General features: G+C 65.3%; 113 protein-coding genes (2 of these 113 only partly in view). 46 read left to right on the top strand and 67 right to left on the bottom strand.

All coding sequences use genetic code 11. From position 1 onward, the window contains the following. A protein-coding gene (locus tag FIU86_RS01975; protein WP_152473540.1) for a hypothetical protein crosses the window boundary here: on the top strand, positions 1-182 show its 3' end. It extends 454 nt beyond the left edge of the window; only the last 182 of its 636 coding nucleotides appear in the window; its start codon lies off the left edge, out of view; it ends in the stop codon at positions 180-182. Here the strand turns inward: FIU86_RS01975 and FIU86_RS01980 are convergent, their stop codons facing one another. The 3 genes from FIU86_RS01980 to FIU86_RS01990 all read right to left on the bottom strand — a co-directional run bounded on the left by FIU86_RS01980 (position 183) and on the right by FIU86_RS01990 (position 2,360). Continuing rightward, positions 183-1,061, bottom strand: a complete 879-nt coding sequence (locus FIU86_RS01980; protein WP_254703918.1) for a DMT family transporter — start codon at positions 1,059-1,061, stop codon at positions 183-185. It lies immediately after the preceding gene. Beyond that, positions 1,058-1,939: a LysR family transcriptional regulator gene (locus tag FIU86_RS01985; protein WP_152473541.1), complete on the bottom strand. Its 882-nt coding sequence runs from the start codon at positions 1,937-1,939 to the stop codon at positions 1,058-1,060. Before FIU86_RS01985 ends, FIU86_RS01980 begins: the two co-directional genes overlap by 4 nt. A 133-nt stretch (positions 1,940-2,072) precedes the next feature. Then, complete coding sequence (locus tag FIU86_RS01990; protein ID WP_172977402.1) at positions 2,073-2,360, bottom strand: I78 family peptidase inhibitor; 288 nt, start codon at positions 2,358-2,360, stop codon at positions 2,073-2,075. Between the two features lie 202 nt (positions 2,361-2,562). On the opposite strand from FIU86_RS01990, the gene yghU reads away from it, so the two are divergent. Together yghU and FIU86_RS02000 are read left to right on the top strand one after the other, a co-directional pair. Then, positions 2,563-3,432, top strand: coding sequence for a glutathione-dependent disulfide-bond oxidoreductase (gene yghU, locus FIU86_RS01995; protein ID WP_152473543.1), 870 nt, complete (start codon positions 2,563-2,565; stop codon positions 3,430-3,432). A 66-nt stretch (positions 3,433-3,498) separates the two neighbouring features. Beyond that, on the top strand, positions 3,499-4,215 hold the full coding sequence (locus tag FIU86_RS02000) for an NYN domain-containing protein (protein ID WP_152473544.1): 717 nt from the start codon (positions 3,499-3,501) through the stop codon (positions 4,213-4,215). Here the strand turns inward: FIU86_RS02000 and FIU86_RS02005 are convergent. After that, positions 4,212-4,697: a flavodoxin family protein gene (locus tag FIU86_RS02005; RefSeq protein ID WP_152473545.1), complete on the bottom strand. Its 486-nt coding sequence runs from the start codon at positions 4,695-4,697 to the stop codon at positions 4,212-4,214. The genes FIU86_RS02000 and FIU86_RS02005 overlap by 4 nt on opposite strands. Before the next feature lie 10 nt (positions 4,698-4,707). After that, on the bottom strand, positions 4,708-5,583 hold the full coding sequence (gene dapA / locus FIU86_RS02010; RefSeq protein ID WP_152473546.1) for a 4-hydroxy-tetrahydrodipicolinate synthase: 876 nt from the start codon (positions 5,581-5,583) through the stop codon (positions 4,708-4,710). A gap of 150 nt (positions 5,584-5,733) precedes the next feature. Here dapA and FIU86_RS02015 point away from each other — a divergent pair, with 150 nt between their 5' ends. After that, positions 5,734-7,794, top strand: a complete 2,061-nt coding sequence (locus FIU86_RS02015; protein WP_254703919.1) for a lytic transglycosylase domain-containing protein — start codon at positions 5,734-5,736, stop codon at positions 7,792-7,794. A gap of 54 nt (positions 7,795-7,848) precedes the next feature. On the opposite strand, the gene FIU86_RS02020 is transcribed toward FIU86_RS02015, so the two are convergent. From FIU86_RS02020 to mnmD, 4 genes are all read right to left on the bottom strand, one after another. Then, positions 7,849-8,319 carry a copper chaperone PCu(A)C gene (locus FIU86_RS02020; protein WP_152473547.1) on the bottom strand — a complete coding sequence of 157 codons (471 nt, stop codon included), beginning with the start codon at positions 8,317-8,319 and terminating at the stop codon, positions 7,849-7,851. A gap of 132 nt (positions 8,320-8,451) precedes the next feature. Beyond that, a complete protein-coding gene (locus tag FIU86_RS02025) occupies positions 8,452-8,835 on the bottom strand; it encodes a hypothetical protein (protein WP_152473548.1) in 384 nt (127 codons plus the stop codon). A gap of 74 nt (positions 8,836-8,909) precedes the next feature. Continuing rightward, on the bottom strand, positions 8,910-9,776 hold the full coding sequence (locus tag FIU86_RS02030; protein ID WP_152473549.1) for a DMT family transporter: 867 nt from the start codon (positions 9,774-9,776) through the stop codon (positions 8,910-8,912). Positions 9,777-9,778: 2 nt separating this feature from the next. Continuing rightward, a complete protein-coding gene (mnmD, locus tag FIU86_RS02035; protein ID WP_152473550.1) occupies positions 9,779-10,447 on the bottom strand; it encodes a tRNA (5-methylaminomethyl-2-thiouridine)(34)-methyltransferase MnmD in 669 nt (222 codons plus the stop codon). Positions 10,448-10,508: 61 nt separating this feature from the next. Here mnmD and FIU86_RS02040 point away from each other — a divergent pair, with 61 nt between their 5' ends. Next, positions 10,509-11,552, top strand: coding sequence for an FAD-binding oxidoreductase (locus FIU86_RS02040; RefSeq protein WP_152473551.1), 1,044 nt, complete (start codon positions 10,509-10,511; stop codon positions 11,550-11,552). Here the strand turns inward: FIU86_RS02040 and FIU86_RS02045 are convergent, their stop codons facing one another. After that, on the bottom strand, positions 11,553-12,341 hold the full coding sequence (locus tag FIU86_RS02045; RefSeq protein ID WP_152473552.1) for a MaoC family dehydratase N-terminal domain-containing protein: 789 nt from the start codon (positions 12,339-12,341) through the stop codon (positions 11,553-11,555). It abuts the gene before it with no gap. Between the two features lie 80 nt (positions 12,342-12,421). Between FIU86_RS02045 and FIU86_RS02050 the strand changes: the two genes are divergently transcribed. Next, on the top strand, positions 12,422-12,820 hold the full coding sequence (locus tag FIU86_RS02050) for a VOC family protein (RefSeq protein ID WP_152473553.1): 399 nt from the start codon (positions 12,422-12,424) through the stop codon (positions 12,818-12,820). Between the two features lie 4 nt (positions 12,821-12,824). On the opposite strand, the gene amrB is transcribed toward FIU86_RS02050, so the two are convergent. After that, on the bottom strand, positions 12,825-14,207 hold the full coding sequence (gene amrB / locus FIU86_RS02055) for an AmmeMemoRadiSam system protein B (RefSeq protein WP_152473554.1): 1,383 nt from the start codon (positions 14,205-14,207) through the stop codon (positions 12,825-12,827). 54 nt (positions 14,208-14,261) lie between these two features. On the opposite strand from amrB, the gene amrS reads away from it, so the two are divergent. Then, a complete protein-coding gene (gene amrS / locus FIU86_RS02060) occupies positions 14,262-15,323 on the top strand; it encodes an AmmeMemoRadiSam system radical SAM enzyme (RefSeq protein WP_152473555.1) in 1,062 nt (353 codons plus the stop codon). A gap of 66 nt (positions 15,324-15,389) precedes the next feature. On the opposite strand, the gene FIU86_RS02065 is transcribed toward amrS, so the two are convergent. Further along, entirely contained in the window at positions 15,390-16,295 is a 906-nt protein-coding gene (locus FIU86_RS02065; protein ID WP_152473556.1) for a LysR family transcriptional regulator, read from the bottom strand. Positions 16,296-16,586: 291 nt separating this feature from the next. Between FIU86_RS02065 and FIU86_RS02070 the strand changes: the two genes are divergently transcribed. After that, complete coding sequence (locus tag FIU86_RS02070) at positions 16,587-16,979, top strand: DUF4399 domain-containing protein (protein ID WP_254703990.1); 393 nt, start codon at positions 16,587-16,589, stop codon at positions 16,977-16,979. Positions 16,980-16,985: 6 nt separating this feature from the next. Here the strand turns inward: FIU86_RS02070 and FIU86_RS02075 are convergent, their stop codons facing one another. From FIU86_RS02075 to FIU86_RS02080, 3 genes are read right to left on the bottom strand one after another with little or no spacing between them, the layout of a single operon-like run. After that, complete coding sequence (locus tag FIU86_RS02075) at positions 16,986-17,711, bottom strand: CorA family divalent cation transporter (RefSeq protein ID WP_254703920.1); 726 nt, start codon at positions 17,709-17,711, stop codon at positions 16,986-16,988. A gap of 19 nt (positions 17,712-17,730) precedes the next feature. Continuing rightward, on the bottom strand, positions 17,731-17,922 hold the full coding sequence (locus FIU86_RS22485) for a hypothetical protein (protein WP_172977404.1): 192 nt from the start codon (positions 17,920-17,922) through the stop codon (positions 17,731-17,733). 38 nt (positions 17,923-17,960) lie between these two features. Beyond that, complete coding sequence (locus FIU86_RS02080; RefSeq protein ID WP_152473559.1) at positions 17,961-19,988, bottom strand: NADPH-dependent 2,4-dienoyl-CoA reductase; 2,028 nt, start codon at positions 19,986-19,988, stop codon at positions 17,961-17,963. A 207-nt stretch (positions 19,989-20,195) separates the two neighbouring features. Between FIU86_RS02080 and FIU86_RS02085 the strand changes: the two genes are divergently transcribed. Beyond that, a complete protein-coding gene (locus FIU86_RS02085) occupies positions 20,196-20,663 on the top strand; it encodes a DUF411 domain-containing protein (RefSeq protein ID WP_152473560.1) in 468 nt (155 codons plus the stop codon). A 10-nt stretch (positions 20,664-20,673) separates the two neighbouring features. Here the strand turns inward: FIU86_RS02085 and FIU86_RS02090 are convergent, their stop codons facing one another. The 3 genes from FIU86_RS02090 to trpS form a co-directional block, all read right to left on the bottom strand. Next, positions 20,674-21,537: a branched-chain amino acid aminotransferase gene (locus tag FIU86_RS02090; protein ID WP_152473561.1), complete on the bottom strand. Its 864-nt coding sequence runs from the start codon at positions 21,535-21,537 to the stop codon at positions 20,674-20,676. Positions 21,538-21,593: 56 nt separating this feature from the next. After that, positions 21,594-22,079 carry a VOC family protein gene (locus tag FIU86_RS02095; protein WP_152473562.1) on the bottom strand — a complete coding sequence of 162 codons (486 nt, stop codon included), beginning with the start codon at positions 22,077-22,079 and terminating at the stop codon, positions 21,594-21,596. 183 nt (positions 22,080-22,262) lie between these two features. Beyond that, positions 22,263-23,282, bottom strand: a complete 1,020-nt coding sequence (gene trpS, locus FIU86_RS02100; protein ID WP_152473563.1) for a tryptophan--tRNA ligase — start codon at positions 23,280-23,282, stop codon at positions 22,263-22,265. 74 nt (positions 23,283-23,356) lie between these two features. Here trpS and FIU86_RS02105 point away from each other — a divergent pair, with 74 nt between their 5' ends. Beyond that, complete coding sequence (locus tag FIU86_RS02105) at positions 23,357-24,055, top strand: rhomboid family intramembrane serine protease (RefSeq protein ID WP_152473564.1); 699 nt, start codon at positions 23,357-23,359, stop codon at positions 24,053-24,055. A gap of 51 nt (positions 24,056-24,106) precedes the next feature. On the opposite strand, the gene murJ is transcribed toward FIU86_RS02105, so the two are convergent. Beyond that, a complete protein-coding gene (murJ, locus tag FIU86_RS02110) occupies positions 24,107-25,645 on the bottom strand; it encodes a murein biosynthesis integral membrane protein MurJ (protein ID WP_152473565.1) in 1,539 nt (512 codons plus the stop codon). Between the two features lie 297 nt (positions 25,646-25,942). Between murJ and FIU86_RS02115 the strand changes: the two genes are divergently transcribed. Continuing rightward, positions 25,943-28,021: an FAD-dependent oxidoreductase gene (locus FIU86_RS02115; RefSeq protein WP_152473566.1), complete on the top strand. Its 2,079-nt coding sequence runs from the start codon at positions 25,943-25,945 to the stop codon at positions 28,019-28,021. A gap of 414 nt (positions 28,022-28,435) precedes the next feature. Here FIU86_RS02115 and FIU86_RS02120 read toward each other — a convergent pair whose 3' ends face one another. From FIU86_RS02120 to FIU86_RS02130, 3 genes are all read right to left on the bottom strand, one after another. Continuing rightward, positions 28,436-28,939, bottom strand: coding sequence for a phage tail protein (locus FIU86_RS02120; protein WP_152473567.1), 504 nt, complete (start codon positions 28,937-28,939; stop codon positions 28,436-28,438). Between the two features lie 486 nt (positions 28,940-29,425). Then, positions 29,426-32,191 (bottom strand): [protein-PII] uridylyltransferase, encoded by a 2,766-nt coding sequence (locus FIU86_RS02125; protein WP_152473568.1) that lies wholly within the window; start codon positions 32,189-32,191, stop codon positions 29,426-29,428. A gap of 22 nt (positions 32,192-32,213) precedes the next feature. Beyond that, entirely contained in the window at positions 32,214-33,398 is a 1,185-nt protein-coding gene (locus tag FIU86_RS02130) for a penicillin-binding protein activator (protein WP_152473569.1), read from the bottom strand. 86 nt (positions 33,399-33,484) lie between these two features. On the opposite strand from FIU86_RS02130, the gene rsmI reads away from it, so the two are divergent. Genes rsmI through FIU86_RS02150 form a run of 4 tightly spaced genes read left to right on the top strand, consistent with a single transcriptional unit; the run spans position 33,485 to position 36,674 of the window. Next, the gene (rsmI, locus tag FIU86_RS02135; protein WP_152473570.1) at positions 33,485-34,339 is read left to right on the top strand and encodes a 16S rRNA (cytidine(1402)-2'-O)-methyltransferase; all 855 of its coding nucleotides are present in this window, start codon (positions 33,485-33,487) and stop codon (positions 34,337-34,339) included. A 59-nt stretch (positions 34,340-34,398) separates the two neighbouring features. After that, positions 34,399-34,788: a YraN family protein gene (locus tag FIU86_RS02140; protein ID WP_152473571.1), complete on the top strand. Its 390-nt coding sequence runs from the start codon at positions 34,399-34,401 to the stop codon at positions 34,786-34,788. 57 nt (positions 34,789-34,845) lie between these two features. Further along, complete coding sequence (gene gshB, locus FIU86_RS02145; RefSeq protein WP_152473572.1) at positions 34,846-35,781, top strand: glutathione synthase; 936 nt, start codon at positions 34,846-34,848, stop codon at positions 35,779-35,781. Then, a complete protein-coding gene (locus FIU86_RS02150; RefSeq protein WP_152473573.1) occupies positions 35,778-36,674 on the top strand; it encodes an alpha/beta hydrolase in 897 nt (298 codons plus the stop codon). The genes gshB and FIU86_RS02150 overlap by 4 nt, the downstream gene beginning before the upstream one ends. On the opposite strand, the gene FIU86_RS02155 is transcribed toward FIU86_RS02150, so the two are convergent. The 4 genes from FIU86_RS02155 to FIU86_RS02170 form a co-directional block, all read right to left on the bottom strand. Next, positions 36,652-38,166, bottom strand: coding sequence for a YifB family Mg chelatase-like AAA ATPase (locus FIU86_RS02155; RefSeq protein WP_152473574.1), 1,515 nt, complete (start codon positions 38,164-38,166; stop codon positions 36,652-36,654). The genes FIU86_RS02150 and FIU86_RS02155 overlap by 23 nt on opposite strands. Positions 38,167-38,303: 137 nt before the next feature. Continuing rightward, complete coding sequence (locus tag FIU86_RS02160; RefSeq protein WP_152473575.1) at positions 38,304-39,182, bottom strand: glutathione S-transferase; 879 nt, start codon at positions 39,180-39,182, stop codon at positions 38,304-38,306. A 58-nt stretch (positions 39,183-39,240) separates the two neighbouring features. Then, positions 39,241-39,816, bottom strand: a complete 576-nt coding sequence (locus tag FIU86_RS02165) for a histidine phosphatase family protein (protein WP_152473576.1) — start codon at positions 39,814-39,816, stop codon at positions 39,241-39,243. Beyond that, a complete protein-coding gene (locus FIU86_RS02170) occupies positions 39,813-40,313 on the bottom strand; it encodes a bifunctional adenosylcobinamide kinase/adenosylcobinamide-phosphate guanylyltransferase (RefSeq protein WP_152473577.1) in 501 nt (166 codons plus the stop codon). The genes FIU86_RS02165 and FIU86_RS02170 overlap by 4 nt, the downstream gene beginning before the upstream one ends. A 102-nt stretch (positions 40,314-40,415) precedes the next feature. On the opposite strand from FIU86_RS02170, the gene FIU86_RS02175 reads away from it, so the two are divergent. From FIU86_RS02175 to FIU86_RS02210, 8 genes are all read left to right on the top strand, one after another. Next, positions 40,416-41,294 carry an RNA polymerase factor sigma-32 gene (locus FIU86_RS02175; protein WP_152473578.1) on the top strand — a complete coding sequence of 293 codons (879 nt, stop codon included), beginning with the start codon at positions 40,416-40,418 and terminating at the stop codon, positions 41,292-41,294. Between the two features lie 133 nt (positions 41,295-41,427). Further along, positions 41,428-42,621: a bifunctional phosphopantothenoylcysteine decarboxylase/phosphopantothenate--cysteine ligase CoaBC gene (gene coaBC / locus FIU86_RS02180; protein ID WP_152473579.1), complete on the top strand. Its 1,194-nt coding sequence runs from the start codon at positions 41,428-41,430 to the stop codon at positions 42,619-42,621. 82 nt (positions 42,622-42,703) lie between these two features. Continuing rightward, entirely contained in the window at positions 42,704-43,159 is a 456-nt protein-coding gene (gene dut / locus FIU86_RS02185) for a dUTP diphosphatase (protein WP_152473580.1), read from the top strand. Next, entirely contained in the window at positions 43,159-44,223 is a 1,065-nt protein-coding gene (locus FIU86_RS02190; RefSeq protein WP_152473581.1) for a HesA/MoeB/ThiF family protein, read from the top strand. The genes dut and FIU86_RS02190 overlap by 1 nt, the downstream gene beginning before the upstream one ends. After that, positions 44,201-46,213, top strand: coding sequence for a M3 family metallopeptidase (locus FIU86_RS02195; protein WP_152473582.1), 2,013 nt, complete (start codon positions 44,201-44,203; stop codon positions 46,211-46,213). Before FIU86_RS02190 ends, FIU86_RS02195 begins: the two co-directional genes overlap by 23 nt. Beyond that, the gene (locus tag FIU86_RS02200) at positions 46,210-46,692 is read left to right on the top strand and encodes an RNA pyrophosphohydrolase (protein ID WP_152473583.1); all 483 of its coding nucleotides are present in this window, start codon (positions 46,210-46,212) and stop codon (positions 46,690-46,692) included. The genes FIU86_RS02195 and FIU86_RS02200 overlap by 4 nt, the downstream gene beginning before the upstream one ends. Continuing rightward, complete coding sequence (locus FIU86_RS02205; protein ID WP_152473584.1) at positions 46,689-47,168, top strand: hypothetical protein; 480 nt, start codon at positions 46,689-46,691, stop codon at positions 47,166-47,168. The genes FIU86_RS02200 and FIU86_RS02205 overlap by 4 nt, the downstream gene beginning before the upstream one ends. A 363-nt stretch (positions 47,169-47,531) precedes the next feature. Continuing rightward, entirely contained in the window at positions 47,532-50,498 is a 2,967-nt protein-coding gene (locus FIU86_RS02210; RefSeq protein ID WP_152473585.1) for an error-prone DNA polymerase, read from the top strand. 93 nt (positions 50,499-50,591) lie between these two features. On the opposite strand, the gene FIU86_RS02215 is transcribed toward FIU86_RS02210, so the two are convergent. From FIU86_RS02215 to FIU86_RS02240, 6 genes are all read right to left on the bottom strand, one after another. Then, a complete protein-coding gene (locus FIU86_RS02215; protein ID WP_152473586.1) occupies positions 50,592-52,088 on the bottom strand; it encodes a phosphomannomutase/phosphoglucomutase in 1,497 nt (498 codons plus the stop codon). A 10-nt stretch (positions 52,089-52,098) separates the two neighbouring features. Further along, a complete protein-coding gene (gene kdsA / locus FIU86_RS02220) occupies positions 52,099-52,941 on the bottom strand; it encodes a 3-deoxy-8-phosphooctulonate synthase (protein WP_152473587.1) in 843 nt (280 codons plus the stop codon). A 3-nt stretch (positions 52,942-52,944) separates the two neighbouring features. After that, the gene (locus tag FIU86_RS02225; RefSeq protein ID WP_152473588.1) at positions 52,945-54,609 is read right to left on the bottom strand and encodes a capsule biosynthesis protein; all 1,665 of its coding nucleotides are present in this window, start codon (positions 54,607-54,609) and stop codon (positions 52,945-52,947) included. Then, positions 54,587-55,246, bottom strand: coding sequence for an ABC transporter ATP-binding protein (locus FIU86_RS02230; RefSeq protein ID WP_057793080.1), 660 nt, complete (start codon positions 55,244-55,246; stop codon positions 54,587-54,589). The genes FIU86_RS02225 and FIU86_RS02230 overlap by 23 nt, the downstream gene beginning before the upstream one ends. A gap of 211 nt (positions 55,247-55,457) precedes the next feature. Next, complete coding sequence (locus FIU86_RS02235; protein ID WP_152473589.1) at positions 55,458-56,486, bottom strand: permease; 1,029 nt, start codon at positions 56,484-56,486, stop codon at positions 55,458-55,460. Continuing rightward, complete coding sequence (locus tag FIU86_RS02240; RefSeq protein WP_152473590.1) at positions 56,479-56,826, bottom strand: helix-turn-helix transcriptional regulator; 348 nt, start codon at positions 56,824-56,826, stop codon at positions 56,479-56,481. The genes FIU86_RS02235 and FIU86_RS02240 overlap by 8 nt, the downstream gene beginning before the upstream one ends. Before the next feature lie 156 nt (positions 56,827-56,982). Here FIU86_RS02240 and FIU86_RS02245 point away from each other — a divergent pair, with 156 nt between their 5' ends. Beyond that, positions 56,983-58,005 (top strand): aspartate-semialdehyde dehydrogenase, encoded by a 1,023-nt coding sequence (locus FIU86_RS02245; protein ID WP_152473591.1) that lies wholly within the window; start codon positions 56,983-56,985, stop codon positions 58,003-58,005. 159 nt (positions 58,006-58,164) lie between these two features. Beyond that, positions 58,165-59,802, top strand: a complete 1,638-nt coding sequence (locus FIU86_RS02250; protein WP_152473592.1) for a DUF4139 domain-containing protein — start codon at positions 58,165-58,167, stop codon at positions 59,800-59,802. Positions 59,803-59,880: 78 nt separating this feature from the next. Here FIU86_RS02250 and FIU86_RS02255 read toward each other — a convergent pair whose 3' ends face one another. The 3 genes from FIU86_RS02255 to FIU86_RS02265 all read right to left on the bottom strand — a co-directional run bounded on the left by FIU86_RS02255 (position 59,881) and on the right by FIU86_RS02265 (position 61,912). Next, a complete protein-coding gene (locus FIU86_RS02255) occupies positions 59,881-60,192 on the bottom strand; it encodes a transcriptional regulator (protein WP_152473593.1) in 312 nt (103 codons plus the stop codon). A gap of 1 nt (position 60,193) precedes the next feature. After that, positions 60,194-61,171, bottom strand: coding sequence for a sodium-dependent bicarbonate transport family permease (locus FIU86_RS02260; protein ID WP_152473594.1), 978 nt, complete (start codon positions 61,169-61,171; stop codon positions 60,194-60,196). 90 nt (positions 61,172-61,261) lie between these two features. Beyond that, positions 61,262-61,912 (bottom strand): carbonic anhydrase, encoded by a 651-nt coding sequence (locus FIU86_RS02265; RefSeq protein ID WP_152473595.1) that lies wholly within the window; start codon positions 61,910-61,912, stop codon positions 61,262-61,264. Between the two features lie 170 nt (positions 61,913-62,082). Between FIU86_RS02265 and FIU86_RS02270 the strand changes: the two genes are divergently transcribed. The 5 genes from FIU86_RS02270 to FIU86_RS02290 all read left to right on the top strand — a co-directional run bounded on the left by FIU86_RS02270 (position 62,083) and on the right by FIU86_RS02290 (position 66,557). Then, entirely contained in the window at positions 62,083-62,445 is a 363-nt protein-coding gene (locus FIU86_RS02270; RefSeq protein ID WP_254703921.1) for a hypothetical protein, read from the top strand. Positions 62,446-62,510: 65 nt separating this feature from the next. Continuing rightward, positions 62,511-63,890, top strand: coding sequence for a M17 family metallopeptidase (locus tag FIU86_RS02275; RefSeq protein ID WP_152473597.1), 1,380 nt, complete (start codon positions 62,511-62,513; stop codon positions 63,888-63,890). Further along, positions 63,887-64,741 carry a C40 family peptidase gene (locus FIU86_RS02280; RefSeq protein WP_152473598.1) on the top strand — a complete coding sequence of 285 codons (855 nt, stop codon included), beginning with the start codon at positions 63,887-63,889 and terminating at the stop codon, positions 64,739-64,741. The genes FIU86_RS02275 and FIU86_RS02280 overlap by 4 nt, the downstream gene beginning before the upstream one ends. After that, positions 64,738-65,700: an agmatinase gene (gene speB, locus FIU86_RS02285; RefSeq protein WP_152473599.1), complete on the top strand. Its 963-nt coding sequence runs from the start codon at positions 64,738-64,740 to the stop codon at positions 65,698-65,700. The genes FIU86_RS02280 and speB overlap by 4 nt, the downstream gene beginning before the upstream one ends. Beyond that, positions 65,697-66,557, top strand: a complete 861-nt coding sequence (locus tag FIU86_RS02290; RefSeq protein WP_152473600.1) for a class I SAM-dependent methyltransferase — start codon at positions 65,697-65,699, stop codon at positions 66,555-66,557. Before speB ends, FIU86_RS02290 begins: the two co-directional genes overlap by 4 nt. On the opposite strand, the gene FIU86_RS02295 is transcribed toward FIU86_RS02290, so the two are convergent. Continuing rightward, positions 66,535-67,881: a lytic murein transglycosylase gene (locus FIU86_RS02295; RefSeq protein WP_152473601.1), complete on the bottom strand. Its 1,347-nt coding sequence runs from the start codon at positions 67,879-67,881 to the stop codon at positions 66,535-66,537. The two genes, FIU86_RS02290 and FIU86_RS02295, sit on opposite strands and share 23 nt — an antisense overlap. Before the next feature lie 97 nt (positions 67,882-67,978). Continuing rightward, positions 67,979-68,680, bottom strand: coding sequence for a YafY family protein (locus FIU86_RS02300; RefSeq protein ID WP_152473602.1), 702 nt, complete (start codon positions 68,678-68,680; stop codon positions 67,979-67,981). A 172-nt stretch (positions 68,681-68,852) separates the two neighbouring features. Here FIU86_RS02300 and FIU86_RS02305 point away from each other — a divergent pair, with 172 nt between their 5' ends. Next, positions 68,853-69,806, top strand: coding sequence for a calcium/sodium antiporter (locus tag FIU86_RS02305; RefSeq protein ID WP_254703922.1), 954 nt, complete (start codon positions 68,853-68,855; stop codon positions 69,804-69,806). Here the strand turns inward: FIU86_RS02305 and rnr are convergent. From rnr to dapE, 3 genes are all read right to left on the bottom strand, one after another. Next, on the bottom strand, positions 69,803-72,094 hold the full coding sequence (rnr, locus tag FIU86_RS02310) for a ribonuclease R (protein WP_152473604.1): 2,292 nt from the start codon (positions 72,092-72,094) through the stop codon (positions 69,803-69,805). The genes FIU86_RS02305 and rnr overlap by 4 nt on opposite strands. A gap of 154 nt (positions 72,095-72,248) precedes the next feature. Then, positions 72,249-72,827 carry a TIGR04282 family arsenosugar biosynthesis glycosyltransferase gene (locus FIU86_RS02315; RefSeq protein ID WP_152476875.1) on the bottom strand — a complete coding sequence of 193 codons (579 nt, stop codon included), beginning with the start codon at positions 72,825-72,827 and terminating at the stop codon, positions 72,249-72,251. After that, a complete protein-coding gene (dapE, locus tag FIU86_RS02320; RefSeq protein ID WP_152473605.1) occupies positions 72,827-73,984 on the bottom strand; it encodes a succinyl-diaminopimelate desuccinylase in 1,158 nt (385 codons plus the stop codon). The genes FIU86_RS02315 and dapE overlap by 1 nt, the downstream gene beginning before the upstream one ends. A 297-nt stretch (positions 73,985-74,281) precedes the next feature. Between dapE and FIU86_RS02325 the strand changes: the two genes are divergently transcribed. Continuing rightward, positions 74,282-75,868: a Hint domain-containing protein gene (locus FIU86_RS02325; protein WP_152473606.1), complete on the top strand. Its 1,587-nt coding sequence runs from the start codon at positions 74,282-74,284 to the stop codon at positions 75,866-75,868. Between the two features lie 2 nt (positions 75,869-75,870). Further along, a complete protein-coding gene (locus FIU86_RS02330; protein ID WP_152476877.1) occupies positions 75,871-76,941 on the top strand; it encodes a Hint domain-containing protein in 1,071 nt (356 codons plus the stop codon). 13 nt (positions 76,942-76,954) lie between these two features. Here FIU86_RS02330 and FIU86_RS02335 read toward each other — a convergent pair whose 3' ends face one another. The 4 genes from FIU86_RS02335 to FIU86_RS02350 form a co-directional block, all read right to left on the bottom strand. Then, positions 76,955-77,287, bottom strand: coding sequence for a hypothetical protein (locus FIU86_RS02335; RefSeq protein WP_152473607.1), 333 nt, complete (start codon positions 77,285-77,287; stop codon positions 76,955-76,957). A 33-nt stretch (positions 77,288-77,320) separates the two neighbouring features. Continuing rightward, complete coding sequence (dapD, locus tag FIU86_RS02340) at positions 77,321-78,148, bottom strand: 2,3,4,5-tetrahydropyridine-2,6-dicarboxylate N-succinyltransferase (RefSeq protein WP_152473608.1); 828 nt, start codon at positions 78,146-78,148, stop codon at positions 77,321-77,323. A gap of 174 nt (positions 78,149-78,322) precedes the next feature. Beyond that, entirely contained in the window at positions 78,323-78,925 is a 603-nt protein-coding gene (locus FIU86_RS02345) for a DUF1236 domain-containing protein (protein ID WP_152473609.1), read from the bottom strand. Between the two features lie 124 nt (positions 78,926-79,049). Next, positions 79,050-79,976 (bottom strand): threonine/serine dehydratase, encoded by a 927-nt coding sequence (locus tag FIU86_RS02350; RefSeq protein ID WP_152473610.1) that lies wholly within the window; start codon positions 79,974-79,976, stop codon positions 79,050-79,052. Positions 79,977-80,064: 88 nt separating this feature from the next. Between FIU86_RS02350 and FIU86_RS02355 the strand changes: the two genes are divergently transcribed. Then, on the top strand, positions 80,065-80,883 hold the full coding sequence (locus FIU86_RS02355; RefSeq protein WP_152473611.1) for an LOG family protein: 819 nt from the start codon (positions 80,065-80,067) through the stop codon (positions 80,881-80,883). Here the strand turns inward: FIU86_RS02355 and FIU86_RS02360 are convergent. Next, a complete protein-coding gene (locus FIU86_RS02360) occupies positions 80,880-81,419 on the bottom strand; it encodes an adenine phosphoribosyltransferase (protein WP_152473612.1) in 540 nt (179 codons plus the stop codon). The genes FIU86_RS02355 and FIU86_RS02360 overlap by 4 nt on opposite strands. A gap of 189 nt (positions 81,420-81,608) precedes the next feature. Between FIU86_RS02360 and FIU86_RS22490 the strand changes: the two genes are divergently transcribed. Then, the gene (locus FIU86_RS22490; RefSeq protein WP_172977405.1) at positions 81,609-81,776 is read left to right on the top strand and encodes a hypothetical protein; all 168 of its coding nucleotides are present in this window, start codon (positions 81,609-81,611) and stop codon (positions 81,774-81,776) included. On the opposite strand, the gene FIU86_RS02365 is transcribed toward FIU86_RS22490, so the two are convergent. The 7 genes from FIU86_RS02365 to rpsU all read right to left on the bottom strand — a co-directional run bounded on the left by FIU86_RS02365 (position 81,773) and on the right by rpsU (position 88,280). Continuing rightward, complete coding sequence (locus tag FIU86_RS02365) at positions 81,773-82,396, bottom strand: LysE family translocator (protein ID WP_152473613.1); 624 nt, start codon at positions 82,394-82,396, stop codon at positions 81,773-81,775. The genes FIU86_RS22490 and FIU86_RS02365 overlap by 4 nt on opposite strands. Positions 82,397-82,410: 14 nt before the next feature. Continuing rightward, on the bottom strand, positions 82,411-83,283 hold the full coding sequence (locus FIU86_RS02370; RefSeq protein ID WP_152473614.1) for an S-methyl-5'-thioadenosine phosphorylase: 873 nt from the start codon (positions 83,281-83,283) through the stop codon (positions 82,411-82,413). Positions 83,284-83,351: 68 nt separating this feature from the next. Next, entirely contained in the window at positions 83,352-83,540 is a 189-nt protein-coding gene (locus tag FIU86_RS02375) for a hypothetical protein (RefSeq protein WP_152473615.1), read from the bottom strand. Between the two features lie 303 nt (positions 83,541-83,843). After that, on the bottom strand, positions 83,844-86,084 hold the full coding sequence (locus FIU86_RS02380) for a mechanosensitive ion channel domain-containing protein (protein WP_152473616.1): 2,241 nt from the start codon (positions 86,082-86,084) through the stop codon (positions 83,844-83,846). Between the two features lie 97 nt (positions 86,085-86,181). Then, positions 86,182-86,595 (bottom strand): universal stress protein, encoded by a 414-nt coding sequence (locus FIU86_RS02385; protein ID WP_152473617.1) that lies wholly within the window; start codon positions 86,593-86,595, stop codon positions 86,182-86,184. Between the two features lie 143 nt (positions 86,596-86,738). Continuing rightward, positions 86,739-87,920 (bottom strand): 23S rRNA (adenine(2503)-C(2))-methyltransferase RlmN, encoded by a 1,182-nt coding sequence (gene rlmN, locus FIU86_RS02390; RefSeq protein WP_152473618.1) that lies wholly within the window; start codon positions 87,918-87,920, stop codon positions 86,739-86,741. Positions 87,921-88,073: 153 nt separating this feature from the next. Continuing rightward, on the bottom strand, positions 88,074-88,280 hold the full coding sequence (gene rpsU, locus FIU86_RS02395) for a 30S ribosomal protein S21 (protein WP_007818122.1): 207 nt from the start codon (positions 88,278-88,280) through the stop codon (positions 88,074-88,076). A 125-nt stretch (positions 88,281-88,405) separates the two neighbouring features. On the opposite strand from rpsU, the gene FIU86_RS02400 reads away from it, so the two are divergent. The 3 genes from FIU86_RS02400 to FIU86_RS02410 all read left to right on the top strand — a co-directional run bounded on the left by FIU86_RS02400 (position 88,406) and on the right by FIU86_RS02410 (position 90,995). After that, on the top strand, positions 88,406-89,089 hold the full coding sequence (locus tag FIU86_RS02400; RefSeq protein ID WP_152473619.1) for a COQ9 family protein: 684 nt from the start codon (positions 88,406-88,408) through the stop codon (positions 89,087-89,089). Between the two features lie 245 nt (positions 89,090-89,334). Continuing rightward, positions 89,335-90,447, top strand: coding sequence for an exo-alpha-sialidase (locus FIU86_RS02405; RefSeq protein WP_152473620.1), 1,113 nt, complete (start codon positions 89,335-89,337; stop codon positions 90,445-90,447). Further along, positions 90,444-90,995 (top strand): hypothetical protein, encoded by a 552-nt coding sequence (locus FIU86_RS02410; RefSeq protein ID WP_152473621.1) that lies wholly within the window; start codon positions 90,444-90,446, stop codon positions 90,993-90,995. Before FIU86_RS02405 ends, FIU86_RS02410 begins: the two co-directional genes overlap by 4 nt. Positions 90,996-91,300: 305 nt before the next feature. On the opposite strand, the gene FIU86_RS02415 is transcribed toward FIU86_RS02410, so the two are convergent. After that, positions 91,301-91,930: a ribonuclease T2 gene (locus FIU86_RS02415; protein WP_152473622.1), complete on the bottom strand. Its 630-nt coding sequence runs from the start codon at positions 91,928-91,930 to the stop codon at positions 91,301-91,303. Positions 91,931-92,061: 131 nt separating this feature from the next. On the opposite strand from FIU86_RS02415, the gene FIU86_RS02420 reads away from it, so the two are divergent. Both FIU86_RS02420 and FIU86_RS02425 read left to right on the top strand, forming a co-directional pair. Then, positions 92,062-92,823, top strand: coding sequence for a DUF1013 domain-containing protein (locus FIU86_RS02420; RefSeq protein ID WP_152473623.1), 762 nt, complete (start codon positions 92,062-92,064; stop codon positions 92,821-92,823). Positions 92,824-92,979: 156 nt separating this feature from the next. Beyond that, a complete protein-coding gene (locus FIU86_RS02425; protein ID WP_152473624.1) occupies positions 92,980-93,276 on the top strand; it encodes an antibiotic biosynthesis monooxygenase in 297 nt (98 codons plus the stop codon). Here the strand turns inward: FIU86_RS02425 and FIU86_RS02430 are convergent. The 5 genes from FIU86_RS02430 to FIU86_RS02450 all read right to left on the bottom strand — a co-directional run bounded on the left by FIU86_RS02430 (position 93,255) and on the right by FIU86_RS02450 (position 97,114). Next, the gene (locus FIU86_RS02430; protein WP_152473625.1) at positions 93,255-93,890 is read right to left on the bottom strand and encodes an isochorismatase family protein; all 636 of its coding nucleotides are present in this window, start codon (positions 93,888-93,890) and stop codon (positions 93,255-93,257) included. The two genes, FIU86_RS02425 and FIU86_RS02430, sit on opposite strands and share 22 nt — an antisense overlap. A 91-nt stretch (positions 93,891-93,981) precedes the next feature. Then, positions 93,982-94,575, bottom strand: coding sequence for a recombination mediator RecR (recR, locus tag FIU86_RS02435; protein ID WP_152473626.1), 594 nt, complete (start codon positions 94,573-94,575; stop codon positions 93,982-93,984). Then, entirely contained in the window at positions 94,572-95,615 is a 1,044-nt protein-coding gene (locus tag FIU86_RS02440) for a TraB/GumN family protein (protein WP_152473627.1), read from the bottom strand. Before FIU86_RS02440 ends, recR begins: the two co-directional genes overlap by 4 nt. A 2-nt stretch (positions 95,616-95,617) precedes the next feature. Further along, a complete protein-coding gene (locus FIU86_RS02445; RefSeq protein ID WP_152473628.1) occupies positions 95,618-95,962 on the bottom strand; it encodes a YbaB/EbfC family nucleoid-associated protein in 345 nt (114 codons plus the stop codon). Positions 95,963-96,112: 150 nt separating this feature from the next. Next, the gene (locus FIU86_RS02450; RefSeq protein WP_152473629.1) at positions 96,113-97,114 is read right to left on the bottom strand and encodes a GlxA family transcriptional regulator; all 1,002 of its coding nucleotides are present in this window, start codon (positions 97,112-97,114) and stop codon (positions 96,113-96,115) included. A 164-nt stretch (positions 97,115-97,278) separates the two neighbouring features. Here FIU86_RS02450 and FIU86_RS02455 point away from each other — a divergent pair, with 164 nt between their 5' ends. Continuing rightward, complete coding sequence (locus tag FIU86_RS02455; RefSeq protein ID WP_152473630.1) at positions 97,279-97,575, top strand: nickel-binding protein; 297 nt, start codon at positions 97,279-97,281, stop codon at positions 97,573-97,575. 112 nt (positions 97,576-97,687) lie between these two features. On the opposite strand, the gene acnA is transcribed toward FIU86_RS02455, so the two are convergent. Next, positions 97,688-100,477, bottom strand: a complete 2,790-nt coding sequence (gene acnA / locus FIU86_RS02460; protein ID WP_152473631.1) for an aconitate hydratase AcnA — start codon at positions 100,475-100,477, stop codon at positions 97,688-97,690. 221 nt (positions 100,478-100,698) lie between these two features. On the opposite strand from acnA, the gene FIU86_RS02465 reads away from it, so the two are divergent. Next, positions 100,699-101,412: a thioredoxin family protein gene (locus FIU86_RS02465; RefSeq protein ID WP_152473632.1), complete on the top strand. Its 714-nt coding sequence runs from the start codon at positions 100,699-100,701 to the stop codon at positions 101,410-101,412. A gap of 70 nt (positions 101,413-101,482) precedes the next feature. Here FIU86_RS02465 and FIU86_RS02470 read toward each other — a convergent pair whose 3' ends face one another. After that, positions 101,483-102,184 carry an HAD family hydrolase gene (locus FIU86_RS02470; protein ID WP_152473633.1) on the bottom strand — a complete coding sequence of 234 codons (702 nt, stop codon included), beginning with the start codon at positions 102,182-102,184 and terminating at the stop codon, positions 101,483-101,485. A 93-nt stretch (positions 102,185-102,277) separates the two neighbouring features. Between FIU86_RS02470 and clpS the strand changes: the two genes are divergently transcribed. Genes clpS through hemF form a run of 4 tightly spaced genes read left to right on the top strand, consistent with a single transcriptional unit; the run spans position 102,278 to position 105,402 of the window. After that, entirely contained in the window at positions 102,278-102,616 is a 339-nt protein-coding gene (gene clpS, locus FIU86_RS02475) for an ATP-dependent Clp protease adapter ClpS (protein ID WP_103763109.1), read from the top strand. Position 102,617: 1 nt separating this feature from the next. Beyond that, entirely contained in the window at positions 102,618-103,619 is a 1,002-nt protein-coding gene (locus FIU86_RS02480) for a class I SAM-dependent methyltransferase (RefSeq protein ID WP_152473634.1), read from the top strand. A 45-nt stretch (positions 103,620-103,664) separates the two neighbouring features. Next, entirely contained in the window at positions 103,665-104,465 is an 801-nt protein-coding gene (locus FIU86_RS02485; RefSeq protein ID WP_152473635.1) for an SDR family NAD(P)-dependent oxidoreductase, read from the top strand. Between the two features lie 49 nt (positions 104,466-104,514). Next, positions 104,515-105,402, top strand: coding sequence for an oxygen-dependent coproporphyrinogen oxidase (gene hemF, locus FIU86_RS02490; protein ID WP_152473636.1), 888 nt, complete (start codon positions 104,515-104,517; stop codon positions 105,400-105,402). Between the two features lie 146 nt (positions 105,403-105,548). On the opposite strand, the gene FIU86_RS02495 is transcribed toward hemF, so the two are convergent. The 7 genes from FIU86_RS02495 to FIU86_RS02525 form a co-directional block, all read right to left on the bottom strand. Further along, positions 105,549-106,481, bottom strand: coding sequence for a lysophospholipid acyltransferase family protein (locus FIU86_RS02495; RefSeq protein WP_152473637.1), 933 nt, complete (start codon positions 106,479-106,481; stop codon positions 105,549-105,551). Positions 106,482-106,512: 31 nt separating this feature from the next. After that, positions 106,513-107,154, bottom strand: coding sequence for a nitrile hydratase subunit alpha (gene nthA / locus FIU86_RS02500; RefSeq protein ID WP_152473638.1), 642 nt, complete (start codon positions 107,152-107,154; stop codon positions 106,513-106,515). Between the two features lies 1 nt (position 107,155). Then, positions 107,156-107,428 carry an SH3-like domain-containing protein gene (locus FIU86_RS02505; RefSeq protein ID WP_152473639.1) on the bottom strand — a complete coding sequence of 91 codons (273 nt, stop codon included), beginning with the start codon at positions 107,426-107,428 and terminating at the stop codon, positions 107,156-107,158. Beyond that, the gene (locus FIU86_RS02510) at positions 107,425-107,760 is read right to left on the bottom strand and encodes an SH3-like domain-containing protein (RefSeq protein ID WP_254703923.1); all 336 of its coding nucleotides are present in this window, start codon (positions 107,758-107,760) and stop codon (positions 107,425-107,427) included. Before FIU86_RS02510 ends, FIU86_RS02505 begins: the two co-directional genes overlap by 4 nt. Before the next feature lie 70 nt (positions 107,761-107,830). Continuing rightward, entirely contained in the window at positions 107,831-108,055 is a 225-nt protein-coding gene (locus FIU86_RS02515; protein WP_152473640.1) for a hypothetical protein, read from the bottom strand. Between the two features lie 72 nt (positions 108,056-108,127). Further along, on the bottom strand, positions 108,128-108,538 hold the full coding sequence (locus FIU86_RS02520; RefSeq protein WP_152473641.1) for a hypothetical protein: 411 nt from the start codon (positions 108,536-108,538) through the stop codon (positions 108,128-108,130). Beyond that, positions 108,514-108,929: the final stretch of a DNA polymerase III subunit gamma/tau gene (locus FIU86_RS02525; RefSeq protein ID WP_302848765.1), read on the bottom strand. It continues 1,393 nt past the right edge of the window; only the last 416 of its 1,809 coding nucleotides appear in the window; its start codon lies beyond the right edge, outside the window; the stop codon is at positions 108,514-108,516. Before FIU86_RS02525 ends, FIU86_RS02520 begins: the two co-directional genes overlap by 25 nt.

Here is a 108,929-nt window from a genome sequence, read left to right on the forward strand (position 1 = left end):
TGGGCGGGGCGCGGTACGAGCCGACGATCACCTATACTTGCACCGGCGACACGATGACGATGGATGTGCAACTGCCGGCACCGATCGGCACGGTGCAGTATTTTCTGCGCAGTGTTCCCGAGGAGGCGTTCGGCGACGAATTCCGGCGGCTTTACGAGGCGGCGCGGGACTTGGCGGAGTAGCTATTCGTCCTTCAAGAGCAACACCAGCGCCACGATGGTCATCCCGACGCCCACGAGGATCATGGGCGGGGGCAGGCCGTGGCCCAGTGCCGCCTGCCAGCAGATCACCCATGTGGGTGTCAGGTAGGTATAGGCCATGACCTTGGCGCTGGGCAGTCGCAGCGAGGCATATTGCAGCAGGACGAAGGTGATCGCCGTGGCCGCGACGGCGGTGTAGACGATGGTGATCCAGACAATGGCGGGCAGGCCGGGCCAGTCGGTGCCGCGCATGTCGGACCAGCCTGCCAGCGCGATCAGACCGGCGGCGGCAACCATGGCGCCAAAGGAAAAGACGATGGGCCGCTCGCCCCGGTTCAGCTTGCGCACCAGCGGGGTATAGAACGCGTGCGCGATGCAGCCGAAAAAGAAAATGATCTCGCCCCGGCCCATTTCGAACCGCAGGAGCGCCTGAAGATCGGCGTCGAAGATCACCCAAAGCGCCCCCGCCGCGCCGATGGCCAGCGCCAGGCCCATGCGCGCGGTCATCACCTGCCGCAGAAGGATATAGCCGAAAAGGCCGGACATTATGGGTGTCAAGGTAAAGACGGCCGCCGCGCTGACCGGAGCGGCGGTTTTCAGCGCCTCGAACATCATCACGAAATAAAGCCCCATCGACCCGCCCAAAAGCAGATAGCGCCAGGGCGCCTGCCACGTCGCGCGCGGGATACCGACGGTCGCCCAGGCCGCACTGCCAAGCAGGACCGAGGCAAGGATGAACCGCACGACGTTGAGCGCGGTGGGTGCGATATGGGGTGCGGCCATCGAGCCAAGGGCGAAGGATCCGGCGATCAGCCCGGAAAAAGCCAGCATCGCGGCATGGCCGCGCAGCCGGTCGGTCACTCGACCTCCCACGCCTTGGCGCGATCCTTGAGGAACCGCAGGAAGGCCTGAACCTTGGTGGTGCGGTGCAGGTCCATATGGGTCACCAGCCAGATCGGCGCGGACCATTCGTCGCGTGCGGGCATGACCTCGGTCAGGTTGCCGAGCTGGTTGGCGAGAACCTTGCTGAGAAACCCGATGCCCGCGCCTTCGGTGATTGCGCGGCGCTGGGCGTGCACGTCCTGGCTGCGGAAGATGATGCGCTCTTCGGGCGCTGTCTGTCGCAGCCACTGGTTGAACGGGGCGCGGTTCTTGGGGTCGTCGGCGCTGACGAACCAGTGCTGGTCGAACTCGGCTTCGGACGCGGGCAGGCCGTGCTTGCCGACATAGGATTGCGCGGCGTAAAGCGTGTGCGCCTGCTTGTAGAAGGGCTGCACCACGTTGTCAGGCTGATCGGGGGCGCGGCCCGCGCGGATGGCGACATGCGCCTCGCCGTATTCCAGCCGAAAAAGGCGGTCGCCAGTGAGGTAGCGCAGGATGATATCGGGGTATTCCTTCCGGAACTCGGTCAGGACCGGCACCAGAAGATGGCTGAAACCGCCAAGCGAGGTGATCACCAGTTCGCCCGAGACGTCGTTGCCGCGGCCCTTGATCCGGCCGGCAAGCTGACTGAACTGGTCGTCGGTTGCTTGGGCCACGCGCAAGAGGTCCTCGCCCGCCTCGGTGGTGGAATAGCCACGGGCGTGGCGCTGGAAAAGCTTGACGCCCAACCGCTCCTCGAGCGCGTCGATATGGCGGATGACGGTGGCGTGGTGAACACCCAGCGCCTCGGCGGCGCCGCTGACCGTCCCGACGCGCGCCACGTGAAAGGCTGTGCGGACTTCATCCCAGCTGTCCATGAGGGGCCTCGCTTGTCTGTGCGAAATCAAACATTACTGACAATGCAGTATCAACTGGGTTGAAATAAGCGCAAGACAAGAATTGCCCCCCGGGCCGGGACGCTTGGGCGGGATCAGGCGTCAGGACGCGGCTCTAGCCGCACCAGAAGCGCACGATATTGTCGCTGCTGTCCAGGTCGACATTCAGCCGCTTGGGATTGTATTCCATCGTCACGATGCCGCCGGGCGGGATGATGCGCACGGGCTGGTCCAGCGCGGACTGGTCGAAAGCCGCGAGTGGCTGGCCGACAAGGTCGGCGTGGTCGGCGGCCTTGCAGATATCGGGGCCTTCCTCTTCGGCGCGCGAGGGCACGCCGTTGTCCGTTACGGCTGGCCCGCAGGCCGCCACGGTTGCCACTGTCGCTATTGCCCACCACCGCATTCGCATTTCTCCTTCGGGTATTCCGGGGCAGCATTGGCCAAAGCGTGCGGGACGTGCAAGCCCCAAGACCTGGCGTCGGGAAAAACTGCGCATTTTCACGCGATAAAACCGTTGCACAGAATTCTGTGCATGGCTGCACCTTGCATTGCCGGCGCGGTCGGTTAGCTCTTTTCCTGAACTCAAGACAAAGCGAGAGCCTGTTATGACTGATGACACCTACACCCCGCCTGAAGTCTGGACATGGGACGCCGAAAGCGGAGGCACCTTCGCCTCGACCAATCGGCCCATCGCCGGGGCGACGCATGACAAGGAACTGCCGGTGGGCGAGCATCCTTTTCAGCTCTACTCCATGGGCACGCCCAACGGGGTCAAAGTGACGGTGATGTTCGAGGAGCTTCTGGCGGCGGGCCACGACGCGGAATACGACGCATGGCTGATCCGCATCGGCGATGGTGACCAATTCGGGTCGGGCTTTGTCGACGTGAACCCCAATTCCAAGATCCCGGCAATGGTGGACCGGTCGGGAACTGAGCCGATCGACGTGTTCGAATCCGGGTCGATCATGATCCACCTGGCGGAAAAGTTCGGGGCGTTCCTGCCCACGTCCGGCCCGCAGCGGACCGAGGTAATGAACTGGCTGATGTGGCAGATGGGCAGCGCGCCCTATCTTGGCGGCGGGTTCGGGCACTTTTATGCCTATGCGCCGGAAAAGTACGAGTACCCGATCAACCGCTTCGCGATGGAAACCAAGCGTCAGTTGGACGTGCTGGACAAGCGGCTGGCAGACCGACCCTTTATCGCGGGGCAAGAGTACAGCATCGCGGATATGGCGATCTGGCCCTGGTACGGTAACCTGGCACTGGGGCGGCAGTACAATGCCGGCAAGTTCCTGAGCGTGCATGAATACAAGAACGTCGTGGCCTGGGCCGAGAAGATCCTGGATCGACCGACCGTTCAGCGCGGGCGCATGGTGAACCGCACGATGGGCGAACCCCACGAGCAGTTGTGGGAACGCCACGACGCATCGGATTTTGAGACCAGGACCCAGGACAAGATCGGCGACAAGGGCTGAGCGCCCACAATCGGCTTTCGCCGAAGCGGCGGATAGGGCAGGGTGCGCCCTGAACAAGGAGTTTCCATGCCAGACCGTTCCCACCTGCTTGCCGTGCTGATCGATGCCGACAACGTGCCCTCCAAATACGCCGAGGCCATTCTGAAGGAGGTCACCAGCTATGGCGAGCCGGGCCTGCGGCGGGTTTATGGCGACTGGTCCAGCCAGCAACTGAGTGGATGGACCAAGACGGCGCAGAACCTCGGGCTGGTCCAGCACCAGCAGACGGCGAATACCAAGGGCAAGAACGCGTCGGATATCGGGCTGGTGATCGACGCCATGGACATCCTGCACGCAGGTCATTTCGACGGGTTCGTGCTCGTCTCGTCGGACAGCGATTTCACCCGGCTGGCCAGCCGCATCCGCGAACAGGGCCTGACGGTGATCGGCATCGGCGAGGCCAAGGCGCCCGACGCGCTGAAGAATGCGTGCAACCGGTTCGTGGCGATCGAGAACATCTATCAGGAGGCCGGGTCCTCGGCGCGGTCCAAAACCAAAGCTGGGCTGGATTCCAAGTCTGCGGCCGATGCGCGGAACCTAATTTTCGATGCAATGGAGAAGATCGATCAGGAGGGCGAGTGGTACCCGCTGGGCCGGATCGGGCAGCAGATCCAGGCGGACAAGCCGGATTTCGACACGCGGACTTATGGTGAGAAGAAGCTGAGCGACCTTGTGGGCAAGCTGAAGGTGTTCGAAACCAAGTCGGGCCCGGGCAACCAGATGCTGGTGCGCCGGGTCGACTAAAAAGCGCCCATTTCCAGCCCTGCGCCAAGCGCCTGACCCAGCTCGCGGCAGGGGGCAAGGTCATCCTCTGACAGGTGTTTCTCGGCCAGGATCTGTTCCTGCGTCTGGGCGTGGGTGCAGATGATGAACGGTTCCTGCACAGCCTTCAGCCGCCAGCCCTGGGCGATGCGGGCAATCTGTTTCTGCGCATTGGTGCCGTCCGACCCGGCGCAGATCATCTGGGCATAGGGGCGCCCCTCGATCCGGCCCAGCACTGGATAATAGCAGCGGTCGAAAAAGTCCTTCATCACGCCCGCGATGGCGGCCAGGTTTTCGGGCGCGCAGAAGATATAGCCGTCGGCGCGCAGAAGGTCGTCCGGCCCGGTGTCTTCGGCGGTCTGAAGCGTCGTGGTCGTCTCATCCCGCGCGGCCTCAGCGGCGGCCTGTGCCATCTGGCGGCTGCCGCCGGTCTTGGAATGGTAGACGATCAGAAGCTCGGCCATGGGCCGTGCTCTAGTTCATCAGCCCGGCATGGCGCAAGCCGTCATCGACCATCGCCTTGGTCTCGTCGCTGAGGTCGGTCAGGGGCGAGCGTACCTCGTCACTGCAAAGACCCAGCCGCGACAGGGCATATTTTGCGCCAACGAGGCCCGGCTCGGTGAAGATCGCCTTGTGCAGCGGCATCAGCCGGTCCTGGATTTCCAGCGCCTTGGCATAGTCGCCCGCCAGCGTGGCGTTCTGTACTTCGGCCACCATGCGAGGGGCCACATTGCCCGTGACGGTGATCACGCCAACGCCGCCTTGGGCGTTGAAGCCATGCGCGGTCGCGTCCTCGCCCGAGATCTGGCAGAACTCCTTGCCGCAGGTCATGCGCTGGTGGCTGACGCGGGCCAGGTCGCCGGTAGCGTCCTTGACGCCGACGATGCGCGGCAGCTTGGCCAGCTCGCCCATCGTGTCGGGCATCATATCCACCGAGGACCGGCCCGGAATGTTGTAGATGATGATCGGCAGGTTGCAGCAGTCGTGCAGCGCCGTGAAATGGGCGATCAGGCCGCGCTGGGTGGGCTTGTTGTAATACGGCGTCACCACGAGCGCCGCATCGGCGCCGACCTCTTCGGCGTGCTGGATGAAGCGGATCGATTCGAGCGTGTTGTTGCTGCCCGCGCCGGCGATAACCGGAATGCGGCCCGCGACGGCGCGCACCACTTCGGACACAACGGTTTCATGCTCGGTATGGCTGAGCGTGGGGCTTTCGCCGGTGGTTCCGACTGGCACGAGGCCGTGGCTGCCCTCGGCGATATGCCACTCGACAAGTTTCTTGAGCGTATCGAGATCCAGTTCGCCGTTCTTGAACGGCGTGACCAGGGCAGGAAATGATCCTTTGAACATGATACGCTCCTCTCTATGTCGTAGCCCGTGGGGCTGGTGGATGACCGCGGTGGAACACGCAATCGTGCCGCGGCGTTGCCCAGCTTGTGAATGGACGATCCGTCCCCTTGAAACTAGGCTGGCTGTGTCTATCGTCGCTGGCCCGGGAAAATGCAAGAGATGTTCAGCGTTCAAAGAGTTGTCGTGGCCTTAATGGCCCTGCTGTGGCCGCTGCTCGCGGCGGCGCAGTCGGAGGAGTCGGGTCAATCGCAGCCCGCTTCTGGCTCCGAGACTGGGACGGATGCGGAGGAAACCGTCATGGTCGCCCCCGCACCGCGCATACCGCCGCGCCCGATGTCGAGCGCGTTCGATGCGATGTTGGCCGGACGCTGGGCCACCGCGGCGCAGATTGCGGAACGCGCCGGGCCGGCCGGGGTGACGCTGATCGAATGGCATCGGCTGCGGGCCGGCGAAGGCACGCCGGGAGAGATTCTGGGCTTTCTGGAGGATCACGCCGACTGGCCCGGTCTGGAGTACCTGCACAAGCAGGCCGAAGGGGCGATGATCGGGGCCACGCCCGATGAGATCATCACCTTTTACGATGACCGGGTGCCGCAATCGGGGCTTGGCGCGCTGTCCTACGCGCGGGCGTTGCAGGAGGCTGGCCGGCCCGGCGATGCCGATGTCGCGATGGTGCTGGCGTGGCGGACGCTGGACTTGTCGACGGCGGAACACGACGCCTTCATCCGGGCGCGACCGGAGTTGTTGAAGCCGCATCACGCGGCGCGGCTGGATATGGCCCTGTGGCGGGGTCTGCGGGACGTGCAGCAGATGCTGCCGCTTGTGGACGAGGAGACACGCGATATCGCCCAGACCCGGCTGGCGATCGAGGCCGATGCGGACGGTGCTGACAAGCGGCTGGAGCTGTTGCCCGATGCGGCGAAAAGCAACCCGCATATCGCCTATGCGCTTTACAACCGCCACATTCGGAAAAACCGGCCGGACGACGCGATCAAGCTGATCCTGCGGCAAAGCCGGCTGGAGGGCAACGGGCTGGGCGATGCCGAGCGCTGGGCCGGCTGGCGGCGGGAACTGGCACGCGACCGGATGCGCGATGGTGCGGCGCGCACGGCCTATGACCTGGCATCGGTGCACGGGTTGGTGGAAGGGTCGCATTTCGCCGATCTGGAATGGCTGGCGGGGTTCATCGCTCTGACCGACCTGGGCGATCCCGAACTGGCGATTTTTCATTTCCAGCGGTTCATGGACGGGGTCGAGACGCCGATCTCTCTGGGACGGGCCGGATACTGGCTGGGCCGGGCGCAAGAGGCGGCGGGCAACGAGGCTGCGGCCAAAATCGCCTATGAGCTGGGCGCGCTGCACCAGACCAGCTTTTACGGGCTGTTGGCCGCCGAACGGGGCGGGTTCCCATTCGACCGCAAGCTGAACGGGCGCCAGAGCTTCCCGGACTGGCGCGCGGCGGATTTTGCGCAGGGAGAGGTGTTTCAGGCCGGGGTGCTGGCGCTGGCCAACGGGCGGGTGTCACTGGCTGAGCGGTTCTTCAAGCACCTCGCAGCCACGCTTGAGCCGTCCGAGTTGGGCCAGTTGGGGCAGGCGATGCACGACCTTGGCTCGCCGCACCTGCAGGTGATGGTGGGCAAGGCGACGGCGCGGCGCGGGATCACGCTGCCCGCGCCGTACTATCCGCTGCATCCGATGCACGAGCTGGAGCTTCCGGTGCCGATGGAGCTGGCGCTGGCAATCGCGCGGCGCGAAAGCGAGTTTGACCAGGGCGTGGCCAGCGGCGCGGGCGCGATGGGCCTGATGCAGCTTATGCCCGGCACCGCCGCCGAGGTGGCCCGACGGCTGGGCGAAACCGGGCACACCCGATCGCGCGTTTTCGACGATTGGGCCTACAACGCGCGGCTGGGCTCGGCCTATCTGGCGCAGATGGCGTCACAATTCGACGGCAATGTGATCATGATGGCTGCGGGCTATAACGCGGGGCCGGCGCGGCCGCCGCGCTGGATGACACGGTTCGGCGATCCGCGGCAGGAGGGCGGGGACATCATCGACTGGATCGAGCATATCCCGTTCAACGAGACGCGGAACTACGTGATGCGCGTGGCCGAAAGCCTGCCGGTCTACCGGGCGCGGCTGGGCAAGGAGCCGCACCCGGTGCCGTTTTCGCAGGAACTAGTCGGCAATACGCTTTCACCGACGGTGGATTGACCCGGTGACGGGGTGCCGAAGGCGGCGTCCGCCCCGGCCCGCGTGCTGCCCGAGTCAGTGGTTGGAGTGGTCCATGCTTTCGCCGTCCTCGGAGCGTGCCTCGACATTGAACGTGACCTCGACCTCGCCCGCGGTCTCGAAGACCAGCGTGGCAGGGATTTCCTGACCGTCCTCGAACGGTGACTCCAACCCCATGAACATCACGTGATAGCCGCCGGGGGCGAGTTCGACCGTTTCACCGGCCGGGATGGGCAAGTGTTCGACATGCATCATCTTGGCGACGCCGTCGGTTTCCTCGGTGGTGTGGACCTCGACCTTGGGGAAGTCGGCGCGCACCTCGAGCAGTACATCGTCCGTGTCGCCATTGTTTGTAATGGTAAGAAAACCGGCGCCCGCTTTGGCCATCTTGGGCGTCTCGAAGGCCATCGGGTGCATGATTTCAAGGTCGCCGGAGGTGTAGTCATGCGCGGTGGCGATGCCTGTCGAAAGGATGATGGTAGATGCAAGGGTAAGAAGGGTTTTCATGTTAGTTTCCTTTGGTGTGGTGGCGCGGGCCATCTGCCGCGTGCCGGGTGTGGTATGACAACGCGCCGGGCCGAGGCCCGCCTGCGTCTATTGTCTGGGAAAGGGATGCACGGGCGCCGTGCCCGCACTGGATCAGGCCCGCAGCGGCGGAGCGCGAGCGGCGTTCTGAATCGGTGCGGCGAGCACGGGCTGTGACGTGCCGGTCTGCAATAGGGTGAGCGCGGCGGGCAACTGCAACGGCGTCGGCAGATGCTGGTCCGCGCTGAGGTTGAAGGCCGTTACCCCGAAAAAGGGGCAGGACTCGGCCAACAGCCCGGTCTCGTCGTCGTTTTCCACCGGCAAGCCGGTCTCCATCGAGACGTAGACGATCTGACCGCCAGAACAGAGCGCCATCAACCCGGGGTCAGGCGCGGCGAGGATTGTGGGCTGGGCCACGACGCGGATCGCGATGAACAGCGCCAAGACCAGCGTGAACGCCGCCTTGCAGATCGCTGTCATGTGTCGCGGCAAGCGCATGTATCAGACCTCCGGTGCTACAGACGTCTGATACATCGAGAGCCTGCTGCGGGGGAGCCCGGTAAAATGCCGCACTAGCCGCGCAGCCGCTGGCGCCAGAGGGTAAACAACCCGGCGGCCACGATCAGACCCGCGCCGAGCGCCACGTTGAGCCGGATCGTTTCGGAAAAGAACAGGATGCCGATGGTGCTGGCGAAGACCAGCTGCAGATAGGCGAAGGGCTGGACCGCGCTGGCCTCGGCGACCTCGTAGCACTTGATAAGCGTGAAGTGTCCCGCCGCTCCGGTAACGCAGAGGGCGGCCATCCAGAGCCAGTTATAGGCCGACATCGGCTCCCAGAACCAGAGGCCCACGGCAGTCATGGCAACGGACCCCACCGTGCCGGTCCAGAAAAAGCTGGTGGCGGCGCTGTCGCGGCGGCCAACGTAGCGCGTGAGCAGACCGTAGAGCGCGAACATCAGGGCGGCTATCAGCGGCACGATCGCCTCGGGCTGGAAGACGCCGAAGCCCGGTTTCAGAATGATGATGACCCCGACGAAACCCACGCCAATGGCCGCCCAGCGGCGCCAGCCGACGCTTTCGCCAAGGACCGGTCCGGAGAGCGCGGCGATAAGCAGAGGATAGCAGGCGAAGACGGCGTGGCTTTCGACGAGGCCCAGCAGGGTGAACCCGAAGATCATCACGCAGATCTCGGCCACCAGCAGCACGGCGCGAAAGCCCTGTACCAGTGGCTGATCCGTGCGGGCCGCGGCGCGCAGGCCGCCGGCGGTGCGGCTGGCGACGGTCATGACGAAGGCGGCGAAGAACCAGTAGCGGATCATCACGATCATCAGCACGTTGTATTCCCGCGCGAGGTATTGCGAGATGCCGTCCTGCACCGCGAAGATGAAGGTGGTCGTCACCATCATCAGGATGCCGAGACGGGTGTTCTGCTCTGCCATGCTCAGGTCTTTCTTGCGCGGGTCATGTGCCGCTTGCGCCCGTATCCCGGAACGCGCGTGACTTCAAACCCGGCGGCCTGCAATCCGCGCCGGACGAAGCCAGCCGCGGTGTAGGTGGCCGCGGTGCCGCCCGGTGCGGTGTGTTGGCCCACCTGTTGCAACAGGTCCTCTTGCCATAGCTCTGGGTTCTTGGCAGGTGAAAAGCCGTCGAGGAACCAGGCGTCGGCTTGGCCCTCCCAGTTGGGCAGAGTGGTGCGGGCGTCCCCTATAACGATGCGCAGGATGAAATCGGGACCGGTTGTCGTGCTGGCGAAGGGGCCGCCGCATTGCAGTGCGAGCGCCTCGACAGGCAGGTCGGGGAAGACCGAGAGGGCGCGTTCGATCTCGGCGTTTTCCATCGGGAACGCTTCGAAACTGTTGAAATACAAGGTGCCGGGTAGCTCTGCCGCGCGCCATGCCTGAAGCGCGGTCAGGAAGTTGAGGCCGGTGCCGAAGCCCAGCTCGGCGATGTGAAAGCCGTCGCGGAACCGGGCAGGCAGGTCGTTGCCACCCAGAAAGACGTGACGCGTCTCGGCCAGGCCATTTTCCAGGCTGAAATACGGGTCGTCGAACCGGGTGGAGACAGGGACGTCGCCGTCACGCCATTCCAGTTCTGCCTGCTGGTCCTGCATCGCGCCTTCCGGTAGTCAGGGAAAATCCCGGCGACCATGCCGCCGGGCCGGGGAAATGACAATGGCAGACGTCACCATCTATGGGGCCGGGATCTTCGGCCTGTCCATCGCCTTCGCCTGTCAGTTGCGGGGGGCGCAGGTGCGGGTGGTCGACCCCGGCGGCGTGGGCGCAGGGGCATCGGGCGGCGTGGTGGGCGCATTGGCGCCGCACGTGCCCGAGAACTGGAACGAGAAGAAGGCGTTCCAGCTGGACAGCCTTTTGATGGCTGAGGCGTTCTGGGCCGAGGTGGCGCAGGTGTCGGGCCTGCCCTCGGGTTATGCGCGAACGGGCCGGGTGCAGCCGGTGGCGGACGAGGCGGGCCTTGCGCTGGCGCGGCAAAGGGAGGTCACAGCGCGGGAGCTTTGGGGCGACGCCGCGACGTGGCAGGTAGTAGAGGCCGGTACGGTGGCACACGCGCCGGTCACGCCTACGGGGCTTTTGATCCGCGACACGCTGTCGGCGCGCTTGCATCCGCGAGAGGGGGGGAAGGCGCTGGCGGCGGCCATCGTGAAACGCGGCGGAGAGATCGTGGCGGAAGGCGCGGCGACGGGCCGTATCGTCCATGCCACGGGCGTCGCGGGGTTGGCCGAGTTGTCGGACAAGCTGGACGCGCTTGTGGGTAATGGCGTGAAAGGGCAAGGCGCGGTGCTGGATTTCGCGGCGCCGGACGCGCCGCAGGTGTTTGCGGACGCGCTGCACGTGATCTTTCATCGCAACGGGACGACCGCTGTTGGATCGACATCGGAGCGGGAGTATGACAGCGCGACGGACACGGACGGGCAACTGGACGCCGTTCTGGCCCGTGCCCGCGCCGCGGTGCCATCGTTGCGCGGCGCAAAGGTGATCGAACGTTGGGCCGGGGTGCGGCCCCGCGCCCGGTCGCGGGCGCCTTTGCTGGGGGTGCATCCGCTTTACCCGGATCAGTTCATCGCCAATGGCGGCTTCAAGATCGGGTTCGGCATGGCGCCGAAGGTGGCGCAGGTAATGGCGGACCTCGTACTTGACGGGCGGGACGCGATCCCGGCGGCGTTCAGGCCCGAGGCGTCACTGCCGAAACCGGGGTGATCAACTCGCCTGCGCAGACATGCATTGCCGCCCATCCGGGCCGCGCACCCAGCATGTCCCGCCTTTGCCCCAGCATAGCTCGGCTGTCTCAAAGTGCATCAGGGGGCTGGTCGCGCGGAAGTTGAAGCGTGTCAGCCCGCCAAGTTTGGCATCGGCCATCTGCATCAGGTGATGCGCCAGCAACGGACCGTGCACGACAAGGCCGCCATAGCCCTCGACCTTTCGGGCATAGTCTTCGTCGTAATGGATGCGGTGGCCGTTGAAGGTGAGGGCGGAGTAGCGAAAGAGAAGCGTGCTGTCGAAGCTGACCGTGCGGGTTTTCGTCGCGCCGTAGGGCGCGCGGGGCGGTTCGGGTTTTTGGCCCATCTCATCCTCGCGATAGACGAGGTCCTGATGCTCGGTGATGCAACAGGTGTCGTCTTGCCAGATTTCATGGCGCAAAGTGACGAAGGCCAGAGGGCCGCTGCGGCCCTGCTTGTGTTCGGCCCTTTCGCGGGTCGTGCGACGGGTGGCGGGCCGTCCGGCGCGGAAGGGCGCGTGGAACTGCAACTGCCCGCCGGCCCACATGCGCCGGGGCAGGCCCATATCGGGGATGACGCCGCCCAGTTCGGGGTGCCCGTCGCGGCCAAGGTCGGAGGGCACCTGCGGGTCCCAGAAATAGATCTGGTGAAAGAAGGGCGGAAGGGCGTCGCCGGTAGCCAACGTGGGTGTCTCCCCCAGTGTCGCCTGAAGCGCGCGGGCGCGGGCCGGGTCGATGGGGTCGTGAAGGGTTTGCGTGGCGTCTGTCATCTTGGCCTGCCATCCGGTTTCGGCGTATGTCTATGCTGGCGCCGCGCGAAAAGACAATGCCTGCGACGAAAGGAATTCCCATGCAGCCCCGCCTGACATCGCTGGACCATCTTGTGCTGACAGTCGCGGATATCGACGCGACGGTGGCATTCTACACCGAAGCGCTGGGGATGAATGCGGAGGCGTTCACCCCTGCCGACGGCTCGCGGCGGTGGGCTCTGAAATTCGGTGCGCAGAAGATCAACCTGCACAAGGCCGGGGCGGAGTTCGAGCCGAAGGCGGCGCATCCCGCGCCCGGCACGGCGGACCTGTGTTTCCTGAGCGACCTGCCCTTGGCCGACTGGCAGTCGCATCTGGCCGGACACGGCGTGACGGTCGAGGAAGGGCCGTTGCCCCGCACCGGGGCAAGAGGACCGCTGACCTCGATCTATGTGCGCGACCCGGATGGCAACCTGATCGAGATTTCCAACGCCGGTTGAGTGCCTAATCCGGCTCGGCAAAGATTTCGGCGCAGAAGCGGTGAATTTTCAACGTGTCGCTCCAGTGGTCCTTGGGCAGACCTGCCTTGACCTTCAGCGCGGTCAGAAACGCGGCGGGGTCGGGCAGGCTGTCCCAGACCATCGGCAGGAACACCCCGCGTTTGGCCCCGTCGCGCAGGATCAACCCGTCGCGGTGCGGCGTCAGCTGTGACAGCAGGTCGGCCTCGTCCGAAAATGTCATTGGCGCGGAGGGCGACAGCACGGCGATCTTAAGGCGCAGGCCGGGAACTTCTTCGGCGGTGACGGGCTTGAAGCGTGGATCTGCGGAGGCGGCCTTTCCCGTGTTCTCGGCGACGTCGCGGACCAACGGTTGATGGGCGGTGAGCGAACCGATGCAACCGCGCAGGCGTCTGTCCTGTTGCAGCGTGATGAAGCTGGCGCCGCGGCCGCGCAGGGCCTGCGGAAAACTGGTTTCGTCCAGCTTGGGCGGCTTGCTGCGCTTGGTGAAAGAGTCGAGCGTCTGCCGCGCGGCCTTGAGCAGCATCTGGCGGTGGCGCGGAATGATGATCTCGTCGGTGGTGTCGAAAAGCGCCCAGGCGCCGTAACCAACGGTGCGAGAGGTGTCGCCGGTGACATCGGCGCTGGAGGCCATGGCGAGACGGGCGACGCGCAGGCCCGCGCCCGTCGTCGAGGCGAGGAACCCCGTAATGGCTGCGGCGCCGCAGGCATGGCGGGATGTGAGCGTCGTGCCCCTGGAGGTTTCCAGCAGCTTGGCGGTCTCGGCATCCTTGGCGTCCGCTGCGTCGCGGGGGAGGAAATGGCTGAGATCGCTGGACAAGACGAAGAGCGGCTGGCCTTCAGCGGTGAGGTGGTCAATGGCCGCGGCAACCTCCTCTTGCGGCGCATTGCCGATAACGAGTGGCACCACCTTGGCGTGGGGATGCAGGCGGTGCAGGAAAGCAAGTTGCGTCTCGATGCCGTGCTCGCGGTCATGGGCGGCGTCCTCGACATGGGCCAGCCCGGCCTGCACGAGGCCGTTGGCAGCGGGCCGGTCGATCATTACGTCGAACCGGGGCATGGCGTAGCCCTTTTGTGACGGCAGGGCGATGCCGTCGAAAGCGTGCGCATGAGAGGGCGACAGGATCACGATGGTCGAGGGGCGCCCACGGGCCGTGGCCCGCCACGCCGCGCCGGTCAGCCAGCCGGAAAAGCGATAGCCCGCATGGGGCGAGATGATCGCGCGGGGCACCGAGCCTTCGGGCCGCCAGCCGCTGGTGCCACGGGTGATGCAGCTTTCGGCCTCGGACCAGAGCGCATCGGGCGCGGCCGGGTAGAAGGTTCCGGCGACGGCGGGTTGGCGCATCATGGGGTCGGGTTCACTGTTCATTTCAAGGTCGCATGCCTATCTGGTAGGCAGGATCATGGAGGAAAACGACCGACGATGCACCCCGCGCGATTCTGGGAGACTGAAAGCGATGGCAGGCTGCGCTGCACCCTGTGCCCGCGCTTTTGCACCTTGCGGGACAGGCAGCGCGGCATGTGTTTCCTGCGGATGCGGCAGGGCGACCGGATGGTGCTGGACACCTACGGGCGCTCGACCGGGTTTTGCATCGACCCGATCGAGAAGAAGCCGCTGAATCACTTTCTGCCGGGTACGCCTGTACTGAGTTTCGGCACGGCGGGCTGCAACCTGGCGTGCAAGTTCTGCCAGAATCACGAGATTTCGAAGAGCCGCGAGGTCGACAGCCTGGCGCATGAGGCGGCGCCGGAAAAGATTGCCCAAGTGGCGCGGGCAGAGGGCTGCGAATCGGTTGCGTTCACCTACAATGACCCGGTGATCTTTCACGAATACGCGCTAGACACCGCCGCCGCCTGCCGCGAGGCGGGTATCAAAAGCGTGGCGGTGACGGCGGGGTATGTCTGTGACGCGCCACGGTCGGAATTCTTTGCCGCGATGGATGCGGCGAATATCGACCTGAAGGGGTTCACCGAAGGGTTCTATCGCAAGCTGACCGGTTCGGAGATCGCGCCGGTGCTGGAGACGATCGATTATGCGGTGAACGAGACCGAATGCTGGGTCGAGCTGACGACGCTGCTGATCCCTGGTGAGAATGACAGCGCGGCGGAGCTGGAGGCGCTGTTGTCTTGGGTGATGGAGACCTGCGGGCCCGATGTGCCACTGCACTTCACGGCCTTTCATCCCGATCACCGGATGCTGTCGCACGCGCGCACGCCGCTGGAGACGCTGCTGCGGGCGCGCGACATGGCGCATCAGGCGGGGCTGCGGCATGTCTATATCGGCAACGCGCATCACCCCGACGCGCAGTCGAGCTATTGTGCCGAGTGCGGGGACCGCGTGATCGGGCGGGACTGGCACGCGCTGTCGGACTGGAAGCTGGACGATTTCGGTGGATGCGTCACCTGTGGCACGCGCTTTCCCGGCGTGATCGACGGCCTGCCGGGGGACTGGGGGCGCAAGCGGCTGCCGTTGCGCATGGCCTGAGCCAAGCGAAATAGCCCGGGTAGCGCGCCACCCGGGGTCAGTTTGCCTGGTAGGCGGAGGAAAATCTTACCAGTCCGTCGGGCCCTTCTCGGCGAAGGCGTGGACGAGGAAGTCGATGAAGGCGCGAACCTTGGGCTGTGTGAAGCGGCCCGGGGGATAGACCGCGTAGATGCCTTGGGTTTCCAACGGCAGGTCGGGGATGACGTCGACCACATGCCCCTCTTTCAGCGCGTTGGCGTAAAGAAAGCTGGGCAGGTAGGCGATGCCAAGGCCCGAGATCGCGGCGTTCAGCAGCGACTGGCCGTCATTGACCGACAAGCCGCCCGCGGTGCGCACCTGACGCTTTTCGCCCGAGGGCGCGGTCAGCTTCCAGACTGAGCCGTTGGACTGGCTGGAATAGTGCAGGAGCTTGTGCTCGTTCAGATCGTCGATCTTGCCGGGCCGGCCGTGTTTTTGCAGGTAACTCGGGCTGGCGATCATGCGTTTCGTGGTCTCGGTCAGCTTGCGGGCGCGCAGGGTGCTGTCTTCCAGCTCGCCGATGCGGATCGCCATGTCAAAGCCTTCGGAGATCAGTTCGACGTAGCGGTTGTTGAGTACCATGTTCACGGTGATGTCGGGGAAATCGTCGAGGAACTGGCCAAGGATCGGGCTGAGGTGATTCACGCCAAAATCGGTGGCCACCGAGATGCGCAGCAGGCCCGATGGATCGGACTGCATGGAACTGACCAGCGCATCCGCCTCGCCCGCATCGTTGAGCACGCGCAGGGCACGGTCGTAATAGGCCAAACCGATTTCCGTCGGGCTGACCCGGCGGGTGGTCCGGTTCAGCAGGCGCGCACCCAAACGGGCCTCGAGCGACGAGACGTGCTTGGATACGGCGGACTTGGAGATACCCATCTTGCGTGCGGCGTCGGTGAACCCACCTTGGTCCACGACGGTCGCAAAGGCCTCCATTTCGGTAAGGCGATCCATTCTCGATACCCTCGTCGTTTCTTGTTGAGTTGAAGGTATCGCGGGAAATTCAGGCACAACTGCGGCGCGGGCCAGACAATATCTTGGTTTTGTGGTGCATCGTTCGTGGCCCGGAAACAGCTTTGGCAAGCCGCTAAGGCGCGAGCGACCTTGCCGCAGGCCTCGCGTGATCCATCTTCTACAGTGTCGCAGGGCCGTTCGGGAGACGTGGCGCCTGCGCAACCTGAACAAGGGAGAGCCTGCATGAAACTTCTTACGAAAACTGCCGCCGCTTTGGCGCTGACCGCCTCGATGGCTTTTGCTCAAAGCACACCGGCCCCCGACGGCGCCGAGGTGTATTTCGTCAATCTAGAGGACGGCGCGACCGTCTCGGCCCCTGTGAAAGTCGTGTTCGGCCTGAGCGGCATGGGCGTGGCGCCCGCCGGCACCGAAAAAGAGAATACCGGGCACCACCATATCCTGGTGGACCGCGCGCCGCTGGGCGAAGGCCCGGATGGCGAGGAAGAACTGCAATCCGCAATCCCGTCCGATGAGAACCACGTGCATTTCGGCGGTGGTCAGACGCAGGTCGAACTGGACCTGGAGCCGGGCGAGCACACGTTGCAACTGGTGCTGGGCGACATGAACCACGTGCCGCACGACCCGCCGGTGACATCGGACCAGATCACGATCACGGTCGAATAAACTCGGTCAGATCCACTTCAGCTTTCGCAGGATCCAGACCGCGCCGACGGTCAGGACCACCAGCCCGAGACACAGGGCGGCAAAGGCCCAGGGGGTGTCCACACCGGGCATCCCCGCCACGTTCACGCCGAAGAGCCCGGTGATGAACCCGAGCGGCAGGAACACCGCCGCCACGATCGACAGGATATAGCCGTTGCGGTTCTGCCGCTGGTCGGCTTGCGTGGCGTGGTAGTCCTGCACGGCCTCCATCCGCCCGATCATCGATTCCAGTTCCTCGACCGCCAGCTTGGCGAGGTTGCCCAACTCGCGCAGCCGCGCGCGGGCATCGGACGTGACAAGCTCGCTGTCGGTGCCGACCAGCGCGATCAGCGCGTCGCGCTGAGGGGCAAGGTAGCGGCGCAGGCGGATCGCCATGCGCTGGTCCTCGGCCAGATCCTCGGGAGGATCCTCGTCGCCCTCCTCGACGCTGTCTTCCATGTCGTCGACGCGGCGGCTGAGGTCGAAGACCGTGTCCTGCACCCGCGTCATCAACCGCTGCGCGAGATCATGCACGAAAGCGATGGGGCCGGCGGGAGCATCGCCGCTGGCCGCGTCTTCCCTGATGGCGTCGATAGCGAAGACCCGGCGCTTGCGCACTGTCACGACCAGGCGCTCGGTCATCCACATGCGGACCGCGACCATCTGGTCCGCGGGGCCGTCGGCATTGAGGTTCACACCGCGCAGGTTCAGCATCAGCCCGTCGCCGTAGCGGTCACAGCGCGGCCGGGTTTCCGGGGGCCAGAAGCGCGGTGGCCGGGATGGATGGAACGCGCGCCTCCAGCCACGCCGGAAGCTCCGGATCGGCAAGGTCGAAATGCCACCAGGCATAGCCTTCGTCCGGGCCGAGTTCCGAGGCCGGGCAGGCGGTGCCATCGGGGGCGATATCGAAGGCGCAAACGGGCATGGCGCGAAACTAGGGCCGTGCTTTGGCGGCGGCAAGACCTAGAGCGTTGCCGCCAGCCGGGTGCCCTGGTCGATGGCGCGCTTGGCATCGAGTTCCGCCGCAACATCCGCGCCGCCGATCACGTGACAGGTGATGCCATTGGCCTCCAGCGCGTCTGCAAGGCTGCGCTCGCTGACCTGACCCGCGCAAAGGACGATGGTGTCGACTTCGAGCGTGCGCGGGTCTTCGCGGCCTTCGCCGTTTGAGAGGACAAGCCCGGCGGGTTCGATACGCTCATAGTTAACCCCGCCGACCATCTCGACATCCTTCATGCGCAGTGACGCCCGGTGAATCCAGCCGGTTGTCTTGCCCAGCCGCTTGCCAACGCGTTCGTATTTGCGCTGCAAGAGTGTGACAGCGCGGGCGGGCGCATCCGGCTGCGGGCCTTCGGGGGCAAGGCCGCCGGGGGTTTTGGCCGGGTCGCCGACGCCCCATTCCTCTTTCCATTCTTCCAAATTCTCGGTCGGGCTTTCGCCTTCGTGGACAAGAAACTCGGCCACGTCGAAGCCAATGCCACCCGCGCCTATTATGGCCACGCGCTTGCCCGCCGGTTTCTTGTGTTTCAGCACGTCGATGTAGCTGAGCGTGTTGTCGCCCTCCTGACCTTCGATTTCCGGGTCGCGGGGCAGGACGCCGGTGGCGATGACCACCTCGTCAAAGCCGGTCAGGTCGTCGGCCGGCACGTCATGACCCAGCTTCACGGTGACGCCGGTTTCCTTCAGCATGGTGGCGTACCAGTCGACGAGGCCGAAGAATTCTTCCTTGCCCGGGATCTGCTTGGCCATGTTGAGTTGCCCGCCGATCTGGTCATCGCGGTCGAAGAGCGTCACGTCATGGCCGCGCTGGGCTGCCGTGATGGCCGTTGAGAGCCCCGCAGGCCCGGCGCCGACGATGGCGACGGTCTTGGGCGCGTCGGTGGGCGTGATCGGCAACTCGGTTTCATAACAGGCGCGCGGGTTCACGAGGCAGGATGAGATCTTGCCCGAGAAGGTGTGATCGAGGCAGGCCTGGTTGCAGGCGATGCAGGGCGCAATGGTGTCGGCGCGGCCTTCGACGGCCTTCTTGACGAACTCCGCATCGGCCAGGAAGGGGCGGGCCATAGACACCATGTCGGCGCAGCCTTGGGCCAGCACGTCCTCGGCCACCTGCGGCGTGTTGATCCGGTTCGAGGTGATGACCGGGATGCCCACGTGGCCCATCAGCTTTTTCGTGACCCAGGTAAAGGCCGCGCGAGGAACGGAGGTGACAATGGTGGGAACACGCGCTTCGTGCCAGCCGATGCCGGTGTTGATAATGCTGGCCCCGGCCTTTTCGACCTCTTTCGCCAATTGCACCACCTCGTCGAAGGTCGAGCCTTCGGGGACGAGGTCGATCATCGACAGGCGGTAGATCAGGATGAAATCGGGGCCGACGGCCTCGCGCACGCGGCGCACGATTTCCAGTGGCAGGCGCATCCGGTTCTCGTAGGACCCGCCCCAGCGGTCCTCGCGCTTATTGGTGTGGCGGACGAGGAACTGGTTGATGAAATACCCCTCGGAGCCCATGATCTCGACCCCGTCATAACCCGCCTCGCGGGCGCGGGCGGCGGCGGTGACGATGTCGGCGATCTGTTTCTCGATGCCGTCTTCGTCCAGTTCCTTGGGCGGGAAGGGCGAGATGGGCGACTTGATGGGCGAGGGAGCGACGCATTCGGGGCCATACGCGTAGCGGCCCGCGTGCAGGATCTGCATGGCGATCAGCCCGCCCGCGTCATGCACCCGGTCGGTCACCACCTTGTGGTTGGCGATGTCCTGATCGTTGAAGAGACCCGCCGCGCCGGGAAAGACACCGCCCTCGCGATTGGGCGCCATGCCACCGGTGACCATCAGCGAGACCCCGCCGTGCGCGCGGGCGGCATAGAATTCGGCCACGCGGTTCCAGTCCTTGGTCTCTTCCAGCCCGGTATGCATCGAGCCCATCAGCACGCGGTTCTTCAGCGTGACGTGGCCCAGGTCGAGCGGGGCGAGCAGGTGGGGATATTGGGTCATGTGCGGCCTCCCGGGGGACGTTCGGATCAAAACGTAGGTTGACGCGCACCATGGTCACGTCAGCCGTGAATGTCACGTCCGACGCTGCGTTAAGAGGCGGCGGCACGGGTCACCCGGTTGTGACGCCGGTTGCGGGGGCGGGTGGTTGACGACTGGTAGTGATCCTGTCCAGACTCCCCTCTAACCTAGCTTGCAAGGAGAACGCCTATGCTGACCCGACGCAACCTTATCGCCAGTGCCGCCGGTCTGGTGGCCACGGCCCCGCTCGCCGGTCTGGCGCAATCCGGCCCCGCCATCCACGTGATGAAAGACCCCAACTGTGGGTGCTGCGGCGCGTGGATGGTGATATTGCAGGAGGACGGCTTTGCCGTGACCAGCGAGGATGCGTTCGGCACGATCCTGTCGCGCTACAAGATCGACAACGGCATTCCGCAGCAGATGATCTCGTGCCACACGGCCAAGGTCGACGGGTACATGATCGAAGGTCACGTGCCGCCCGCCGATATCCGCCGTTTGCTTCAGGAACAGCCCGACGCGGTGGGCCTTGCCGTGCCGGGGATGCCCTATGGCTCGCCGGGGATGGGGCCGGAGGACCGGCGCGAGGCCTATGACGTGCACCTGATACTGCGGGACGGCAGCACCGAGGTGTTCTCCAGCTACGACGCAGCAGCCTGAGGGGCGGGGCTCAGGCGCTGGCCGCCCAGTCCCAGTACATTTCGCGCACCCGGCGGGTGACCGGGCCGATCTGGTAGTTCGTGTCGTCGAACGCGGTGACCGAGGTTACCTTCATCATGTTGCCCGACAGGAAGACCTCGTCGGCGTCGTGGAAATCGTCAAAGGACATGACGCATTCATGCACGGTCACGCCGTCGGCGCGCAGGTTCTCGATATGCCGCGCGCGGGTGATCCCGGCGAGGAAGGTGCCATTGGGCACGGGCGTGAAGACCTCGCCATCCTTGACGGCAAAGGCGTTGGCGGTGGCGGCCTCGGCCACGTTGCCAAGCGCGTCGGCCACCAGCGCGTTGGTGAAGCCCTTGGATTTCGCCTCGGCCAGCATCCGGGCGTTGTTGGGGTAAAGGCAGGCGGCCTTGGCGTTGACCACCGCGTCCTCCAGCACCGGGCGGCGAAAGCGCGTCCGGGTGATCGTGGCGGAATGCTCGGGCGCGGCCATCGGGATTTCCTCGAGGCTGATGGCAAAGCCGGTGGCGCCACCGTCCTTGGGCACGATGGCCGACATGCCGCCCTCGATCGCCCAGTACATGGGCCGGATGTAGACCGCCGCGTCAGGGGCGTAGGCGGTCAGCCCGTCTCGCACGATTTCGACCATCTCTTGCGCCGACACGGTCGGCGTGACCATCAGCGCCTCTGCCGAGGCGTTCACCCGGGCGCAGTGCCGGTCCAGATCCGGCGTCAGGCCGTGCGCGAACCGAGCCCCGTCGAAGACGTTGGAACCCAGCCACATGCCGTGATCGGCGGCGCGCATCACCGGGATATCCCCGTCATGCCAAGCGCCGTCGAAATAGGTCCGGATGTTGCTGCCTGTGGCCATGGTCGCCTCCCTTTCGCGCGGACCCTAAGCCTGCCAGCGCAAAGGGTCCAGAGGCGTCAGCCGGCTTCGGCCAGCAGCGCCTCGATATCCAGCCGGCTGTTGGCCATCTTGAGGTTGCCTTCGGCGTCGCGCGGCCAGTCTTCGGGCGTGCGGTCACGGTAAAGCTCGACGCCGTTGCCGTCGGGGTCGGACAGGTAGACCGCCTCGCTGACGCCATGATCGGCGGCGCCTTCCAGCGCGATGCCCGCCTCCAGTACGCGTTTCAATGCCTGGGCCAATGCGGTGCGATCGGGGTAGAGAAATGCCGTGTGGTACAGGCCCGTATGCCCCGGAGGCGGAGGTGTGCCGCCCTTGCTCTCCCAGGTGTTCAGGCCGATGTGATGGTGGTAGCCGCCTGCGGACAGAAATGCGGCCTCGGTACCGTAGCGCTGCTGAAGCTCTAAGCCCAGAACGCCGGAATAGAAGGCGATGGCACGTTCGAGGTCCGACACGCGCAGATGCACGTGGCCGATGCGGGTTTCGGGATGTGTTGTGACTGTCATGGTCTGACCCTTTCTTGCTTGCGCCAGAGATGGGCCAGATGAACGCATTGCGCAATTCCGCGCGGGGACGCAAAGATCGTGCGAGAATGCAGAGGCTTTTTCTTGCCGCAAATACTCCGGGGTGTTTGAGGGGCAGCGCCCCTCATTCCTGCCAATCGAGCGTGGCGCAGCCACTCGATCGGGTCAGGCGCCGACCATCCCGACGATATCCTTGGTGCGCTTGAGGATCGGCGCGGCGATCTCGCGGGCCTTTCCGGCGCCGTCAGACAGGATGCGGTCGATCTCGGCGGTGTCCTGCATCAGGCGGGCCATCTCTTGGGAAATGGGCGCCAGCTTTTCCACTGCGAGCTCGGCCAGCGCGGGCTTGAAGGTGCCGAATTGCTGCCCGCCCACGTCGCGCATCACGGCATCGACGCTTTGGTCGTTGAGGGCGGCGTAGATGTTCACCAGGTTGCGGGCCTCTGCGCGGTCCTCCAGCCCTTTGGCCTCGGACGGCAGGGGTTCGGGGTCGGTCTTGGCCTTGCGGATCTTCTTGGAGATCGTGTCGGCATCGTCGGTCAGGTTGATCCGGCTCATGTCCGAGGGATCGGATTTCGACATCTTCTTGGACCCGTCCCGCAGGCTCATGACGCGGGTGGCGGCCCCTTCGATTACCGGCTCGGTTATGGGAAAGAAATCGACCTCGAAATCGTTGTTGAACTTGATCGCAATGTCGCGTGTCAGCTCCAGGTGCTGCTTCTGGTCCTCGCCCACCGGCACATGGGTGGCGTGGTAGGTCAGGATGTCGGCGGCCATCAGTGCGGGGTACGCAAACAGACCCAGCGACGCATTTTCCTGGTTCTTGCCGGCCTTGTCCTTCCACTGGGTCATCCGCTTCATCCAGCCCATGCGGGCGACGCAGTTGAAGATCCAGGCAAGCTCGGCATGGGCCGAAACCTGACTTTGGTTGAACAGGATCGACCGCGCCGGATCGACGCCCGACGCGATGAATCCCGCGGTCAGCTCGCGGGTGGCGCGGCGCAGGGCCTCGGGGTCCTGCCAGACGGTGATGGCGTGCATGTCGACCATGCAGAAGATCGACTCGACCCCGCTGTCCTGGCTGTCGGCAAAGCGTTTCAGCGCACCGAGGTAATTGCCCAGATGCAGGTTGCCGGACGGCTGAATGCCCGAGAAGACGCGGGGGGTGAAGCTGGCCTCGGCCATGGCGGACTCCGTCTGGAAATTTGTGTCCGCCTCGCTTACTGCTGCGGCCAACAGCCGTCAAGGAGGCCACACCGATGTCCGACCCCCGAGCCACAGGTCCCGGCGACAGCCCGGTCAACCCGATCCCGCCGCTGGTGCTGGCCATCGTCGCCGCCATGGCCGCCGCCGAGGCGGTGTTCCAATTGGGCGCGCGCGGTATGGCGGGCGGGCCCGAGGCGATCGGCTGGCGCATATCGACCATCCAGCAGTTCGGGTTTTCCAACCGGGCGATGACCTGGATGCTGGAGACCGGTCAGTTAAGAATTGATTATCTTATCCGCTTCGTCACCTATCCCTTCGTTCATGCCAGCCTGTTGCAGGCGGTTTTCGCCATCGTGATGACGCTGGCCATCGGCAAATTCGTGGCCGAGCGCATGGCCGGATGGGCGGTGGCGATTTTATTTTTCGCTTCATCCATCTTCGGCGCGCTGGTCTTTGGCCTGATCTATCCTGACGGGCCGGGGTTAATAGGGGGTTTCCCCGGCGTCTATGGCCTGATCGGCGGCTTTACCTGCCTTGTCTGGCTGCAACTGGGCGCGATGGGCGAAAACCAGATGCGGGCTTTCGTGATGATCGGCGTTCTGTTGGGGCTGCAGCTGGTCTTCGGGCTGCTTTACGGCAACAATTTCACATGGGTGGCCGATATTGGCGGCTTTGTGGGCGGGTTCTTTTTGTCCTTTCTTCTGCTGCCCGGCGGGATGAGGCGGCTGCGGCAGAAGCTGCAGCGGCGTTAGAGCGCACGTCCGGGGAGCGCAAAACCGGTGCCCAGTTTTGCGCGACGTTCTCTAGCGGCGCACCGCGTCGCGGAATTCCGAGATGCGGAACGCGCCCAGAAGCTGGCCGAGGCCGAAATAGGCAAGGCTGCCAAGCCCGATCAGGATCAGCAGTGCCAGCCAGCGCCAGCCGCCCAGCCCGAAGAACGGCGTCATCAGCACTTGCAGCCCCCACAGGACGACGCCCAGCAGGACCGAGGCCAGCAGGATGCGCCAGATGCGGCGGCGGAAGCGGTCGTCGAAGCGCGCCACCTCGCCATAGCCCCGTGCACCGCGCAGCAGAAGCCAGACCATGACCCAGCCCGCCGCCGTGGCGGCGATGGCCGCGGCCCACCAGCCCACGACCTGTGCCAGCCCCACGGCCAGAACGGCATTCACCACCATGGCCACGAGGGCGTAGTGAAACGGTTTCTTCGTGTCCGACCGCGCGAAGAACAGCGGTTGCAGCACCTTTTGCAGCACGAAGGCGGGCAGGCCGAGGCCATAGATCATCACCGCGAGCGCGGTGGCGGCGGTGTCGTCGGCGTCGAACTTGCCACGCTCGAACAGGACCGACACCAGCGGCAGGGGGATCACCATCAGCGCCACGGCACAGGGCACGGTCAGCGCCAATGAGATCTCGGCGGCGCGGGAATATGCGTGGCGGGCGCCCTCGTGATCCTCGGCCTTCAACCGGCGCGACAGGTCGGGCAGCAGGACGATGCCGACGGCGATGCCGACGACACCCAGGGGCAGCTGGTAGAGGCGGTCGGCGGCGTAGAGCCAGCTGACGGCGCTTTCGGTGCTGGAGGCGACGAGCTGACCCACCACGAGGTTGACCTGTACCACGCCGCCGGCAAGGGCCGCAGGCACGGCGACGCGCACCAGCTTGGACATCTCGGGCGTCCAGCGAGGGCGGGTGGGCCGTATTGCCATGCCTGCACGGTCGGCAGCGATCCAGACGAGCGCCAGTTGCGCCACGCCGGCGAAAGGGATCGTCCAGATCAGCGCGTCGGCCACGGGGCCGCCCATGTAATGTGTGATCGCCATGGCGCCGACCAGCAGAACGTTCAGGATGACGGGCGCAGCGGCGGCGGCGGCGAAGCGCCCGGCGGCGTTGAGAACGCCGGAAAACAAGGCCGCAAGCGAGATGAAGAAGATGTAGGGAAAGGTGATGCGCGCGTAATCGACGGTGATGTCGAAGCGCGGATCGCCGTAGTATCCTTCGGCGGTGGCGTAGACCAGAACGGGCATGAAGATCATCGCCAGCGCGGTCAGGATCAGCAAAACGAAACTGAGGCCGGAAAGCGCCAGCCGGGCAAAGCCGATGGGGTCCTCGTCCGCCTCCAGCCGCTTGGAAAACATCGGGACAAACGCCGCGTTGAACGCGCCCTCGGCAAAGAAGCGGCGGAACATGTTGGGCAGGCGGAAGGCGGCGACATAGGCGTCCATCAGCACGCCGGGGCCGATGAGGTTGGCGATGATGACGTCGCGCACGAAGCCCAGGATCCGGCTGGCCAGGGTCCAGACGCCCACGGTCAGGACGCCGGAGAGGAGGCGGATGGGTTTCATGTGCGGTGCCTGCGTCTGCCTTGTTTTCAAGAGCATTAGCCGATTGCCGGGGGCGGGGGAAGTGCGGGAATGCGTGCCTGTTGGCCGAATCGCAGATTAACGCCCTGTTTCCGCTGATTTCGCATGTCGGTATCGCGTCGGTATTCGGGTGGTTTTGCGACGGTGGAATTTTCGCGTGTCGTGGCGCGGGCATTCGTGACGTGACCGCGCGGTGCGTTTGCCGCGTATTGAGGTCTGGCGTCCCGCAACGAGGGTGATAGCGTCGGGCAACCCCACCCCGACCGGAAGGTGCCGCCGATGACGACCTCGCCCTATGACATCCTGTTCGAACCGGTGCAGATCGGGCCCAAGACCACGCGCAACCGGTTCTACCAGGTGCCGCATTGCACCGGCATGGGCTTTCGCTATCCCCAGGCCGAGGCGGCGCACCGAGGCGTGAAGGCCGAGGGGGGCTGGGGCGTGGTCTCGACGCAAGAGACCGAGATCCATCCCAGTTCCGACCTGACGCCGGCCAACGAGGGGCGGTTGTGGGATGACGGGGATATCCCGGCGCTGCAACTGATGGCGGAGGCCGTGCAGGCGCATGGTAGCCTCGCGGCGATCCAGCTGGCGCATAACGGGTTTCACGCCACCGGGCGGTATGCGCGGCAGCCGATCCTTGCGCCGTCCCCGACGCCCAGCGACTGGGGCGATCCGTGGCAGGCGCGGGGCATGGACAAGGCCGATATCAAGGCGTTCCGGCGCTGGCATGTGGACGCGGCAAAGCGGGCGAAACGGGCGGGGTTCGACATCATCTATGTCTATGCAGGGCATGACATGACGCTGCTGCAGCATTTCCTGCTGGCGCGGCACAATCACCGGAGCGACGAATATGGCGGCAGTTTCGAGAACCGGCTGCGGCTGTTCCGCGAGGTGCTGGCCGATACGAAGGAGGCCGTGGGCGACAGTTGTGCCATCGCGGTGCGACTGGCGGTGGACGAGTTGATGGGCGCGGACGGGCTGCGGCACGAGGTCGAGGGGCGCGACATCATCGCGGCGCTGGCCGAGGAGCCGGACCTGTGGGACGTCAACATCTCGGACTGGTCGAATGACAGCCAGACGTCGCGCTTTGCCAAGGAAGGGTACCAGGAGCCTTACACGGCCTTTGTGAAATCCGTGACGACGAAGCCGGTGGTGGGTGTGGGCCGGTACACTTCGCCCGACACGATGGTGCGGCTGGTGAAATCGGGACATCTGGATTTGATTGGCGCGGCGCGGCCGTCGATTGCCGACCCGTTCCTGCCGAACAAGATCCGGGACGGGCGGCTGGAGGAGATCCGCGAGTGTATCGGGTGCAATATCTGCGTGTCGGGCGATCAGCTGTTGATGCCGATGCGCTGCACGCAGAACCCGACGGTGGGCGAGGAATGGCGGCGCGGCTGGCACCCGGAGGTGATGACCGGCGACAAGGTTGCGTCGGAGCGGTTCCTGATCGTGGGCGGCGGACCTGCGGGCATGGAGGCGGCGCGCGGGCTGGTTCAGGCGGGCCACGAGGCGGTGTTGGCCGAGGCCAGTGACGCCTGGGGCGGGCGTGTGGCCATCGAAAGCGCCTTGCCGGGGCTGGCGGAATGGGGTCGAGTGCGGGACTGGCGGCTGTGGCAGTTGCAGCAGAAGGATGCGGCCGATCTCTACCTGCAAAGCCGGCTGAGCGCGTCGGATATTTTGGACTACGGGATCGGGCGGGTGGTGCTGGCCACCGGGGCCAGCTGGCGGCTGGATGGCGTGGGGCGCACGCACCGCCTGTCGGTCGCGGCGTTCGGGGCCTTGCCGGTGCTGTCGCCCGAAAGTGCTATGCAGGGCGGGCTGGAGCAGGACGGGGCCACGGGGCCGATCGTGATCTATGACGATGACGGGTATTACCTTGGCAACGTGCTGGCCGAGCTTGCCGTGCAGACGGGCCGCGAGGTGGTCTTCGTGACGCCCGAAGCGGTTGTGGCGCCGTGGACGACGAACACGCTGGAGCAGGAGCGCATCCAGGCGCGGTTGATCGAGCTGGGGGTGACGATCATTGCGCTGCACAAGGTGGCGGAGGGCGACGGCAGCACGCTGGAACTGGCCTGCGTCTACTCGGATGCGCGGCGGCAGATCCCCTGCGCCACGCTGGTGCCGGTGACGTCGCGGGTGCCGAACGATGCGCTTTGGACCAATCTTAAGGAGCACGAGGCCGACTGGGATGCGGCGGGGATCAAGGCGGTGACGCGGATCGGGGACTGCTATTGCCCGGGCACCATCGCGGCGGCGGTGCATGCGGGGCATGACTTTGCCCGGACAGTCACCGGCGCGCAGATCGACCCGCCACGGCGGGGCGAGCGGGTGGATTTGCCGCCGGAGGGGTGACGTGGCGCGGACCGGAATTTTCGAAAATTCCGGGTGTGAAAATACGTATTTCCACAGCCATTTCCTGTGCAGGAAATGGGGCCCGCGAGACCCTGCAATGGACTTGGAGTGCAGTGACCGCTTCGAGCTCTTGTGAGACATCGGTGCTGAGCACCCAGCCGATTAACAGCCGCGAAGCGGCCCGGCCATCGTCAGCCCCTCCCTCGGGCTGGCGACTTGGCTGAGGCTGGGCGCAACGATCATTCCGAGGATGTATCTGGCAGGCATTAAGCGCTTCAGAATTGCCGTCGGAACGCCACCCCAGGGGCTGAAGAAGGCCTCCGTCGTGAACGGAAGCAAAGTCCGCATTGGCGACCTTCAGGCAGCTCGCGACGAAGGACCGGATCGAGCCGTCGCCGCGCATTCGGCGCGGCCTCAGGTCTCAGTCGGTTCAGTGACGTCCCTGTCACGCTCCCACCCTTCATGTTGCAGGGTTATGCGTTCGATCGCGGCCATGGCCTCGCCTTGGCTGTCCAACTCGGGGAGTGCCTCGTAGTCCGATACCCAAGCGCGGAAAACGTTGTAGCGAATGACGAGCTGTCCGGAGAGATTGTAGAGCTCGACCTGGATATCCTTGCGCATGTCCTTGAGCGAGACTGCCGCATCACCTTGCAGGGTGAAGACCTGATTGGCCCAATCCTCGAACGCGGTGTCGTGCGTGATGCCGCGCTCCAGCGTGATGGGTTCATAAGCGGTTTTGCCGGGGGAGCGGAGGGGGCGGCTGAGGGCGCCGCCTTCGCGGAGACTGAGAACCTCGGTCGAGCGTTTGAGCGCACTGACCTTGCTGACACCTGCAACGAAACGGCCATCCCATTTTACACGGAACTTGAAGTTTTTGTAGGGGTCGAGGCGATGAGTGTTGACGGGAAACTGGGCCATGAAATGTCTCCTGAGAATAGGGGTAGGATATGAGTAAAAACGCCGAATTGCCAGAAACGAAGTCGAGGGCTGAACACGTCGGCCGGCGCTCGCCATTCAAGTGCTTTCGGGAAGGTGGCAACCCGAAGCAGACGTTGGTGCCGTCGCAGAGAAACTACGCTTCGTTGCGCATGGCGGACGGTCGAAAGACAGCGCCCCGCGCGGGATCGAGGCGCGGCTTGCCGCGCCGCCGCGCATCGCCGGGCCGCACCCACGGCACGGCGATTTGGTGAGGCCGGGTGCTTGGCTCGAAAGTCTTTCGGATTTGGCAGGGATAAAGTGCTGTAGAACAACTGCAGGATCGCCGCGTCGCGGCCCTTCGATGCGCGGCCCCTATCACCCCACCGTCCGCTTCGTCCGCACAACCGCCATTCGTCGCACCTTATTCAAGACAAGGGCCTGCAGTTTCACGCCCGCTTTCAGCGCAGCAGACGCCCGCGCCTCGCCTCAGCTGATCGCCTGTTCGACGCCGTCCGAGATCGCCTCGCGCAGCTTGCGTTCCAGCGCCCGCTGCTTGGCGGGGGAATAGAATTTCAGGCCGAACATGTCCTTGACGTAGAACGTGTCGACCACCTGTTCGCCATAGGTCGCGATGACGGCGGAATTGATGTAGACGTTGCCGTTGCTGAGCGTGCGCGTCAGGTCATAGAGCAGGCCGGGGCGGTCGCGGGTGTCGACCTCGATGATCGTGTAGATTTCCGAGCCTTCGTTGTCGAAGGTGATATGGGTGGGCACGCGGAAGGCGCGTTCGCGTTTCTTGATCTTGTCGCGCGATTGCATCGCGTCGCCGGTGATGACCTCGCCCCCGAGGGTCTTGTGGATCATCTGGGTCAGGCGCGGCAGGCGGTCGGCCTCGTAGGGGCTGCCGTCGGAATCCTGGATCCAGAACGCCGCCGTGGCATAGCCGTCCTTGGTGGTATAGGTGCGGGCGTCGACCACGTTGGCGCCCACCAGCGCCAGCGCGCCGCACATGCGGCTGAAGATGCCGGGGTGGTCGGCCAGCGCAAAGCACACGCGGGTGGCGTCGCGGTCCTCGTCCGGGGTGAGCTGGATGCGCACCTCGTTCTCGGAAATGCCGCGCAGCAGGAGGGCGAAATCCTCGTGCGCGGTGACGTGCAGGCCCTGCCAGTAGGGCGGGTAGTGGCGCTCCAGCTCGGTCTTGAGGGCCTTCGCGTCCCAGTCGGTGAGCGCCTCGCGCAGGTTGCGCTTGGCGTCGGTGCCGCGCTGTTCGCGGTTGAGCGCTTCGAGCCCGCCTTCCATGGCGCGGCGCGTCTGGCGGTAGAGCGCGCGGATGAGCGAGGCCTTCCAGTTGTTCCACGTGTTCGGCCCTACGCCGCGAATGTCGCAGACGGTCAGCACGCAGAGAAGGTCGAGCCGTTCGCGGGTCTGCACCGCCTTGGCGAAATCGCGCACGGTGCGCGGGTCGGCGATGTCGCGTTTCTGGGCCATGTCGGACATCAGCAGGTGATAGCGCACCAGCCATTCGACCGTGTCGACCTCCTTGGGTTTCAGCCCCAGCCGGGGGGCCACCTTGCGGGCGATCCGGGCGCCGAGAATGGAATGATCCTCGTCCCGGCCCTTGCCGATGTCGTGCAGCAGCATGGCGACGTAGAGCACCTTGCGGTTCACGCCGGCGTCGAGGATCGAGGACGCGATGGGCAGGTCCTCGGTCAGTTCCTTCCGCTCGATCTTGGAAAGCTGGCTGACGCACTGGATGGTGTGCTCGTCCACCGTGTAGCTGTGATACATGTTGAACTGCATCATGGCCCTGATCGGCTCGAATTCGGGGATGAAGGCCGACAGCACGCCAAGCTCGTTCATACGGCGCAGCGCCCGTTCGGGATTGCCGTGCTTCAGCAGCAGGCCGAGGAAGAGCTTGCGGGCCTCGGGGCTTTCCCGGAAGCCGTCGGTGATGAGGTCGAGATTGGCGGTGACAAGCCGCATCGCGTCCGGGTGGATCAGCAGGCCGGTGCGCAGGCCTTCCTCGAACACGCGCAAAAGGTTGAGCGGGTCCGACAGGAAGTCCGCCTCATCCACGATGGCCAGGCGACCGTGGACCTCCTTGTAGCCGGTCTTGAGCTTGCGCTTGCGGGTGAAAAGGCGTTGCAGGAGCGGTTCGGATTTCACATGGGCCGCTTCCAGCTTGGTCAGGAAGATGCGGGTCAAATCGCCGACGGCGGTGGCGTGGCGGAAATACTCCTGCATGAACACCTCGACCGCGCGGCGCCCGGCGCGGTCCTTGTAGCCCATGCGCTCGGCCACCTCGACCTGAAGGTCGAAGGTCAGTTGTTCGGTCGCGCGGTTGGTGACGAGGTGCAGGTGACAGCGGGTGGCCCAGAGGAAGTTCTCGGCCTTGAGGAAGGTTTCGAACTCGTCCTCCATGAAAAGACCGTGATCCACGAGGTCGGACGCCTTGTCGACGTGGTAGAGGTACTTGGAAATCCAGAACAGCGATTGCAGGTCGCGCAGGCCGCCCTTGCCCTCTTTGACGTTGGGCTCGACCATGTAACGTTCGCCCTGCTTTTCGTGGCGGGCGTCGCGCTCTTCCAGCTTGGCCTCGACGAATTCGCGTTCGGTCCCCTTGAAGAGATCGTTGCGCAGGCGGTGGTCTAGATCGCCCGCCAGCCTATCGTCGCCGTAAAGCAGACGCTTTTCCAGCAGCGTGGTGCGGATGGTGAAATCGTCGGTGCCGAGGCGGATGCATTCGCGGATCGTGCGGCTGGCATGACCGACCTTCAGCTTGAGGTCCCACAGCATGTAGAGCGTGCTTTCGATCACGCTCTCGGCCCAAGCGGTCATCTTGTAGGGCGTCAGAAAGAGCAGGTCGACGTCCGAGAAGGGGGCCATTTCGCCCCGGCCATAGCCACCCACGGCAAAGACCGTCAGGCGCTCGGATTCGGTGGGGTTTGGCAGGGGGTGCAGGTGGCGGCTGGCCACTTGCAGGGCGGTCATCACGGCGCAGTCGGTCAGCCAGGTGTAGGCGCGCGTCGCCTCGCGCGCGGCGAAGGGCGTCTGCAGAAGCGCCTCGGCGATGGCCGCATAGCCCTCTGTCATCGCCTCGCGTGTCGCGGTCACCGTCTCGCGGCGCAGGGCTGCGGTGTCCGACGGGTCGGCCTCGCGCACGGCGTCGATGCGGGCCTGCACGGCGTCCTGGTTGAAAATGACCTCGGCCGGACAGATCAGCGCGTCCGGCGGCGTCAGCGTGTCTTTCATGGCGTGGGCCGGCGGCGCGGGATCAGAGACCCGCGCGACCGAAGCTGGCGGGCGCGGGCGACAGCACCACGACCTGCTGGTTACGGATGGTGGCCACGGCAAGGCCGCGTTGGGTCGTGCCATTGGGCAGGAAGCGGAAGATGCCGTTGACACCCTTGAAGCCCGACGACTGCGTCAGGCGGGAGCGCGACAGGGCATCGGCCCGGCCGGAGCTGGTCAGCGCCCCGATGGCGGCGATGGCATCATAGCTGAGACCGGCAAGATCATGCGGTGCGTTGCCATTGGCCGCCTGGAAGCGCGATTTGAACTGGTTGGCGCGCTGCGGGTCGGGAATGGCGAACCAGCCGCCCTGAACGCCCGGCAGCGTACGGGTCTGGGCCGGTTCGTCCCAGCGGGCAAGGCCGATATACTGCATCTCGGCCGGGGACAGCCCCGCCTCGGGCAGCATCTGAGAAAAGAGCGGCAGCGCGCCGGCGGAATTGGCGGTCAGGAAGATCGCGTCGGCGCTGTTGGTCTGGGCGTTTTCCTTGATCGCCGGGACGGCGCCCACGACACCGCCTTGCGAGAATTCATAGTTCACCACGCCGGCCGATGTGGCGCCGTTGGCGCGAATGGCCTGGGCGATCGCGTCGCGTCCCAGTTCCCCGGCAAGGTTGCGCGAATGCACCGTCATGATGCGGCGCTTGCCCTGGCTGACGGCATAGCCGGTCAGGCGATTGGCGGTATCCTGGAAGGTCTGGCCGAGGATCAGCAGGTTGCCGCCCGCGATGGTCGGATTGTTGGAGAAGGCCAGCACGTTGATGTTCTTGGGCGCCATCGCGACGGCGACGGCGTTGGCGGATTCGGCGTGCAGCGGGCCCACAATGATCTTGGCGCCGTCGGCAGCGGCATTGAGCGCCGCCTGCTGGGCCTTGCCCGCGTTTCCGGCGGTGCCATAGACGCGCAGGTCGATATTGACGCCGGAAAGGTCCGCCACGGCCATGCGGGCGGCGTTTTCGAGGTCGCGCGCGAGGCGCTGTTCGTTCGGGTTGGCCGCGCCGTGCGGCACCAGCAGGGCGACCGGCACGGCGGCGCCCGGGTCGATCCGCTGGCCGCTGTCGCCACCGCCGATCGGGATCCCGGCGTCACAGGCCGCGAGCAGCAGGATTGTGGCCAAAAGGGCAAGTCTGTGGAACGGCTTGCGGACGGCATCGAAAACGGCAAACATCGGGGTACGAACTCCTTCTTTCGCGCGGTCCGGACGGACGGCGCAGTTGGCCACGATAATAGACGTCCAGAGAGGCGGGTCCAGTGATGAATCCCGACAAGCAGAGCCTTGCGCCCGGACTGTACCTGGTGGCGACCCCGATCGGGGCGGCGCGGGACATCACGCTGCGCACGCTCGACATCCTTGCAGAGGCCGACGTGCTGGCCGCCGAGGACACGCGCAGCCTGCGGCGACTGATGGAAATCCACGGGTTGAAACTGAACGACAGGCCGCTCGTGTCCTATCACGACCACAATGGCGACCGCGCCCGCCCGCGCCTGATGGCGGCGCTGGAGAGCGGCAAATCAGTGGTTTACGCGTCCGAGGCGGGCACGCCGATGGTGGCCGATCCAGGGTATGATCTGGCCCGCGCGGCGGTGGCGGAGGGGCATGCGCTGATCTCGGCGCCGGGGCCGTCGGCGGTCGTGACGGCGCTGACGGTGGCGGGATTGCCGACCGACAGGTTCTTTTTCGCGGGCTTCCTGCCCTCGGGCGGATCCAAGCGGAAATCCGCACTTCGGGAGGTGGCGGGCGTGCCCGGAACGCTGGTGTTCTACGAATCGCCCAAGCGGGTGGCGGCGATGCTGCGCGACGCGGCCGAGGTGCTGGGCGAGGAACGGCAGGCGGCGGTGTGCCGGGAGCTGACGAAGAAATTCGAGGAGGTGCTGCGGGGCACGCTGGCCGAGCTGGCCGCGCGGTTGGAAGCGCAGGCCGTCAAAGGCGAGATCGTTGTGGTGATCGAACGCGGAGCGGCAGAAACGGGCTCGGCGGAAGACCTCGACACCGCACTGAACGCGGCGCTGGAGACGCAGAGCGTGCGAGATGCGGCCGATGCGGTGGCGGCGCGGCTGGGGCTGAAACGGCGGGTCGTGTATCAGCGGGCGCTGGAGTTGAGCGGTTAGGGAAAAATTAGCTGTTTTGGTGTGAGATGCCGGGGTGAGATGAAGGAAGGAAGGCCGGAATGACATGCGACACCATCCTGCGCAGGCGCAAGGAACGCGGGCAACGGGCCTATCACAAGGGCGCGGCTGCCGAGAAATCGGTCGCGCTGGACTATGACCGTCGCGGCGCCGATCTACTGGAAACGCGGTGGCGCGGACAGGGGGGCGAGATCGACCTGATTTTTCTCGAAAACGGCGTTTACGTGTTCTGCGAGGTGAAGGCGTCGGATACGGTCGAAGGCGCGATGTCGCTGCTGCGCCCGGCCCAGATGCAGCGCATTCATGTGGCGGCCTCCGAATATCTTGGGCAGACGCCTGATGGTCAACTTAGCGAGGTGCGCTTTGACCTCGCGGTCATGGATGGGCAAGGTATCGTGACGGTGATGGAAAACGCGCTCGGGCATTTCTGAATTGATCCCTGTCGGTGCTTGGCCCATGTAGAGGGCAGCACAAGACGGGGATGGCCCATGAAAATCGCCTTTCAGATGGATCCGATCAATGAGATCGACATTGACGGGGACAGCAGCTTTCGCCTGGCCGAAGAAGCGCAGGCGCGGGGCCACGAGCTGTTTTATTATACGCCCGACAATCTGGCCTATGACCGGGGGCGGATCACCGCGCGGGGCTGGCCGCTGACGGTGCAGCGGGTGGAGGGTGATCATTTCAGCCTGGCAGAGGAGCGGGTTGCGGACCTGTCGGAGTTCGACGTGGTCTGGCTGCGTCAGGATCCGCCGTTCGACATGTTCTACATCACCACCACCCATCTGCTGGAGCGGGTGAAGGACACGACGCTGGTGGTGAATGATCCGTTCTGGGTGCGTAACTTTCCCGAAAAGCTGTTGATCCTCGATTTCCCTGAGCTGATGCCGCCGACCGCGATTGCACGTGATCTGGGAACGATCCGCGCCTTCAAGGCCGAGCATGGCGACGTCATCCTGAAGCCGCTTTACGGCAATGGCGGCGCGGGGGTGTTTCACCTGCCCGAGAGCGACCGAAACCTGTCGAGCCTGCACGAGATGTTCACCGGGTTCAGTCGCGAGCCGCTCATAGTCCAGAAATACCTGCCCGAGATCAAGGACGGCGACAAGCGCGTGATCCTGGTGGATGGCGAGCCCGTGGGCGCGATCAACCGCTTGCCCGGCAAGGGTGAGGTGCGGTCGAACATGCATGTGGGCGGGCGGCCCGAGAAGGTCAGCTTGAGTGATCGCGACCGGGAGATCTGCGACATCATCGGGCCGCGCCTGCGCGAGGCGGGGCAGATTTTCGTCGGCATCGATGTGATCGGGGAGTACCTGACCGAGATCAACGTGACCTCGCCCACCGGGATCCAGGAGCTGGAGCGGTTCGACGGGATCAACGTGGCGGGCAAGATCTGGGATGCGATCGAGGCGAAACGGTCATGAGCGTGATGCGCAGGGTCCTGAACGCGTGGCTGCGCTGGACCGAGAAGCCGCATATGCGCCGGGCCAGCAAGGTCAATCTGCGCAATTCCTTCGAGAACAAGTCGCGCTTCTATTTTCATCCGCCGCGGGGGACGTCCTTTGTCGATGCGGACTTGGGAGATATCCGAGCGCACTGGACCTGGGCGCTGGGCGTGGGGCGCGAGGACGGGCCGCTGATCCTTTATTTCCACGGCGGGGGCTTCGTGTTCGGCAGCCCGCGCACGCATCGCGCCATGCTGGCGCGGCTGTCGAAGGAGGCAGGCGCGCCGGCGGCACTGGTAAAATACCGGCTGGCCCCGGAGACGCCGTTTCCCGGTGCGTTCGAGGATTGCCTGGCGGCCTACAGCGCGGTGATGGACCGGCCTGGCGGCGTGGTGCTGGGCGGGGACAGCGCGGGCGGAGCGCTGGCGCTGGCGGTGCTGGCCGAGGTGACGCGGGCGGGTCTGACGCCGCCGAAAGGGTGCTTTGCGCTTTCGCCTGTGGTGGACCTGACCTTTGCGGGCGAAAGCATGGAGCGGAATGCCAAGGCGGAGGTGGTTTTGCCCGCCGAACGGGCGGAGGAGATGATCGACTGGTATCTGGACGGGGCGGACCCGCGGGACCCGAAAGCGTCGCCCTTGTTCGCGTCCTTCAAGGGCGCGGCGCCGGTTTGGATCTGCGCGGGCGATACGGAAATCCTGTTGGATGACACCAAGCGCATGGCGGCGCATCTGCGGGGCGAGGGCGTCGAGGTGACCGAGGTCATCGAGCACGACTTGCCGCATGTCTGGCCGATTTTCCATAACCTTCTGCCCGAGGGGCGCAAGACGCTGGCCGACCTGGGGCAGTGGATCAGGTCTCTTTCATCGACATAAGGCGATAGCTGACGGCCTCGGCCACGTGGGGGCGGCGGACATCGTCCGAGCCATCGAGATCGGCGATGGTGCGGGCGACGCGCAGGACGCGGTGATAGCCGCGTGCGGAAAGCCCCATGCGTTCGGCCACGGTGTTCAGAAGGTCGCGGCCTTCGCCGTCGGGCGTCGCGATCTCTTCCAGGGCCTCGCCTTCGGCATCGGCATTGAGGCGCATGTCGGCGTGATCGGCAAAGCGGGCCTGTTGCACCGCCCGCGCCGTCGCGACCCGCTCGGCCACCTCGAGGGAGCTGTCGCCCGAGGGGGGCAGGTCGAGATCGGTGAAGCTGACCGGGGGAACCTCGATGCGCAGGTCGAAGCGGTCCATCAGGGGGCCGGAGATGCGGGACATGTAATCTTCGCCGCACTGAGGCACACGGGCGCAGGCGCGGGCCGGGTCGGGCAGGTAGCCGCATTTGCAGGGGTTGGCGGCGGCGACGAGCAGGAAGCGGCAAGGGTAGCGGACATGGGCGTTGGCGCGGGCGACGACGACCTCGCCGGTCTCGATCGGTTGTCGCAGGGTTTCGAGTACGGCGCGGGGGTATTCGGGAAACTCGTCCATGAAGAGGACGCCGTTGTGGGCGAGGCTGATTTCGCCGGGGCCGGCGCGGCGCCCGCCGCCGACGATGGCGGCCATGGAGGCGGTGTGATGCGGCTCGCGGAAGGGGCGCGTGCGGTTGATGCCGCCCTCGGTGAGAAGGCCGGCGAGGGAATGGATCATGGAGGTTTCCAGCGCCTCGGGCGCGGTGAGGGGCGGCAGAATGCCGGGAAGGCGGGCCGCGAGCATGGATTTGCCCGAGCCGGGCGTGCCGACCATCATCAGGTGGTGCCGTCCCGCGGCGGCGATTTCGAGCGCGCGCTTGGCGCGTTCCTGGCCCTTGACGTCGCGCAAGTCACGGCCCGAGGCGTCTGCCGTGACCTCGCCCGGTTCGGCAGGCGGCAGGGGGGATTGGCCGGTATAGTGGCGTACCACGTCGGCGAGCGTGGCGGCGCCGATGACTTGCGTGGCGCCGACCCAGGCGGCCTCGGCGCCCGAGCCTTTGGGGCAGAGAAGCGTGCGCTCTTCCTCGGCGGCGGCCATGGCGGCGGGAAGCGCGCCGATGACGGGGATGAGGGAGCCGTCTAGCGAGAGCTCGCCCAGGGAACACGTGCCTTCGACGGCGTCGGGCGGGATGATTTCCAGTGCGGCGAGCAGGGCGAGGGCGATGGGCAGGTCGAAATGGCTGCCTTCCTTGGGCATGTCGGCGGGCGAGAGGTTGATGGTGATGCGCTTGGAGGGCAGCGCGATGGCCATCGACGACAGCGCGGTGCGGACGCGGTCGCGCGCCTCGGACACGGCCTTGTCCGGCAGGCCCACGAGCGAGAAGGCCGGAACGCCGGGGGTGACGGCGCATTGCACCTCGACCTGGCGGGCCTCTACGCCCTCGAAGGCGACGGTGTAGGCGCGGGCGACCATGGGGGACTCCGTTCCCTTGAGAATGGTTAACAGATAGCGCGCAAGTGGTTTAAGAATGGTTAACCGCTTCGGAGGTGGCGCGGCTGGCGGATGCGGGAGCCTCCGGCGGGGATATTTTGGCCAGAGGAAGCGGCGGGTCAGGTCGCGGCGTCGCGCATTGCAGTGAAGGCGGGCCAGGCGTCGGGGTCGGCGACGGTCTTGTCGCGGCAGGTGGCGTTGCAGAAGCCGAAGATCCGCCCGCCGGTTTCCATCAGGTGCGTGGGGGGCTTGCCGGAATAGGGGCAGGCGGTGTTTTCGGGTCTGCCATCGGTGACGGTGCGGGCCGGGACGGGGCGGGGGCCGGGCCATGGGGTGTGGTCGAGCGGCTGGTCATAGGGGACAGGGTCGTAGGATTTCGTGAGACCGAGCGCGCGCCATTGGCGGAAGGACGTGTCGGCGAGGGTGGTGTCGACATATGCTTGCGCGGTCTTGCCCACGGGCAGGGCGTAGCCCGCGATGCGGGCGGCGACGGGGGCGTAGAAGGCGTCGGCGAGACTGTAGCGTCCGAAGAGCCAGGGGCCGTCCGCGCCGTGACGGGTGCGGGCGATGGCCCACAGGGTTTCGATACGGGCGAGGTCGGCCTTGACGGCGTCGGACGGTGTGAAGCCCTGCCACTGGTGCCGAAGCTGCATCGAGCAGTCGGCGCGCAGGGCGGAGAAGTCGGAATGCATTTCGGCGGTGATCGAGCGGGCGAGGGCGCGGGCGGCGGGATCCCCGGGCCAAAGACCGGCGTCGGGGTGACGTTCGGCCAGGGTTTCGGCCATGGCGAGGCTGTCGAAGATGACGATGCCACTCGCGTCACGCATCACCGGGACGAGGCGGGCGGGGGCAAGATCCTTGAGGTCTTCGGCCATGGTGCTGTCGTAGAGCCCGACCATGTGGGTTCGGTGCGGCAGGCTGAATTTTTCCAGCATGAGCCAGCCGCGCAAGGACCAGCTTGAGAACGTGCGGTCGCCGATGAAGAGATCGTATGTCATGGCGCGACGTTAGGCCGGGCGCGAGGCGGCGCAAAGCGATCATTTGTGCGCATGTGCATCACGGGGTGTGATCGATGCCTTCGACGTGCCAGCCGGAGGGGGCGTGGTGCAACTCGGTCACCGAAAGGGGGGCGATACTGTGGGAGAACGCCTCGGTCGCGGTGAGGTCGAGGGCGCGCTGAAGCTGGGTGAGGATGACGCCAAGATGGGCCACGATCACCAGATCGGCGCCGGGATGAGTGGCGATGAGCGCGTCGGTGGCGGCGTCCACGCGGGCGGCAAGCTCGGGCCAGGTTTCGCCGGAGGGTGGGCGCACCTCGCCGGGGTGGTCCCAGAAGGCCCGGTAGCGGGCCTGGTCCTCGATGTCGTCGGGGGACTGCAGGTCCCAGTCGCCGAAGTGAAGTTCGCGCAGCGCCGGATCGTGGGGCAGGCGCGTGCGGGTTTCGGCCAGCGTGTCGGCGGTGGCGGCGGCGCGGCTGAGGTCGGAGGACACGAGCATGGCCTGTCGCGGCAAGTGGGCGTCCAGGCGGGCGATGCGCGCGGTGTCCGAGAGGTCGGCGGGCAGATCGGCCCAGCCGACGAGGCCTTTCGCGTGGGTGGGGCCATGGCGGACCCAGAAAAGCCGGGTTTTCACGGCAGGTCGCCTTTCAGAACCTGGGGCAGGCCGGCGATCACGTTGACCACGAGGCCGGCCGTTGCTGCGAGTTTAATGTTCAGCCGGCCCCTGGCGGCGCGCAGCGTGACGTCCTCGCTGATTTCGGGCGCCCGGGTGATCATCACCACGGGTGCAGCGCAGAGGGCGAGGCCGGCCATAAGCTCCGCTTCGGCCTCGGCCAGGTCGTGGCCGGCCTCGGCCCGGTTGGCCAGCCAGAGCGGCAGCGCATCGACGAGCACGGCGCTGTCGCCGCTGATTCCGGCGAGGGTGCGGCCGATATCGAGCGGGTCGTGACGGGTTTGCCAAGCGGCTTGCGCGGCCTGACGCCGGTCGAGAGTGGCCTGAATTCCGGTATCGTCAGGGGGGGTGGTCACCAAAGCGACGGGCGTGCGGCCAGTGCCGAGAACCAGGTCTTCGGCGAAGATCGTCTTGCCCGATCCGATGCCTCCTAAAACGATACTGAGCCCTGGCAACATTTTTTTTGCATCCTTTTCGTGATCCGCGCGTTGGGATGATGCGTACCACCACCAAAGACGGCGAAAAAGCTGCTTTCAAATCGCGACCGGGAGTATTTCACCATGGCCTTGGATGGCAATTTCAGCACCAACATGTCACGCGCGGCGATGAAGGCCGAACTGCTTGACGCCGAAACCGAACTGACGCTGGCTTATGCCTGGCGCGACCAGCGGGACGAGGCGGCGCTGCACCGACTGATCACCGCGTATATGCGCTTGGCGATTTCGATGGCGTCGAAATACCGCCGCTACGGCGCGCCGATGAACGACCTGATCCAGGAAGCCGGGCTTGGGCTGATGAAGGCCGCCGACAAGTTCGATCCGGATCGCGGCGTGCGGTTCTCGACATACGCGGTGTGGTGGATCAAGGCCAGTATTCAAGATTATGTTATGCGGAACTGGTCAATGGTGCGGACTGGCTCGACCAGCAGTCAGAAATCGCTGTTTTTCAACATGCGCCGGGTGCAGGCGCGGCTGGAGCGGGAATCCATGGCCAAGGGCGAGACGCTGGATCGCCACCAGATGCGCGAGATGATCGCGATCGAGGTCGGTGTGCCGCTGCGCGACGTGGAAATGATGGAAGGCCGGCTGTCCGGGTCGGATTTTTCGCTGAACGCGACGCAATCGACCGAGGATGAGGGCCGCGAATGGATCGACACCATCGAGGATGACGGCAAGCGCGGTGACGAGTTGGTCGAGGAAGACCATGACCGCGGCGCGCTGCGCAACTGGCTGGGCGGTGCGATGTCCAAGCTGAACGAGCGCGAGCGGTTCATCGTCGTGCAGCGCAAGTTGCAGGACGAAGCGCGGACGCTGGAGAGCCTTGGCGAGGAGTTGAGCCTGTCGAAGGAGCGGGTGCGCCAGATCGAGGCCGCGGCGTTCCAGAAGATGCGCAAGTATCTGGAAAAGCAGGGTGGCGAGGTGCAGAGCCTGCTGGCCTGAGACGCATCCAATCGTGACGTATGAAATAACGCTGTCGCGGCCTGCGGCGGCGTTTTTTCGTGTCGGAGCCCCGGGCCTTGTACCGTGTCTGGTCCGGGCATAGTGTTTGGCCGAAGATTCAGGGAGCCGTCGCATGTTGGCCGGAAAACGTGTTTTGCTGATCATCGGCGGCGGGATCGCGGCCTACAAGGCGCTGGACCTGATCCGGCGGCTGCGCGAACGGGGCGCGGCGGTGACGCCGGTTCTGACGAAGGCCGGCGCGGAGTTCGTGACGCCGCTTTCAGTGTCGGCCCTGGCGGGGACGAAGGTGTTTCAGGACCTGTTCGACCTGACCGACGAGGCCGAGATGGGACACATCGAGTTGAGCCGCAGCGCGGACCTGATCGTGGTGGCGCCCGCGACGGCGGACCTGATGGCGAAGATGGCGACAGGCCAAGCGGATGATCTGGCCTCGACGCTGCTTTTGGCGACAGACACGGAGGTGCTGCTGGCGCCGGCGATGAACGTGCGAATGTGGGAGCATGCGGCGACGCAGCGCAATATCGCGACGTTGCAAGGCGATGGGATCGGGTTCGTCGGACCCAATGCGGGCGACATGGCCTGTGGCGAGCATGGACCGGGGCGCATGTCGGAGCCGCTGGAGATCGTGGCGGCGGTGGAGGCGCGGCTGGCCGCCGGGCCGCTGGCGGGCAGGCGCGTGATTGTCACCTCGGGGCCGACGCATGAGCCCATCGACCCGGTGCGGTATATCGCCAACCGCTCGTCCGGTGCGCAGGGCACGGCGATTGCCAGGGCGCTGGCCGGTGCGGGGGCGGAGGTGGTTTTCGTCACCGGGCCAGCGGACGTGAAACCGCCCGAGGGCGTGCAGGTTGTCGCCGTCGAGACTGCGCAGCAGATGCTGGAGGCGGTCGAGTCCGCGTTGCCCGCCGATGCGGGCGTCTTTGCCGCCGCCGTCGCGGATTGGCGCGTGGCGAGCGCGGGGGCGCGCAAGATCAAGAAGGAGGGGGGCAAGCTGCCGGTGCTGGAGTTTGCCGAGAACCCCGATATCCTGGCCACCATCAGCCGGATGGAGGCCGGGCGGCCGTTGCTGGTGGTGGGCTTTGCCGCCGAGACCCATGACGTGGTGGATCACGCGACCGCCAAGCGAGCGCGCAAGGGCTGTGACTGGATCGTGGCCAATGACGTGAGCCCGGCGACGGGGATCATGGGCGGGGCGGAGAATGCCGTGACGCTGATCACGGCCGAGGGGGCAGAGGAATGGCCGCGCATGTCGAAGGCGGACGTGGCGCAACGGCTGGTGGCGCGGATCGCGGAGGCGTTGGGCTGAGGCGACGGCGGGTGCGCCTAAAGAGTATCTTGCCTTCGGCGAGGATATTTATTGCCAGAGGAAAAGCGGGAAGAACCGGCGCATGGTAAGCATTTCGGTGATGTGGGACGACGGCGCGGACCGTGAGTTGGGCCTGCCGCGCTATGAGACGGCGGGGGCGGCGGGGGCGGACCTGCGCGCGAACCTGGCCGACCGGGGCGCGGTGGTGATCGCGCCGGGGGCGCGGGCTTTGGTGCCGACGGGGCTGCGGCTGGCGATACCCGACGGGTACGAGGTGCAGGTGCGGCCGCGCTCCGGGCTGGCGTTGAAGCATGGCATCACGCTGCCCAACAGCCCCGGGACGATCGACAGCGATTATCGTGGGCCGTTGGGGGTGATCGTGATGAATGCCGGGGCCGAGCCGTTCACGGTGGAGCACGGGATGCGGATCGCGCAGATGGTGGTGGCGCCAGTGGTTCAGGCGGCTTTCGATTTGGTGGATAGCCTTGAGGACACCGCGCGCGGGGCGGGCGGTTTCGGGTCGACGGGGGCAGGCTGATGCTGTTGGTGCTTGTGCTTGCCGGGGCGATCTGGGGGCTGGGGGCGTGGATGGGCGCGCCGCGGCGTCAGCGCTGGATGATGATCGCGATACTGTGGGCGTTCGTGGTGCTGACTCAGCTAGTACTGCCCGATGGGAACGGGTTGCGCGAGGCGACCGGCGGCACGGTGGCGCCGTGGTTGCTGCTGGCCGGAGCGGTGGCGCTGGTCCTGGCCTATCGCCAGGTGTTGCGGCGGTTGCGGGGCCGGGTTTCCGAGCCGGAGCCGGAAAAGCCCAAGGGGCTGTTCGCGCCGACGGAACTGGAACGCTACGCGCGGCATATCGTGCTGCGCGAGATCGGTGGGCCGGGGCAGAAGGCGCTCAAGCAGGCGAAGGTCCTGGTGATCGGGGCCGGGGGGCTGGGCTCGCCAGCGATCCTTTACCTGGCGGCGGCGGGCGTGGGCCGGATCGGGGTGATCGACGATGACGTGGTGGATGCGACGAACCTGCAGCGGCAGGTCATTCATACCGACGCGCGGATCGACATGCCGAAGGTGCATTCTGCGGCGCAGGCGGCGCGGGACGTGAACCCGTATGTCGAGATGCGCCCCTACGAGCGGCGGTTGAGCGAGGAGATCGCGGCGGACTTGTTTGCCGAGTATGACCTGGTGTTGGACGGGACGGACAATTTCGATACGCGCTACCTGGCCAACCGGGTCGCGGTGGCGCAGGGCAAGCCATTGATTTCAGGAGCCTTGTCGCAATGGGAAGGACAGGTGAGCGTGTTCGACCCCGCGAATGATGCGCCGTGCTACCAGTGCATTTTCCCCGACGCCCCGGCGCCGGGGCTGGCGCCGAGTTGTGCCGAGGCGGGGGTGCTGGGGCCGTTGCCGGGCGTCGTTGGGTCGATGATGGCGGTGGAAGCCGTGAAGGTGATCGCCGACGCGGGCGCGGCGCTGCGGGGTGAAATGCTGATCTATGACGCCCTATATGGGGAAAGCCGGAAAATTTCACTGAGCCGCCGGGCGGACTGCCCCGTGTGCGGCCAACGAGGAGAGCAAGATGACCAATCCGCTGTTGAGTGAGTGGAAGACGCCGTTCGAAATGGCGCCGTTCGATGCCGTGTCGGACGAGGATTTCGCCCCGGCGTTCGAGGCCGCGTTGGAAGAGGCACGGGGCGAGATCGCGGCGATTGCGGACAATACCGAGCCGCCGACTTTCGCCAACACGGTGGAGGCGCTGGAAGTGGCGGGCGACAAGCTGGACAAGGTTTTGTCGGTATTCTTTACCGTGGTGGGGGCCGACAGCAACGACAGGCGGCAGGAATTGCAGCGAGAATTCAGCCCGAAGCTGGCCGCGTATTCGTCGGAGATCTACGGCAACAAGGCGCTGTTTCAGCGGATTGCGACACTGTGGGACGCGCGCGAGAGCCTGGGGCTGACCGAGGAGCAGGAGCGCGTGCTGATGTTGACGCATCGCGGGTTTCGCCGGGCCGGGGCCGGGCTGGAAGGCGAGGCGGACAAGCGGATGCGCGAGATCCGCGCGCGGCTGGCGGAGCTGGGCACGGCGTTCACGCAGAACCTTCTGAAAGACGAGGCCGGGTGGTTCATGGAGCTGAACGAGGCGGATCTGGAAGGGCTGCCGGAATTCGTCGTGCGCTCGGCCCGGGCGGCGGGCGAGGAGAAAGGTGCCGACGGGCCGGTGATTACGCTATCGCGATCATTGATCGTGCCGTTCCTGCAGTTCTCGCCGCGGCGTGACCTGCGCGAAAAGGCTTACGCCGCGTGGACGTCGCGTGGCGCAAATGGGGGCGAGACGGACAACCGAGCGATTGCCGCCGAAGTGCTGGCGCTGCGCGAGGAGCGGGCGAAGCTGTTGGGCTACGAGAGTTTCGCGGCGTTCAAGCTGGAGACCGAGATGGCCAAGACGCCGGAGGCGGTGCGCGGCCTTCTGATGGATGTCTGGGGGCCGGCCCGCGCGCAGGCGGAGGCGGATGCCGCCGTGCTGACCGAAATGATGCGGGAAGATGGCGTGAACGGGCCTTTGGAGCCTTGGGATTGGCGGTATTATTCCGAGAAGCGGCGCAAGATCGAGCATGACCTGGATGAAACGGCGTTGAAGCCGTATTTGCAGCTGGATCGCATGATCGAGGCGGCGTTCGCCTGTGCCCATCGGCTGTTCGGGCTGGAGTTCAAGCGGCTGGACGTGCCGCTGTACCACCCCGATTGCCGGGCGTGGGAGGTGACGCGGGACGGGCGTCACGTGGCTGTCTTCATCGGGGATTATTTTGCGCGGGGGTCCAAGCGGTCGGGGGCGTGGTGCTCGGCGATGCGCGGGCAGCGGAAGTTCCCCGATGTGAAGGGGCCGGTGGTGATCAACGTGTGCAATTTCGCCAAGGGCGATCCGGCGTTGTTGAGCTATGACGACGCGCGGACGCTGTTTCACGAGTTCGGCCACGCGCTGCACCAGATGCTTTCGGACGTGACCTATGAGAGCATTTCGGGCACGTCCGTGGCGCGGGATTTCGTGGAGTTGCCGAGCCAGCTCTATGAACACTGGCTGGAAGTGCCGGAGGTCCTGTCGGAGTTTGCCACCCATGCCGAGACGGGCGAGCCGATGCCGCAGGAAATGCTGGACAAGGTGCTGGGCGCTGCCACTTACGATATGGGGTTCCAGACGGTGGAATACGTGGCCTCGGCCATGGTGGATTTGGCCTTCCACGAAGGGGAGGCTCCCAACGATCCGATGGCGAAACAGGCCGAAGTGCTGGCGGAGATGGGAATGCCGCATGCGATCCGGATGCGCCACGCGACGCCGCATTTCGCGCATGTGTTCAGTGGAGATGGGTATTCCAGTGGGTATTACAGCTACATGTGGTCCGAAGTGATGGATGCGGATGCATTCGCTGCCTTCGAGGAAGCGGGCGGGGCGTTTGACGCGGAAAAGGCGAAGGCGCTGGAGGAGAATATCCTGTCGACCGGCGGCTCGCGCGAGGCGGAGGAGTTGTACCTTGCCTTCCGGGGGCGGATGCCAGGGGTCGAGGCGCTGTTGAAAGGGCGAGGGCTGGCGGCATGACACCGGAAGAGATCGAGAAACTGCCCTATCGGCCCTGCGCGGGCGTGATGCTGGTGAACGGGGACGGGAATGTTTTTGTCGGACAGCGGATCGACAGCGAGTATGACGCCTGGCAGATGCCGCAGGGCGGGATCGACGAGGGCGAGGCGCCGCGCGATGCGGCCCTGCGCGAGCTTTGGGAAGAGACCGGGGTGAAGGCCGATCTGGTGACGGTGGAGGCGGAGACGCCGGAGTGGATTCCCTACGACCTGCCGCATGAGCTGGTGCCGAAGCTGTGGAAGGCGCGGTACCGGGGGCAGATGCAGAAATGGTTTCTGCTGCGATTTCACGGGACCGATGCGGATGTGGACATCACCCTGCCGCCGGCGGAGTTTTCCGAGTGGAAATGGATCGCGCCCGAGGACGTGGTGGACGCGATCGTGCCGTTCAAGCGCGGGGTCTATGCCAAGGTGATGGAGGCGTTCGGAGACAGGCTATGAAGACGTTTTTGACGAGCATGGCCTTTGTCCTGGCGGCAGGACCGGTGCTGGCGCTGTCGTGTCTGCGGCCGGACGTGGCGCGGACCTATAGCCAGGCGTCGGAGGCGGAGCAGGCCTACGTCGTCGTGACCGGCGAATTGCGGTTCGACGAGGCGCGGTTGCCGAAGAACGACGGGACGAACAAGGATCGGCGCAACGTGACGATCCCGGCGCGGCTGGAGGGTAGGTCGTTATCGCGCGCAGGGTTCACGACGCCGTTCGCTCGGGACATAACGCTGGAAGTGCGGTGCTTCGGGCCGTGGTGCGGCGGGGCGCGGTCGGGGGTGGAGTACCTCGTTTTCTTGGAAAAGCATGGTCGGAACCTGGTGATGGTCGCGGATCCCTGCGGCAGCTGGGCGTTTCTCGAGCCGTCGCCCGCGCAGGTGAAACAGGTGGAGACCTGCATCGGCGGGCTGGAGTGTGTGCCGCTGAAGTGAGGGTGGAGGCGTGGGTTTTCAACCACCCTAAGAGGTCCCGGATTGGGTCCGGGACGGGTTGAGTGGGGCCGCGCGGGATCAAGGCCGCAGGCCGCCGCGCATCGCCGGGCCGCCTCGTCACGCCAGAGGCGTGCCGATAACATTGGCGCACCTAGGGTGCGACGGCACGGCGATTTGGTAAGGCTTGGTGCGCCGCTTAACGGGCTTGCGGGTTTGGCGGGTATAAAGTGCTCAGAAAGACTGTCGGGTCGCCGCACCGCGGCCCGGCGATGCGCGGCTTCGTAAATGGGCGCGTGGGTTGTCACCCACCCCAAGATTCGGACTCGAAATGAGAACAAAAGGTGAATATGATGGGGGCCTGCCATGTTCACCGAATTGTCGATCACCTCCAACTTCACCTTCCTGACCGGGGCGTCCCATGCCGAGGAATACGTGGCGCGGGCGGCGGAGCTGGGCCTGGCGGGGCTGGCCATTGCCGACGAGAACTCGGTCGCCGGCGTCGTGCGCGCCCACGCGGCGGTGCGCGAGATTGCACGGGTGGTGGCCGAGCGGGAGCGGATCGAGGCGCGCGACGGCGCCATAGGCCCGCCCGCGCCGGAGCCGCGCGCGCCCGAGTGGGCCCATGTGCCGCGCTTCTACCCCGCCGCGCGGCTGGTGCTGCGCGAGGGGCTGGTGCTGACCGCCCTGCCCGAGACGCGGCAAGGGTGGGGCCGGCTGAGCCGGTTGATCAGTGCCGGGCGGCTGCGGGTCGAGAAGGGTGAGTGCGATCTGCGGCTGGACGACCTGCTGGAGGGGATGGAGGACATCGTGCTGTTGCTGCATCCGCCCGAGGGGGCTTTGCGGGACTGGAAGCGTCACGCGGGGCGGCTGGTGAAGGGTGTTGGGGGGCAGTGTTACCTGCTGATGGCGCCGCGCTATGAAGGTCAGGATGCGGCGCGGTTTGACCGGCTGGCGGGGCTGGCAGAGGAGTTGGGCTTGGAAACAGTGGCCTCGGCCCTGCCCGCGATGCACCACGCGCGGCGGCGACGGCTGGCGGATGTGCTGACCGCGATAAGGCAGGGGCGGCGGGTGGACGAGTTGGGCCGCGCCGCCTTGGCCAATGGGGAGCAGCGGTTGCGCTCGGGGTCTGAGATGCTGCGGCTGTTCGCGGGCCACGAGGACGCGGTGCGGCGCACGGGAGAGGTGGCGGCGCGGTTGCGCTTTTCGCTCGACGAGTTGCGGTATGAGTATCCCAGCGAGGTGTCGCAGGGGGAAACGGCGGCGCAAAGGCTGCGGCGGCTGGCGATGGAGGGGTTGCGCTGGCGCTATCCCGACGGCGCGCCGGAGCGGGTGCGCGGGATGATCGAGCACGAGCTGAGCCTGATCGCCAAGCTGAATTACGAGCCCTATTTCCTGACGGTGCGCGACGTGGTGGCCTTTGCCCGGTCGCGTGGCATCCTGTGCCAGGGGCGCGGGTCGGCCGCCAATTCGGTGGTGTGCTATTGCCTGGGCGTGACCTCAGTCAGCCCGGAAACCGGCACGATGGTCTTTGAGCGGTTCGTCAGCGAAGCGCGCAACGAGCCGCCCGATATTGACGTGGATTTCGAGCATGAGCGGCGTGAGGAGGTGATCCAGCATATCTACGAGCGCTATGGCCGGCACCGCGCGGGGCTGTGCGCGACGGTGATCCATTACCGCGGCAAGCGGGCCATCCGCGAGGTCGGCGCGGCGATGGGGCTGAGCCAGGACACGGTGGGGGCGCTCAGCTCGCAGTTATGGGGGTTCTTTGCGACCTCGGGCGCGGTGGAGCGGGAGCGGATGCGCGAGATCGGGCTTGATCCCGACGACCGGCGGCTGCGCCAGACGATGGAACTGGTGCGCGAGATCGAGGGGTTTCCGCGGCATCTGAGCCAGCATGTGGGCGGGTTCGTCATCACCGAGGGGCGGCTGGACGAGTTGGTACCCATTGAGAACGCCACGATGGAAGGCCGTACTGTGATTTGCTGGGACAAGGACGATATCGACGCGCTGGGCATCCTGAAGGTCGACGTGCTGGCGCTGGGGATGTTGAGCTGCCTGCGCAAGGCATTCGACCTGATCGACCAGCATCACGGGCAGGCGCATACGCTGGCCTCGCTGCCGCCGGAAGACCCGCGCGTCTATGACATGCTGTGCAAGGCGGACACGATCGGGGTGTTCCAGGTGGAGTCGCGCGCGCAGATGAATTTCCTGCCGCGCATGAGACCGCGGACGTTTTATGACCTGGTGATCGAGGTGGCGATCATCCGGCCGGGGCCGATCCAGGGCGACATGGTGCATCCCTATATCCGGCGGCGGAATGGCGAGGAAAGGGTCGAGTTTCCGTCCGATGAGCTGGGTCGGGTTCTGGGCAAGACGCTGGGCGTGCCGCTGTTCCAGGAGCAGGCGATGCAGATCGCCATCATCGGCGCGGGGTTCACGCCGGACGAGGCAGACCGGCTGCGCCGGTCGCTGGCGACGTTCAAGAAACACGGGAACGTAAGCGAGTTCCGCACGCGGTTCCTGCGCGGCATGCGGGCCAATGGCTATGACATGGATTTTGCCGAGCGGTGTTTCAGCCAGATCGAGGGGTTCGGCAGCTACGGCTTTCCCGAAAGCCATGCGGCGAGCTTTGCGCTGCTGGTCTATGCCAGTGCATGGGTCAAGCGGCACCATCCGGGGATCTTTGCCTGTGCGCTTTTGAACGCACAGCCGATGGGGTTCTACGCACCGGCGCAGATCGTGCGGGACGCGCGGGAGCACGGGGTGGAGGTGCGGCCCGTGTGCATCAACGCCAGTTTCTGGGACAACGTGATGGAGCCCGACGAGGCGGGCGGGCTGGCCCTGCGGTTGGGGTTCCGGCAGGTCAAGGGGATGGTGGAGGAAGACGCCCACTGGATCACCGCGGCGCGGGGCAACGGGTATCGCGAGGTGAGCGACGTGTGGCGCCGCGCGGGCGTGGCGCCCGAGGTCATGACGCGGCTGGCCGAGGCGGATGCCTTTGCCGGCATCGACGTGGCGCGGCGGGGCGCGCTGTGGGAAACGCACGCGATGGTGGGCAAGGGGGCGCTGCCGCTCTTCGCCGGGGACATGGAAGGCGAGGCGGTGTTCGAGCCCGGCGTGGACCTGCCCGCCATGACGACGGGCGAGGAAGTGGTGGAGGATTACGTCTCGATGCGGTTGTCGCTGAAGGCGCATCCCTTGGCGCTGCTCAGGGATGTGTTGACGCCTGCCGCTTCGACACGGCACCCACCCGTGTCGAAGCGGCAGGGGGAAGACACGCAGACCTCATCACGCGCGGCAGATGTCGGAGCCTCCGGCGGGAGTATTTGAAGAACGATGAAAGGGTTTTCGGCTTTCATTGTTCCAGAAATACTCCGGGGAGGAGGCCGAAACGCAGTTTCGGGCGGAGGGGCAGCGCCCCTCTTAAATGCTTTGGTCGTATTCGCCCACGGACGGCTCGGTGCGGATGACGGTGTCGATTTCCTTGAAGATCGCGCGCATTTCCTCGTCCGACGTGGCGCTTTCGCAGACCACGACGAGGTTGGGGGTGTTCGACGACGCGCGCACCAAGCCCCAGCTGCCGTTTTCGAGAATGACCCTCGCGCCGTTGACGGTGACGACTTCCTTGATGGGCTGCCCGGCGAAGCTGTCCCCCGCTTCATGCTTGGCGACGAGTTTTTGCACGAGACGGTCGAGCACCTGATATTTCTCGGTGTCGGCGCAGTGGGGCGACATTGTCGGGGTCGACCACGTGGTGGGCAGGGCGCGGCGCAGGTCGGACATGGACATGTCGTGGTTGCGGTCCATCAGCTTGCAGATTTCCACCGCGACGCGCATCCCGCAGTCATAGCCGCGGCCCACCGGCTCGGCCAAAAAGTAGTGGCCGGATTTTTCGAACCCTGCCAGTGCGCCCAGTTCCTTGACCCGGCGTTTCATATGGCTGTGGCCGGTTTTCCAGTAGTCGGCTTTCACGCCGTTCTTCTGCAGCTCGGGATCGGCGGCGAAGAGGCCGGTGGATTTCACGTCGGCCACAAAGGTCGATTTGGGGTGCAGCTTGCTGAGGTCGCGGGCCAAGATGACGCCCATCTTGTCGGCGAAGATCTCTTCGCCCTCGTCATCGACCACGCCGCAACGGTCGCCGTCGCCGTCGAAGCCGAGCGCGAAATCGGCGCCGCTCTCCTTTACCGAGGCGGCCATGTCGTGCAGCATTTCCATGGCTTCGGGATTGGGGTTGTAGTTGGGGAAGGTGTAGTCGAGCGTGTTGTGCGAGGGGATGACCTCGACGCCCAGACGCTCGAACAGTTCGGGCGCGAAGGCCGAGGCGGTGCCGTTGCCGGTGGCGCAGACGACGCGCAGTTTGCGGGACATGCGGAAGTCGCCGACGAGGTCGTCGAGATAGGCCTCGCGCACGCCGTCGACGAATTCATAGCCGCCGCCCGAATGGGGCTTGCCCTCGCCACCCAGGACGATATCGCGCAACTCGTCCATCTCGTCGGGGCCGTGGGTGAGGGGGCGGTCGAAGCCCATTTTCACCCCGGTCCAGCCGTTGGGATTGTGCGAGGCGGTGACCATCGCCACGGCGGGCACGTCGAGATGGAACTGCGAAAAATAGGCCATGGGCGAGAGCGCCGGTCCGATATCCTTGACGTGAATGCCGGCCTGCATCAGGCCGACGATCAGGGCGTTCTTTATGGACAGCGAATAGTCGCGGTAGTCGTTGCCGACCGCGATCACCGGGTCGATGCCGCGGCGGCGCATCTGGGTGCCGAGGCCGAGGCCGAGGGCGGTGATGCCGGGCAGGTTGATCTCGTCGGGATATTTCCAGCGGGCGTCGTATTCGCGGAAACCCGTGGGTGTGATCATCGGGTCGCGGAGAAATTCCCAGGTGTTCTGGGTCACGGAGGCGGCAGGCTTGGTCACGGAAATACCTTTAGTTTGGATCAATGTGGCAAGGATATTCTTTGGCCAGCCTGTCGAATTGCATGAGGCTGTGCAAGAGGGCAGGCATCTGATCCAGCGGGATCATGTTGGGGCCATCGGAGGGCGCGGTGTCGGGCGCCTCGTGGGTCTCGATGAAGACCGCCGCGATGCCCAAGCTGACGGCGGCCCGGGCCATGACCGGGGCAAATTCGCGCTGGCCGCCGGAACTGCCGCCCTGGCCGCCGGGCTGTTGCACCGAATGGGTGGCGTCCATGACCACCGGATAGCCGGTTACGGCCATTTGCGGCAGGGCGCGCATGTCGGCCACCAGCGTGTTGTAGCCGAAGGAGGTGCCGCGTTCGGTCAGCAGGATGCGGGTATTGCCGGTGCTCTCGACCTTGGAGATGACATTGGGCATGTCCCAGGGTGCGAGGAATTGGCCCTTCTTGACGTTGATCGCGGCGCCGGTTTTGCCCGCGGCGAGCAAGAGGTCGGTCTGGCGGCAGAGGAAGGCGGGGATTTGCAGGATATCCACGACCTCGGCCACGGGGGCGCATTGCTCGGGCAGGTGGATGTCGGTGAGCACGGGCACGCCGAGCGTATCCTTGACGGATTGCAGCGCCTTGAGGCCGTCGTCGATGCCCATACCGCGTTTGCCGGACAGCGACGTGCGGTTGGCCTTGTCGAAGGACGCCTTGAAGACGTATTGCGCGCCGGCCGCTTGGCAGGCCTCTTGCATCGCGCCCGCGATCATTTGGGCGTGATCGGCGCTTTCCAGCTGGCACGGCCCGGCGATGAGGGTAAGCGGCGCGTTGTTTCCGACGCGCAGGTCTGCGATTTCAACTGTTTTCATGTCTTACGACGAAACCTGTTCCTTGAGCACCGATGCGGTCAGCGACAGGAGTAGGTAGATACCGCCGAAGATTAGGAACGCAAGCAAAGTGTTCTCGAACTTGCGCGGATAGGAGGGATCCTGCGAGGCCACGGGTTTCACCGCGACGGTCAGATAGCGCACCTGCTTGTTGGCCTCGATTTCGGACTGGCGCTTGGTTTCCAGTGCGGATTGCAGCACGAGGTCGGCGGTGGCGAGGTCGGCCTGTGCCATCTGGATCTCGGCGGCCTGGCTGGCGAGCGAGGCGTTTTCCTCGGTTGCCTCGGTCAGGCGGGCGTTCTGCTTGGCCAGTTCCTGCGACAGGACCTCAACCTCGGAGCGCAGGGCCTCGACCCGGGCGGCGTTGGGGCGGGAATTGGCCAGCTGAGTGTTGAGCGCCAGCTGCTTTTCCTGAAGCTGCAATTCGACGTTGCCGATGAGTTGGCGAATATTGGCGATCTCGCCCTCGGGGTCGAGGATCGAGCCCTCTTGCAGCTCGACCAGCCGGCGCTGGGCGGCGCGGCGTTCATCCTTGGCCTCTTGCAGGGCGGCTTCGGCGGTTTTCACGGCATCGAAGCGTTTTTCCTGGCTGAGCGCATCGACGCGTTCTTCGGCGTATTCGATCAGCTTTTCGGAGAACTCCTGGCTGGTTTCGGGGTCGGCGGTGGCGACCTCGAGCCGGATCACACCTTCGGTCGGGTCATAGCCGAGATTCACGTATTTCTGGTAAACCTTGTAGGCGGCCTCGTTCGTGGCGTCGGGATCTAGCCGCTGGATCGGATCAATCTCCTCGCTGCTGAACATGGCCTTGAAACCCACATCCTCGTTCAGGCGCAGCATGGCATCCTTGGATTCGAGGTAGGACTGAACCGCGATGGAATCCTGCCCGGTGGCGAATTGCGACGGCAGAAGGCCGCCCAGCCCGCCCTGGCCACCGCCGCCGCCGTCGGCGGTGATGATCAGGAACTCGGACTTGGTGGCGTACATCGGCGTGGCGATGTTGTAGAAATAATAGCCCGCGATCAGCGTAGGCAACATCACGAAGGCCGCGAGCCGCGACATGAGCAGCAGCATCTTCTTGCGGCGGCGCGAGGCGATGTCGCGCTGGATCTTCTGGATTTCGTGGGCGCGCCTGTCCGCGGGGCTGAGCTCGGTCGAGGGCAGGGCAATCTGGCCCACCGGCACGGTCTGGGGCAGTTGTACACGTTCGCCCTCGGTTTCCGCCGGCTGGGAATTTTCGCTGCCCGAGACCAGTTCCACGATGTTGGAGCGCTGGAACGGGTCGATGCCGCGGGCGCGCAGCAGGCGGACCGCGTCGAAATCAGAGGTGGGCGCCAGCCCGTGTTTCTGGGCCATGCGGCGGGCCATGCGCAACTGGCGGCCGGTCAGGCCCTCTTTGCGGATCTCATCGATGTCCTGCGACACCGACACCTCGCGGGTCGAAGACACTTCGCCCTCGTGCACCGGGGTTTGCGGCGCCTCGTTCGCGGACGGTTGCGGAGCGGAGTCCACTGTCGGTTGCGGGGTGGTGTCCGGTGTCTGCTGCACGTCCTCCTCTGCGCCGGTCTCGGAACCTTGCGCGGCAGCCTGTCCGCTGCCCGAAGCGGTGCGGCGGATGCGGAACTTTCTAGCCTTGGGTTTCGTAGTCATAAAGCTGTTTCGCCTCTTCCAAGGTGTCGAAAATATGCAGTTTGCCATCCATCAGGACGGCGGCCTCGCGCGCGAATTTCTCGAGCGTGGCGGGCTGGTGCGATACGATCACCACTGTGGTTGTACGCAGGCGTTCCCGCAGGATGTCGCCCGCGCGCCGGTTGAATTCAACGTCCGTGGAGCTGGGCATGCCCTCGTCGATGAGGTACATGTCGAAATCCAGCGCCAGCATCAACGAAAAGGTGAAGCGCGACCTCATGCCCGAGGAATACGTGCCGAGTGGCTGGTCGAAATATTCGCCAAGGTTGCAGACATAGCGGCAGTATGCCTCGACATAGTCGGGATCGAGCCCGTAGAGCGTGGCGATGTAGCGGGCGTTTTCCTTGGCCGAGACACGCCCGATGACGCCGCCCATGAAGCCCAAGGGAAAAGAGATGCGGCATCCGCGCCTGATCTCGCCCTCGTCGGGTTTTTCAAGGCCCGCCATCATCTTGATCAGGGTGGTCTTGCCCGTGCCGTTGGGCGCGAGGATGCCGAGCGAGCGGCCAAGCTCCACCCGGAACGAGACGCGGTCAAGGATCACCTTGCGCTGCGTGCCCGTCCAGAAGGACTTGCTGACATTGTCGAACTCGAGCATCCAGAGGCTCCGTCGCTGCTCTTAACCCTCGTTTAGCGAGGTTTTATTAAGGCTGTATTAGCCTTGATCCCGCGCATTATGTCGGAATTGTCCACGATATGACAACAAATCAGGGCAATTTTATGTGCTTGGTGAGAAAAAGTGGGGAAGAGGCGCGAAAGCTGGGAAAGCCATCGCGCCTCGGGGGCGTTTCAAAGCTGGTTTGTCTAGGTCACGCAATGGCGTGCCACGCCATGCCGGCCAGCACGGCGCCGGTGATGCCGAAGCCGAAATAAGCGAAGAAAATCCGCGGCTTGACCAGCGCCCAGACGGCGATGGCGGCGGGGATGCAGCTGACGCCGCCGGCGATGACGAAGCTCATGGCGGCGCCCTGGCTCATGCCTTGGGCCAGCAGGGCATCGACCAGCGGCACGGCGGCATAGCCGTTGAGATAGGCGGGCGCACCGACAAGCGCCCCGAGAAGGATCGTGCCGATGCCGTCGCCGCCCAGCACCGTGGCGATGGTTTCGGCCGGGATATATTGCAGCATCACCGCCTCGATCACATAGGCCAGCGTCAGCCATTTCAGCAGGAAGATGCCGTTGTCGATGGCGCTCTCGCGGAAGGTGGCGGTGCGCTCGGACTCGGACCAGAAGCGCCAGACGGGCTTGCCTTGGAACGGTTTCTTGACGCCGCAGCAACCGCCGACCTGTGGTTTTTCGCGCAAGGGATCGGCAAAGACCGGCGAGCGGGCCAAGGCCATGGTGGCGAAGCCGCCCATGAGGCCGACACCCACCGCCGAGGCGGCCTTGGCCACGGCGAAATCCCAGCCGATGGTGCCGGAGGTGATGAGGAACATGGCCGGGTCCATCAGCGGCGAGGCCAGCCAGAAGGCCATCACGGCCCCAAGCGGCGCGCCGAGTGCGAGCATCGCGGCGATGAACGGGATGACCTCGCACGAGCAGAAGGGCGACAGGCCGCCCAGGAGGGCCGCGAGGAAGATCATGCGGACCTGCCGGCCCTCGAACGCTTTGGCCAGAAGGGTCTCGGCTCCGGTGGCCTTCATATAGGCCACGGCGAGGACGGCGAAGACGATGAAGGGCGCGGTGTGCAGGAGCGCGCCTGCGGTAAATGTGACAGTGGGCCAGAATTGCGGTGGGTCGAGCACGGCCACGGCGGCGAGGATCAGCGCCAGCGCCAGCCAAGCCTTGTCGAGGCTGGCCCATGTGCGACGCAGGGTGGGGGCAGTGGTATCAGCCATTGTATTGGTCCTCGTGCGCGCATTGGTCCCTGTCGGCGCAGCATTCGCGCAGCAGGAAGTCGGCCAGCGCGTGCAGTTCGTCATAAGCGACGGCGGCGCAGATGATGCTGCGGCCCTGTTTTTCCTGCCGGACAAGCCCGGCCTGCGCCAGAATCTTCATGTGATGGGTCAGGGTCGAGCCCGCAACCCCGGCGCGTTCGCCCAACTCGCCGATGCGCAGGCCTTCGGGGCCGGCGCGGACAAGGGTCCGCAGGACGGCAAGGCGTTGCTCAGAACCAAGCGCGGCAAAGGTCGAGGCCGCAAGGGCGAGATCGAGGTCGGGAATCGGCGTCTGTTTCATATTTCTAGAATTATAGAAATGACCATCTGTTGCAAGCTATATTTCTAGAAATATCGAAATATCGGCCTGCGCGAGCCACGTGCAGCCCCTTTAACATCGTGCTGCACTGCGGTATGAGCGGCGCAAAGAGACCCGAACCGAAGAGGATTTCCCAAGATGGGTTACAAAATCGTCGTCGCGGGCGCCACGGGCAACGTGGGCCGCGAAATGCTGAACATCCTGGCCGAGCGCCAGTTCCCTGTCGACGAGATCGCGGTGCTTGCCAGCCGCCGGTCCATCGGCACAGAGGTCAGCTTTGGCGATCAGACATTGAAGACCAAGGACATCGACGGGTTCGATTTCACCGGCTGGGATATGGCGCTGTTTGCCATCGGCTCGGACGCCACCAAGAAATATGCGCCGATCGCGGCCAAGGCGGGCTGCGTGGTGATCGATAACTCGTCGCTTTACCGCTATGACGCCGATGTGCCGCTGATCGTGCCGGAGGTGAACCCGGATGCGATCACGGGCTATACCAAGAAGAACATCATCGCCAACCCGAACTGTTCGACCGCGCAGATGGTCGTGGCGCTGAAGCCGCTGCATGACCGCGCCAAGATCAAGCGCGTGGTGGTCAGCACCTACCAGGCGACCTCGGGCGCGGGCAAGGAAGGCGTGGACGAGTTGTGGGATCAGACGAAGTCGATCTACAACCCCACGGACGAAGTGCCGCCGAAGAAGTTCCAGAAACAGATCGCGTTCAACGTCATTCCGCATATCGACGTCTTTATGGAAGACGGGTCGACCAAGGAAGAATGGAAGATGGTGGTCGAGACGAAAAAGATCGTGGACCCGTCGATCAAGGTCACGGCGACCTGCGTTCGGGTGCCGGTCTTTGTCGGGCACGCGGAGTCGGTGAATATCGAGTTCGAGGAGTTCCTGGACGAGGACGAGGCGCGCGACATCCTGCGCGAGGCGCCGGGGATCATGGTCGTCGACAAGCGCGAGGATGGCGGGTACGTGACGCCGATCGAATGCGTCGGTGATTTCGCCACCTTCATCAGCCGGATCCGGCAGGACAGCACGATCGAGAACGGCATCAACCTGTGGTGCGTCAGCGACAACCTGCGCAAGGGTGCGGCGCTGAACGCGGTGCAGATCGCCGAGACGCTGGGCAACCGGGTGCTGCAGAAGGGATAAGTCCTTCCGATAGCTTTGAAATTTCGGCCGCGCCGTCCTTTGCCAAGGGCGGCGCGGTTTTTTTTCGTGGGAAAGTTTCACGGTGCGGCCAAGAACGGCGGACTTGCGTGCGTCCCATTAGAGACCGATCATCCGGCCAATTATTCTGGAGTAGACACCATGCGTTCGCTTTCCCTCATCATTCTTGCCGCCCTGCCGTTTCCCGCGCTGGCCGAAGATTTCGCCCTGACCAGCGATGTCGGCGCGGTCACGCTTTACCCGCAAGGCGCCACCGTTACGCGGCAGGTGCCTTACACTATCCCGGCGGGGCAGCATCAGCTGATCCTGACGGACCTGCCGCGGTCGACGCCCCTGGCGTCGGTCCGGGTGGCCGTCGACGGCGCGGCGATGGGCAGCGTCACGACGCGGCGTGATTTCGTACCGCCGCGCACCGAGGAAGAGACCGCCGGGTTGCAGGCCGCCCGCGCCGAGGTGGAGCGGCTGGAGGACGAATTGCGGGATGCGCGCGCCGCGGTCGAGACGATCCGGCTGGAGGCCGAGGCGGCGCGGGCGCGGGTCGCGTTTCTTGAAAAGCTGGGCGAGGGCGAGGGCGTGACCGAGTTGGACATTACCGAGTTGCGCGACCTGTCGGCGATGATCGGCGAAGAGACCCTGGCCGCGTTGCGCAACGCTCAGGATGCCGAGCGGCGAGCCGATGCTGTGGCGCGGTCGCTGAAAGATCTGGAAGACGAGCTGGAGCGTGCGAAACAGGCCGAGGCCGCGCTGGTGCCAGAGGAAGAGGACCGCGCAATGCTGGCGGTTGCCGTCAGCGCCGAGGCCGCCGCCGAGGGCATGCTGACGGTGACGTACAACACTGACGCCGCCGGGTGGGAGCCGGTCTATGATCTGCGGCTGGATCGGACCAGCGGCGCGCTGACGCTGGAGCGGGGGGCCTATGTGGGTCAGTCGACGGGCGAGAATTGGCAGGCGACGGAACTGACCCTGTCCACCGTGCGCCCGAGCGAACAGACCGCCCCGAGCGAGGTCTGGCCGTGGCTGCGCCGGATCTACAACGAGCCGCCGATGCGGCCCGTGCCGCTGGCGCGTAGCGCCGCCGAATCCGACATGGCCGCAGGTGCGCCGATGGAAGAAGCCATGGCGGTTTCGCCCGAGCCGGTCGTGGCCGCCGCGGATTTCGACGGGCTGTCGGTCACCTACAGCTATCCCGGCACGGTGGCCGTCGCCACCGGGGCGGACCGGGTGCGGCTGTCGCTGGGCACGCTGGAGGCTCAGGCCGAAACGGTCGCCAAGGCGGTGCCGCTGAACGATTCCAGCGCGTTTTTGGTGGCGGAGTTCACCAATGACACGGGCGAACTGATCCTGCCGAGCGCCGAGGCGAGCTTTTACCTGGACGGGCGCTTCGTAGGGCAGCGTTTCCTTGATCTGATCCCGGCGGGAGAGGCGGCGGAGCTGTCCTTCGGACCCATCGACGGGTTGCGCCTCACGCGCACGGTCGAGGACCGTGCGGAGGGCGACCGCGGCGTGATCTCGAAATCCAACCGGATCGAGGAAACGGTGCGCATAGAGGTCGAGAACCTGACCGGAGAGACATGGCCGCTGCGGGTGCTGGACCGGGTACCGGTGTCCGAGCAGGAGGATCTGGAGATCAGCTGGGAGGCGACGCCGACCCCGGCCGAGGAGCGTGTCGAAGACAAGCGCGGCGTACTGGCGTGGGCGTTCGAGCTGGGCGCGGGTGAGACTCAGGAGATCCGCCTGAGCCACACGATCAAATGGCCGGACGGGATGGTGCTGCGCTGAGGTGCATTTGTGGTCCGGGACGGAACGTGTGCACTGGCCCTGCCGGGCCGGTGTACGGGGCGTCTGCCGGGGCGCAGGCTAGAACCGCTCGGCGCGCAGGACCTGGCAGTCGGTGACGCAGACCACGCCGATATGCCGCTCGACCACGGAAAAGGCGGCCTCCAGCAGGTTGTCCAGCCGTTCCGGGCGGATGATGCACACCACTTGCACCATGCCGTCGGCACGGCCGACCTGACCCGCACGGTCCCATTCGCCGGACCGGCCCGATCCGCCCGAGACGGGCAGGACGGTGTAGCCGGTCACGTCGGCGGCCTGAAGCGCCTTGGTGAGGCGGCTTTTCATGACCTTCTCGATTGTGATCTCGACGCGTTTCGCATCATGGGTCTGCATGTCAGCCTCCTGTCGCGGCGCGGGCGATGGCCACGTAAAGCGGGATGCCCAGCACAAGGTTGAAGGGGAAGGTCACGCCGAGCGACAGCGTGAGATAGATCGAGGGGTTCGCCTCGGGCAGGGCGACGCGCATGGCCGCCGGCACGGCGATATAGCTGGCCGAGGCCGCAAGCACCATGAAAAGGACCACGCCGCCGGTGGACAGGCCCAGAAGTAGCGCGGCGCCGAGGCCGAAGAGGCTGCCGACCACGGGCATGACGAGGCCGAAGACAAGACCGCCAAGGCCGATGTCGTGGCGGCCCTTGGCCATGCCGCGCCCGGCGACGAGGCCCATGTCCAGAAGAAAGAGGCAGAGCACGCCCTTGAAGGGGGCAACGATGAAGCTGCTGATTTCCTGAAGGCCCTCTGGGCCGGTGATCCAGCCGATGAGAAAGCTGCCGACCAGCAGGACGATGGAGCCATTCAGAAGGATCTCGCGCCACAGGCCCGCATCCATGCGGCCCGATTTCTCTCCCCGCGACACCAACCAGAGGGCCGACAGGATCGCGGGCGCCTCCATCGCGGCGGCGACGGCGACCATGTAGCCCTCGGACCCGATGTCGCGGCTTTCCAGCACGGAGGTGGCGGCGACGAAGGTGACGATGGAAATCGAGCCGTAATGCCCCGCGACGGCGGCGGCATTCAGGCGGTCCATGCGGGTGACGATGCGCAAGAGCAGAAAGGCCACAAAGGGCAGCAGGCCCGACAACACCACGCCAGCCAGCAGGGTGAACCCGAGCGTGGCGTCGATGCCATGATCGGCCACGCTGACCCCGCCTTTGAACCCGATGGCGAAAAGCAGGTAGATCGACAGGGCCTTCGCCGCGGCCTCGGGCACCGAAAGATCGGAGCGCGCAAGCGCGGCGGCGAGGCCGAGCGCGAAGGACAACACGATTGGCGAGATCAGGTTGTCACCGGCCAGTGCGAGTATCTCCATCATCCAGCATCCCCTCCGAATGAAATCCGAAGTGAATTATCGCATTGGCGGAGAAAGGCAACAGGAATAACGCGCGGCAGGCCCGGCGCGATGTCAGACCGTGACGAACCCGCCTTCTTCGGGCACGTAATGTTCGATCTCGCCCTCGCCGATGTCATGCCAAAGCCCGTGCAGGGTGAGGTGGCCGCTCTCGATGGCGGCGGCCACGAAGGGAAAGGTGACGAGGTTTTCAAGGCTGACGAGAACGGCCTGCTTTTCAAGCGCGGCGACGCGTTCTTCGGTATCCTTGATCTTTTTCACGCGCTCGTAGCCCGGGCGCAGGATGTCCATCCAGCGGCCGACGAAGCTGGTCTTGTCGTTGAGTTCCGGCGCCTCGCCCGAGCACATAGCGTCGCAGCCGCGCACGCCGCCGCAATTGGAATGGCCCAGCACGATGACATGCGCGACCTTGAGGGCTGTGACGGCGTATTCCACCGCTGCCGAGGTGCCGTGCTGCTGGCCGTCGGGGGTGAAGGGCGGCACGAGGTTGGCGATGTTGCGGTGCAGGAAGAATTCGCCCTGGTCGGCGCCGAAGATGGCGGTGACATGCACGCGGCTGTCGCAGCAGCAGATGATCATCGCGCGAGGGTGCTGGCCTTCTTGCGCCAGGTGGCGGTACCAGGCCTGATTGTCCTGATATTTCGTGGCCTTCCAGCCCTTGTAGCGTTGCACGAGGTAGCTGGGGAGCGGGCGGACTCTCTTCATGGTGGCGCCTTTGGATCTGTCACGGTTCCCAGGGGTGATAATCGGGATTCTAGAAGAATTCGAGATAGAAATTGGTCCGCGGCAAACCAATTCAAAAGGCTTTGCAGGCATGGTCGGCCCTGCCGAGGGGGCATGGAAATGTGGGAAAGACCGTGGAAAGAATTACTCTATTGAACCAGACCGAGGTCGTGCAACTGGACCACGGGCGGCTGGAGCAGCTCTACCTTCAACTGGGCGAGGCCGGGGCCGAGGATGTCGTCTGCCGCGCGCTGGAAGAGCTGGCGGTGCGCCTGTCGCATACCGAGCGGTGTTTTCGCCGCAACCAGGTGCAGGACATGCGCAAGAGTGCCCGTAGCCTGATCGCCATTGCCGAGCAGATCGGGATGAGCAAGCTGGCGCGGGTGGCACGGGACGTGACGCTGAGCATCGACCTGAGTGACAAGGTCGCGATAGCGGCCACGCTGGCGCGGTTGCTCAGGATCGGCGAGAGCTCCTTGCATGAAATCTGGGACGTGCAGGATTATTCCGTCTGAGGCCTTGCAGGTGCGGCGCTTAAGGCTAGGCTGACCGGGAACGAAACCATCCCGGGACATGCGCCATGCCGCTTGAGTTTGCACCGGACGGGGCCGATGCCCTTCCGCTTCACGTGATTGAACAGGACGCGCTGGAGGACTGGCTGTCGGGCCAGTCCGCCAACGTGGCGACATGGGTGCCGGCGGCGGGGTTCACCGGCGGGCTGGGCCAGTCGCTGCTGGTGCCGGACGGCAATGGCGCGCCGGAGATGGCGCTGGCAGGCTATGGCACCGAGGCGGCGCGCAAGCGGGGGCGGTTTCACCTTGCCGCGCAGGCCGCGAGCCTGCCCGAGGGTGTCTATCGCCTGGAAGGGCTGGCGCCGGAGCGGGCCGCGGAAGAGGCGCTGGGCTGGCTGTTCGCGGGCTATGCCTTTGACCGCTACAAGGATCAGAAACCCGCCAAGGCGACGTTGGTGGCGCCAGAGGGGGTCGATGCGGCCCGGCTGCAGGCGATTGCCGTCGGCGAGGCGCTGACGCGCGACCTGATCAACACGCCCGCGTCGGACATGGGGCCGGTGGAACTGGAGGCCGCCTGCGCCGACCTGGCCAGGGAGCAGGGCGCGGAGATCGAGGTCATTCGCGGCGAGGCGCTGCTGGACGAGAATTTCCCGATGATCCACACCGTGGGACGCGCCGCCGATCAGGCGCCCCGGCTGATCGACATGCGCTGGGGCGATACGGGGCCCAACCTGACGCTGGTGGGCAAGGGCGTGTGTTTCGACACCGGGGGCCTGAACCTGAAGCCCGGGGCCAGCATGGGCCTGATGAAGAAGGACATGGGCGGCGCCGCCACGGTGCTGGGCCTGGCCCGGATGATCATGGCGCTGAAGCTGCCGGTGCGCCTGCGCGTGCTGATCCCGGCGGTGGAGAATTCCGTCAGCGGAAATGCGTTCCGGCCCGGGGATATCCTGACCGCCCGCAACGGGATGACGGTGGAAATCAACAACACCGACGCCGAGGGGCGGCTGGTGCTGGCAGACGCGCTGAGCTTTGGGGCGGAGGACGAGCCGGATCTGATGATCTCGATGGCGACGCTGACCGGGGCCGCACGGGTGGCGGTGGGGCCGGATATCGCGCCTTACTTTACCGATGACGGCGTGCTGTCCGGCGCGTTGGACGCGGCGGCGCAGGACGTGGCGGACCCTGTCTGGCGTCTGCCGTTCCACGAGCCCTATGAGGCGATGATCGAGCCGGGCATTGCCGATCTGGACAACGCGCCCAAGGGCGGCTTTGCCGGTGCGATCACGGCGGCGCTGTTCCTGCGGCGGTTCGCCGGTGGCACGCGATATGCGCATTTCGACATATACGGCTGGAACCAGAGTGCCGCGCCGGGCCGTACCAAAGGCGGTGTCGGTATGGGTGCACGGGCGCTGCTGGAGGCTTTGCCCGAGGTGTTGACGCTGTGACCGACCGCCGGCGGCTGCATTCCAACGGCCGCGTGGCCGATGCGGGCCTTCTGGGACAGGTCGAGGCGGATTTGTTCGTAGAAGGCGAGGACCGGCAGGTGATCGTACCCGTCACGCCGATCCTGTCGGAGCCGGACGGTAAGCGCGAGCGTGAGCTGGTCTTTGGCGAGGGTGTGCGCCAGCTGGAAGAGCGCGATGGCTGGGTCTTTGGCTATGCGCTGCGCGACGGCTATGCGGGATATATCGCGGCCGGTGATCTTGCCTTGCCGAATGGACCGCCGAACCACGTTGTGCATGCGCGGATGTCCTATGCGCTGGGGGAGCCGGATTTCAAGGCGAAGACCGAGCAGCTTGCACTGAGCCTTGGGGCTTGGGTGAGCGTGACCGGCACCGAGGGGCGCTGGGCCGAGATCCTAGTACCGGAGGGCCGGATGTACGTGCCGGCGATGCATTTGCGCGTGGCCCGCGCGGTCGAAGCCGATCCGGTGGGCGTGGCAGAGCGGCTTGTGGGCACGCCCTATGTGTGGGGCGGAAACTCGGCGCTGGGGATCGATTGTTCGGGGTTGGTGCAGGTCGGGTGCCTTGCTTGCGGCGTGGCCTGCCCCGGTGACAGCGACATGCAAGAGGCGGAGCTTGGTGAAGCGCTGCCCGCAGATGCGCCGTTGCAGCGTGGCGATCTGCTGTTCTGGAAAGGGCATGTGGCCTGGGTGGTTGACCCCGAGACGCTGTTGCATGCCAATGCCCATCACATGGCCGTCGCTTATGAACCATTGCAAGAGGCCATCGCGCGGATTGAGGCGCAGGGGGACGGGCCGGTGACGGCTCGCAAGAGATTGGAGACAAAGCCATGAGTGACCCGTTCTTTCAACCCGTTTCGGGGTTCGAACTGCCGCGTTTCGCCGGTGTGCCGACCTTCATGCGGCTGCCGCATCTGCTGCCGGATCATGCGCGGTATGGCGACGTGGATGTGGGGATCATCGGGGTGCCTTGGGACAGCGGGACGACCAACCGCCCCGGTCCGCGGCATGGACCACGGCAGTTGCGGGATGCGTCCACGATGATCCGAGCGCAGCATGCGGTGACCGGCGTGCGGCCCTTCGAGGCGTTGAACTGTGCCGATCTGGGCGATGTGGGGCCGAACCCCGCCGATATCGCGGACAGCATGGAGCGGATCACGACCTTCTACAAAGGTGTGGTGGATGCGGGGATCACGCCGCTGACGGCGGGGGGCGATCACCTGACCAGCCTGCCGGTGCTGCGCGCGGTGGCCAAGGACGGCCCGCTGGGCATGGTGCATTTCGACAGCCATACGGACCTCTTCCACAGCTATTTCAACGGGCAGATGTACACCCACGGCACGCCCTTCCGCCGCGCGGTGGAGGAAGGCCTGTTGGACCCCAAGCGGGTGGTGCAGATCGGGCTGCGGGGGACGATGTACGATTCCGAGGACCGCGATTTCGCCCGCGCGGAGGGCATTCGCCTGATCCTGATCGAGGAGTTTTTCGAGCGTGGGGTCGCCGACGTGATGGCCGAGGCTCGGGAGATCGTGGGGGGTAAACCGACCTATATCTCGTATGACATCGATTTCGTCGATCCGACCTTTGCGCCCGGCACCGGCACGCCCGAGGTGGGCGGGCCAAACTCGTACGAGGCGTTGCAGGTCTGCCGGGAACTTGCGGGCGTCAATATCGTGGGCGCGGACATGGTCGAAGTGTCGCCGCCATTCGATGCCAGCGGGAACACGGCCTTTCTGGGAGTGTCGATCATGTTTGAGATCCTGTGCGTGATGGCCGCGGAACGCGCGAAATGAGTGCGATCGTCAATACCGATCAGGCCGAACACTGGTCCGGCAAGGCCGGCGAGGTCTGGGTGCGTGAGCAGGCCATGTTCGACGGGCTGATGGCGCCGGTTCTGGACCTTTTGCTGGACCGGGCCGGATTGCAGGCCGGGGCCCGCGTGGTCGATGTCGGCTGTGGCACCGGTGCGGGGATGATCGCAGCGGCGCAAGTCGTGCGCGAGGGCGGCCACGTGACCGGGCTGGACGTGTCGGGGCCGATGCTGGAATTGGCGAAAGAGCGGCTGCAAGCAGCGGGCGTGACCAATGCGACCTGCCTTTTGGCCGATGCGCAGGTGCACACGTTCGGGGACATGGCGGCGGATCACCTTGTGTCACGCTTTGGCGTGATGTTCTTTGCCGATCCGGTGGCGGCCTTCGCCAATATGCGGGGCGCGTTGAAACCGGGCGGGCGCATGACCTTCGTGTGCTGGGCCGGGATGGACGGCAACCCGTGGTTTCGCATCCCCGCCGAGGCGGCAAAGGCCGTGGTGGGCGCGCCGCCACCGCAGGACCCGCGCGCGCCGGGGCCGATGGCATTTTCAGAGGCGGATTATGTGCGGGACATTCTGGGGCAGGCCGGGTTCGAAGGGATTGGGCTGACCACGGAAGAGATCACACTGACGCCCATTGGCGACCTGGAGCAGAACGCCACCTTCGCGTCACGCGAGGGGCCTGCGGGGCGGATCGTCAAGGAGATGGGCGGCGGGCGCGAAGAGTTCGCCGCCGTGGCGGCGAAACTGCGCGAGGACTTCAAAGCGTTCGAGACTCCGGATGGCGCGCTGCGCATTCCGGGGCGGGTGCACGTGGTCAGCGCGACCGCAGGCGGTTGAGCACTTCGCGCGAAGCGTAGCCGTCGACCTTCATGCCCGCGCTTTGCTGGAAGCCCATGATCGACTTCGCGGTGTTGGGCCCGATGATGCCGTCGATCTTTTCCAGCGGATAGCCCATGCGCTTGAGCCGGCGCTGGATTTCCTTGCGTTCCTCGAAGCTGACCGGCGTATAGCCGCGCGGCCAGCTGGCCTGGATCGCGGGGCCGCCCTTGATGCGGTCCGACAGGTGCCCGACGCCGATCGCGTAGGCGTCGGCATTGTTGTAGCGCTTGATCACGTCGAAATTGGAAAAGACCATGAAAGACGCGCCGGCAGGCCCCGCCGGTTGCAAAATCCGGGCCGAGCCGTAGTCGCGCACCGGGCGGCCATCGACGCCGACGACGCCCTGCGCGGCCCATTGCGACGGCATCCGCTTGGTATTGCCGAAGCGGGCGCCATTGGGCACGCGCACTTCGACGCCCCAGGGCATGCCCTTGCGCCAGCCGAAGCGTTTCAAATAGGCGGCGGTGGAGGCGAGCGCGTCGGAGGGATCATCCGACCATATGTCGCGGCGCCCGTCGCCGGTGAAGTCCACGGCGTAGGCTTCGTAGGACGTGGGAATGAACTGGGTGTGGCCCATCGCACCGGCCCACGAGCCGGTGAAGTTTCGCGGCGTGGTGTCGCCGTTCTGCAGGATCTTCAGCGCGGCCATCAGCTGTTTTTCGAAGAAGGCGCCGCGGCGGCCGTCGAAGGCCAGCGTCGAGAGCGCCTCGATCACGGGGATGTCGCCCATGCGGGTGCCGTACTTGCTTTCGAGACCCCAAACGGCGGTGACGACCTCGGCCTCGACGCCGTAGGCCCGTTCGATCCGGTTCAGGGCGCGGCGGTGGCGGCGCAGAGCCCGCTGGCCCATGCTGACGCGTTCGGGCGAGGCGGCACTGTCGAGGTAATCCCAGATCTGGCGTTTGAACTCGGCTTGGTTGCGGTCTTTCGAGACCACGTCCGCGTTATAGTTGATGCCCTGGAAGGCGGCGTCGAAAACCTGCGCCCTGATCCCGCGCGACAGGGCGCGACCACGGAACGAACGGACCCAGTTGTCGAAGGCAGGGTTGGAGACGCGGGTGACCTGCGTGTCGCCGGTGCCGTCGCTCAAGGCTTCGGGGCGCAATTTCGGACGCAGGGACTTCGTTGAAACGGCGACCAGCGTGACCTGTGGCGTCGGCGTGGCTGCCTGTGTTGCGGCTGGCCGTGCGACGGGCCGGATCGAGGATTCGAGGGCCGTGGCCGCCGCGCCGCCCGATAGAAACGCCGCGCCCAGAACTGGAAAGAGATACCTGACAAACATTGCTCGCCCCTTTTGGATGGGTTTGATTGGATCATAGCCTGAAACAGAGTGTTTCAAAAGCGTTCAATGATGAGGCCGGGCGAAGTGTCGCCGTTCGTTATGCCGTTTGTTCGCCAGTGTCGCAGGTCATGGCGGCAAGGCATTCACGCAGAAGAATTGCGCGGCGGGGCCGGAAGGACGCGCCGGTGAGCTCGAGGCCACGCATCCGGTCGAGACGGAAGGCGCGGAAATCGCCGCGCAAGTGGCAAAAGGCCAGAAGACAGAGCGACGATTGCATGAGGACGACCGAAAGCGGGTCAACGTCGCGTTTGGTTTCGCGGCCTTCGGCGTCGGAATAATCGAAACGGATGGTCTTTTCCTCCCACGTGGCGCGGCGCAGGCGGGCGGTGTCGACGCCCGATTGCGGCAGGGGGGTAAAGCGGCGGGCCGAGAGCACGGCGTGATCCAGCCGGTGCGCCTGGGCCTGCGGCAAGCGGGCGCGCAGCTTGGCCAAGGCCGATTGCGCGGCGTCGGCGAGGGTGCTGTCGCCCACCTCTTCGACCTCGCGCAGGCCGAGCACCAGCGCCTCCAACTCGTCCTCGTCGAAGTTGAGCGGGGGCAGGGCGGCGTCCTCGATCAGGCGGTAGCCGAAGCCCGCCGCGCCGTCGATCACCGCGCCAAGCCCGCGCAGGGCGTCGATATCGCGATAGACCGTGCGGGCGGTCACGTCGAGCCGGTCCGCCAGCGCCTGCGCCGTGGCAGGGGGCGGCACGATGCGCAGGGCCTGCATCAGTTTGAAAAGGCGTTCGGTCCGGGTCATGGCGCGGAGTATGCTGCCACATTGTGACAGAAATTGTCAGCAGGGTTTGGAATCATGGGATGCGATGATCCTGTCACGGCAGGGGTAATTTTCGCAGGCCGTCTTGAAGTGGGCGCATTGCTGCTCAGATTCCCGGAACACGCGCCGGATGCGCGGGGCTGGAGTTTCTCAAGTGGATATAATTTTCGTGATCGCCGGGCTGGCGGGCCTGATCCTCGGCGGTGAATTGCTGGTGCGGAACGCGGTGCAGCTGGCGCGGGGCTTGGGCGTGTCGCCTCTGGTGATCGGGCTGACCATCGTGGGGTTCGGCACCTCTGCCCCGGAGCTGGTGACCAGCTTGCAGGCCGCGTGGGTCGGTGCGCCGGGGATCGCGCTGGGCAACGTGGTGGGAAGCAATATCGGCAACACGCTGTTGATCGTGGGGATCGCGGCGCTGATCTCGCCCATATTGGTGGCGCGGAAGGCGCTGGCGCGGGATGGGTCGGTGATGCTGGGCGCAACGCTGGTCTGCGCGGCGCTGGTGCTGAGCGGCGAGATGGGGCGCATGGCCGGGCTGGGCCTCGTGCTGGCGCTGGCGGGCTATCTGGCGTTTACGTTTATGGCCGAGCGCAAGGGGCCGACGGCGGCGGGCGAGGTGTATGCCGCGGAAGGCGATTTGCTACCCGAAGCGCCGGTGCGGGCGGGGCGTGCGGCGCTGGGGCTGTTGATCGGGCTGGTGGTGATCCTGGCCGGGGCGCGGTTTCTGGTATCCGGGGCCGTGGGACTGGCGCAGATGCTGGGGATGAGCGACGCGGTAATCGGGCTGACGGTGGTGGCTATCGGCACGTCGATGCCGGAGCTGGTGACCTCGGTGCTGGCGGCCCGCAAGGGGCAGGGCGAGGTGGCGTTCGGGAACATCATCGGCAGCAATATCTTCAACATCCTCGGCATACTGGGGGCGACGGTGTTGGTGGTGCCGATGGCCGCACCCTTGCCGATCACGGGGGTAGATCTGGCCGTGCTGGTGGGCTCAGCGGTTGTGTTCGTCGTGTTCGCCTTTACCGGAGCTCGGATCGACCGGCGCGAGGGGGCTGTGCTGCTGGCGGCCTACGGTGCTTACATGGTCTGGCTGTTGGGGAGCGTTTAACGCCGCTTGCGTGAGACCTTGCGCTTGGTCTTGTCTGACTTGTGCTTTTCGCGCGCCAGCTTGCGCTTGGGGCCGCCGCGCCCGCCCTTGGGCTTGCCGCGGCCCCGCCCCTTGCGGGGCGTGTCCGAACCGCTGGGCGTGATCGTCTTGCCATCGAGCCGCACGAGGTCGAGCGCGAGACCGCCGGTGACCGGCGCCGCCTCGCTGAGGCGGACGACGACGCGCTGGCCGAGGCCGATCACCATGCCGGTGTCGGACCCCATCAGGGTGCCGCGGTCGCGGTCGAGGTGGAAATACTCGTTGCCAAGCGCGCGCATCGGGATGAGGCCGTCCGCGCCGGTCTCGTCCAGCCGGACGAAGGCGCCGAACTTGGCGATGCCGCTGATCCGCCCGGTGAACTCCTCGCCCACACGTTCGGAAAGGAAGGCGGCGAGATAGCGGTCGTTGGTGTCGCGTTCGGCCATCATCGAGCGGCGCTCGGTTTCCGAGATATGTTCGCCGATGCTTTGCAGGCGTTCCTCGTCGGATTTCGACAGGCCGTCCTCGCCCCAGCCATGCGCCGATATGAGGGCGCGGTGTACGATCAGGTCGGCATAGCGACGGATGGGCGAGGTGAAATGCGCGTAGGATTGCAGTGCAAGGCCGAAATGCCCGAAATTCGACGGGGCATAATAGGCCTGCGTCATCGAGCGCAGGGTGGCGAGGTTGATGACCTCGACGTGGTCGGTGCCCGCCGCGCCGTGCAGCAGCTGGTTGAGGTGAGCGGTCTTCAGCACCTGCCCCTTGGCCAGCGTCAGGCCTGCGGCCTCGGCCACGTCGCGCAGGGTGTCGAGCTTCTCTGGCGGCGGCTCTTCGTGGACGCGGAAGAGGAGGGGGGATTTTTTGGCGATCAGCGTCTCGGCGGCGGCCACATTGGCCAGAACCATCATGTCCTCGATCAGCTTGTGGGCATCGAGGCGGTCGGCGAAGTTGACGGAGGTGACCTTGCCCTCGTCGCTGAGCACGACCTTGCGTTCGGGCAGGTCGAGATCGAGCGGCTGGCGGTTGTTGCGCGCTTCTTGCAGGGCGGCGAAGGCCTCGTAAAGCGGGTCGATAACCTCGTCCATGAGGGGCCCGCACTTGTCGTCCGGGGTGCCGTCGCGAGCGGCCTGTACTTGCTGGTAGGTGAGCGACGCGGCGGAGCGCATCAGGCCGCGCACGAAGCGGTGGCCGATCTTCGTCCCGTGGGCGTCGATCTGCATCCGCACGGCTATGCAGGCGCGCGGTACACCTTCGTGCAGCGAACAGAGGTCGCCGGACAGCCGGTCGGGCAGCATCGGCACGACCCGGTCGGGGAAATAGCTGGAATTGCCGCGCTTGCGGGCCTCGGCATCGAGGGCCGAGCCGGGGGTGACGTAACAGGCAACGTCGGCGATGGCGACCCAGATGACATGCCCGCCCTCGTTCTTGGGGTCGTCGTCGGGGTGGGCCCAGACGGCATCGTCGTGATCGCGGGCGTCCGCCGGGTCGATGGTGACGAGCGGCAGGTCGCGCAGGTCTTCGCGGCCCTTGAGGCCTTGCGGTTTCTGCGCGTCGGCCTCTGCGATGACGTCGTCGGGGAAATCGTCGGGAATGCCATGCTGGTGGATAGCGATCAGCGACACGGCCTTCGGCGCGGAGGGGTCGCCCAATCGGTCCAGGATGCGGGCCTGTGGCAGGCCCATGCGCCCCTTGGGCCCGGCCTGTTCGGCCTCGACCAGCTCGCCATCCTTGGCGCCGCCGGTGGCGGAGGGCGCGACCAGCCATTCCTTGCCGTCGCCCTTGTCGATCGGCAGGATGCGCCCGCCCCCGGCGGTTTTTTTGAAGATGCCCAAGACCTTGCGCGGATTGGTCCCGATCCGGCGGATGAGCCGCGCCTCATAATGATGCGCCTCGCCCTTGACCTCTTGCAGCCGGCCCAGAATGCGGTCGCCGGGGCCGAGCGCGGGGTCACTGGCGCGGGGGATCAGCAGGACGACAGGCTCCACGCCTTCGCCATGCCATTCAAGCGGGCGCGCCAGAAGCTCTCCATCCGGGGTCTGGTCACTGACCTGCAGCACGCTGACCGGGGGCAGCTTGTCGGGGTCGCGATAGGTTTTCTTGCGCTTCTCAAGGTGCCCCTCGGCCTCGAGCTCCTTCAGGATGCGCTTGAGGTCGATCCGCGCCGCCCCCTTGATGCCGAACGCCTTGGCGATGTCGCGCTTGGAGGTCAGGGTCGGATTGTCAGAGATCCATTGCAGGACCTGTGATTTGGAGGGCAATTCGCTCATGCAAGGGCACCTAGCACGAAGGTGGGGGGCGTTCCATGCGAAGATTGCCGTCGCGGCCCGCCCCACCTTCTTTTTCTTGCCGGAAATACTCTCGGGGGTCTGGGGGGTGAAACCCCCTGCAGGTCGACGCGGGCCTTGCCCGCGGCGAAACCGGTCACAGCGCTTGCAGGTCCTCGATCGTGTCCACGTCCTGCAACGTATCGACAAGACCGATGCGCGCGCCCGGCAAACTCGCCCTGCTGTCGGCCAGCGCGTGCTGGGTGGACCATCGAACGCCTTGCAGGAAAATCGTGGGCACGGCGCGGGTGCGTTTCATCCCGATCAGCCAGTAGCCGCCATCGGGGGCCGGGCCGAAGACCGCGTCCTGCCGTCCGAGCGTGGCAAAGGCGCGGGCGATGTGAGCGCGGGTGATGCCGGGAATGTCGCCGCCGACGATGCAGACGGGCCCGGGCGGACGGGTCCGCATGACGCGGGCCATGCGGGCGCCAAGGTCGCCGGGGCCTTGGGGCATGCGCTCAAGATCGGCAGGCCAGGCGCGGCTGGTGAGGCCCGCCACGTCAGGGGCGACGGCCAGCACGAGGTTCCAGTGCGGATCGCGCAGGCGGCGCAGCAGGCGGGCGGTCTGGTGGCGGACCCACCAGGTGGCAGCGACTGGGCCGATATCGCGGGCCAGGCGGGTTTTAACCTGGCCCGGGCGCGGGTCTTTCAGCATGATGACAAGCTGTTGCCGGATCACGCGAAATAGTCTTTCAGGATGCGGGCATAGATCGCCTTCAACTGCTCGATCTGCGCCACTTCGACCCGCTCGTCGACCTGGTGCATGGTCTGGCCCACGAGGCCGAATTCCACGACCGGGCAGTGATCCTTGACGAAGCGCGCGTCCGAGGTGCCGCCGCTGGTGGACAGGACGGGCGTGACGCCGGTTTCGGACTCGACCGCGCGTGCAACCAGATCCGACAGCGGGCCGGGCGGGGTGAGGAAGCTTTCGCCCGAGTTCTTGACCTGCATGTCGCCGCGCACGCCGAACGCTTCGCAGACGTCATCGAGTTCGGATTGCAGCCAGTTGGTCAGGCTGTCCCCGCTATGCGCGTCGTTGTAGCGGATATTGACGGTCATCCGGGTGCTTTCGGGAATGACGTTGGTCGTCGGATTGCCGGTGTCGATGGTCACCACGGCCAGCGTGGAGGGATCGAAGTGGGCGGTGCCTTCGTCCAGCGTGTGTGAGGACAGGCGGTCGGCCAGCCGCGCCATGGCGGGCAGCGGATTGCAGGCGCGGTGGAGGTAGGCGGAATGGCCCTGCACGCCGGTGAGGGTGATCCAGGCGGACAACGAGCCCCGGCGGCCGATCTTGATCATGTCGCCCATGGTTTCGGGGCAGGTGGGTTCGCCCACGAGGCAGGCGCTCATCGCTTCGCCTTCCTGCGCCATCCAGTCCAGCAGGGCCACGGTGCCATCCCGTGCATCGCCTTCCTCGTCGCCGGTGATGGCCACGATCACCGCGCCCTCGGGAGGTGCGTCCTGCACGAAGTCGATGGCGGCGGCGGCGAATGCGGCGACGCCGGATTTCATGTCGGTGGCCCCCCGGCCCCAAAGCTGGCCGTCGCGAATCTCGGCGCCGAAGGGATCGGCGGTCCATGCATCGGCGTCGCCCACCGGCACCACGTCGGTATGGCCGTTGAAGCCGAAGCTGCGGGTGGCGTTCTTGTCGCCCCAGCGCGCATAGAGATTGGCGATGCCGTTGCGATCCACGCGGGTGCAGGTGAAGCCCGCGTTGGAAAGCAGACGTTCAAGCAGTTGCAGTGCGCCGCCTTCTTCGGGGGTGACCGAAGCGCAGCGCACCAGTTGCGCGGTCAGGTCGACGGGGTCGGTCGGGGCGGAGTTCTGCGGCATTTGGGGTATCCTGTGAATTTTCGACAGACCTAGCCTGCACGGTTTGTAACCGCAAACCCGCGCCCGGAAAAAAGTTTGTCCTCGGGGCATGATCGGTGACGGAATTTCTTAACAAGGCGAAAAAAACGTGTTAATCAATCCTTAATAAATGACCCGAGGCAGGGCAAAAGAGCAGCTGGGCAAATCGCCCGACACGTCAGCAAGCGCAAAAAAACAAGCTGCGGCGTGTCAGACCGGACCACCGGAAAAGCCGATTCTTGGCGTGTGCTGACCTTGGACGTACATGAGGTGGGCAGTATGGTCAGGGGTGTCGAAATCCCGATAGATCGCGGTGCGTCCGCGACCGAGATGGCGAACGCCATATTCGGCGACGGTGTTCAGGTGGTGTCAGCGTCCTATACAGGCGACAATGATTCCTCTGGAATATATACACAGGGTGACACGATTTCGCCGGGAGTGATGCCCTCGGACAGCGGTGTGATGTTCTCGACCGGTGACTTGCGAGGATTTACCAACAACTCGCCTTGGTGGTCGACCAACTCGAACCAGTCCGCGAGCACCACGACAAGCTCGAGCGGGCCGAACAACGATCCGCTCTTCAACGCGGCCGCGGGTACCAATACATACGATGCGTCCTATCTGGACGTGGATTTCATTCCGACCGGCGACGTAATGACGATGCAGTTCGTCTTCGCGTCGGAGGAATTTCCCGAATACGCGACCGGCGCGTTCCAGGATTTCGTCGGTGTCTGGATCAACGGCACACAGGTGCCGCTAAGCGTGGGTGACGGGGATATCGACCCCAACAACCTGAATGCCGGGTCCAACGCCAACCTTTTCGTCGACAACACCTCGGACCAGTACAACACCGAGATGGACGGCTTTACCGTCACGATGACCCTGACGATCCCGGTTAACTCTGGCGACGTGAACTCGATCCGGATCGGGATCGCGGACGTGACGGACGCAAACTACGATTCGACGCTGATCATCGCGGGCGACAGCGTGCAGACAACGTTGGTGGCGCAGGACGACACGTCGAACCTGTTTCCCACAGGATCGAAGACGCTGGATGTTCTGGACAACGACGTAAACAACACCGCCGGCGCACTGACGATCACGCAGATCAACGGTCAAAACGTCGTCGCGGGCAGCACTGTCACGCTGGCCACGGGCCAGACGGTGCAGCTGAACGCGGACGGCACCATCACGGTCGTCGGGGACGGCGACGTCGAGGAAGTCAATTTCACCTACACGGTAGAGAGCACGAACGGGCAGAGCGACACCGGCTTTGTCACGCTGAACTCGATCCCGTGTTTCGTGCGCGGGTCACGCATCCTGTGCGAACGCGGCGAGGTGCAAGTCGAGGACCTGCGGGTGGGAGACCTGGTGGCGACACGGGATGAGGGCCTGCAACCACTGCGCTGGGTCGGCCACCGCGAGGTGGCGGGTGCCGGGCCCTATGCGCCGATCCGCATCCTGGCAGGCACGTTTGGCGATCATGGCGAGCTTTGGCTGTCGCCGCTGCACCGGGTGCTGATCCGCGACAGCCTGGCCGAGCTGCTGTTCGGCGAGCGCGAGGTGCTGGTGGCGGCCAAGGACTTGGTCAACGACCGCAGCGTGCGGCGCATCGAGGTGGAGAGTGTGGATTACTTTCACCTGCTGTTTGATCGGCACCAGGTGATCATGTCCGAAGGGCTGCCGACCGAAAGCTTTTTGCCCGGACCGCAGATCAAGAACAGTTTCGAGGCCGATGTGCTGGAAGAAATCTGCACCCTGTTCCCCGAAATCGACCCGGAAACCGCCGAGGGGTACAGCCCCGCGGCACGACGGATGCTGCGCGGTTACGAGGCGCAGATCCTGTCCAAGAAATGGGCGGCGTGACAATGGGCTGGATTGGACTTCGAGATGGCAACGACGGTTGGTTCAAGGCGGACCCGCGGCTGACGGAAACCGGCGCGGACCGGGTGTTGCACCGGGGTAGCCTGGTGGTCGAGACCCGCATCTCGGCCGAGACGCGGCCGCAGACCTTGCTGGCGTTTCGGCGGACATGGCCGATGCCCGGATTGTTCACGATCCAGGCGTTGCCGCAGGGCGGGATCGTGCTGGTGGATGCGCAGGGCGACGACATCTGCCATGGCACCCTGCCGTTGAAGAACGACGGGCGGCTGGACATCTTGCGGCTGACCTATTCGTGGGACAGCGCCGAAGGTTGGGCACGGCTGACGCTGGAGCGGCCCGAGACCGACCAGGTGGAGACTGTGGCGCTGAATGCCACCTTGCCGCTGCCGGTCGATGATCTGAACGCCATCTTCGCGCATGGCTGCAATTTCGAGGTGGACGAGGAGGTGACGTTCCTGGCGCTGTCGGACAAGATCGAGCCGGTGGGGCCCTTGCCCGCACTGACGGCGCAGGTGCCGATCATGACCGACCGCGGTGAACGCCCGGCGGGCGAGATCCGGCGCGGCGACATCGTGGTAACGGATGATGGCCAGCGCGTGCCGGTCTTGCAGGTGGTCAAGCGGACCGTGCCCGCGCGCGGCAGTTTCCGGCCCATCCGCTTGCGTGCGCCCTATTTCAAGCTGACGCAGGATATCGTGGTGTCGCCGCAGCAACGGCTGGTGATGCATGGCAGCGAGGTGGAATATATGTTTGGCCGCGAGGCGGTGCTGGTCCCCGCGCGGCACTTGGTGAACGACCGCTCGGCGTTTCAGGCCAAGGGTCCGGACCTTGTGAGCTATCACCATCTGCTGTTGCCCGGGCACGAGGCCGTGCTGGCGGCAGGATGTGCGCTGGAGAGCCTTTACATTGGTCGGATGCGGCGCAAGCCCGAGGCGATCGCCGCGAGTATTCTGGCCGATTTCGACCGCAACCGCCTGCCCGAGCACGCCAAGCCGGTCTGGCCGGTTCTTAAACCGTTCGAGGCAGTGACGCTGGCGACAAGCCGCGCGGCGTGAACCGCGCGGAGGGTCAGTCGTAGAAGGGCGTCATCTGGGCGACGATCACGGCGTTTTCGTCCAGAACACGTTGCATCAGTACTTTCTCGTCGTCGCTGATCTCGTGGCCCTCGGCCAGTCGCTCGTCGAGCGTGCCATAGCCCGAGACATCCAGCGGTGCGGTGTCGGCCTGTTTCAGGATCGCCACGGTTTCGCGCACCGCCTCGGCCTCGTCCACGCCGGAGGCATAGATCACCAGCGCGGCACCAGTGGCGGTGTCCGGCAGGCCGTCGCCCTGTTTGCGGCCGATTTCGACCAGCAGGGTGAAGACCTGCTGGGGTTTCTTCTTGTCAGGGTCTTTGGCCATGAGGGACCTCGTGCCGGGTCTGCCGCGCAGGGTTTAGTCACGCAGCAGCTCGTTGATGGCGGTCTTGGAGCGGGTCTGTTCGTCCACGCGCTTGACGATGACGGCGCAATAGAGGTTGAGGTTGTTCTTGGTGGGCATCGAGCCCGACACGACGACCGAGTAGGGGGGAACCTCGCCCATGAAGACCTCGCCGGTTTCGCGGTCGACGATCTTGGTGGATTTGCCGATATAGACGCCCATGCCAAGCACCGAGCCTTCGCGCACGATGCAGCCTTCGACGACCTCGGAGCGGGCGCCAATAAAGCAGTTGTCCTCGATGATCGTGGGGCCGGCCTGCATCGGTTCCAGCACGCCGCCGATGCCGACGCCGCCCGACAGGTGCACGCCCTTGCCGATCTGCGCGCAGGAGCCGACGGTGGCCCAGGTGTCGACCATCGTGCCCTCGTCCACGTAAGCGCCGAGGTTCACGAAGGACGGCATCAGCACCACGCCGGGCGCGATATAGGCCGATTTGCGCACGATGCAGTTCGGCACGGCGCGAAAGCCGCCCTCTTTCCATTCGGTGTCGCCCCAGCCCTTGAACTTGCTGTCGACCTTGTCCCACCAGGTGCTGCCCTGCGGGCCGCCTGCCTGCGGCTCCATGTCCTTGAGGCGGAAGCCCAGCAGAACGGCCTTCTTGGCCCACTGGTTGACGTGCCAGTCGCCGTTGTCCTGCCGTTCGGCCACGCGCAGTTTGCCGCTATCGAGGGCGTTGAGCGTATCCTCGATCGCCTCGCGGGTTTCGCCGCCTGTGCTGGGCGTGATCTGATCGCGGTTTTCCCATGCGGACTCGATGGCTGTTTCAAGCTGTGCGTTGGACATGTCTGGCGTGCTCCCGTGGCAGGTCGTGTTGTGCTGGAATGCCCTATACTGGCGGATGGGGTGGACCGCAATGCGACGCGACGCGGGGCGTTAGCGGCAGCTTCATTCACGGGCGCACGAAAAAGGCGGGCGTCCCGGGACACCCGCCAATCGTCATATCCTTGTGGATCGGTCTTAGCGTACCACGTAGACCACGCGGCGCTCTGCCGGTTCGACCAGCACCGGCACGCCGTTCACGTAGGCGTAGCGATACTCCGTATCTGGGACAGGTTGCAGGCCAACCGCCGCGGGCAGTTGTGCGCCGGTCACGACTTCGCCATCGAGATAGATCGGCTCCATCGGGTTGTCGCGCACGTAGACGACCGTGTTGTCCGCCGGGGTCACCGGGGTGACGTATGTATCGTCGACCACCGTGCCGATGGCGCCGCCTGCTGCGACGGAGTCGGCCTCGCTGTACTCGTAGGTGGCAGTGGGCAGGTTCATGGCGCTGCGGTTTTCGATCACGCGGACCGAGCCGGCATCGGTGGACGCGGCGAGATAGTCGCCATAGGCCCAGCCCTCGGTGCCGTTATAGTTGACCTCGCACCAGGAACTGGCCTCGATGCAGCCCTGGATGCTGACCGCACCGGCATTGGGAATGACGTCGATCACGGGCTGTGCCGGGCTGGGGCCCGCGCGCAGGTTCAGGTCGGTCACGGCGGTGGCGTCGACATCCGCCATCGCGGCGCCTGCGCCGAGCGTGCTGACAAGGGTCAGGCTCAGAAGTCGCTTTTTCATGGGTAGTCCTCCTCACTCACATATTCTTGCCGTACGGACGGGATGCCCACCGGCACACTGAGGCCTCAACGCAAGGATTTCGGAGGGTGTTCCCGGGCGGTAAGGCACCGTGGAAAAACGGGCGTCAATCCGCCGAGAGCGGGTCCGGTGCGAGGTTGCCGCCACAGACAAGTACCGCAACCCGTTCATCTTTTTCGGGCCGGTAGGCGCCGCTGGTCAAGGCCGCGAGCGCGGTGGCGCCGGCGGGTTCGACAAGCTGACGGGCGTCTTTCCAGAGCGCGTGCTGGGCGGCGGTGATGGCGTCGTCATCCATGGTCACGGCGGTCACGCCGTTCTGCTGCGCGAGCTCAAGACAGATCGAGCCGATGCGCCGGGCGCCGAGCGCGTTGGCGGCGACGCCAGAGACCTCGACATCGACGCCCTTGCCGGCCTTGAGACCGGCGTTGAGCGCGGCGCAGGTTTCCGGCTCGACGGCCACGACCTTGCGACGCCCGTCGAGCCACGCGAGCGCCCCTGCAATCAGCCCGCCGCCGCCCACCGCGATCAGGATGGTGTCGGCCCTCAGCCCCTGGTCCTCCCACTCGGCCATGCAGGTGCCCTGGCCGACCACGGTGGCTGGCGCGTCGTAGGCGTGGATCTGCATCGCGCCGGTTTCGGCCTCGTACTCGCGGGCGGCATCCAGAGCGTTGGAATAGGCGCCCTCGACCACGTGCAGGTCGGCGCCCTGGTCGCGGATGAGCGCGATCTTGGCGGGTCCGGCCATTTCAGGCACGTAGATGCGGGCGCGATGGCCCAGCTTGGCGGCGGCAAAGGCGACTGCCGCGCCGTGGTTGCCGCCCGAGGCCGCGACCAGCCCGGCCTTGGGAACGTCCTGTGACAGAAGGGTGTTGAAGGCCCCGCGCGGCTTGAAGCTGCCGGTGTGCTGGGTGTGCTCCAGCTTGACCTCGATGGGGTGGTCGAGGCCGAAGCCCGACATCTCGGCCGCCGGGGTGCGGCGCAGGTGCGGGGCGATGCGGAATTTCGCGGCGGCAATCTCGGTTTTCCAGTCCATTTCGACCCCTTTCGCACGTGCCCGTGGCTAGGCAAATCGTGCGGAACCCTATACGCCTGAGAAAACGAACCCAACAGGGAAGTGCAGGATGAAAGACGACCGCAATAGCCAGTTCCGGGATGCGCATTCCGACCGCAGCACCGCCGCACAGGTGCCCGACACGCCACAGACCCGTGCGCCCGCGTACAGGCTGGCCTTTGCCGACGACGATTTCCTCTGCCGGGACGAGTTGCGGCCCGTGCGTTTGCAGCTGGAATTGCTGAAGCCCGAGATGATCCTGAACGAACGCGGCATCGAAAGCACGGTGGTCCTGTTCGGCGGCGCGCGCATTCCCGAACCGGCGGTCAAGGACACCGCACGCACCGAGACGCTGGCGGAGCTGTCTCGCTTCTACGACGAGGCGCGCAGCTTTGCGAAGATGCTGACCGAGAAGTCGATGCAAAGCTACGGGCGCGAGTTCGTCGTGGCCACGGGCGGCGGGCCCGGCGTGATGGAGGCGGGCAACAGGGGGGCTGCCGATGCGGGGGGCACCTCGATCGGGCTGAACATCGTGTTGCCGCATGAGCAGGCGCCGAACGAATACGTGACGCCGGGCCTGTGCTTCAACTTCCATTACTTCGCCATCCGCAAGATGCATTTCCTCATGCGGGCCAAGGCGATCTGTTGCTTTCCCGGCGGGTTCGGCACACTGGACGAGATGTTTGAGGCACTGACCCTGATCCAGACCGATCGGATGAAGCGGGTACCGTTCCTGCTGTTCGGTGAGGAATTCTGGCGCAGGATTATTAACTGGGAGGCCCTGTCGGACGCAGGCACGATCAGCGCCGAGGACCTTGATCTCTTTCAGTTCGTCGAGACAGCGGAAGAGGCCGTGAAGATCATCGACGACTGGTACGAAGAGCTTTAGTCACCCTCGAACGCGCATAGCGCGTGGACATCCATGCCGAGCGCTTCGAGCCGGGCGCGGCCGCCGATATCGGGCAGGTCGATGACGAAGGCGCAGCCGACGATCTCGCCGCCGAGCCGTTCGATCAGCCTGATCCCGGCCTCGGCCGTGCCGCCGCTCGCCAGAAGGTCATCGACCAGCAGAACCTTTTCACCGGGGGTTATGGCGTCGTCGTGGATCTCGACGATCGCCTCGCCGTATTCCAACTGGTACTCTTCCGAGATCACCTTGCCGGGCAGCTTGCCTTTCTTGCGGATGGGCACGAACCCCTTGCCCAGCTGGTGCGCCACCGCGCCGCCGAGGATGAAGCCGCGCGCCTCGAGCCCCACCACCTTGTCGATTGCCATGCCTGCATAGGGGTGCAGGAGCTGGTCCACCGCAAGCCGCAGCCCGCGCGGGTCGGCAAAGAGTGTGGTGACATCGCGAAACATGATGCCTTCATGCGGGAAATCGACGATGGTGCGGATGTAATCCTTGACCGTTTTCGCGTTGGGCATGGCGGTGTCTCCGGTTGGGCCTGTCCGCCTTTGCGTTTGGCGCAACTGGCGCAAAATCGCAAGGTTTGGCTGGGATCGGCGGGGTATTGACGGCCAAGGAATTGATTTGCAAGAGGGTTTGCCAAGGCTGCATATGCTTTGTATATACCTTGCGACGCCGGTGACGGAAAACGCAAATCAGGAGCTCGCGTGGCCAAGAGTGACGACAAGAAAGCCGGGAAGAAAGACAGCCAGCTGATCCTGCGGCTGAACAAGGACGACCGCGACACGTTCATCGAGCTGTGCAAGGAGATGGACACCAGCGCGGCGCGGGAAATCCGCGGGTTCATCCGGAAATTCATCAAGAAGAACAGTTAGGCCCGGCGCAGGGCGGCTGTCATGGCGCCCATGCCCACCAGCGCCGCGCCGCCGCCGCGTGTGAGCCAGGTGATGACCGAGGGCCGCCCGATGGTCTGGCGCAGGCGGTCCGCCAGCAGGGCATAGGCCAGCGCGTTGAGCCAGGCGAGGCCCACGAAGGTGGCGATCAGTATTGCGAATTGTTGGGCCAAGGCCCTGTCGACGCTGACGAATTGCGGAACGAAGGCGATGAAGAACGCGATCGACTTGGGGTTCAGCGCGGTGACGGCGGCGGCGTGCCAGAAGACGCCCTGCGCGGGTTTCGCGCCGGTGGTCGTGTGATTCAACCCGGTGCTGGGCGGGCTGCGCAACAGCTTGACCCCGAGATAGACGAGATACGCCGCGCCGATCCATTTCAGCACCGTAAACAGCGTGGCCGAGGCCAGAACGAGCGCACCGAGGCCCAGAAGGGACGCGGTCATCGCGATGAAATCGCCAAGCGCGACGCCGGTGGCGCTGGCGACAGCGACGCGTTTTCCCTGGCTGAGCGCGTAGGACAAGACCAGCAGAACGGTCGGGCCGGGAATCAGCAGCAAAGCAATGGTCGCCGCGACGAAGGTCAGCCAGAGGTCTAGGGGCATCGGGTTAAACCTTTCTAAAGGACACGGGCGGCGACGGCGTTCAGGCGCGCGACGAGGGCGGGATCGCGGGCCTCGGGCGCGGTGAGGATTGCGTGTTCGAGCGCGCGGTCGCAGCCATGAGGGCAGGCGTCACGGTCTTCCGATCCCAGCAGGCCGGGCAGGCGGGCGACCATGTCGCGGGCCTTGTCGGCGTTGCCCAGAAGGGTGGCGATGATCTGCGTGACGTCGACCTCTCCGTGGTCGGGGTGCCAGCTGTCGTAATCGGTGATCATGGCGACGGAGGCGTAGCAAAGCTCGGCCTCGCGGGCGAGTTTGGCCTCGGGCATGTTGGTCATGCCGATGACGTCGGCGCCCCAGCTGTCGCGGTACATTTTCGATTCCGCCAGCGTGCTGAACTGGGGGCCTTCCATGGCGAGGTAGGTGCCGCTGTCATGGACGGTCACACCGGCCGCGCGGGCGGCTTCGGCGCAGGCGGACCCTAGCCGCGGACAGGTCGGATGCGCAACGCTGACATGAGCGACGCAGCCTTGGCCGAAGAATGATTTTTCGCGGGCGAAGGTGCGGTCAATGAATTGATCCACAACGACAAAATCGCCCGGCGCCATCTCTTCGCGGAACGAGCCGCAGGCGGAGACGCTGATGATGTCGGTCGCGCCGATGCGTTTCAGCGCGTCGATATTGGCGCGGTAAGGCACCGTCGAGGGCGAATGCACGTGGCCGCGCCCATGGCGGGGCAGAAAGGCCATGTAGGTGTCGCCCAGCATACCTGTCAGGATCTGGTCGGAGGGCGCGCCCCAGGGGGTGTCCACCGTAACCCATTCAGAGTGTTGCAGGCCGTCGATCTGGTAGAGGCCGGAGCCGCCGATCACGCCGAGATAGGATGTCATGGGTGTCCTTTCCGCTTTGCCACAGCGAATACCGTGCGGCGCGGAAATTCAACCCTGTAACGGCGTTATCAGGCGCCAGCACCCAGCGTGCAGAGATCGCCGCGACCGATCAGCGAGGTGACCATGCGGCCCTGCTCGGTGTCGCGAATGGCAAAGCCGTAACCGCGCAGCCGGAACTTCCATTCCCGGTCAGAGACGCAGCGTTGGCGTTCGCGAATGACGAAATCACGGATGTCGTTTTTGGTTTCAAGTCCCATCGTTTCCTACCCTTCCACAAATAGGTTGATGAAACCGGGATAGTGGTGGCGCGTGGCGACAATCGTCCCGAAATGTGTCACGAAAAAGATTTCTGCACATTGTGGGCGCAAGGGTTAATGGCGCTGGATACGCCGAAAACTCCGTCTGTATAACGTCGGTATTACCATCGGTATCGCGACGGTGCCGTGGTCCGGCGGGCTGAATGAACAGACCGTGCGGTGGGGCGCGGAACTATCGAAAATTCCGCGCCCGGAAAATGCGCATTTTCCGGGACATTTTCTGTGCAGAAAATGCCGCCCCCGTCAGGCGTCGGCGTCGTCTTCCATGTCGAGATGGGGGTCCTTGGTTTTCTTCGTGTCCTTCGCCGGAGGCTGGCTGGACCCCTCGATCGTTTTGGCGTCGTCCGCGTTGCGGTCAAGGCGCAGGTGGGTTGCGGTGCCGTCCTTGTCCTCGCCGAAATAGATGGTCTGGTGCGGGAAGGGAATTTCGATGCCGCGCTCGTCCATGATCCGTTTGCAGATCTCGTTATAGGCGCGACCGGTGGCCCATTGCGTGCCCGGCACGGTCTTGATCCGGGCGCGCAGGACCACGGCGCTGTCGCCCAGCGACTGCACGCCGAACCATTCCAGATCGCCGGTGATGTTCTCGCCTTCCTCGCTGGCCCGCAACTCTTCGAAGGCGTCGACCATGGCATCCTTGCCGTCGTTGACGTTCTCGCGGTAGGCGATACCCACGTCGGCGACGAAGTAGGAATAGTCCCGCACGTAGTTCGACACCATATCCACGGACGAGAACGGTATGACATGGACCACCGCGTGCAGGTCGCGCAGGGTGACCGAGCGAATGGTCAGCTTCTCGACCGTGCCGGTGGTCCCGCCCAGCGTGACCACATCGCCCACGTTGATGGCGTTCTCGAACTGGATGAAGATGCCGGTGATGATGTCCTGCACCATCTTCTGTGCGCCGAAACCGATGGCCAGACCCAGCACACCGGCGGAGGCGATGAGCGGGGCGATGTCGACGCCAAGTTCGGCCAGCACGAACATCAGGATGATGACCATGAGCGCGATGGTCGCGGCGTTGCGCAAGAGCGTCAGCAGCGTGATCTCGCGCGAGGTGGGGGCGGAGCCGATTTCCGAGTTCAGGCGGTAGTCGACCCAGGACACCAGCGCCAGCCATAGGATCGCGCCGGCGAGCAGGATGAACGCGATGCTGACGATGGCGCCGGCGGCCCAGGTGCCGAACTCACTGCGCATGAAGCCGGAAATGTCCCACAGGCCGATGGCGTCGAGCGCGAAGGCCAGCACGCCGATCACGATGAAGACGCGCACGACCTGGATCACGCGGCCAAGCAGCGAGTTGATCCGCGGTTCGAGCGTGGGCATCCGGCTGCTGACATTCATCGGCATGTGCATCCCGCGCACCGCAAAGCGTGACAGCCCGCCCGAGATCAACACCCCGAGGATGATGATGCCGATCACTTCGGCGGAGTTCAGCAGCAAGGGCAGGATGAGGCCATCGGGGCGCGCGGCCACTATGACGGCGAGGCCGGCGAGATACAGCAGCACGGGAATGTACCAGTTGCGCCCGATAAAGCGCAGCGCGCTGGGCCGCTCTTCGGGGGTGGGGCCGAGGATCCAGCCGGCGACGTCCTTGCGCGAGCGCACCACCAGGATGGCGGCCATGCCGATGGCGATGAAGGCCAGAAGGGTCGAGATGCCCCGCCCGGCGGCATAGGAGGCCTGCCGGTTCACGATGGGGACGATCAGGAGCTGGCCATAGCCGATCACCGAGGCGATGCCGCCGAACCACGACGACATGCGGCGGGCGGCGACGTCGGAGATGGCGATGAAACGCAGTTCGTGGGTTGTTGGCGCGAGGACCGCGCGGAGCGCCACCTTGGCCAGCCCGACAAGCAGGAAGGCGTTGAGATAGAGCGTCTGGCGCACGCCGATGACACCGGTTTCGCCGTAGAGATAGAGCGCGACGAGATAGCCGAGGCCCCAGGCTGCGAGGACCACGAGGATGTCGATGAGCGTGGTGGCCGCGACGACCGCAAGAGTGCGCACGAAGCCCCAGTCATGGGCCTTGTCGCCCATGCGGCGATAGATCAGTTTCGCGCCGGCGCGCAGCAGGAGATAGGCGCCGACGGTGACGACGATGACCACGGCGAGCGCCTGAAGCGCCTCCCACAGCACGTCGAGTTGCCCGCCTTCCAGCGCCATGAGCGTGGTCGGCAGGGCGATGACCGCGCTGAGGGCGGAGCCGATGGAGGTGGCGGCGGTCTCGAAGAAGGACTTGGTGAAATCCGCCAGCTGGCGACCGATGGAGGTGTCTTCCTCGGGTTCGACGATTTCGTTTCCCGTGGTTTCGGCAGCACCGCGCAACGACTGGATCAAAGCGTCGCGGGCCTCGGGGTTTTCGAGCAGATCAATGAGCTGCTGCGCCTCGGCGGAGGGTACGTTGGCCTCTTGCGCGCTGGCCGGCGTGAGGAAAAACAGGCCGAGCGCGGCCACGAACAGGATACGGGTCAAAAGAAACATCGGTCGTCCAGTGCTGGTCTTCGGTTTGCGAGACACCTAGCACTGTCACCCCTGACAGCAACCTTCGCCTTGGTTCGGCGTCAGGCTGTGAGTGCGATCAGCCGCGCACGACGTAGACCGAGCAGTTGGCGTGGGTGACCACGTGGCTGGCCGTGGTGCCGAGAAGGTAGTCCTGCACTTTGGGGTTGGCCGAGTCCATGACGATCACATCGACCTTGCGCTCGTCCGCCAGCTTGACGATCTGACGGTGGACCGCGCCCTTTCGCACGACGGTTTCGACCTCGACCCCGTCGGCGGGGTTGTCCTTGATGAATTTCGCCAGTTGCTGCGACCAGTAGACCTCGGAGTCGTAGATGTTGAGGTTGCGTTCGATCTCGGGCGCGACGGTGGCGACGATCAGCTTGGCACCGCGGCGCTTGGCCATTGCGACAGCCTCTTCATAGGCGCGGGTGTGGGTTTCGAGGTGGCGCAGGTTGACGGGGCAGAGAAGCAGTTCGGTGTCGGAAGCCATCGGGTATTCCAGTTGATGCGGTGTGGATGAAAAAGGGCGGGATGGCGGGCGGCGGGGGGAAATGAATCAAAGGGTCCCCCGGCTTGGTCCGGGGGTTTAAGAGGTGCCGCGATCCCGGGTCAAGCCCGGGATTACGTGAATTTTCACAGTCCCGCCTCGGCTTCGATTTCGCGGCGCGATTTGCGTTGACGCTCGGTGGCGGATTTGAGCTGGCCGCAGGCGGCCATGATGTCCTCGCCCCGCGGGGTGCGGATGGGCGAGGCGTAGCCGGCCTTGTAGATGATATCGGCGAATTTCTCGATCCGGTCCCAGTCGGAGCGCTGGTGCGGGGCGCCGGGCCATTCGTTGAACGGGATGAGGTTGATCTTGGCCGGGATGCCCTTGATCAGGTTGATCAGGCGGCGGGCGTCCGCATCACTGTCATTGACGTCCTTGAGCATGACGTACTCGAAGGTGATCCGCTCGGAATTGCTGGCCTTGGGATAGGCGCGGAGGGCCTCGAGTAGCGCGGCGATGTTCCACTTGCGGTTGATCGGCACCAGCTTGTCGCGCACCTCGTCGGTGGTGGCGTGGAAGCTGACGGCGAGCATGCAGCCAATCTCCTCGGCCGTTTTGTGAATCTCTGGCACGATGCCGGAGGTGGACAGCGTGATGCGGCGGCGCGAGAGCGCGATGCCTTCGCCGTCCATGGCAATTTTCATCGCGTCGCGGACGTTTTCGAAATTGTAGAGCGGCTCGCCCATGCCCATCAGCACGATGTTCGACAGCAGGCGCGGGCCGTCGGTGCCCATGCCGACGCCGGGCTTGGGCCATTCATCCAGATCGTCGCGGGCCAGCATGACCTGGCCGATGATCTCACCGGCGGTCAGGTTGCGCACCAGTTTTTGCGTGCCGGTGTGGCAGAAGGAGCAGGTGAGGGTGCAGCCGACCTGGCTGGAGATGCAGAGCGTGCCGCGGTCTTCCTCGGGGATATAGACGGTTTCCACCTCGTGCCCGCCGGCGATTCGGACAAGGTACTTGCGGGTGCCATCGGCGCTGATCTGGCGGTCGACGATCTCGGGCAGTTGGATGACGAACTTCTCGGCCAGTTCGGCGCGGTAGGCCTTGGAGAGGTTGGTCATGGCGGCGAAATCGCGCACGCCCCACTGGTAGATCCATTGCCAGATCTGATTGACGCGCATCTTGGCCTGCTTTTGAGGGGTGCCGTGGGCGATCAGGGTGTCGCGCAGGGCGTCGCGGGTGAGGCCGACAAGGTTGATCGGCCCCTCGGGCAGCTTGCGGGGGATGGTCAGGACATCCTGGGTGATGGGCGCAGAATCGGTCATCGGCTAGATCTCAACGGGTTCGTGTTGCGCCATCATATAGGCGCGGGCGGCTGATTCCAAAACGGGGGAGTGCCCCCCCCCGAAATAAAGACAAACCCCCGAAGCGGGTGCCCGGGGGTCGTCTTGACAATGCGTGTGGCCATTGCGGCGGTCTTACAGGAGACCTTCGCGCTGGGCCTTCTTGCGTGCGAGCTTGCGGGCGCGGCGGATAGCCTCGGCCTTTTCGCGCGCTTTTTTCTCGGACGGTTTCTCGAAATGTTGCCGAAGCTTCATTTCACGAAAAACGCCCTCACGCTGCAGTTTCTTTTTCAGGGCACGAAGCGCCTGATCGACATTGTTGTCGCGAACACTGACCTGCATGTGGTTGTCACCACCTTTCTAGGTTAAAGTTGCATAAGTTGCAGGAAGTGGCCGTATAGCAAAGCCGTTCTAGTTTGTCTAGCGACAGGATGGCGACACAGACCAGCACGAAAAGGAGCCCCGGAATGAGTGATCCCGACGTGAAAACGCAGCTTTTGGAAGCGGCGAAACCGCATGTGGCCTTTGACGGATGGACCGAGGCCACGTTCCGCGCCGCGGTGGAGGATGCCGGTGTTTCGATGGGCGTGGCGCGGGCCGCGTGCCCGCGGGGCGCGGTGGATCTGGCGCTGGCCTTTCACGCCGAAGGCGACGCGGCCATGCTGGAGCGGATGGAACAGGAGGACCTGAGCCAGATGCGGTACAGCGCGCGGGTCGCGGCCGCCGTGCGCTATCGGCTGGAGGCAGTCGAGGACAAGGAACTGGTGCGCCGGGGCGTGACGCTGTTTGCGTTGCCGCATCACGCGGTGGACGGGGCAAAGGCCGTCTGGGGCACCTGTGACAAGATCTGGGAGGCGCTGGGCGATACTTCGGACGACGTGAACTGGTATACGAAGCGGGCGACCCTCTCGGGGGTCTATTCGTCGACGGTGCTGTATTGGCTGGGCGATGAGAGCGAGGGGCACGCGCGCACGTGGGAGTTCCTGGACCGGCGGATCGAGGACGTGATGCGGATCGAGAAGGTCAAGGCGAAGGCGCGGGAGAACCGCGTGGTGAGCGGGCTGATGGCGGGGCCGTTGTCGGTGTTCTCGAAGATCCGCAAGCCCGCGCCGGGGCGGACCGGCGGGTTGCCGGGGCGCTGGACACGGTAGAGGCGGCAGTGGGTTATTGCCCACCCAAGGTGGGTTATCACCCACCCTACGTGACATAGGCTATTGGTGCGCACGGTGGCATCTGTCGGAGCCTCCGGCGGGGATATTTTCAGCCAGAGGAAAAGAGTTGCTCCAAGGGGCTAGGTGGCGGTGCGATGGGGCGCCGTTTGTTGCTTTTTTCGGGTGGGCTGATACGACGGATCGGGTGACGGGGTTCCGGGACGAGGCAAGCTGAGGCGGTGGGCATGGCGCAGGTGATGATCCTTTGCCTGATGGTGGTGAGCGTGGGCGTGAGCGCCTGGGCCATTGCGCGGGACGTGCCGCCGGTGTGGCGTTTTGCCGTGCCGGGGGCGGTGCCGATCGACGGTGTTCCTGTTTTTGAGACTGTTTTTGAATACGATGTCGATGAGGGACAGGCGCATTCGGCGTCGGTGGTTGTGACCGAGGGCGGCTTTGACGTGCTGTGGTTCGAAGGCTCGCAGGAGGCGCAGGCGGATGTGGACATTCACGGTGCCGCGTTCCGGCACGGGCCGGAGGGCTGGCAGGCGGCGGGGCGGGATGTGCGGATCACCCGGCAGGCTTTGGGCGAAGCAATGGAGCCGCCGCAGTTGGTGGTGACGCTGGGCAATACGGTGCAGAACGAGGCGGCGCAGGGTCATGTGTTCGCGACGGTGGTGTCGGTGGGGGGCTGGGCTATGGCGTCTGTTGCCGATGTGAAGATGGGGGCGGGCGGGCCGGTGGCGGCGCGGAAGCTGAACCTGTCGCCGTTTCTGAACCGCTCGCACCTGGTGAAGTCGCCGATGGTGCAGTTTGCCGACGGGAGCACGGGCTTGCCCGCCTATTTCGAGATGGGAGCGGCGCATGGAGCCTTGGTGCGGTTCGGGCCGGGTGGACGGGTGCGGGATACGGCGCGGATGACCGGGGCGGGCCAGCCGATCCAGCCAATGATCGTGCCCTTGGGGGAGAACCGCGCGGTGGCGTGGCTGCGGGATTTCGCGCCGTCGGGGAAGCTGCTGGTGAGCCATACCGAGGACGGTGGTGAAACGTGGTCTGAAGTGGTGCGCTCGGACATGCCGAACCCGAGCGCGCCGGTGGCGGCGCTGCCGCTGGGCGGTGGACGCATCCTGATGGCGGCGAATGACGACCCAAGTGGGGGCGACCGGTTGCGGCTGCTGTTGTCAGAGGATGAAGGGGACAGTTGGCGGGTCTTGCAAGAGCTTGAACCGAACGGGGCGGGGGCAAGGTATCCGATGTTGCGGCTGTTGGAGGGGGGTGAGATCGCGCTGGCTTACTCGGTGGGCAACAAGACGGGGCTTCGGGCGCATGTGCTGAATGGTGCGTGGGTGGCGGCGCAATGAGTGGGCTGGGTGCGACGCTAGGCGTGGCGGTGGTGCTGGGCTGGGTGGTGTTTGCGCTGAGCGGACTGATGCTGTCGTCGTCGCTGGCTGCCGGGCTGGCGATGGTGGCCGCTGTTCTGATCGGCGTTTTGTGGCGTGACACGGTGGCGGTGAATGGCGCGGTGGCGGTGTTGGCGCCGTTCGGGATTATGTTGCCGGCGCTGGCGTTACGGCATGTCGCGGTGTCTTGGGGGATTGAGGTGCCGGGGTTTTCGGGCGTGGAGATCGCGGTGTTCCTGTGCGCCTACGTCGCGTTCCTGGCGTGCGCCTTCGGGGTGATCCCGGTGGATGTGTATCGGTATGGCTATGCGCCGGGGCCGGTGGCGGGGATGGTGCTGGCGGTGTGTGTATATGCGCTGGTGACGGGGAATTGGTATCTGGCGGCGGTGGTCGTTCTGGGGCAGGTGGCCTGGGTGATGGGCTGGGGCAGCAGCAACTGGTTCGACATGGTGCTGCACGTGCTGCTGGTGCCGGTGGCGGCGGTGGTGCTGGTGCTGCGGGTGTTTTGAGCTTGTGGGCGCGGGGTCTTTTTGCAGGTGGGATTTAAGTGCCAACGCCTCAGACGGTGTAGCCCTGTTCTGAAGTAGGAGCCTTGCGCGGAATCAAGGCGCGGCTTGCCGCGCCGCCGCGCATCGACGGGCCGCCCCAACGGCCCGGCGATTTGGTTGTCGTGAGCGCGTCGCGCGGATCTTTTTTTGGAATTTGCAGAGATAAAGTGCTTCAGAACGATTGTCGGATCGCCGCCCCGCGGCCCGTCGATGCGCGGCCACATGTTCGAACGGCAGGAAAGTTCGCCAAGGGCGTCCCGGCCAGCTTACCGAATCGGATCGAACAGCGCATCATCCAGCGTGCAGTCGCGGACGACGTCGCGGCCACAGGGGACTGGGGCGAGGTCGCGGTTGAGACAGATTCGGGCCTCCTGGATGCGGCCCGCGCGGCAGGTGATGGTGATGTCGTCGGGCTCGAGCGTGGGGTTGGCCTTGAGAAAGGCCTCTTCGACCACGGAGGCCGGGAGCTTGACCGGGTCTTTCAGTTTGCGGAAGACCTCGGGACGGGTGATGCGGCCGTAGGCCTCTCGTGACAGGGCGTAATAGGCGGGGGCGGAAAGGCCCGAGCAGGTGCCGTGTTTCTTCCATTGGTACCACGCAAGCCCGGACGTGCCCATGATATCGGCCATGTCACTTGTCATGGCTCGGGACGGCGGGCGTTCGGGGGACTGGCAGTGTTCGGGCCAGCCGCGGTGGTATTGCGGCCAGAGCCCGTGCAGCACCCAGCCGTGATCGCGCGACGCGTCGCATTGGGGAGAGGCGCGGTCGTCGCCTTCAAGTGCGCACCAGGTGGGCGACCAGCTGAGGCTGAGGACGTAATAGTCGAATTCGCCGGGGCGATCGGTGTCGGCCAATGCCGTGGTGGCGGAGAAAAGCAGGGCGAAAAGCGCGCGCATGTTCACTCTTTCTTTTTGTGTTCGGGGCTACTATATAGCCGCCAAGTTCCCCGACAACGAGAACCCGTCCCGGCCCCCGGGACCGCCGTTTCAGGCGAGGGGAAAGATATGCGTGAAGGAGCCTTTGAGAAATGTCGAAACCGTTGATGGCCAAGGCCACCGCCGTCTGGCTGGTGGACAATACCACGATCAGCTTCAAGCAGATTGCCGATTTCGTCGGGATGCACGAGTTGGAGATCCAGGGGATCGCCGATGGCGACGTGGCCGCCGGGGTGAAGGGGTTCGACCCCGTCGCCAACAACCAGCTGACGCAGGAGGATATCGACAAGGCCGAGAAGGACCCGCTGCACAAGCTGAAGCTGAAATACAATGCCGCTGCCGTGGGCGAGGAAAAGCGCCGCGGGCCGCGTTATACGCCCCTGTCGAAGCGGCAGGACCGGCCGAACGCGATCCTGTGGCTGGTGAAGTTCCATCCCGAGCTGGCCGATGCGCAGATTGCCAAGCTGGTGGGCACCACCAAGCCGACGATCCAGACGATTCGCGAGCGCACGCACTGGAACATCTCGAACATGCAGCCGATCGACCCCGTCGCACTGGGCCTGTGCAAGCAGACCGAGTTGGACGCCGCCGTACAGAAGGCCGCCGCGAAGAAGGCCAAGGAAGGCCAGCCGATGGACGATGATGAGCGCCGCAAGCTCTTGTCGACCGAACAGAGCCTCGATTCGGATGCCGAGCCGCGGATGCCTACGGCGATCGAGGGGCTGGAGACCTTCAGCCTGGGCGGGGAAGAGACCGCCGGCGAGGAGGAGAAGGAAAAGGAATACGACGCCGACAGCTTCTTCAATCTGCCCGATGACGATGGTGAGAATGACGAGGACGACGACAAGTCGTAACGTCTGCCGGACAGGCAGAGAGATTGAAACCGCGTCCGGGAACGGGCGCGGTTTTTTCGTGCGCCGGGGGGGCAGGGCGAGGGCGAGGCGGACGTGGTATACTAGATCATCTTCGCCCGTTGGAGGCGGGGTGCATGAAACGGGGAGGATGCTGGCATGATCATGCGAATATTCCAGGTGACGACGCGGCCGGGCAAGGAAGCGGAGTTCGCCACGTTCTTTCACGAAACGGCGATTCCGCTGATGAAGGGGACGAAGGGCATTGTGCAGGTTCTGCCCGGTGCGCCCCATGCGGGGACGCCGCGGGAGTTTGCCTTCGTGATGGTGTGGGACAGTCTAGAGTCGTTGAAGGCTTTTGTCGGCGAGGATTATCGGAGCGCGCATATCGATCCGGCGGAGGCCGAATTGGTGGAGTCCCGGCGGATCGTGCATTACCAGCTGGCCGACGCCTGAGGCGGGCGCAGCTGCGGCAGGTCGGCGGACGGGATCACGTTGGCGTATTTTTGGTGCATGTCGAAGAGGCTGGCCTCGTGCGGGCCATGCGCCCGGTCGCCCACGCAATCCGAAAGGACCGTGGGTCGGAAATTGGCGCTGATCGCGTCGACCACCGTGGCCCGGACGCAGCCGCTGGTGGTGGCGCCGACCACGACCAGGCTGTCCACGCCCCGGTGGCGCACGGCGGCGGCGAGGGGGGTGTCGAAGAAGGCCGAGGGCTGGGTCTTCGCGATCACAAGCTCGCCCGGGCGGGTTGCGAGGATGTCGGCGACATGGCTGGCCGGGTTGCTCTCCGTCAGTTCGGCCAGGCGCGGGGCCTTTTCGCACCAGACGCCGGTATCCGATCCGTCCTCGGCATAGACGATCCGGGTGAAAACGACGGGCAGATCGCGCTGGCGGAAGGCGGCGAGAACCCTGACGCTGGCCTGCGCCGCCTCGAGCGTGTTGCCGCCACCGAAGATGTCGGGATCTAGAAAGCCGTTCACGAAATCGACCAATAGGAGGGCCGGGCGGACGCCGTTGCGGATCGTCTTGCCAAGCTCCTGCTGTGCGAAAATGTCGGCGTCTTCCATTTGCCGTCCCCTTTTCCGCTGTCGCGGCGCAGCGCAGAATAGCAGCGAGCGCGCGCGATGTCTGCCCCGACGGGCTGGCGGAGTTCGGGCGCTACACGGCTTTGCGGGCGTTGAGGGCGGCGGTGATGGTGCCGTCGTCGAGATAGTCGAGTTCGCCGCCGACGGGGACGCCCTGCGCCAGCGAGGTGAGGGTGACGCGGTCCTCGAGTTGATCGGCGATGTAATGCGCGGTGGTCTGGCCGTCGACGGTGGCGCCGAGGGCGAGGATGACCTCGGTGATATTCTCCGTCTCGATGCGGTTCACCAGCTTGGGGATGCGAAGCTGCTCGGGGCCGACCTGGTCGAGCGCCGAGAGCGTGCCGCCAAGCACGTGGTAGCGGCCCTTGAAGACGCCCGCGCGCTCCATCGCCCAGAGGTCGGCCACGTCCTCGACCACGCAGAGCATGCCGTTGGCGCGTTTCTCCGACAGGCAGATGTCGCAGGTCTCGGTGGTGCCGACATTGCCGCAGATCACGCACTCGCGCGCCGTCAGGGCGACCTGGCCCATCAGGTCCGCAAGCGGCGACAGCAGCAGTTCGCGCTTGCGGATCATGTGCAGTACCGCGCGGCGGGCCGAGCGCGGGCCGAGGCCTGGCAGCTTGGCCATCATCTCGATCAGGGCGTCGATGTCGCGGGTGGAGTTCATGGCGTGGCCTCGTCCGGCAGGGCGACGCGGGTGACGGTGAAGCCGTCGCGGCGCAGCAATTCAATCAGGCCGGTGTCGCCCGGCAGGTGATAGGCGCCGACGGCGATGAACACACCGCCTTTGGCAAGCTCGGACCTGGCGGTGTCGAGAAAGCCGCGGTTGCGGTCGGACAGGATGTAGGCATCGGACGTGTCGAGCCAGCCCAGACCCAGCCCGTCGGGGTAGGTGTCGTCGAAATGGATTCGTTCCCACGCCATCATGTCGGCGATGCGGCCCTGAAGGTAAAGCGCGAGGGACGTGGAATACGCGTCGCGGGTGAAGTCGGGCGCAAGATAGACGGCGGAGACGGCGATGAGCGCGGTGGTCAGCGCGGCTTCATCCGACGAGTCCAATCTGTCGAAAAACGCGCCGGGGGCTTCCAGCCCGATCGTGGCGGCCCCGGCAAGCGCGCCGAGAAGGCTTATGCGGTGGTCCTGGATCGGGTAGATGCCGGCATTGAAATCGTTGCAGGGCGGGGACAGCAGAAGCTCGGCGATGGCGGCGGGTTTGAGCGTAAAGACCGCCTGCCCGCCCCAGCCGAGCGCGGACAGACGTTCGCCGACCGCGTTTATCATGGAGAGCGGGAGATCCCAGTCGGTCACCCTGGCCTCTTCGTGATAGTAGGTTTGATAATTGTAGCGGCTTTCGAGTTCCGCGCGGCTGAGCGCGTTAAAGTCGACTTCCGTGGCGATGACGCGCGCGGCGGCGATGTCCTGCTCGACCGCTTCGGGAAGGCGCAGGATGGCGGGGATGTTGAGGTGCATCGTGCCCCAGAGATGCGAGGCCGCGCCCGACGGCGACGTGATGCGCCAGTAGCGCCCAGTGCCGTTGGGTATGGTTTCGGCAATCGCGCGGATATCCTTCATCAGGTCGGGCGTCAGGACCTCTGCATGGATCCGGGGGGTGTCGATCAGACAGAGGTCGCGCGTAGCCCATGCCTGTGCCGTGGCGGGCAGGCCGAGGTAGCACAGCAGGAGGGTCGCGATGGCGCGGCGTCTCACCGTCAGAACGGCAGCTTCATACCTTCGGGCAGGCCCATGCCCTCGGTCAGCTTGCTCATCTCTTCCTGCGCCTTTTCGTTGGCCTTGGCCTGGGCGTCCTTGATGGCGGCGAGGATCAGGTCCTCGACCACTTCCTTGTCGTCGGAGTTGAAGATCGAGGGGTCGATGTCGAGGCTTTTGAGCTCGCCCTTGGCGGAGCAGACGGCCTTGACGAGACCGGCGCCGGATTCGCCGGTGACGGTGATGTTGTGCATCTCTTCCTGCAGGTCGGCCATCTTGGTCTGCATTTCCTGCGCGGCCTTCATCATTTTGCTCATGTCGCCAAGCTGGCCTAGTCCTTTGAACATCTGTCTCTCCCGGGGTTTGAGGGGTGCTGAGACATAGATACGGGCCGTGGGGGGTGTCGGCAAGGGGAGGGTGCGTGATCGCCCGCACCCGCAGACAGAATACGCTGTGTCAGGGATGCTTTTCGCCCCTACGGCGCAGTGACCCTGGTGTTATAAGACCCTGGTCCCAAAGCGATCGCGATAGGCGGCCGGTGTCATGCCGCAATGTCGCTTGAAGACGCGGCGGAAAAAGGCCGCGTCTTCATAGCCGACTGCTGTGCTGACCTGTTGAATCGAGGCGGCGCCTTCTTCGAGCATCCGGCGAGACGCTGCGATCCGCAGCATCTGATGGTACGTTCCGGGCCTAACATTCGTGGCCGCCTTGAAACGGCGCATCAGGGTGCGCCGGCTCATGCCCGCCCGTTCCGCGAGCTCTTCGACCGAGACGTCGCGTTGGAAGTTGGCGCTCAGGTGGTCCTCGATCATGCGGATCCGGTCGTCCCCGTGGGGGCGGGCAAGTGGCAGGATGGCATATCCCGTCTGGTCTTGGCGCGGCATGTCGAGCAGCAACGCGCGTGAACACTCGACCGCAACACGATGACCGCATAAGCGCTCGACCAGGTAGAGGCTGAGATCGGCGGCGGCGTTGACGCCGCCGCCACAGAAGATGCCGGCGTCCTCAGTGATCAGGAGGTCGGTGCGCCAGTCGACGGCAGGGTAGCGCGCCCGGAATGCATCGGCGACACCCCAGTATGTCGTCGCGCGCCGGCCATCGAGCAGACCGGCCTCGGCCAGGAACGCGACGCCGGAACAGACGCCCGCAACCAGGCAACCATCGTCGTAGCGCTCGATCAGCCATGGGACGAGCGCGGCGTGACGGGCCATCCATTCCGATGGCACGGGGCCCGAGGCGGACGCGATCACAAGGTCCGCGGGGCCGGTTTCGTCGATGGCGCAATCGGGTGTGATCCGCAGGCCGTGGGCGGTTTCGATCGAGCGCCCGTCGATCGAGGCGGTCGTGACACGGAATCTGGGATCGGGATCTTTGCCGCGCAGTTCTTCGAACATGGTGCCGGCCGACGAGAAGATTTCAATCGGACTGACGGCGGTGGACGCGTGCCCTTCGTTGACGAGCACGACGACAACATGCAGCTTGTCGCGGCTTCGAGCCATGTGACCTCCCGCTTGGAACCATGGTTTCGCGAATCCGGCGCGAAATCCACCCGGTATCAGGAAATTGGCACGATCGCCCTTGGTGTTTGGCGGGATCGCTTGGTGCGTCGGGCGGCCGTGAGATGCGACGCTTGGGGGAGCAGTTACAGCGAAGGAGGTACGACATGGAACTCTACATGATCCGCCGCCGCGGCATCTGGTCCAACGAAGAGGAGCTTGCGGCGACAAACGTGAAATCCGTTGAAGCCGGCGAGGCGATGGCCGGCCGGCTGCGCTGGATCCGCAGCTATGCCGTGACCGAAGCGGACGGGCGTATCGGCTCGGTCTGTTTCTACGAGGCCGAGAGCCCCGACGCGATCCGTGAACATGGCGAGCGTATCGGCGCGCCAAGTGAGGAGATCCAACCGGTTCGCGGCGCGGCAGTGAAACAGCCCGATCCTCAGCCGGTGGTGTATGGGTGATCGTGCGACTGACACTGTGCCTTGGTGGAGAACAGCCTTGGCGGGTTTCGACGTGAAACCAAAAAAGGGCGGGGAAAAAACCCCGCCCTTTGTTTGTGGTGACCGGTGTTCTTTACTCGGCTGCCATCGGTTCCTGCGCGAGGTTGCGCAGCACGTAGTGCAGCACGCCGCCGTGTTCGACATATTCGATCTCGATCGCCGTATCGATCCGGCACTTGAGGGTGATCTCTTTCGTAGTGCCGTCCTTATAGGTGATCGTGCAGGGCACCTCGGCCTGCGGCTTGATGTCGTCGAGCCCGTGGATCGAGACCTCTTCCTCGCCGGTCAGCTCCAGCGTCTTGCGGGTGTCGCCGCCGGTGAATTCGAACGGGATCACGCCCATGCCGACGAGGTTCGAGCGGTGGATGCGCTCGAAATTCTCGGCGATGACGGCCTTCACGCCCAGAAGCGCGGTGCCCTTGGCGGCCCAGTCGCGGCTGGAGCCTGCGCCGTATTGCTCGCCGCCGAAGATCACCAGCGGCGTGCCCTGATCCTGGTAGGCCATTGCGGCGTCATAGATCGAGGTCTGTTCGCCGTCGGGGCCCTTGGTGTAGCCGCCTTCGACGCCGTCCAGCATCTCGTTCTTGATGCGGATGTTGGCGAAGGTGCCGCGCATCATCACCTCGTGGTTGCCGCGCCGTGAGCCGTAGGAGTTGAACTCGCGCACAGGAACCTGGCGTTCGCGCAGGTACTGCCCGGCGGGCGTGGTTTCCTTGAAGGACCCCGCCGGCGAGATGTGGTCGGTCGTGACCATGTCGCCCAGAAGCGCCAGAACGCGGGCCCCCTCGATATTCGAGATCGTGCCGGGGTTCTTGCTCATGCCCTGGAAGTAGGGCGGGTTCTGGACGTAGGTCGATTGCGGCGGCCAGTCGTAGGTTTCGGCGTCGGAGGTCTCGACCTGCTGCCATTTCTCGTCGCCCTTGAAGACGTCGGCGTACTTGGACTGGAACGCCTCGCGCGTGACGGTTTTCTCGACCAGCTCGGCGATTTCGCTTTGCGACGGCCAGATGTCCTTGAGGTAGACGTCGTTGCCGTTCTTGTCCTGGCCCAGCGGGTCGTTGGCGATGTCGACGTTCATGTCGCCCACCAGCGCGTAGGCCACCACCAGCGGTGGCGAGGCGAGGTAGTTGGCGCGCACGTCCGGCGAAATGCGGCCCTCGAAGTTGCGGTTGCCCGAGAGCACCGAGACGCCGATCAGGTCGCTGTCGTTGATGCATTTCGAGATCGGTTCGTCCAGCGGGCCGGAGTTGCCGATGCAGGTGGTGCAGCCATAGCCCACGAGGTTGAAGCCGATAGCGTCGAGATCGTCCTGAAGCTCGGCCGCCTCCAGATAGTGCGACACCACCTGCGAGCCGGGCGCGAGCGAGGTTTTGACCCACGGCTTGCGCGTCAGGCCAAGCTCGTGCGCCTTGCGGGCCACGAGACCGGCGCCGATCATCACGTAGGGGTTGGAGGTGTTGGTGCAGGACGTGATCGAGGCGATCACCACCGAGCCGTCATGCAGCTGGTGCTTGTGGCCCGCCTCGTCGGTGTACCAGCCCTTCTTGTGGTGGCCTTCGTTGCCGGGGATGTCGCGCGGTTCGGGGGCGCCGCCCTCGGCCTCCCAGCGGGCCTCGGTGTCGGGGCCGGCATCCTTGCCTTCGCGGATGCCGCGCACATAGTCGTGGAACGCCTTTGCGGCCTTGTCGAGCGCGATGTAGTCCTGCGGACGTTTGGGGCCCGAGATGGCGGGCACGATAGTGCCCATGTCGAGATGCAGCGTGTCGGTGTAGACCGGGTTGTAATCCGATCCGCGCCAGAAGCCGTTTTCCTTGGCGTAGGTTTCGACCAGCGCGATGCGATCCTCGTCGCGGCCCGTCTGGCGCAGGTAGCGCAGGGTTTCGTCGTCGATCGGGAAGAAGCCGCAGGTGGCGCCGTATTCGGGGGCCATGTTGGCGATGGTGGCGCGGTCGGCCAGCGGCAGGGTGTCGAGGCCGTCGCCGTAGAATTCGACGAATTTGCCGACGACGCCTTTCTCGCGCAGCATTTCCACGACCTTCAGCACGAGGTCGGTGCCGGTGGTGCCTTCGACCATTTTGCCGGAAAGCTCGAAGCCGACGACCTCGGGGATGAGCATCGAGATGGGCTGGCCCAGCATGGCGGCCTCTGCCTCGATCCCGCCGACGCCCCAGCCGAGGACGGCTGCCCCGTTGACCATGGTGGTGTGGCTGTCGGTGCCCACCAGCGTGTCGGGATAGGCGACGGTTTCGCCGTTCTGGTCCTCGTCGGTCCAGACGGTCTGCGCGAGGTATTCCAGGTTCACCTGGTGGCAGATGCCGGTGCCCGGCGGCACAACGCGGAAGTTGTTGAAGGCGCCCTGACCCCACTTGAGGAACTGGTAGCGTTCCATGTTCCGCTCGTATTCACGGTCGACGTTCATTTGGAAGGCGCGGGGGTTGCCGAATTCGTCGATCATGACCGAGTGGTCGATCACCAGGTCGACGGGGTTCAGCGGGTTGATCTTCTGCGCGTCGCCGCCCAGTTCCTTGATCCCGTCGCGCATCGCGGCGAGGTCCACCACGGCGGGCACGCCGGTGAAGTCCTGCATCAGCACGCGGGCGGGGCGATAGGCCAGTTCCTTGGTGCCCTTGCCACCATCCTTGGCCCAGTCCGAGAAGGCCTTGATGTCATCGGTGGTGACGGTCTTGCCGTCCTCGAAGCGCAGCATGTTTTCCAGCACCACCTTGAGCGCGGCGGGCAGCTTGGAGAAATCGCCAAGGCCCGCCTCTTCGGCGGCGGCGATGGAATAGTAGGCGACGGAGGTGTCGCCGACTTTGAGCGTCTTGCGGGTCTTGGAGGAGTCGTGGCCGACTGTAATGGGCATTGTTGGATATCCTTTCACGTATGAAGGCAGGATTGTCTGGCTTGCTTCTGACCCAATCCGGAGAGTCGTTCAAGAGGGCGATGGCAATAATTGTATACTATTGCACACAATTGATGAATGTTACAGTTTTCACGCGACTCTCTCGAAACCTTGATTGGCAGTTTCATGCCGTGGTGAATAATCAGAAGCGACGTCACGAACAAACAGGTAGAGCGCCAGGCATGAAATTCAGCGGACTGATCACGGGGCTTGCGGCTGTTGTGCTGTTTTTCTCGGCGCCAGCGATGGCGCAGGAGGCGGACCGCCCCGTGGTGGTGGAGTTGTTCACCAGCCAGGGCTGTTCGTCCTGCCCGGCGGCGGACAAGTTCCTGCACAAGCTGGCGGGGCATGAGGGCGTGATCGCGCTGTCGCTGCACGTGGATTACTGGGACTACATCGGCTGGAAGGACAGTTTCGCCAGCCCTGCGCATACCAAGCGCCAGCGGGCCTATGCCAAGGCGGCGGACCGGCGGGTGGTCTATACCCCGCAGATGGTGGTCAACGGGGCCGATGACGTTGTGGGCAACCGGGCGATGGACGTGGTGGACGTGATCGACCGGCATCGGCGGCTGCCGCGCACGGTGCACCTGGACCTGACGCGGCAGGGCGAGACGGTCGTGGTGGAGGCGGAAAGCCTGAAAGAGTTGGACGGACCTCTTACGGTGCAACTGGTGCGCTACAGGCCCGAAAGCACCGTGCATATCAAGCGCGGCGAGAACGCGGGCCGGACGATCAGCTATGCTAACGTGGTGACCGAGATGCTAAGCTTGGGCGAATGGGACGGGACCGTGCCCTTGCGCGTCGAAGCCGAGGCCGGGGGCGATGCACTGGTGGCGGTGCTGTTGCAGAACAAGGGCGGTGCGGGGCTGATCGAGGCGGCGGCCGTTCTGGAGTAGCTTTGGGGCGTGGTGGGTTTGAAACCCACCCTACATATGCGGTTTATCAGGAACTAATGTCCCGCGGTTGTCAGCCGATCTCTTCTACCAGCGCAGGCAACTCTCCCAAATCCTTCACTTTTCGGAACCGCGTGGCGTCTTCGGGCGCGTCGTCCACCTCGTATCCCCAAGTGAGATCGTGGGGGACGTGCACGCCCCAGCCGCCGGCGGTGATGACCGGGTTCACGTCCGAGCGCAGGGAATTGCCGGCCATCAGCGCGTGAGACGCGCCGTCGCCGTGGCGGTCGAAGATGCGGGTGTAGACCTCGGGCGTCTTGTCCGAGACGATCTCGACCGCGTCGAATAGATCGCCCAGACCGGACTGGGCCAGCTTGCGCTCCTGGTCCAGAAGGTCGCCTTTGGTGACGAGCAGCACGCGGTGGGTGCCCGCCACCGCCTCGACCGCATCGCGGGCGTGGGGCAGAAGCTCGATGGGGTGTTCCAGCATCTCGCGCCCCGCCGCGATCAGTTCGGAGATCACGGAGGCGGGAACTCGACCGTCGGTGACGTCTATGGCGGTTTCGATCATCGACAGGGTGAAGCCCTTGATGCCGAATCCGTAATGCCCGAGGTTGCGCTTTTCGGCGGCCAGAAGATGCTCGGCCAGGTGGTGCCCGTCGACGTAATCGCGCAGGAGATCGGCGAATCTGTCCTGGGTCAGCTTGAAGAACCGTTCGTTGTGCCAGAGCGTGTCATCGGCATCGAATGCGATTGTCGTGAGATTTTGCGACATTGCGACCCTTGTCCCGGATGCGCCCCCTTTTCAGACGCAACCGGGAAGTTATATAAAACGCTCACGAAACGCCACACGCGCAACCGAGGATCGATGCAGCATCAGGTGATCATGTCGGGCAAGGACGATGACGGCGACGGCGATGCCGCCGTGGTCGTCGATACCAAGCCCAAGACCAAGCGGCCGCCGCTTTACAAGGTGTTGCTGCTGAACGACGATTACACCCCGATGGAATTCGTCGTGGCGGTGCTGGAGCGGTTTTTCGGCATGAACCACGCGCAGGCGTTCGAGATCATGCTGACCGTGCACAAGAAGGGTGTCGCGGTGGTCGGCGTGTTCAGCCACGAGATCGCGGAAACCAAGGTGGGGCAGGTGATGGATTTCGCCCGGCGCCACCAGCATCCGCTGCAATGCACCATGGAAAAAGAATAGGGTGAGCACGGCATCGCGCCTGTCGCTGGCCGTGGAAGATGGCACTGTCGCGTGGCCCGAGGGCGCGCGGGTGGCCGTGTTCGCGCCGCGCACCGGGGCGGACCTGTCGGCGCTGCCCAAGGACCGCACGCAGATCATCACCCGGTTCCGGCCCGACTGGGAGGCGTTTCAGGCGGCCGGCTGGGACTGTGTGCTGGCGCCCGAGGGCCGGTACGGCGCGGCGCTGGTTTTTGCCACGCGGGCCAAGGCGCTGTGCCAGGGGCTGATTGCAGAGGCCGCAAGTGTCAGCGACGGGATCGTGGTGGTCGACGGGGCCAAGACGGACGGGGTCGAATCGATCCTGAAAGCCTGCCGGGGTCGGGCGAAGGTGTCGGCGCCGCTGTCGAAGGCGCATGGCAAGCTGTTCACCATCGAGGCGGGGGCGGATTTTTCCGACTGGGCGCTGGCGGAGCACATGACGGTGGAGGATACCGGCAAAACCTTCGTCACCGCGCCGGGCGTTTTCTCGGCGGACGGGGTGGATCCGGCCTCGCGCCTTTTGGCCGAGGCCCTGCCCGAGAAATTGGGCGCGCAGGTGGTCGATCTGGGCGCGGGCTGGGGGTACCTGGCGCATCACGTGCTGCGCCGCGAAAGCGTGCAGGCGCTGCACCTTGTCGAGGCGGATCATGTCGCGCTGGACTGTGCGCGCCAGAACGTGAGCGACGCACGCGCCGCGTTTCACTGGGCCGACGCGCTGAACTGGGCTGCGCCGGGGCCGGTGGATGCGGTGGTGATGAACCCGCCGTTTCATATCGGACGGTCGAGCGACCCGGGTCTTGGACGCGCCTTCATCCGGGCTGCGGCGCGGATGCTGAGCCCGCGTGGGCAGCTGTTCATGGTCGCAAACCGGCACCTGCCCTATGAGGGCGATCTTTCGGCGACGTTTGCCGATGTGCGCGAGATCGGCGGCGACAACCGGTTCAAGATCGTGCAGGCGGCAAGACCGGCTCGCACCCGCGGCTGAGTTGCGCTAGACAGGGCCGACGGGCCATCAGGGAGAGATCGAGCCATGTCCTTTTCGATACAGGGAAAGACGGTCATCGTAACCGGCGCGGCGAGCGGCGTAGGCCTCGCCATCGGGCGGCATTTCGTCGACAAGGGGGCGAACGTGATGTTCGCCGACATGAACGAAAAGCAGCTGAAGCACGAGCTTGGCGAGAACGAGGATGGCGCGAGCAAGCGCTGGTTCGCGGGGGATCTGCGGGAAAAGCTGACGCTGGCGAACCTGTTGTCGGCGACGATCGACGCATATGATGATGTGGATGTTCTGGTGAACGCGTGGCGGCAATTGCTACCGTCGGACCCGCTGAACCCCGACGACGACGCGGTGGAGCAATTGCTGAACCAGAATCTGATGACGGCGCTGCGGCTGAGCCAGCTGGTGGCGAAACGGATGATCAAGCAGGCGGAAGGACAGGAGGAAGGCCCGGTAGGCTCGATCGTGAACCTGTCGTCCATTGCCGGGCGGCGGACTCATCCCGACCTGCTGGGCTATTCCATCGCGTCGGCGGCGATGGATCAGATGACCCGCAGCCTGGCGGTGGCGCTGGCGCCGCACCGCATCCGGGTGAACGCGATTGCGTTCGGATCGGTCATGAGCGCGTCGTTGAAGGACACGCTGCGCGACAACAAGGACTTTCGCGAAGATATCGAGGCCCATACGCCATTGGGGCGGATCGCGGCGCCGAACGAGATGGCGGAAGCGGTGCAGTACCTATCATGCGACGGGTCGAGCTTCATGACCGGGCAGATCATGACGGTGGATGGCGGCCGGTCGCTGCTTGACCCGGTGTCGGCGCCCGCGCACTAATAAACTCCGCTCGTCCGCCCGCAAGGGCGGCCTCGCTGAAGGAAGCACCATGACAGACATGAACGAACAGAAATCCCGCGCGGCGTCGTGGTTTCACCAGTTGCGCGACGAGATCGTCGCGGCCTTCGAAGCGCTGGAAGACAGCCATGTGAGCGGTCCGCTGTCGGACGCGGCGCCGGGGCGGTTCGAGGTGAAGCCCACCAAGCGCACCAGCGACGATGGCTCGGACGCGGGCGGCGGGTTGATGAGCGTGATGCGCGGCGGACGCGTGTTCGAGAAGGTGGGCGTGAACGTCTCGGAAGTGTTCGGCCAGCTGGGAGAGCAGGCGCAAAAGGCGATGGCGGCGCGGGGCGTGCCGGGGATGGAGGACGACCCCAGCTTCTGGGCGAGCGGAATCAGCTTGGTGGCGCATATGCAGAACCCGCACGTGCCAGCAGTGCACATGAACACGCGGATGTTCTGGACGCCGCATGCATGGTGGTTTGGGGGCGGATCGGACCTGAACCCCTGCATCGAGTATGACGAGGACACCGCCCATTTCCACGACCAGCAGAAGGCGCATCTGGATCCGCATGGGGAAGAGATCTACCCGGCGCTGAAGGCCTGGGCGGACGAGTATTTCTATATCCCGCACCGCCACCGGGCACGTGGCGTGGGCGGCATTTTCATGGATGATCGCAATACCGGCGACTGGGAGGTGGATTTCGCCCTGACGCAGGATATCGGCCGGGCCTTCCTGAAAGCCTACTTACCGCTGGTGGAAAAGCGCCGCGCACAGGAATGGAGCGACGCCGACAAGGAGACACAGCTGGTGCATCGCGGGCTTTATGCGGAATACAACCTTGTTTACGACCGCGGCACCAAGTTCGGCCTCGCGACGGGGCATGATGCAGATGCGGTGCTGATGAGCTTGCCGCCGCTCGCGAAGTGGACCTGAGAGCGAAAAGAGTTTCATGCCTCCGGCGGGAGTATTTCGGGAACAGTGAAACTGTGATCGGCTTCGCTGTTCGACCAATACTCCGGGGTGCTCGAGGGGCTGGCCCCTCGACGGAAAATAGAGCGCGGCGCAGCCGCACCGTTGGATCACGCTTTCTCTTCTAGTTCGCGCAGGTAGTCGGCGCCGCGATCGGCCAGCGGGCCGGTGCCGTCTTTCCAGCGGCGGTGAATCCAGAACCATTGTTCCATGTTGTCGCGCACGGCCGCTTCCAGCCGAGCGTTGAATTCGCGCGTCATGGTGACAGGGTCGGAATGTTCGATGGGCGTCTCGGTGTGGATTGTGAAGTGGATGCCATCGGCGTCGCGCAAGCCCCACACGGGCACGAGCAAGGCGTCAAATTTCAGCGCCATTTCGGCGGTGGCGAGGGACGTCAACGCGGGCTTGCCGAAGAAATCGAGCGGCACGCCGTCATGGGCGTTGAGATCATTCAGGATCGCCAGTACGCCGCCGGAGCGCAGGTGCTTGACCATCTGCATCATGCCCTTGCGCCCTTGTTCGAACATCGGCTCGGAAAGGGCGGCCATGGCGCGGACGTAATGCGCATTGAAGGGCCGGTTGGCCATGGGGCGATAGAAGACGCCCATGTTGAAGCCCTGTTCCATCATCGCCATGCGCGCGGCGTTGAAGCTGCCGAAATGCCCCGTGACGAAGATGACCGGGCGGCCCGCGTCACGCGCCGCGCGCACATCCGGAAGGCCGGGGCCGACCACCGGGGACTTGCGGGCGTGATCGGGAAACTCGGGTGAGTAGAGCTCCATCATGTTGCGCCCGGCATTGTCGGGCACGCGGCGGGCCAGCGCCTCTATCTCGGCCTGCGACAGGTCGGGGCGGACAAGCGCGAGGTTTTCGCGCACGCGCTTGCGATAACCGGCGAGGGGCGCCAGCACGCGCGTGGTCAGCCAGGCCGCGAAGGGGATGCGCCAGCGGTAGGGCAAAAGGCGGGCCATGCGGATGGGCGCGACGAGGGCGGCGCCGGTCAGGCGTTCGCCGAAGGGGATCTTTTCAGGCTCGCTGCTCATGGGCCGGGGATACGCCGGGCGCGGGTCTGCCTCAAGCCTTTTCAGGCGAGAGGGGCAGGCCGGTGCCGATCATGGAGTCGCGGGTGACCAGTCTGGCCAGCGCGGCCGAGTCCATGCGGTCGGTGCCAACGGGCCGGGCGGGCAAGACGATGTAGCGCATGTCGGCGGTGCTGTCGTGGACGCGGATGCGCGTGGTCTCGGGAAGCTCTACTCCGAATTCGCGCAGTACGGCGCGGGGTTCGCGGACCGCGCGGGAGCGGTAGGCGCGGGTCTTGTACCAGTCGGGCGGCAGGCCCAAGAGGTTGCGCGGGTAGCACGAACAGAGCGTGCAGACGATCATGTTGTGGGTGTCGGCGGTGTTCTCGACCGCCACCAGATGCAGCGGGCCGATGTCGAAGCCCATTTCGCGCGTGGCGTCGCCGGCGTTTTCCATGAGCCGCGCCTTAAAGGCCGGATCGGTCCAGGCGCGGGCCACCACGGCGGCGCCGTTGGCCGGGGAGCGCGCATCCATCGTATCGATTTGCGTGGCAATCTCGGCCGGAGTGAGGTGACCCTTTTCGATCAGGAGTTCGCGCACGGCGATTTCCATGCGCTGGAAATAGGTGAGGGGGGCGTCGTTGTCCTGCCGGTAGGGGTGGCCGGAAGGCGAGAGGTGATCGTGGTCGTGGGGCATGTCAGGCCTCTTCCAGCCAGTGGTCGTAGATTTCGGCATCCACGGTATCAGTGGGGTTTTCCGCTGCGTCGCCCCAGAGTTCGGCCATGGAAAAGCGGACGCGGTAGAGGGTCTTTTCCGGGGCGGGCAGGCCGTAGGCGAGTTGCTCGGGGTTCTTGAAACGCCCGAGGATGCGTTCGATCTCGCCGGTCTTGCCGCGCAGGTAGAAGGGCGCGCGGATATGGCCTGGCGGGGTCATCGTTTTCACGCGGACCTTTGTGCCTGCGGGCGTCATTCCTGCGCCTCGCCATAGGTTGGGCCGCGCTGGGCGATTTCTTCCATGCGCTGGCCCAGTTCCTCAAGGCTGTAGACGCCCGCCTCGACAAGGTTCTGGTTGGTCGCGGCGATCCAGCGGTCGTAATAGGAGTATTTCTCGAAGGCGTCCTCGCCCATGTCCTCGAGCGCGCGCCTGAGGCCGTCGACGGTGAAGAGGCCCTTGGCCCCGCAGAGCACCATCAGCGCGTCGACGCGCTTTTCCCACAGTGCGAAGTCGTGGCCGTCCATCGGGATGGGGCCGGCGGCGTGTCCGCCCATGTCGTGCCAGCGGCGTTCAGGTGTGTCGGTCATGTGCGAAGGGTAGGACGGCGGGGCGGGGTGTGTCCATGGGTTTGCGCGAGCACGTGGGTATTCACCCACCCTATGTTAGGAAGCCTTCGCCGTTGCACAGCCCGCAGCGGGTGGTCTTGCGTCCGAAGCAGCCGTCGCAGCGGTCATGAATGGGTTTCCCGAAGCGGTCGAGCCGCCGATGCGTGGTGCCGTGGCCAAAGCAAACCTGGCAGGGCGCCTGGCCCGATCCGGTGCAGCGGTGGCAGCGGCGGAACTGCGCATGCTCGTGGGTGGGTCTGTTGAATCCGACTTTCATGACAAGGTCCTTTTCCCCGGCCATACCCCATGAATCGGGCATTTTGAGGGCCGGATCGCGGCCAGCGCGGTGTCAGTGCTTCGCGTCCTCGTCGCGCGGTTTGCCGGTGTAAAGCAGGAGGCCCACGCCGATGGCCATGACGATGGCGACGAAGAGCGCCGGGGATCCGATGCAGCCTTCCTCGGCCGCGGCGATACGCTGTCCGCCGGTGGGGTCGTAGATCGTGAAGGCCGAGACGAGCAGGCTCCAGCCGACGAAGACCGCCAGCGCGCCCCATGCGCTGCGGAAGCGCAGGACGAGGGCGGAGGCAAGGAGCAACACCAGCGCGGCGGGGGATCCGAAGAGCAGGATCGCTTCCTCCCATGCCGGGACGGGGGCGCCGTCCCAATCGGGGCGGACCTTGGCGCAGACGTCTTGCGCGCGGGCCGAAACCGGCAGCGCGCTCAGTCCGGCGAGGATCAGTCCTCTTCGAAGGGGTCCCATTCGTCGTCCACTTCGGGTAGCGCGTCGGCTTGAGCCTCGGCGGCGATGTCCTCGGGCGTGCGGATCTCGTCGATGCGGGCCTCGGGGAAGGCGGCGAAGACGGCTTGCACCAGCGGGTGTTCGCGGGCCTCGGCCTCCAGCGCGTTGCGGGCGGCGTCGCGCACCTCGGCGATGGTTTCACCACCGCCTTCATTCACGACCGTGACGCCCCAGCGGTTGCCGGTCCAGGTCTGCAGCCGGGTGCCGAGGCGGGCGGCGAGATCGCGGGGGGCGTTTTCCGTGGGGACGAATTCGATACGGCCCGGCTGGTAGGCGGCGAGGCGTAGCGAGGTCTCGACCTCGACCAGCAGCTTGACGTCGCGATGGGCGCGGATGAGTTCCACCACGTGGT

Source organism: Roseovarius sp. THAF9 (assembly GCF_009363715.1).
Lineage (GTDB): Bacteria > Pseudomonadota > Alphaproteobacteria > Rhodobacterales > Rhodobacteraceae > Roseovarius.

Bases quoted from the DNA above. Each gene is read 5' to 3' on its own strand.
- FIU86_RS02350 (WP_152473610.1), bottom strand. From the start codon at position 79,976: ATGGACTGGAAAACCGAGATTGCCGCCGCGAAATTCCGCATCGCCCCG.
- FIU86_RS02140 (WP_152473571.1), top strand. From the start codon at position 34,399: ATGACATGCGACACCATCCTGCGCAGGCGCAAGGAACGCGGGCAACGG.
- FIU86_RS02445 (WP_152473628.1), bottom strand. From the start codon at position 95,962: ATGTTCAAAGGACTAGGCCAGCTTGGCGACATGAGCAAAATGATGAAG.
- FIU86_RS02505 (WP_152473639.1), bottom strand. From the start codon at position 107,428: ATGACGCCCGCAGGCACAAAGGTCCGCGTGAAAACGATGACCCCGCCA.
- FIU86_RS02470 (WP_152473633.1), bottom strand. From the start codon at position 102,184: ATGTCGCAAAATCTCACGACAATCGCATTCGATGCCGATGACACGCTC.
- clpS (WP_103763109.1), top strand. From the start codon at position 102,278: ATGCAGCATCAGGTGATCATGTCGGGCAAGGACGATGACGGCGACGGC.
- FIU86_RS02045 (WP_152473552.1), bottom strand. From the start codon at position 12,341: ATGACAGACGCCACGCAAACCCTTCACGACCCCATCGACCCGGCCCGC.
- FIU86_RS02365 (WP_152473613.1), bottom strand. From the start codon at position 82,396: ATGCCCCTAGACCTCTGGCTGACCTTCGTCGCGGCGACCATTGCTTTG.
- FIU86_RS02070 (WP_254703990.1), top strand. From the start codon at position 16,587: ATGGCTTTTGCTCAAAGCACACCGGCCCCCGACGGCGCCGAGGTGTAT.
- FIU86_RS02400 (WP_152473619.1), top strand. From the start codon at position 88,406: ATGAGTGATCCCGACGTGAAAACGCAGCTTTTGGAAGCGGCGAAACCG.
- FIU86_RS02330 (WP_152476877.1), top strand. From the start codon at position 75,871: ATGGGCTGGATTGGACTTCGAGATGGCAACGACGGTTGGTTCAAGGCG.
- FIU86_RS02000 (WP_152473544.1), top strand. From the start codon at position 3,499: ATGCCAGACCGTTCCCACCTGCTTGCCGTGCTGATCGATGCCGACAAC.
- FIU86_RS02120 (WP_152473567.1), bottom strand. From the start codon at position 28,939: ATGGCCCAGTTTCCCGTCAACACTCATCGCCTCGACCCCTACAAAAAC.
- FIU86_RS02155 (WP_152473574.1), bottom strand. From the start codon at position 38,166: ATGGTCGCCCGCGCCTACACCGTCGCCTTCGAGGGCGTAGAGGCCCGC.
- FIU86_RS02515 (WP_152473640.1), bottom strand. From the start codon at position 108,055: ATGAAAGTCGGATTCAACAGACCCACCCACGAGCATGCGCAGTTCCGC.
- FIU86_RS02170 (WP_152473577.1), bottom strand. From the start codon at position 40,313: ATGTTGCCAGGGCTCAGTATCGTTTTAGGAGGCATCGGATCGGGCAAG.
- amrB (WP_152473554.1), bottom strand. From the start codon at position 14,207: ATGAACAGTGAACCCGACCCCATGATGCGCCAACCCGCCGTCGCCGGA.
- trpS (WP_152473563.1), bottom strand. From the start codon at position 23,282: ATGGCCGAGGCCAGCTTCACCCCCCGCGTCTTCTCGGGCATTCAGCCG.
- FIU86_RS02425 (WP_152473624.1), top strand. From the start codon at position 92,980: ATGATCATGCGAATATTCCAGGTGACGACGCGGCCGGGCAAGGAAGCG.
- FIU86_RS02255 (WP_152473593.1), bottom strand. From the start codon at position 60,192: ATGCAGACCCATGATGCGAAACGCGTCGAGATCACAATCGAGAAGGTC.
- FIU86_RS01990 (WP_172977402.1), bottom strand. From the start codon at position 2,360: ATGCGGTGGTGGGCAATAGCGACAGTGGCAACCGTGGCGGCCTGCGGG.
- FIU86_RS02430 (WP_152473625.1), bottom strand. From the start codon at position 93,890: ATGGAAGACGCCGACATTTTCGCACAGCAGGAGCTTGGCAAGACGATC.
- gshB (WP_152473572.1), top strand. From the start codon at position 34,846: ATGAAAATCGCCTTTCAGATGGATCCGATCAATGAGATCGACATTGAC.
- FIU86_RS02085 (WP_152473560.1), top strand. From the start codon at position 20,196: ATGCTGACCCGACGCAACCTTATCGCCAGTGCCGCCGGTCTGGTGGCC.
- FIU86_RS02370 (WP_152473614.1), bottom strand. From the start codon at position 83,283: ATGACATCCTATCTCGGCGTGATCGGCGGCTCCGGCCTCTACCAGATC.
- rsmI (WP_152473570.1), top strand. From the start codon at position 33,485: ATGAATCCCGACAAGCAGAGCCTTGCGCCCGGACTGTACCTGGTGGCG.
- FIU86_RS02455 (WP_152473630.1), top strand. From the start codon at position 97,279: ATGGAACTCTACATGATCCGCCGCCGCGGCATCTGGTCCAACGAAGAG.
- FIU86_RS02415 (WP_152473622.1), bottom strand. From the start codon at position 91,930: ATGCGCGCGCTTTTCGCCCTGCTTTTCTCCGCCACCACGGCATTGGCC.
- FIU86_RS02300 (WP_152473602.1), bottom strand. From the start codon at position 68,680: ATGACCCGGACCGAACGCCTTTTCAAACTGATGCAGGCCCTGCGCATC.
- FIU86_RS02020 (WP_152473547.1), bottom strand. From the start codon at position 8,319: ATGAAAACCCTTCTTACCCTTGCATCTACCATCATCCTTTCGACAGGC.
- FIU86_RS02495 (WP_152473637.1), bottom strand. From the start codon at position 106,481: ATGAGCAGCGAGCCTGAAAAGATCCCCTTCGGCGAACGCCTGACCGGC.
- dapA (WP_152473546.1), bottom strand. From the start codon at position 5,583: ATGTTCAAAGGATCATTTCCTGCCCTGGTCACGCCGTTCAAGAACGGC.
- FIU86_RS02125 (WP_152473568.1), bottom strand. From the start codon at position 32,191: ATGAAAGACACGCTGACGCCGCCGGACGCGCTGATCTGTCCGGCCGAG.
- FIU86_RS22485 (WP_172977404.1), bottom strand. From the start codon at position 17,922: ATGCCCGTTTGCGCCTTCGATATCGCCCCCGATGGCACCGCCTGCCCG.
- FIU86_RS02210 (WP_152473585.1), top strand. From the start codon at position 47,532: ATGTTCACCGAATTGTCGATCACCTCCAACTTCACCTTCCTGACCGGG.
- recR (WP_152473626.1), bottom strand. From the start codon at position 94,575: ATGAACTCCACCCGCGACATCGACGCCCTGATCGAGATGATGGCCAAG.
- FIU86_RS02115 (WP_152473566.1), top strand. From the start codon at position 25,943: ATGACGACCTCGCCCTATGACATCCTGTTCGAACCGGTGCAGATCGGG.
- FIU86_RS02030 (WP_152473549.1), bottom strand. From the start codon at position 9,776: ATGGCAGAGCAGAACACCCGTCTCGGCATCCTGATGATGGTGACGACC.
- FIU86_RS02360 (WP_152473612.1), bottom strand. From the start codon at position 81,419: ATGCCCAACGCGAAAACGGTCAAGGATTACATCCGCACCATCGTCGAT.
- acnA (WP_152473631.1), bottom strand. From the start codon at position 100,477: ATGCCCATTACAGTCGGCCACGACTCCTCCAAGACCCGCAAGACGCTC.
- FIU86_RS02160 (WP_152473575.1), bottom strand. From the start codon at position 39,182: ATGACATACGATCTCTTCATCGGCGACCGCACGTTCTCAAGCTGGTCC.
- FIU86_RS02420 (WP_152473623.1), top strand. From the start codon at position 92,062: ATGTCGAAACCGTTGATGGCCAAGGCCACCGCCGTCTGGCTGGTGGAC.
- mnmD (WP_152473550.1), bottom strand. From the start codon at position 10,447: ATGCAGGACCAGCAGGCAGAACTGGAATGGCGTGACGGCGACGTCCCT.
- FIU86_RS02245 (WP_152473591.1), top strand. From the start codon at position 56,983: ATGGGTTACAAAATCGTCGTCGCGGGCGCCACGGGCAACGTGGGCCGC.
- amrS (WP_152473555.1), top strand. From the start codon at position 14,262: ATGCACCCCGCGCGATTCTGGGAGACTGAAAGCGATGGCAGGCTGCGC.
- FIU86_RS02240 (WP_152473590.1), bottom strand. From the start codon at position 56,826: ATGAAACAGACGCCGATTCCCGACCTCGATCTCGCCCTTGCGGCCTCG.
- FIU86_RS02250 (WP_152473592.1), top strand. From the start codon at position 58,165: ATGCGTTCGCTTTCCCTCATCATTCTTGCCGCCCTGCCGTTTCCCGCG.
- FIU86_RS02335 (WP_152473607.1), bottom strand. From the start codon at position 77,287: ATGGCCAAAGACCCTGACAAGAAGAAACCCCAGCAGGTCTTCACCCTG.
- FIU86_RS02410 (WP_152473621.1), top strand. From the start codon at position 90,444: ATGAGTGGGCTGGGTGCGACGCTAGGCGTGGCGGTGGTGCTGGGCTGG.
- FIU86_RS02465 (WP_152473632.1), top strand. From the start codon at position 100,699: ATGAAATTCAGCGGACTGATCACGGGGCTTGCGGCTGTTGTGCTGTTT.
- FIU86_RS02065 (WP_152473556.1), bottom strand. From the start codon at position 16,295: ATGGATCGCCTTACCGAAATGGAGGCCTTTGCGACCGTCGTGGACCAA.
- FIU86_RS02050 (WP_152473553.1), top strand. From the start codon at position 12,422: ATGCAGCCCCGCCTGACATCGCTGGACCATCTTGTGCTGACAGTCGCG.
- FIU86_RS02095 (WP_152473562.1), bottom strand. From the start codon at position 22,079: ATGACAGTCACAACACATCCCGAAACCCGCATCGGCCACGTGCATCTG.
- FIU86_RS02105 (WP_152473564.1), top strand. From the start codon at position 23,357: ATGTCCGACCCCCGAGCCACAGGTCCCGGCGACAGCCCGGTCAACCCG.
- FIU86_RS02040 (WP_152473551.1), top strand. From the start codon at position 10,509: ATGGCAGACGTCACCATCTATGGGGCCGGGATCTTCGGCCTGTCCATC.
- FIU86_RS02075 (WP_254703920.1), bottom strand. From the start codon at position 17,711: ATGCTGAACCTGCGCGGTGTGAACCTCAATGCCGACGGCCCCGCGGAC.
- FIU86_RS02090 (WP_152473561.1), bottom strand. From the start codon at position 21,537: ATGGCCACAGGCAGCAACATCCGGACCTATTTCGACGGCGCTTGGCAT.
- FIU86_RS02265 (WP_152473595.1), bottom strand. From the start codon at position 61,912: ATGAAGAGAGTCCGCCCGCTCCCCAGCTACCTCGTGCAACGCTACAAG.
- rpsU (WP_007818122.1), bottom strand. From the start codon at position 88,280: ATGCAGGTCAGTGTTCGCGACAACAATGTCGATCAGGCGCTTCGTGCC.
- FIU86_RS02290 (WP_152473600.1), top strand. From the start codon at position 65,697: ATGAGTGCGATCGTCAATACCGATCAGGCCGAACACTGGTCCGGCAAG.
- dapE (WP_152473605.1), bottom strand. From the start codon at position 73,984: ATGCCGCAGAACTCCGCCCCGACCGACCCCGTCGACCTGACCGCGCAA.
- FIU86_RS02520 (WP_152473641.1), bottom strand. From the start codon at position 108,538: ATGGGACCCCTTCGAAGAGGACTGATCCTCGCCGGACTGAGCGCGCTG.
- FIU86_RS02510 (WP_254703923.1), bottom strand. From the start codon at position 107,760: ATGACCGACACACCTGAACGCCGCTGGCACGACATGGGCGGACACGCC.
- rnr (WP_152473604.1), bottom strand. From the start codon at position 72,094: ATGAGCGAATTGCCCTCCAAATCACAGGTCCTGCAATGGATCTCTGAC.
- speB (WP_152473599.1), top strand. From the start codon at position 64,738: ATGAGTGACCCGTTCTTTCAACCCGTTTCGGGGTTCGAACTGCCGCGT.
- FIU86_RS02130 (WP_152473569.1), bottom strand. From the start codon at position 33,398: ATGTTTGCCGTTTTCGATGCCGTCCGCAAGCCGTTCCACAGACTTGCC.
- FIU86_RS02005 (WP_152473545.1), bottom strand. From the start codon at position 4,697: ATGGCCGAGCTTCTGATCGTCTACCATTCCAAGACCGGCGGCAGCCGC.
- FIU86_RS02225 (WP_152473588.1), bottom strand. From the start codon at position 54,609: ATGACTACGAAACCCAAGGCTAGAAAGTTCCGCATCCGCCGCACCGCT.
- dut (WP_152473580.1), top strand. From the start codon at position 42,704: ATGGTAAGCATTTCGGTGATGTGGGACGACGGCGCGGACCGTGAGTTG.
- FIU86_RS02150 (WP_152473573.1), top strand. From the start codon at position 35,778: ATGAGCGTGATGCGCAGGGTCCTGAACGCGTGGCTGCGCTGGACCGAG.
- nthA (WP_152473638.1), bottom strand. From the start codon at position 107,154: ATGCCCCACGACCACGATCACCTCTCGCCTTCCGGCCACCCCTACCGG.
- FIU86_RS02200 (WP_152473583.1), top strand. From the start codon at position 46,210: ATGACACCGGAAGAGATCGAGAAACTGCCCTATCGGCCCTGCGCGGGC.
- kdsA (WP_152473587.1), bottom strand. From the start codon at position 52,941: ATGAAAACAGTTGAAATCGCAGACCTGCGCGTCGGAAACAACGCGCCG.
- FIU86_RS02385 (WP_152473617.1), bottom strand. From the start codon at position 86,595: ATGGCTTCCGACACCGAACTGCTTCTCTGCCCCGTCAACCTGCGCCAC.
- FIU86_RS02260 (WP_152473594.1), bottom strand. From the start codon at position 61,171: ATGATGGAGATACTCGCACTGGCCGGTGACAACCTGATCTCGCCAATC.
- FIU86_RS02025 (WP_152473548.1), bottom strand. From the start codon at position 8,835: ATGCGCTTGCCGCGACACATGACAGCGATCTGCAAGGCGGCGTTCACG.
- FIU86_RS02175 (WP_152473578.1), top strand. From the start codon at position 40,416: ATGGCCTTGGATGGCAATTTCAGCACCAACATGTCACGCGCGGCGATG.
- FIU86_RS02080 (WP_152473559.1), bottom strand. From the start codon at position 19,988: ATGACCCAATATCCCCACCTGCTCGCCCCGCTCGACCTGGGCCACGTC.
- FIU86_RS02275 (WP_152473597.1), top strand. From the start codon at position 62,511: ATGCCGCTTGAGTTTGCACCGGACGGGGCCGATGCCCTTCCGCTTCAC.
- FIU86_RS02345 (WP_152473609.1), bottom strand. From the start codon at position 78,925: ATGAAAAAGCGACTTCTGAGCCTGACCCTTGTCAGCACGCTCGGCGCA.
- rlmN (WP_152473618.1), bottom strand. From the start codon at position 87,920: ATGACCGATTCTGCGCCCATCACCCAGGATGTCCTGACCATCCCCCGC.
- FIU86_RS02195 (WP_152473582.1), top strand. From the start codon at position 44,201: ATGACCAATCCGCTGTTGAGTGAGTGGAAGACGCCGTTCGAAATGGCG.
- hemF (WP_152473636.1), top strand. From the start codon at position 104,515: ATGACAGACATGAACGAACAGAAATCCCGCGCGGCGTCGTGGTTTCAC.
- FIU86_RS02190 (WP_152473581.1), top strand. From the start codon at position 43,159: ATGCTGTTGGTGCTTGTGCTTGCCGGGGCGATCTGGGGGCTGGGGGCG.
- FIU86_RS02230 (WP_057793080.1), bottom strand. From the start codon at position 55,246: ATGCTCGAGTTCGACAATGTCAGCAAGTCCTTCTGGACGGGCACGCAG.
- FIU86_RS02015 (WP_254703919.1), top strand. From the start codon at position 5,734: ATGCAAGAGATGTTCAGCGTTCAAAGAGTTGTCGTGGCCTTAATGGCC.
- coaBC (WP_152473579.1), top strand. From the start codon at position 41,428: ATGTTGGCCGGAAAACGTGTTTTGCTGATCATCGGCGGCGGGATCGCG.
- FIU86_RS02355 (WP_152473611.1), top strand. From the start codon at position 80,065: ATGAAAGACGACCGCAATAGCCAGTTCCGGGATGCGCATTCCGACCGC.
- dapD (WP_152473608.1), bottom strand. From the start codon at position 78,148: ATGTCCAACGCACAGCTTGAAACAGCCATCGAGTCCGCATGGGAAAAC.
- FIU86_RS02405 (WP_152473620.1), top strand. From the start codon at position 89,335: ATGGCGCAGGTGATGATCCTTTGCCTGATGGTGGTGAGCGTGGGCGTG.
- FIU86_RS02325 (WP_152473606.1), top strand. From the start codon at position 74,282: ATGGTCAGGGGTGTCGAAATCCCGATAGATCGCGGTGCGTCCGCGACC.
- FIU86_RS01985 (WP_152473541.1), bottom strand. From the start codon at position 1,939: ATGGACAGCTGGGATGAAGTCCGCACAGCCTTTCACGTGGCGCGCGTC.
- FIU86_RS02375 (WP_152473615.1), bottom strand. From the start codon at position 83,540: ATGGGACTTGAAACCAAAAACGACATCCGTGATTTCGTCATTCGCGAA.
- FIU86_RS02380 (WP_152473616.1), bottom strand. From the start codon at position 86,084: ATGTTTCTTTTGACCCGTATCCTGTTCGTGGCCGCGCTCGGCCTGTTT.
- FIU86_RS02485 (WP_152473635.1), top strand. From the start codon at position 103,665: ATGTCCTTTTCGATACAGGGAAAGACGGTCATCGTAACCGGCGCGGCG.
- FIU86_RS02205 (WP_152473584.1), top strand. From the start codon at position 46,689: ATGAAGACGTTTTTGACGAGCATGGCCTTTGTCCTGGCGGCAGGACCG.
- FIU86_RS02295 (WP_152473601.1), bottom strand. From the start codon at position 67,881: ATGTTTGTCAGGTATCTCTTTCCAGTTCTGGGCGCGGCGTTTCTATCG.
- murJ (WP_152473565.1), bottom strand. From the start codon at position 25,645: ATGAAACCCATCCGCCTCCTCTCCGGCGTCCTGACCGTGGGCGTCTGG.
- FIU86_RS02235 (WP_152473589.1), bottom strand. From the start codon at position 56,486: ATGGCTGATACCACTGCCCCCACCCTGCGTCGCACATGGGCCAGCCTC.
- FIU86_RS02450 (WP_152473629.1), bottom strand. From the start codon at position 97,114: ATGGCTCGAAGCCGCGACAAGCTGCATGTTGTCGTCGTGCTCGTCAAC.
- yghU (WP_152473543.1), top strand. From the start codon at position 2,563: ATGACTGATGACACCTACACCCCGCCTGAAGTCTGGACATGGGACGCC.